The organism is Burkholderiales bacterium, assembly GCA_036262035.1.
Classification (GTDB): domain Bacteria; phylum Pseudomonadota; class Gammaproteobacteria; order Burkholderiales; family SG8-41; genus JAQGMV01.
Genome location: DATAJS010000013.1, coordinates 1 through 113,375, shown reverse-complemented (window position 1 = coordinate 113,375; position 113,375 = coordinate 1). Strand labels below are relative to the sequence as shown.

106 protein-coding genes and 2 pseudogenes (1 of these 108 running past the window's edge) are annotated in these 113,375 nt (G+C 67.0%); 64 read left to right on the top strand and 44 right to left on the bottom strand.

Features of this window, described 5'->3' with window-relative positions:
• From VHP37_15975 to VHP37_15965, 3 genes are all read left to right on the top strand, one after another.
• Positions 1-968 carry the 3' portion of a M24 family metallopeptidase gene (locus tag VHP37_15975; GenBank protein ID HEX2827851.1) on the top strand. Its footprint begins 211 nt before the window's first position, so 968 of the gene's 1,179 nt are visible here — the last part of the coding sequence; its start codon lies beyond the left edge, outside the window; its stop codon occupies positions 966-968.
• A 189-nt stretch (positions 969-1,157) separates the two neighbouring features.
• Positions 1,158-2,756 carry a BCCT family transporter gene (locus VHP37_15970; protein HEX2827850.1) on the top strand — a complete coding sequence of 533 codons (1,599 nt, stop codon included), beginning with the start codon at positions 1,158-1,160 and terminating at the stop codon, positions 2,754-2,756.
• 62 nt (positions 2,757-2,818) lie between these two features.
• Positions 2,819-3,412, top strand: coding sequence for a hypothetical protein (locus VHP37_15965; protein HEX2827849.1), 594 nt, complete (start codon positions 2,819-2,821; stop codon positions 3,410-3,412).
• A gap of 17 nt (positions 3,413-3,429) precedes the next feature.
• Here VHP37_15965 and VHP37_15960 read toward each other — a convergent pair whose 3' ends face one another.
• Entirely contained in the window at positions 3,430-3,879 is a 450-nt protein-coding gene (locus tag VHP37_15960; protein ID HEX2827848.1) for a RidA family protein, read from the bottom strand.
• A gap of 64 nt (positions 3,880-3,943) precedes the next feature.
• The gene (locus VHP37_15955; GenBank protein HEX2827847.1) at positions 3,944-4,906 is read right to left on the bottom strand and encodes a tripartite tricarboxylate transporter substrate-binding protein; all 963 of its coding nucleotides are present in this window, start codon (positions 4,904-4,906) and stop codon (positions 3,944-3,946) included.
• Between the two features lie 129 nt (positions 4,907-5,035).
• Here VHP37_15955 and VHP37_15950 point away from each other — a divergent pair, with 129 nt between their 5' ends.
• From VHP37_15950 to VHP37_15930, 5 genes are read left to right on the top strand one after another with little or no spacing between them, the layout of a single operon-like run.
• Positions 5,036-5,413: a metalloregulator ArsR/SmtB family transcription factor gene (locus VHP37_15950; protein ID HEX2827846.1), complete on the top strand. Its 378-nt coding sequence runs from the start codon at positions 5,036-5,038 to the stop codon at positions 5,411-5,413.
• Positions 5,410-5,817 (top strand): ArsI/CadI family heavy metal resistance metalloenzyme, encoded by a 408-nt coding sequence (locus tag VHP37_15945; GenBank protein ID HEX2827845.1) that lies wholly within the window; start codon positions 5,410-5,412, stop codon positions 5,815-5,817. The genes VHP37_15950 and VHP37_15945 overlap by 4 nt, the downstream gene beginning before the upstream one ends.
• Positions 5,818-5,819: 2 nt before the next feature.
• Positions 5,820-6,317: an arsenate reductase ArsC gene (locus tag VHP37_15940; GenBank protein HEX2827844.1), complete on the top strand. Its 498-nt coding sequence runs from the start codon at positions 5,820-5,822 to the stop codon at positions 6,315-6,317.
• A complete protein-coding gene (locus tag VHP37_15935) occupies positions 6,314-6,967 on the top strand; it encodes an aquaporin (GenBank protein ID HEX2827843.1) in 654 nt (217 codons plus the stop codon). The genes VHP37_15940 and VHP37_15935 overlap by 4 nt, the downstream gene beginning before the upstream one ends.
• Positions 6,968-8,191 carry an MFS transporter gene (locus VHP37_15930; GenBank protein HEX2827842.1) on the top strand — a complete coding sequence of 408 codons (1,224 nt, stop codon included), beginning with the start codon at positions 6,968-6,970 and terminating at the stop codon, positions 8,189-8,191.
• 147 nt (positions 8,192-8,338) lie between these two features.
• On the opposite strand, the gene VHP37_15925 is transcribed toward VHP37_15930, so the two are convergent.
• The gene (locus tag VHP37_15925) at positions 8,339-9,232 is read right to left on the bottom strand and encodes a TauD/TfdA family dioxygenase (protein HEX2827841.1); all 894 of its coding nucleotides are present in this window, start codon (positions 9,230-9,232) and stop codon (positions 8,339-8,341) included.
• 78 nt (positions 9,233-9,310) lie between these two features.
• Between VHP37_15925 and VHP37_15920 the strand changes: the two genes are divergently transcribed.
• Both VHP37_15920 and VHP37_15915 read left to right on the top strand, forming a co-directional pair.
• Positions 9,311-9,778, top strand: coding sequence for a (2Fe-2S)-binding protein (locus VHP37_15920; protein HEX2827840.1), 468 nt, complete (start codon positions 9,311-9,313; stop codon positions 9,776-9,778).
• A 2-nt stretch (positions 9,779-9,780) separates the two neighbouring features.
• Positions 9,781-12,003 (top strand): molybdopterin cofactor-binding domain-containing protein, encoded by a 2,223-nt coding sequence (locus tag VHP37_15915; protein HEX2827839.1) that lies wholly within the window; start codon positions 9,781-9,783, stop codon positions 12,001-12,003.
• A gap of 22 nt (positions 12,004-12,025) precedes the next feature.
• Here VHP37_15915 and VHP37_15910 read toward each other — a convergent pair whose 3' ends face one another.
• The gene (locus VHP37_15910; protein HEX2827838.1) at positions 12,026-13,000 is read right to left on the bottom strand and encodes a helix-turn-helix domain-containing protein; all 975 of its coding nucleotides are present in this window, start codon (positions 12,998-13,000) and stop codon (positions 12,026-12,028) included.
• 35 nt (positions 13,001-13,035) lie between these two features.
• Here VHP37_15910 and VHP37_15905 point away from each other — a divergent pair, with 35 nt between their 5' ends.
• From VHP37_15905 to VHP37_15895, 3 genes are all read left to right on the top strand, one after another.
• Positions 13,036-15,456: an EAL domain-containing protein gene (locus VHP37_15905; GenBank protein ID HEX2827837.1), complete on the top strand. Its 2,421-nt coding sequence runs from the start codon at positions 13,036-13,038 to the stop codon at positions 15,454-15,456.
• Between the two features lie 157 nt (positions 15,457-15,613).
• Positions 15,614-16,339, top strand: a complete 726-nt coding sequence (locus tag VHP37_15900) for a hypothetical protein (protein HEX2827836.1) — start codon at positions 15,614-15,616, stop codon at positions 16,337-16,339.
• Between the two features lie 22 nt (positions 16,340-16,361).
• Positions 16,362-17,360, top strand: coding sequence for a hypothetical protein (locus VHP37_15895; GenBank protein HEX2827835.1), 999 nt, complete (start codon positions 16,362-16,364; stop codon positions 17,358-17,360).
• Positions 17,361-17,451: 91 nt separating this feature from the next.
• On the opposite strand, the gene VHP37_15890 is transcribed toward VHP37_15895, so the two are convergent.
• From VHP37_15890 to VHP37_15855, 8 genes are all read right to left on the bottom strand, one after another.
• Complete coding sequence (locus VHP37_15890) at positions 17,452-17,949, bottom strand: GNAT family N-acetyltransferase (protein HEX2827834.1); 498 nt, start codon at positions 17,947-17,949, stop codon at positions 17,452-17,454.
• A 71-nt stretch (positions 17,950-18,020) separates the two neighbouring features.
• Complete coding sequence (locus tag VHP37_15885) at positions 18,021-18,983, bottom strand: tetratricopeptide repeat protein (GenBank protein HEX2827833.1); 963 nt, start codon at positions 18,981-18,983, stop codon at positions 18,021-18,023.
• Positions 18,947-19,486: a hypothetical protein gene (locus VHP37_15880; protein HEX2827832.1), complete on the bottom strand. Its 540-nt coding sequence runs from the start codon at positions 19,484-19,486 to the stop codon at positions 18,947-18,949. The genes VHP37_15885 and VHP37_15880 overlap by 37 nt, the downstream gene beginning before the upstream one ends.
• 194 nt (positions 19,487-19,680) lie before the next feature.
• Entirely contained in the window at positions 19,681-20,946 is a 1,266-nt protein-coding gene (locus VHP37_15875) for an aconitase family protein (protein ID HEX2827831.1), read from the bottom strand.
• Positions 20,947-21,082: 136 nt separating this feature from the next.
• A complete protein-coding gene (locus tag VHP37_15870) occupies positions 21,083-21,286 on the bottom strand; it encodes a hypothetical protein (GenBank protein ID HEX2827830.1) in 204 nt (67 codons plus the stop codon).
• A gap of 59 nt (positions 21,287-21,345) precedes the next feature.
• Positions 21,346-22,500: an aminotransferase class V-fold PLP-dependent enzyme gene (locus VHP37_15865; protein ID HEX2827829.1), complete on the bottom strand. Its 1,155-nt coding sequence runs from the start codon at positions 22,498-22,500 to the stop codon at positions 21,346-21,348.
• Between the two features lie 20 nt (positions 22,501-22,520).
• A complete protein-coding gene (locus VHP37_15860) occupies positions 22,521-22,811 on the bottom strand; it encodes a hypothetical protein (GenBank protein HEX2827828.1) in 291 nt (96 codons plus the stop codon).
• A 33-nt stretch (positions 22,812-22,844) separates the two neighbouring features.
• Positions 22,845-23,813 (bottom strand): D-2-hydroxyacid dehydrogenase family protein, encoded by a 969-nt coding sequence (locus VHP37_15855; GenBank protein HEX2827827.1) that lies wholly within the window; start codon positions 23,811-23,813, stop codon positions 22,845-22,847.
• A 129-nt stretch (positions 23,814-23,942) separates the two neighbouring features.
• On the opposite strand from VHP37_15855, the gene VHP37_15850 reads away from it, so the two are divergent.
• Positions 23,943-24,716, top strand: a complete 774-nt coding sequence (locus tag VHP37_15850; protein HEX2827826.1) for an SDR family oxidoreductase — start codon at positions 23,943-23,945, stop codon at positions 24,714-24,716.
• Between the two features lie 90 nt (positions 24,717-24,806).
• On the opposite strand, the gene VHP37_15845 is transcribed toward VHP37_15850, so the two are convergent.
• On the bottom strand, positions 24,807-25,301 hold the full coding sequence (locus VHP37_15845; protein HEX2827825.1) for a glycine zipper 2TM domain-containing protein: 495 nt from the start codon (positions 25,299-25,301) through the stop codon (positions 24,807-24,809).
• Between the two features lie 35 nt (positions 25,302-25,336).
• On the bottom strand, positions 25,337-25,543 hold the full coding sequence (locus VHP37_15840) for a hypothetical protein (protein ID HEX2827824.1): 207 nt from the start codon (positions 25,541-25,543) through the stop codon (positions 25,337-25,339).
• Between the two features lie 129 nt (positions 25,544-25,672).
• Here VHP37_15840 and VHP37_15835 point away from each other — a divergent pair, with 129 nt between their 5' ends.
• Entirely contained in the window at positions 25,673-26,134 is a 462-nt protein-coding gene (locus VHP37_15835) for a DUF4383 domain-containing protein (GenBank protein HEX2827823.1), read from the top strand.
• Between the two features lie 75 nt (positions 26,135-26,209).
• Here VHP37_15835 and VHP37_15830 read toward each other — a convergent pair whose 3' ends face one another.
• Positions 26,210-27,364 carry a methionine aminotransferase gene (locus tag VHP37_15830; protein HEX2827822.1) on the bottom strand — a complete coding sequence of 385 codons (1,155 nt, stop codon included), beginning with the start codon at positions 27,362-27,364 and terminating at the stop codon, positions 26,210-26,212.
• Between the two features lie 113 nt (positions 27,365-27,477).
• A complete protein-coding gene (locus tag VHP37_15825) occupies positions 27,478-28,371 on the bottom strand; it encodes a DUF6279 family lipoprotein (GenBank protein ID HEX2827821.1) in 894 nt (297 codons plus the stop codon).
• Between the two features lie 251 nt (positions 28,372-28,622).
• Here VHP37_15825 and VHP37_15820 point away from each other — a divergent pair, with 251 nt between their 5' ends.
• The 9 genes and pseudogenes from VHP37_15820 (at position 28,623) to VHP37_15780 (ending at position 40,156) form a co-directional block, all read left to right on the top strand.
• On the top strand, positions 28,623-28,922 hold the full coding sequence (locus tag VHP37_15820) for a hypothetical protein (protein HEX2827820.1): 300 nt from the start codon (positions 28,623-28,625) through the stop codon (positions 28,920-28,922).
• Between the two features lie 58 nt (positions 28,923-28,980).
• Positions 28,981-29,253: pseudogene (locus tag VHP37_15815) on the top strand (peptide ABC transporter ATP-binding protein).
• A gap of 194 nt (positions 29,254-29,447) precedes the next feature.
• Positions 29,448-29,729 (top strand): ABC transporter ATP-binding protein, encoded by a 282-nt coding sequence (locus tag VHP37_15810; GenBank protein HEX2827819.1) that lies wholly within the window; start codon positions 29,448-29,450, stop codon positions 29,727-29,729.
• 126 nt (positions 29,730-29,855) lie between these two features.
• Complete coding sequence (locus tag VHP37_15805; GenBank protein ID HEX2827818.1) at positions 29,856-31,802, top strand: hypothetical protein; 1,947 nt, start codon at positions 29,856-29,858, stop codon at positions 31,800-31,802.
• A complete protein-coding gene (locus VHP37_15800) occupies positions 31,799-32,545 on the top strand; it encodes a hypothetical protein (GenBank protein HEX2827817.1) in 747 nt (248 codons plus the stop codon). The genes VHP37_15805 and VHP37_15800 overlap by 4 nt, the downstream gene beginning before the upstream one ends.
• Entirely contained in the window at positions 32,532-33,920 is a 1,389-nt protein-coding gene (locus VHP37_15795) for a hypothetical protein (protein ID HEX2827816.1), read from the top strand. The genes VHP37_15800 and VHP37_15795 overlap by 14 nt, the downstream gene beginning before the upstream one ends.
• Positions 33,921-33,922: 2 nt before the next feature.
• Complete coding sequence (locus VHP37_15790) at positions 33,923-34,930, top strand: AAA family ATPase (protein ID HEX2827815.1); 1,008 nt, start codon at positions 33,923-33,925, stop codon at positions 34,928-34,930.
• Between the two features lie 7 nt (positions 34,931-34,937).
• Positions 34,938-35,816 carry a DUF58 domain-containing protein gene (locus VHP37_15785; protein ID HEX2827814.1) on the top strand — a complete coding sequence of 293 codons (879 nt, stop codon included), beginning with the start codon at positions 34,938-34,940 and terminating at the stop codon, positions 35,814-35,816.
• Positions 35,816-40,156: a VWA domain-containing protein gene (locus VHP37_15780; protein ID HEX2827813.1), complete on the top strand. Its 4,341-nt coding sequence runs from the start codon at positions 35,816-35,818 to the stop codon at positions 40,154-40,156. Before VHP37_15785 ends, VHP37_15780 begins: the two co-directional genes overlap by 1 nt.
• Here VHP37_15780 and VHP37_15775 read toward each other — a convergent pair.
• The 5 genes from VHP37_15775 to VHP37_15755 form a co-directional block, all read right to left on the bottom strand.
• A complete protein-coding gene (locus VHP37_15775) occupies positions 40,121-40,852 on the bottom strand; it encodes an MBL fold metallo-hydrolase (GenBank protein HEX2827812.1) in 732 nt (243 codons plus the stop codon). The genes VHP37_15780 and VHP37_15775 overlap by 36 nt on opposite strands.
• Before the next feature lie 66 nt (positions 40,853-40,918).
• Complete coding sequence (locus VHP37_15770; GenBank protein ID HEX2827811.1) at positions 40,919-41,125, bottom strand: type II toxin-antitoxin system HicB family antitoxin; 207 nt, start codon at positions 41,123-41,125, stop codon at positions 40,919-40,921.
• Positions 41,126-41,130: 5 nt separating this feature from the next.
• Positions 41,131-42,183 (bottom strand): VWA domain-containing protein, encoded by a 1,053-nt coding sequence (locus VHP37_15765; protein HEX2827810.1) that lies wholly within the window; start codon positions 42,181-42,183, stop codon positions 41,131-41,133.
• Positions 42,184-42,189: 6 nt separating this feature from the next.
• On the bottom strand, positions 42,190-43,014 hold the full coding sequence (locus VHP37_15760; GenBank protein ID HEX2827809.1) for an aldo/keto reductase: 825 nt from the start codon (positions 43,012-43,014) through the stop codon (positions 42,190-42,192).
• 115 nt (positions 43,015-43,129) lie between these two features.
• A complete protein-coding gene (locus VHP37_15755) occupies positions 43,130-43,438 on the bottom strand; it encodes a hypothetical protein (GenBank protein HEX2827808.1) in 309 nt (102 codons plus the stop codon).
• Between the two features lie 36 nt (positions 43,439-43,474).
• Here VHP37_15755 and VHP37_15750 point away from each other — a divergent pair, with 36 nt between their 5' ends.
• Positions 43,475-43,819, top strand: a complete 345-nt coding sequence (locus VHP37_15750; protein HEX2827807.1) for a thioredoxin family protein — start codon at positions 43,475-43,477, stop codon at positions 43,817-43,819.
• Between the two features lie 97 nt (positions 43,820-43,916).
• Here VHP37_15750 and VHP37_15745 read toward each other — a convergent pair whose 3' ends face one another.
• The gene (locus VHP37_15745) at positions 43,917-45,221 is read right to left on the bottom strand and encodes a GAF domain-containing sensor histidine kinase (GenBank protein HEX2827806.1); all 1,305 of its coding nucleotides are present in this window, start codon (positions 45,219-45,221) and stop codon (positions 43,917-43,919) included.
• A 123-nt stretch (positions 45,222-45,344) separates the two neighbouring features.
• Between VHP37_15745 and VHP37_15740 the strand changes: the two genes are divergently transcribed.
• The 8 genes from VHP37_15740 to VHP37_15705 all read left to right on the top strand — a co-directional run bounded on the left by VHP37_15740 (position 45,345) and on the right by VHP37_15705 (position 52,042).
• Positions 45,345-45,974 (top strand): cytochrome b/b6 domain-containing protein, encoded by a 630-nt coding sequence (locus VHP37_15740; GenBank protein HEX2827805.1) that lies wholly within the window; start codon positions 45,345-45,347, stop codon positions 45,972-45,974.
• Positions 45,975-45,985: 11 nt separating this feature from the next.
• A complete protein-coding gene (locus VHP37_15735; protein HEX2827804.1) occupies positions 45,986-46,729 on the top strand; it encodes a molybdopterin-dependent oxidoreductase in 744 nt (247 codons plus the stop codon).
• A 52-nt stretch (positions 46,730-46,781) separates the two neighbouring features.
• Positions 46,782-46,970 (top strand): hypothetical protein, encoded by a 189-nt coding sequence (locus VHP37_15730; GenBank protein HEX2827803.1) that lies wholly within the window; start codon positions 46,782-46,784, stop codon positions 46,968-46,970.
• Between the two features lie 225 nt (positions 46,971-47,195).
• Entirely contained in the window at positions 47,196-48,083 is an 888-nt protein-coding gene (locus VHP37_15725; GenBank protein ID HEX2827802.1) for a fumarylacetoacetate hydrolase family protein, read from the top strand.
• 12 nt (positions 48,084-48,095) lie between these two features.
• Entirely contained in the window at positions 48,096-49,040 is a 945-nt protein-coding gene (locus VHP37_15720) for a fumarylacetoacetate hydrolase family protein (GenBank protein ID HEX2827801.1), read from the top strand.
• Positions 49,041-49,089: 49 nt separating this feature from the next.
• The gene (locus VHP37_15715) at positions 49,090-50,064 is read left to right on the top strand and encodes a tripartite tricarboxylate transporter substrate binding protein (protein HEX2827800.1); all 975 of its coding nucleotides are present in this window, start codon (positions 49,090-49,092) and stop codon (positions 50,062-50,064) included.
• Position 50,065: 1 nt separating this feature from the next.
• Positions 50,066-50,518, top strand: a complete 453-nt coding sequence (locus VHP37_15710; GenBank protein ID HEX2827799.1) for a tripartite tricarboxylate transporter TctB family protein — start codon at positions 50,066-50,068, stop codon at positions 50,516-50,518.
• Positions 50,519-50,524: 6 nt separating this feature from the next.
• Positions 50,525-52,042 carry a tripartite tricarboxylate transporter permease gene (locus VHP37_15705; protein ID HEX2827798.1) on the top strand — a complete coding sequence of 506 codons (1,518 nt, stop codon included), beginning with the start codon at positions 50,525-50,527 and terminating at the stop codon, positions 52,040-52,042.
• A gap of 103 nt (positions 52,043-52,145) precedes the next feature.
• Here the strand turns inward: VHP37_15705 and VHP37_15700 are convergent, their stop codons facing one another.
• Positions 52,146-53,045, bottom strand: coding sequence for an amidohydrolase family protein (locus tag VHP37_15700; GenBank protein HEX2827797.1), 900 nt, complete (start codon positions 53,043-53,045; stop codon positions 52,146-52,148).
• A gap of 47 nt (positions 53,046-53,092) precedes the next feature.
• Between VHP37_15700 and VHP37_15695 the strand changes: the two genes are divergently transcribed.
• From VHP37_15695 to VHP37_15680, 4 genes are all read left to right on the top strand, one after another.
• Positions 53,093-53,929 (top strand): methyltransferase domain-containing protein, encoded by an 837-nt coding sequence (locus VHP37_15695; protein ID HEX2827796.1) that lies wholly within the window; start codon positions 53,093-53,095, stop codon positions 53,927-53,929.
• Between the two features lie 82 nt (positions 53,930-54,011).
• On the top strand, positions 54,012-54,518 hold the full coding sequence (locus VHP37_15690) for a hypothetical protein (protein HEX2827795.1): 507 nt from the start codon (positions 54,012-54,014) through the stop codon (positions 54,516-54,518).
• 236 nt (positions 54,519-54,754) lie between these two features.
• Positions 54,755-55,522 (top strand): hypothetical protein, encoded by a 768-nt coding sequence (locus VHP37_15685; protein HEX2827794.1) that lies wholly within the window; start codon positions 54,755-54,757, stop codon positions 55,520-55,522.
• Positions 55,519-56,364 carry a methyltransferase domain-containing protein gene (locus VHP37_15680; GenBank protein HEX2827793.1) on the top strand — a complete coding sequence of 282 codons (846 nt, stop codon included), beginning with the start codon at positions 55,519-55,521 and terminating at the stop codon, positions 56,362-56,364. The genes VHP37_15685 and VHP37_15680 overlap by 4 nt, the downstream gene beginning before the upstream one ends.
• 153 nt (positions 56,365-56,517) lie before the next feature.
• On the opposite strand, the gene VHP37_15675 is transcribed toward VHP37_15680, so the two are convergent.
• Positions 56,518-58,119, bottom strand: coding sequence for a fused MFS/spermidine synthase (locus VHP37_15675; GenBank protein ID HEX2827792.1), 1,602 nt, complete (start codon positions 58,117-58,119; stop codon positions 56,518-56,520).
• Between the two features lie 56 nt (positions 58,120-58,175).
• Here VHP37_15675 and VHP37_15670 point away from each other — a divergent pair, with 56 nt between their 5' ends.
• From VHP37_15670 to VHP37_15640, 7 genes are read left to right on the top strand one after another with little or no spacing between them, the layout of a single operon-like run.
• Positions 58,176-59,054 (top strand): methyltransferase domain-containing protein, encoded by an 879-nt coding sequence (locus VHP37_15670; protein ID HEX2827791.1) that lies wholly within the window; start codon positions 58,176-58,178, stop codon positions 59,052-59,054.
• The gene (locus VHP37_15665) at positions 59,051-59,965 is read left to right on the top strand and encodes a class I SAM-dependent methyltransferase (protein HEX2827790.1); all 915 of its coding nucleotides are present in this window, start codon (positions 59,051-59,053) and stop codon (positions 59,963-59,965) included. Before VHP37_15670 ends, VHP37_15665 begins: the two co-directional genes overlap by 4 nt.
• Positions 59,962-60,792, top strand: a complete 831-nt coding sequence (locus VHP37_15660) for a methyltransferase domain-containing protein (protein HEX2827789.1) — start codon at positions 59,962-59,964, stop codon at positions 60,790-60,792. Before VHP37_15665 ends, VHP37_15660 begins: the two co-directional genes overlap by 4 nt.
• Positions 60,789-61,664, top strand: coding sequence for a methyltransferase domain-containing protein (locus tag VHP37_15655; protein ID HEX2827788.1), 876 nt, complete (start codon positions 60,789-60,791; stop codon positions 61,662-61,664). Before VHP37_15660 ends, VHP37_15655 begins: the two co-directional genes overlap by 4 nt.
• Entirely contained in the window at positions 61,616-62,629 is a 1,014-nt protein-coding gene (locus VHP37_15650; protein ID HEX2827787.1) for an SAM-dependent methyltransferase, read from the top strand. Before VHP37_15655 ends, VHP37_15650 begins: the two co-directional genes overlap by 49 nt.
• Positions 62,630-62,640: 11 nt before the next feature.
• A complete protein-coding gene (locus VHP37_15645; GenBank protein HEX2827786.1) occupies positions 62,641-63,540 on the top strand; it encodes a class I SAM-dependent methyltransferase in 900 nt (299 codons plus the stop codon).
• Positions 63,541-63,542: 2 nt separating this feature from the next.
• Positions 63,543-64,904 (top strand): amino acid permease, encoded by a 1,362-nt coding sequence (locus VHP37_15640; GenBank protein ID HEX2827785.1) that lies wholly within the window; start codon positions 63,543-63,545, stop codon positions 64,902-64,904.
• Between the two features lie 75 nt (positions 64,905-64,979).
• Here the strand turns inward: VHP37_15640 and VHP37_15635 are convergent, their stop codons facing one another.
• The 6 genes from VHP37_15635 to VHP37_15610 all read right to left on the bottom strand — a co-directional run bounded on the left by VHP37_15635 (position 64,980) and on the right by VHP37_15610 (position 68,248).
• Entirely contained in the window at positions 64,980-65,261 is a 282-nt protein-coding gene (locus tag VHP37_15635; protein HEX2827784.1) for a DUF3303 family protein, read from the bottom strand.
• Between the two features lie 87 nt (positions 65,262-65,348).
• Positions 65,349-65,819 carry a DM13 domain-containing protein gene (locus VHP37_15630; GenBank protein HEX2827783.1) on the bottom strand — a complete coding sequence of 157 codons (471 nt, stop codon included), beginning with the start codon at positions 65,817-65,819 and terminating at the stop codon, positions 65,349-65,351.
• Between the two features lie 5 nt (positions 65,820-65,824).
• On the bottom strand, positions 65,825-66,316 hold the full coding sequence (locus VHP37_15625; protein ID HEX2827782.1) for a hypothetical protein: 492 nt from the start codon (positions 66,314-66,316) through the stop codon (positions 65,825-65,827).
• Positions 66,317-66,324: 8 nt separating this feature from the next.
• Positions 66,325-67,293, bottom strand: coding sequence for a tripartite tricarboxylate transporter substrate binding protein (locus VHP37_15620; protein HEX2827781.1), 969 nt, complete (start codon positions 67,291-67,293; stop codon positions 66,325-66,327).
• Positions 67,294-67,302: 9 nt separating this feature from the next.
• Positions 67,303-67,950, bottom strand: a complete 648-nt coding sequence (locus VHP37_15615; GenBank protein HEX2827780.1) for an NAD(P)H-binding protein — start codon at positions 67,948-67,950, stop codon at positions 67,303-67,305.
• 37 nt (positions 67,951-67,987) lie between these two features.
• Positions 67,988-68,248, bottom strand: a complete 261-nt coding sequence (locus VHP37_15610; GenBank protein HEX2827779.1) for a hypothetical protein — start codon at positions 68,246-68,248, stop codon at positions 67,988-67,990.
• A 160-nt stretch (positions 68,249-68,408) separates the two neighbouring features.
• Here VHP37_15610 and VHP37_15605 point away from each other — a divergent pair, with 160 nt between their 5' ends.
• Together VHP37_15605 and VHP37_15600 are read left to right on the top strand one after the other, a co-directional pair.
• A complete protein-coding gene (locus VHP37_15605; GenBank protein ID HEX2827778.1) occupies positions 68,409-69,008 on the top strand; it encodes a sigma-70 family RNA polymerase sigma factor in 600 nt (199 codons plus the stop codon).
• A complete protein-coding gene (locus tag VHP37_15600) occupies positions 69,005-69,694 on the top strand; it encodes an anti-sigma factor (protein HEX2827777.1) in 690 nt (229 codons plus the stop codon). The genes VHP37_15605 and VHP37_15600 overlap by 4 nt, the downstream gene beginning before the upstream one ends.
• Before the next feature lie 76 nt (positions 69,695-69,770).
• Here the strand turns inward: VHP37_15600 and VHP37_15595 are convergent, their stop codons facing one another.
• The 4 genes from VHP37_15595 to VHP37_15580 form a co-directional block, all read right to left on the bottom strand.
• Positions 69,771-70,121, bottom strand: a complete 351-nt coding sequence (locus VHP37_15595) for an antibiotic biosynthesis monooxygenase (protein ID HEX2827776.1) — start codon at positions 70,119-70,121, stop codon at positions 69,771-69,773.
• 245 nt (positions 70,122-70,366) lie between these two features.
• Positions 70,367-71,332 (bottom strand): tripartite tricarboxylate transporter substrate binding protein, encoded by a 966-nt coding sequence (locus tag VHP37_15590; GenBank protein ID HEX2827775.1) that lies wholly within the window; start codon positions 71,330-71,332, stop codon positions 70,367-70,369.
• 60 nt (positions 71,333-71,392) lie between these two features.
• Positions 71,393-71,839 carry a PH domain-containing protein gene (locus tag VHP37_15585; GenBank protein HEX2827774.1) on the bottom strand — a complete coding sequence of 149 codons (447 nt, stop codon included), beginning with the start codon at positions 71,837-71,839 and terminating at the stop codon, positions 71,393-71,395.
• A 1-nt stretch (position 71,840) separates the two neighbouring features.
• Positions 71,841-72,818 carry a tripartite tricarboxylate transporter substrate binding protein gene (locus tag VHP37_15580; protein HEX2827773.1) on the bottom strand — a complete coding sequence of 326 codons (978 nt, stop codon included), beginning with the start codon at positions 72,816-72,818 and terminating at the stop codon, positions 71,841-71,843.
• Between the two features lie 104 nt (positions 72,819-72,922).
• On the opposite strand from VHP37_15580, the gene htpG reads away from it, so the two are divergent.
• Together htpG and VHP37_15570 are read left to right on the top strand one after the other, a co-directional pair.
• The gene (gene htpG / locus VHP37_15575; GenBank protein HEX2827772.1) at positions 72,923-74,824 is read left to right on the top strand and encodes a molecular chaperone HtpG; all 1,902 of its coding nucleotides are present in this window, start codon (positions 72,923-72,925) and stop codon (positions 74,822-74,824) included.
• Between the two features lie 215 nt (positions 74,825-75,039).
• Positions 75,040-75,699 carry a hypothetical protein gene (locus tag VHP37_15570; GenBank protein ID HEX2827771.1) on the top strand — a complete coding sequence of 220 codons (660 nt, stop codon included), beginning with the start codon at positions 75,040-75,042 and terminating at the stop codon, positions 75,697-75,699.
• A gap of 4 nt (positions 75,700-75,703) precedes the next feature.
• Here the strand turns inward: VHP37_15570 and VHP37_15565 are convergent, their stop codons facing one another.
• From VHP37_15565 to VHP37_15540, 6 genes are all read right to left on the bottom strand, one after another.
• The gene (locus VHP37_15565; protein ID HEX2827770.1) at positions 75,704-76,174 is read right to left on the bottom strand and encodes a spore coat U domain-containing protein; all 471 of its coding nucleotides are present in this window, start codon (positions 76,172-76,174) and stop codon (positions 75,704-75,706) included.
• A complete protein-coding gene (locus VHP37_15560) occupies positions 76,171-78,579 on the bottom strand; it encodes a fimbria/pilus outer membrane usher protein (protein HEX2827769.1) in 2,409 nt (802 codons plus the stop codon). Before VHP37_15560 ends, VHP37_15565 begins: the two co-directional genes overlap by 4 nt.
• Before the next feature lie 14 nt (positions 78,580-78,593).
• The gene (locus VHP37_15555) at positions 78,594-79,307 is read right to left on the bottom strand and encodes a molecular chaperone (protein HEX2827768.1); all 714 of its coding nucleotides are present in this window, start codon (positions 79,305-79,307) and stop codon (positions 78,594-78,596) included.
• 16 nt (positions 79,308-79,323) lie between these two features.
• Complete coding sequence (locus tag VHP37_15550; GenBank protein ID HEX2827767.1) at positions 79,324-79,818, bottom strand: spore coat U domain-containing protein; 495 nt, start codon at positions 79,816-79,818, stop codon at positions 79,324-79,326.
• A 171-nt stretch (positions 79,819-79,989) separates the two neighbouring features.
• A complete protein-coding gene (locus tag VHP37_15545; protein ID HEX2827766.1) occupies positions 79,990-80,769 on the bottom strand; it encodes an enoyl-CoA hydratase in 780 nt (259 codons plus the stop codon).
• 7 nt (positions 80,770-80,776) lie between these two features.
• Positions 80,777-81,700, bottom strand: a complete 924-nt coding sequence (locus VHP37_15540; GenBank protein ID HEX2827765.1) for a LysR family transcriptional regulator — start codon at positions 81,698-81,700, stop codon at positions 80,777-80,779.
• Between the two features lie 745 nt (positions 81,701-82,445).
• Between VHP37_15540 and VHP37_15535 the strand changes: the two are divergent.
• From VHP37_15535 to VHP37_15485, 11 genes and pseudogenes are all read left to right on the top strand, one after another.
• Positions 82,446-83,099, top strand: a pseudogene (locus VHP37_15535) (TerC family protein).
• A 105-nt stretch (positions 83,100-83,204) separates the two neighbouring features.
• The gene (locus tag VHP37_15530) at positions 83,205-83,711 is read left to right on the top strand and encodes a universal stress protein (GenBank protein HEX2827764.1); all 507 of its coding nucleotides are present in this window, start codon (positions 83,205-83,207) and stop codon (positions 83,709-83,711) included.
• A gap of 127 nt (positions 83,712-83,838) precedes the next feature.
• Positions 83,839-84,426, top strand: a complete 588-nt coding sequence (locus tag VHP37_15525) for a glutathione S-transferase family protein (GenBank protein ID HEX2827763.1) — start codon at positions 83,839-83,841, stop codon at positions 84,424-84,426.
• 109 nt (positions 84,427-84,535) lie between these two features.
• A complete protein-coding gene (locus VHP37_15520) occupies positions 84,536-85,642 on the top strand; it encodes an FIST N-terminal domain-containing protein (protein HEX2827762.1) in 1,107 nt (368 codons plus the stop codon).
• Entirely contained in the window at positions 85,642-86,367 is a 726-nt protein-coding gene (locus VHP37_15515) for a DUF599 domain-containing protein (GenBank protein ID HEX2827761.1), read from the top strand. Before VHP37_15520 ends, VHP37_15515 begins: the two co-directional genes overlap by 1 nt.
• A gap of 580 nt (positions 86,368-86,947) precedes the next feature.
• A complete protein-coding gene (locus VHP37_15510) occupies positions 86,948-87,454 on the top strand; it encodes a hypothetical protein (protein ID HEX2827760.1) in 507 nt (168 codons plus the stop codon).
• A gap of 173 nt (positions 87,455-87,627) precedes the next feature.
• The gene (locus VHP37_15505; protein ID HEX2827759.1) at positions 87,628-92,775 is read left to right on the top strand and encodes an FG-GAP-like repeat-containing protein; all 5,148 of its coding nucleotides are present in this window, start codon (positions 87,628-87,630) and stop codon (positions 92,773-92,775) included.
• Positions 92,776-92,880: 105 nt separating this feature from the next.
• On the top strand, positions 92,881-95,145 hold the full coding sequence (locus VHP37_15500; GenBank protein HEX2827758.1) for an FG-GAP-like repeat-containing protein: 2,265 nt from the start codon (positions 92,881-92,883) through the stop codon (positions 95,143-95,145).
• Positions 95,146-95,259: 114 nt separating this feature from the next.
• Positions 95,260-96,384 carry an LLM class flavin-dependent oxidoreductase gene (locus tag VHP37_15495; protein ID HEX2827757.1) on the top strand — a complete coding sequence of 375 codons (1,125 nt, stop codon included), beginning with the start codon at positions 95,260-95,262 and terminating at the stop codon, positions 96,382-96,384.
• Between the two features lie 161 nt (positions 96,385-96,545).
• Positions 96,546-97,316, top strand: a complete 771-nt coding sequence (locus VHP37_15490; protein ID HEX2827756.1) for an alpha/beta hydrolase — start codon at positions 96,546-96,548, stop codon at positions 97,314-97,316.
• A gap of 5 nt (positions 97,317-97,321) precedes the next feature.
• A complete protein-coding gene (locus VHP37_15485) occupies positions 97,322-98,293 on the top strand; it encodes a tripartite tricarboxylate transporter substrate-binding protein (protein ID HEX2827755.1) in 972 nt (323 codons plus the stop codon).
• A gap of 60 nt (positions 98,294-98,353) precedes the next feature.
• Here the strand turns inward: VHP37_15485 and VHP37_15480 are convergent, their stop codons facing one another.
• Genes VHP37_15480 through VHP37_15470 form a run of 3 tightly spaced genes read right to left on the bottom strand, consistent with a single transcriptional unit; the run spans position 98,354 to position 100,696 of the window.
• Positions 98,354-99,187 (bottom strand): TylF/MycF/NovP-related O-methyltransferase, encoded by an 834-nt coding sequence (locus VHP37_15480; GenBank protein HEX2827754.1) that lies wholly within the window; start codon positions 99,185-99,187, stop codon positions 98,354-98,356.
• Positions 99,188-99,211: 24 nt separating this feature from the next.
• Positions 99,212-99,724, bottom strand: a complete 513-nt coding sequence (locus VHP37_15475; protein ID HEX2827753.1) for an HD domain-containing protein — start codon at positions 99,722-99,724, stop codon at positions 99,212-99,214.
• Between the two features lie 3 nt (positions 99,725-99,727).
• The gene (locus tag VHP37_15470) at positions 99,728-100,696 is read right to left on the bottom strand and encodes a diacylglycerol kinase family protein (GenBank protein ID HEX2827752.1); all 969 of its coding nucleotides are present in this window, start codon (positions 100,694-100,696) and stop codon (positions 99,728-99,730) included.
• Between the two features lie 43 nt (positions 100,697-100,739).
• Between VHP37_15470 and surE the strand changes: the two genes are divergently transcribed.
• Positions 100,740-101,471 (top strand): 5'/3'-nucleotidase SurE, encoded by a 732-nt coding sequence (gene surE / locus VHP37_15465; GenBank protein HEX2827751.1) that lies wholly within the window; start codon positions 100,740-100,742, stop codon positions 101,469-101,471.
• A 96-nt stretch (positions 101,472-101,567) separates the two neighbouring features.
• Here surE and VHP37_15460 read toward each other — a convergent pair whose 3' ends face one another.
• Positions 101,568-102,281 carry an RNA polymerase sigma factor FliA gene (locus VHP37_15460; protein ID HEX2827750.1) on the bottom strand — a complete coding sequence of 238 codons (714 nt, stop codon included), beginning with the start codon at positions 102,279-102,281 and terminating at the stop codon, positions 101,568-101,570.
• Positions 102,282-102,739: 458 nt separating this feature from the next.
• On the opposite strand from VHP37_15460, the gene VHP37_15455 reads away from it, so the two are divergent.
• From VHP37_15455 to VHP37_15440, 4 genes are all read left to right on the top strand, one after another.
• Positions 102,740-102,979, top strand: coding sequence for a hypothetical protein (locus VHP37_15455; protein HEX2827749.1), 240 nt, complete (start codon positions 102,740-102,742; stop codon positions 102,977-102,979).
• A gap of 59 nt (positions 102,980-103,038) precedes the next feature.
• On the top strand, positions 103,039-103,287 hold the full coding sequence (locus VHP37_15450; protein ID HEX2827748.1) for a hypothetical protein: 249 nt from the start codon (positions 103,039-103,041) through the stop codon (positions 103,285-103,287).
• 883 nt (positions 103,288-104,170) lie between these two features.
• Positions 104,171-104,878 carry a hypothetical protein gene (locus tag VHP37_15445; GenBank protein ID HEX2827747.1) on the top strand — a complete coding sequence of 236 codons (708 nt, stop codon included), beginning with the start codon at positions 104,171-104,173 and terminating at the stop codon, positions 104,876-104,878.
• On the top strand, positions 104,862-113,375 hold an 8,514-nt coding region (locus tag VHP37_15440; GenBank protein HEX2827746.1), incomplete at its 3' end, for a calcium-binding protein. The genes VHP37_15445 and VHP37_15440, both read left to right, overlap by 17 nt.

The following is a 113,375-nucleotide window of genomic DNA, read 5'->3' as shown; positions in this document are numbered from 1 at the left end:
TGATCGTCAGCCCGCATGAAAAGAACCTCATGTTCATGGAGTGGTACAACCACCGGCCGCTGGCGCAGCGCATGGCGGTCGGCACCGACGTGAAATGGGGCGAGCACGCCGGCATCGACAAGGTGATCGTCGAGCTCCAGCGCCGCGGCGCGAAGCGGATCGGTTTCATGGGACCGCTCGCCTACCGCAAGGCGAAGAAGCTCGAAGGCGCTTTCGAAGCGCTGGTCGAGATGAACCGCGATTACGTGGGCCTGCGCCTGATCAAATCGCCCGAAGAGATCGAGTGGCTGCGCGTGGGCGCCGCGTTCAGCGACGCCGCGATCGAAAGCTTGCGCCGCGAATTGCGTCCCGGCCTCACCGAGCGCGACCTGTGGGACATCACCGAGCGCGCTTATACGCGCCACGGCGGAACGACGCAGATCCACTTCTTCGGCGTCACGTCGATGGCGAATGCCGACTGCTGCGTGCCGCGGCAGTTTCCGGAGAATCGCACGGTGCAGGCGGGCGACTGCGTGTTCTGCGAGATCAGCGGGATGTTCTGGGATTACTCGGGACAGGTGCTGCGCACCTTCACCGTGGGCGCCGATCCGACGCCGCTCTATCGCGACCTTTACGCGACGGCGGAAGCAGCCTTCGATGCGATCGCCGCGGTGCTGCGCGCGGGCACGACGCCGCAGCAGATCGTCGATGTATCGGGCGTCATCGAGAAGGCGGGCTTCACCACCTGCGACGATCTCATGCACGGCTACGGCGGCGGCTATTTCCCGCCGGTATTGGGCAGCCGCAGCCGTCCGGCGGGGCCGCTGCCGGATATGAAGCTGGAGGCGGGCATGACCGTCGTCGTCCAGCCGAACGTCATCACGCAAGATCAGCGCGCGGGCGTGCAGGTCGGCGAGCTGGTGCACATCACCGGGCACGGCTTCGAGCGGCTGCACAAGGCGCCGCGCGCGCTGTTCCGGGTGGGATAACGGCGCAAACGCCGGAACGCTGGGACAATGTCGGCGGTCGCCGAGCGAGACGATGCGGTGAAACGTGGCGTGAGCTTCCTGTTTTGACGAGGCCGCGCGACCCGTTGTTGCGCGCCCCGGAGCGGCGCTCGGCTACGCGTCGGGCCCGCCCGGCCCGGGCTGCGATGTAAGTCCATCAGGAGCACACGGATGGTTTTCCGTATCTCGTTGTTCCTGGTGGTCGCGCTGGCGGTGATTGCCGGGTTCGCGCCGAAGCCGTTCGAGGCGATGACCGACGCGGCGCTGTCGGGGGTGATCCGGCACGCCGGCTGGCTGTATCTGCTGATCGTGTTCCTCACCCTGGTGTTCCTCGCCTGCCTCGCTTTCGGCCCGACGGCGCGGCTGCGGATCGGCGGGCGCGACGCCGAGCCCGAGTTCTCGAACCCCGCCTGGCTTTCGATGCTGTTCGCCGCCGGCATGGGCATCGGCCTGGTGTTCTGGGGCGCGGCCGAGCCGATCTCGCACCTGGTCACGCCGCCCGAGGGACTGACGCCGAACGCGCCGGAGGCGGCGCGGGCCGCGATGCGCTACACCTTTTTCCACTGGGGCCTGCACCCGTGGGCGATCTATGCGCTGATGGGGCTGGCCATCGGCTGGTTCCAGTACAACCGCAACGGGCGCGGCCTGATCAGCGACCTGCTCCAGCCGTTGATCGGCGACCTGCACCTCGGCTGGATCGGCAAGCTGGTCAACGTCGTCGCCGTGGTGGCCACGGCGATCGGCGTAGCCACCACGCTGGGCTTCGGCACCATGCAGATCAGCGCCGGCATGGACCGTGTGTTCGGCCTGCCCGGCGGCCTGGGCATGCAGTTGACCGTGATCGCGATCTGTTTCGTGCTGTACATGGCTTCGAGCGCGAGCGGCGTCGATCGCGGCATCAAGTGGCTGTCGAGCTTCAATCTCGCCCTGGCCGGGGCGCTGTTGCTGGCCGTGGCGCTGCTCGGGCCGACCAGCTTCATCTTCGATACTTTCACCACATCGCTGGGCGGCTACCTCGACCACCTGGTGGAGATGAGCCTGCGCATGTCGCCGTTCTCCGCGAGCACCTGGGTGGCCGACTGGACGATCTTCTACTGGGCGTGGTGGATCTCGTGGTCGCCGTTCGTGGGCGCGTTCATCGCGCGGGTGTCGTACGGGCGCACCCTGCGCGAGTTCGTGCTCGACGTCGTCGCAGTGCCCAGCCTGCTCGGCTTCGTGTGGTTCGCCACGTTCGGCGGGACCGCGCTGTGGGAGCAGATCTTCGGCGGCGTGGACATGGGCGGCGCGCTTGCCGTCGGGCACGAGACGGTCCTCTTCCGCATGTACGACGCCCTGCCGTTGTCGGCGCTGATGTCGGGCCTGACCATCCTGCTGCTGGTGATCTTTTTCGTGACCTCGGCCGATTCGGCGGTGCTGGTACTGGGTTCGATGTCGAGCGAGTCGGCCGGCGACCCCTCGCTCGCGCGCAAGTTCGCCTGGGGCACCGCCATCGCGCTGGTCGCCGCAGCGATGTTGGTCGCGGGGGGCCTGAAAGCGCTGCAGACGCTGATCACCGTGGCCGCGCTGCCGTTCGCGCTGCTGATGGTCGCGGTGATGATCGGGCTTTACCGCGTGCTGATCCCCGAAGCGCTGCGCGAGAAAGCCGACGAACGGCGCGCCCGCCGCGCGATCGAAGAATGGATGGCGCGCGAGCAGAATCAGCGGGCGCCTGGAACGCCGGCCGGCGGCGCGGCCGACGGCGGCCCGCACGTCTCCGACCCGCGGCGCTGACACTCAGGCCGCCTGTCTTTCGTCGGGCTCTCGGACACGGTCGCGAGTTGCGGAGGAATGTGATGCCCCTCATCGTGCTGACCGCGCTGTGTCTCGCGCTCACCGGCGCGGCGCGCGCGGAGGACTGGTCGGCGTGGCAGCGCGCCTACGACCCGGCGACGCGCACCCGCTTCATTCCCGTCGAGCTTTGGACCGGCGCGCCGTGGGACGGCACGCAGGAGATCCGGATGGCGCCCGCGGCGCTCGAGTTCGGACGGCGGGGCGACAAGACCATCACGGGGCCGACCGCGTGGAACGGCATCCCGGTCTACGAGCGCCTGAATCGCGACAAGCTTCAGCGCTTCGCCATCCGCGACGACCGGACCGGCCTGGGCCGCGTCTTCGATTCGCGCTATCCGCAGGCCGCCTGCCGCGGCGAAGTCAAATTTCCGCTCGGCCGCTGGAAGCAGGGCGAAGTGCGCGAGTATCGGCTCGACTGCGCCCGAGGCCAGCGGCCGCTCAAGGTGACGATCGAGGAGATCGACTTCGTCTACGACGGCGTACCGCACTCGCTGCGCTTCCACTGGCTCCTGATGGAAGGGCGCGGGCGCGGCACCGACATGCGCTACGTGTACAGCCCGCTGCGCGGGCTGGTCGACGTGCAGGGGAACGAATAGCGACGCCGTGTCCCGGCCTACGCCGGCTTCCCTGCGCTTCGTTTCAACCGCTCCGGCTCGACGATCGCTTCCACCTCGATCTCGACCAGCGCGTCGGGATGCCCGAGGCGCACGATCTCGATCAGCACGCTCGCCGGGCGGTTCTTCGTGAAGTACTCGAACCGCACCGCCGAGCAGCGGTAGTACTCCTGGATGTCGGTGACGTAGGTCGTCGCGCGCACCACGTCGTCGAACGTCGCGCCGGCGTAAGCGAGGCCTTTGCCGATGTTCTCGCACACTTTCCGGAGCTGGGCCCGCATGTCGCCCTTGCCGACGATCTCGCCGGACGGCTCGCGCGCCATCTGTCCTGCGATGTAGACGTGCGCGTGATCGGCGCCGTGCACGGTCACGACGGGCACGTACAGGAGCTCGCCGTTCTCGACGCGCTTCCACATGTCGTCCGGGCTCAGGAACTGCCGCTCGAGCATCGTTCGCGGTGCGCGGCGCGCGCGTTGCGCTCACCGCGATCGGGTGGTTCGGAGACTAGCGCGCTTACTTCGCGATCAGGCCCGCCACCTTCGCCACCTGCGTGAACACCTCGATCTGCTTGCGTACCGCCTTGTCGTATTCCTCGGGCGTGGTGGGTGCGACGTCGAACGCGATCGCGTGGAAGCGCTCCTTCACGTCGGGCATCTCGGCCACGCGCGCGATGTCCTTGCTGATCTTCTGAACGATCGCGGTCGGCGTCTTGGCAGGCGCCATCAGCGCGTGCGCCGCGTCGCGCTCGAAGTTCGGAAGGATCTCGAGCACGGCCGGCACCTCCGGCAACTGGGGCGCGCGTTTCGGCGTGTTGACCGCGAGCGGCAGCACGCGGCCGTCCTTGATGAAAGGCATCGAGGTGCCGAGGCTGGGAAAGCCGTAGTGCACGCGTGCGGTGACGATCTCCACGTTCATCTCGGGCTGTCCCTTGAACCCCACGTGCGTGGCCTTGATGCCCGCGGCCATGTTGAAGCGCTCGGTGCTCATGTGCAGGCCGCTGCCCGCGCCCGCAGAGCCGAAGAGCAGCTTGCGCTCCTTCGCCATCGCGATCAGCTCTTTCACCGATTTCACGCCCAGCGACGGCGGCACGATCAGCACGCCGGTGGTCGAGCCGAACTGGCTCACGGCGCGGAAGTCCCTGAGCGCGTTGTACGGGAGGCTCTTGCCCTGCAGCACCGCGGTGATCGCGAACGACGTGGACACCACCAGCAGCGTGTAACCATCGGGCGCGGCCTGCGCGACCATGGCGTTGGCGAGCGTACTGCCGGCGCCCGAGCGGTTCTCGATGACGATCGGCTGGCCCCAGAGCGCGCTCAGCTTGTCCGCGAAGACCCGCGCGGTGAAGTCGGTCGCGCTGCCCGGCGAGAACCCGACGACGAAGCGCACCGGTTTGGTCGGGAATTGCTGGGCGAACGCGGACGTCGCGGACGCGAATGCGATTACGGTTGCCAGTGCCAGTCTCCGAGCTGCACGCATGGGCTACTCCTCGCAGGTTTCTGATGACCGCGTCGATACATTCGTCAATCGGCCGGAGAAAAGCAAGGTGCCGCGCGGTCCGTCAGGTATCGGTTGACAGACCCGTGACGTTTCGACGATCATGGAAACGTGGAAACGAAGACCGCAGTCGCCGCGCTCGCGGCGCTCGCCCAGGAGACGCGCCTCTCCATCTTCCGCGCGCTCGTCGTCGCCGGACGCGAAGGCATGGCGGCGGGCCGCATCGGCGAAGCGCTCGAGGTGCCTGCGGCGACGTTGTCTTTCCACCTGAAGGAATTGAGCCGCGCGGGGCTCGTCACCGCCCGCCAGGAAGGCCGCTTCATCTATTACTCGGTCGACTTCGAGCAGATGGCGGCGCTGATGGGTTTCCTCACCGAGAACTGCTGCAGCGGCATGCCGCAGGCGTGCGTGGCGGTCGTCGAGACCGCCTTGGGTAGCTGCTGCAGCCCGGCCTCGTCCAAACGCAAGACGTCCAGGAGCCGATCATGAAACGCTTTCACGTGCATGTCGCGGTCGACGATCTCGAAGCCAACATCCGTTTCTATTCGACCGTCTTCGGCGTGCAGCCGACGGTGCAGAAGCCCGATTACGCCAAGTGGATGCTCGAAGACCCGCGCATCAACTTCGCAATCTCGCAGCGCGGCGCGAAAGCGGGCGTCGACCATCTCGGCTTCCAGGTCGATACCGACGAAGAGTTGACCGCGCTGCGCAGGCAGGTCGGCGACGCGCAGATCGCTGCCCGGGACCAGCCCGGCGCGACGTGCTGCTATGCGCGCTCGGACAAGTACTGGATCACCGATCCGCAAGGCGTTGCGTGGGAAACGTACCGGACGCTGGGTGAGGCGCAGATCTACGGCGAGCAGACCAAGCAGGCCGCCGCGAGGTGCTGCTGACGATGACCGAGCGCAGTTTCAATGTTCTCTTTCTCTGCACCGGCAACTCGGCGCGCAGCGTGCTCGCCGAGGCCTGTCTCAACAGCGTCGGCAGCGGTCGGTTCCGCGCGTACAGCGCGGGGAGCCATCCTACCGGGCGGGTCAATCCTTACGCGCTCGAGCTTCTGGAGAACAACGGGATCGCCACTTCAGGCCTGAGGAGCAAGGCGTGGGACGAGCTCGCCGCACCGGGCGCGCCGCGCATGGACTTCATCATCACGGTCTGCGATCAGGCCGCGGGCGAGATGTGCCCGGTCTGGCCCGGAAAGCCGGTGACCGCGCATTGGGGCGTCGAGGATCCGGCCGCAGTGACCGGTGACGACGAGACCAGGCGCGCGGCGTTCAAGAGCGCTTTCGCGACCTTGCAGAAGCGCATCGCTCTCATGACGAGCCTGCCGCTGGAGACGCTCGATCGCATCGCTGCCGAGCAACACCTCAAGCTGATCGGCAAGGAGAAATGAGCCGCCGCCTCGCGGCGGAAGCCCTGGGCGCGGCGCTGCTGCTCGCCGTCGTCGTCGGCTCCGGCATCATGGGCGAGAAGCTCTCCGCGGGTAATTCGGCGGTGGCGCTCCTCGCCAACACGCTCGCCACCGGCGCCGGTCTGTACACGCTGATCTGCATCTTCGCGCCGATCTCGGGCGCGCATTTCAATCCCGCGGTGACGCTCGTGGCCGCGCTGCAACGCGCGCTGGGCGCCGGCGAAGCGCTCGCCTACGTGCTCGCGCAATTCGTGGGTGGGGTCGGCGGCGTTGTCGCGGCGCACGCGATGTTCGGCCTGCCGCTGATCCAGGCGAGCGCGCATGCGCGCGGCACCGCGGGCGAAGCTTTCGGAGAGGTCATCGCGACCTTCGGGCTGGTGCTGACGATCGGTCTCATGCGCCGCGCTTCCACGTCGCAGGTCGCGGCCGCCGTCGCGCTGTGGATCACTGCGGCATACTGGTTCACTTCCTCGACAAGCTTCGCCAACCCCGCCGTGACATTCGCACGCTCGCTCACCGATACCTTCGCCGGCATTGCCGGCAACCATGTCGCGGGCTTCATCGCCGCGCAGCTTGCCGGCGCCGCCGCCGCGTTCGTCGCGGTTCGCTGGTTGGCGAAAGCGCCGGCGTAGATGCCGCTCTCCGGTGCGAAGCTCGTCGTCGCGGTCTGCGCGGCCCAGGTGCTGGTGCAGATCGGCGCATTCTTCTGGCCCGCGCTGCTGCCGCAGCTCATGCCGCTGTGGGGACTCTCCAACGGCGAAGCGGGCTGGATCACCGCGGCGTTCTACGCCGCGTACATGCTCGCGGTGCCGGTGCTGGTGACGCTCACCGATCGCGTCGACGTGAAGCGCGTGTATCTCTTCGGCGTCGCCTGCACGATCGTCGGCCATCTGGTCTTCGGTTTCTACGCCGACGGCTTCTGGTCGGCGCTGGCGACGCGCGCGCTCACCGGCATCGGCTGGGCAGGGACTTACATGACGGGCGTCAAGCTCCTCGCCGACAAAGTCGACAAGACGCTGATGTCGCGCGCGGTCGCCGGACACGCCGCGAGCATCGGCATCTCGGGCGCGATCTCGTTCGCGTGCGCCGAAGTGCTCGCGCGCGTCTTCGGCTGGCAGTCGGCGTTCGTCGTCGCCGGCGTCAGCGCCGCGCTGGCGTGGGCGGTCGTCGCGTCGAGCGCGCCGCGGCAGGTTCCGGTCGCCAAGCCCGCCGACGGCGGCACGCTGTTCGATTTCCGGCCGGTGTTCCGCAATCGCTCGGCGATGGCTTACGCGCAGGCGTACTGCATCCACACGCTGGAGATGAACGCGCTGCGCGGGTGGGGCGTGGCGTTCCTCGGATTCGTCGCGGGCAGCACGTCGGGCGCATCGTGGCATTTATCGCCGGCGTACGTGCTGACCGCGCTCGGGCTCATCGGCACCGCCGCGAGCGTGTTCGGCAACGAGATGGCGATCCGGCTCGGCCGCCGCAGGCTCATCACCGTCGCGATGGCAGGGTCGGTGCTCGTCGCGGCGTCGCTCGGCTATGTAGGGTCGCTGTCCTACGGCCTCGCGGTTGCGCTGCTGCTCGTGTACGGGTTCTTCGTGTGGCTCGATTCGTCGTCCCTCACCGCGGGTGCGGCGGGCACCGCCGATCCCGCGCGGCGCGGCGCGACGCTCGCGGTGCATTCATCGCTCGGCTACGCGGGCGGCTTCGTCGGGCCGCTGATGGTCGGCTACGCGCTCGACGCGCTCGGCGGGATGTCGCGGCTGTCGTGGAGCGTCGCGTTCGGGCTGATCGCTGCGCTGATGGTGCTCGCGCTCGCGGCGTTCACGGCGATGCGCCCGCGCGAGCTCGCCGGAGACAAAAAATCGTAAGGCGCGCGCAGGAGAATCGTCATTCCCGCGAAGGCGGGAATCTATTGTCGACGTCAGGTTGAAAACCACCCCCATCCTACCTTCCCCCTGAGGGGGAAGGGGATATCCGACAGTCCCGCTACCGCGGTTCGGGAATGACGAGCCACCCTACGCCGCGAGGCGGCCGAAACCGGGCTCGAAGACCTTGTCGGCCATCACCTGGCAGCGGAGCATGAGGCGAGGCTCGTCGGCGCGGTAATCGGGGATCGCGTTGTGCAGCGTGCCGATGTGATCCCACATGAGCACGTCGCGCTCGGTCCAGGTGTGGGTATAGACGTACTGGTCCTGGAGCTGATGCTTGAACAGGAAGTCGAGCACGCGGTCGCTTTCGGCCTGGTCGAGCTCGTTGATGCGGATCGCGTAACCCGGATTGCAGTAGAGCACCGTGCGCCCGGTGATCGGGTGGGTGAGGAACACCGGATGCACCGACGGCGGGCGCTTGGCGCGCTGCTCGGGCGTGAGCGGCGGGCGGATGCTGCCGGGGCGCGTGCGCATCGCTTCCCAGAACTTGTTGAAGTCGTGGGTCGCGGTGCAGCCCGCCAGGCGTTCTTTCAGCTCGGGGTCGAGATCCTCGTACGCCGCGTGCATGTTCGCGAACTGCGTCGCGCCGAGCGGCTTGCCGTCGCGCCGCGGCACCTTCACCGCGTACAGCACGTTGGTGTAGCCGATCAGGTTGTTGTACGACATGTCGGTGTGCCAGTCCTGGCCGGCGTCGGCGAGGCCGATCGGCTGGCCGTTCTCGATGATGTTCGAGAGGATGCCGACCTCGGGCATGCCGGGGACGCCGAGCTTGCCGGTCACCGACGCCTGAAGGCCGCCGAAACGACTGGAGAACGCACGCAGGCTCTGCGCTTCGAGGTTCTGGTCGGGAAAGCGCAGCACGCCGTGCTCGCCGAGCGCCGAGACGATCGTCGCGAAATCGCGATCGGTCAAAGGCCGCGAAAGGTCGATCCCCGTCACGTCCGCGCCGAGCGTCTCGCCGGAGGGTTTGATGGAAGCCATGGTCTTACGTCCGCTATAGAATGGCTCGATTATAAGAGGGTCCGAGGAGCCGGCTCAGCAGCGTTCCAAGGAGGGGCCATGACCCAGAAGATCACGACGTCGCTGACCGTCAACGGCCGGCGCGTGTCGGTCACCGCGCTCGCAGACACCCCGCTCCTGTGGGTGATCCGCGAGCACCTCAAGCTCACCGGCACCAAGTTCGGCTGCGGCGTCGGCCAGTGCGGCGCGTGCACCGTCCACCTCGACGGCAAACCCACCCAGTCCTGCCTGTATCCGCTCAAGGACGTCGCCGGGCGCTCGGTGACCACCATCGAAGGCCTGTCGGCCGACTCCAGCCATCCGCTGCAGAAGGCGTGGATCGCCGAGCAGGTGCCGCAGTGCGGCTACTGCCAGTCGGGACAGATCATGCGCGCGGCGGGGCTGCTCAGGGAAACGCCGCGGCCCACCCGCGAGCAGATCGTCGAGTACATGAGCCCCAACATCTGCCGCTGCGGCACCTATGTGCGGATCGTGCGCGCGATCGAGCGCGCTTTGAGGCAGGCGTAGCCATGGGCGCGAACGACATTCGAAGCACCAGCCGCCGCCGCTTCATGGTCGGCGCCGCGGGTCTCACGTTCGGCGCCGTCGCCGGCGCGCCTTCGCTCGTTCGCGCAGCCGCCAAGCTCGCATCGACGAGCCGCGGCACTGCGATCAACCACTATGTCACGCTCACGACGGACGGCACGGTCTACATCATGTCACCCGCCTCCGAGATGGGGCAGGGCTCGCTCACCTCGCTGCCGCGCATCGTCGCGGAGGAGATGGACGCCGACTGGAACAAGGTCGTCATCGTTCCGGCCCCGCCGAACAACAAGCTCTACGGCAACCCGGCGTTCGGCGGGCTGCAATACACCGCCGGCAGCGCGACGGTCACCGGCTACTTCACCACGCTGCGGCAGTTCGGCGCGCAGGTGCGCTATGTCCTCGTCGACAACGCGGCGCAGCGCTGGAACGTGCCGATGAGCGAGCTCACGACCGTGCCGGGGTTCGTCCTGCACGAGAAGAGCGGCCGCAGGCTGTCCTACGGCGAGATCGCCGGCTTCATGAAAGTGCCCGCGGCGGCGCCGCAGATCGAGCTCGAGCCGGTCACGACCCGCAGCTTCCGCCTGCTCGGCAACGACATCGGGCGCGTCGACGTGCCGCAGAAAGTGGACGGCACGCTCACCTACAGCATCGACGTGCAGGTGCCGGGGATGGTCTACGGCGCGATCCTGCGCCAGCCGGTCGAAGGCGCGGCGCCTTCGATGCTCGACGACGCCGCGGCGCGCGCCATCGAAGGCGTGATCGACGTCGTGAGGCTGCCCTACGGCGTCGGCGTCATCGCCGATTCGCCGTGGGCCGCTTTCAAGGCGAAGAACGCGCTGAAGGTGACGTGGAGCCGCAAGGCGGCAGGCTGGGATTACGCCAACGACAAGGCGATCGAGCAATTCTCCAGGATCTCGCTCGACGGCACGAAGAAAGGCATCGCGTGGGACCGCAAGGGCGACGTCGATGCCGCGATGAAGTCGGCGGCGAGCGTGGTCGAAGGCGAATACCGCGCCGACTACGCCTACCACGCGCAGATGGAGCCGCTCAACGCCACCGCCGCGGTGAGCCCCGCGGGCGACGCGTGCGAGATCTGGGTCGGCACGCAGAGCCAGACGATCGCGGTCGACGCGGTCGCCAAGGCGCTCTCCATCCCCGTCGAGAAAGTGAAATACAACGGCTACCTGCTCGGCGGCGGTTTCGGCCGGCGGGGCAATCGCGACGTCGAGTTCATCGTCGACGCCGTGCTGATGTCCAAGGCCGCGGGCAAGCCGGTAAAGGTGATCTGGACGCGCGAGGACGACGTGAAGAACGGGCGCTTCCGGCCGCTGTACGTGAACCGCATACGGGCCGGGCTCGACGCGAACGGCAAGCTCACCTCGTGGCATCACCGCGTGGTGTGCGACCGCGTGCTCGCGTTCATGGACCCGGTGCGCTGGACCACCATGAAAGGCCGCGACAACATCGCGATGCGCGGCACCGAGCTCCCCACGTACGACGTCGACGACTGGCTTGCGGAAGGGCTGCAGCAGGACACCGGGATGCGCACCGCGCCGTTGCGCGCGATCGGCGTGGGGCAGAACGCGTTCGCGAACGAAGTGTTCATGGACGAGGTCGCGATCAAGCGCGGCGTCGACCCGGTGCAGTTCCGGCTGCAGCACCTCTCCAGGCAGCCGCGGGCGCGCGCGGTCATCGAAGAGGCCGCGAAGATGGCCGACTGGGGCCGCAAGCGCGAGGGACGGGGGCTGGGCGTCGCGTACCTCGACTATTCGGGAACGCAGCTCGCGGGAATCGCGGAGGTGTCGGTCGACCGCTCGACCGGCGCGATCAAGGTGCACGACTTCTGGTGCACCATCGATTGCGGGATCCCGGTCCATCCCGACAACGTGATCGCCCAGAGCGAAAGCTCGCTGGTCTACGGCCTCGGCCTCGCGCTCACCGAGCGCATCACGATCGAGGACGGCGTGGTGCAGCAGTCGAACTTCTACGACTACCAGGTGCCGCGCATGAAGGACCTGCCGGAGATACACATCAAGCTCATGCCGACGCGGAACCATCCCACCGGCGCGGGCCAGATGACCACGCCGCTCGCGGCGCCGGCGATCTCGAACGCGGTGTATCAGCTCACCGGCGTGCGGCTGAGGATGCAGCCGATGCTGCCGGAGCGGGTCCTGGCCGCGCTGGGCGAGGCACCGCGACGAGCCTGAGCGCGAAAGGAAGATTCGAGGGTCAGTCGGCCGTCAGCGCGCGCTGACGTTCCGCCGTTTTCGACGGCAATTCGCCGAAGAGCTTCCTGTAAGTCGCCGAAAAACGGCCGACATCGTAGAAGCTGTACTGCATCGCCGCCTCGGTCACCGATTGGCAGCGCCCGGCCAGAAGCGCACGTCGCGCGTGGTTCAGGTGGCGCGCACGGATGAACGCGATCGGGCTCGAGTCGTAAACGGCGTTGAAGGCCCGTCTGAGCGCGCGTTCGCTGCAGCCGCCGGCGGCGCAGAGATCCGACACGTAAACCGCGCGGCCCTGGTGCTCCTCCAGATACGAGAGCGCGCGGCGGACGACACGCGCGTCGTTCTCGCGCGGCGCCGGGTCCCACCGCAGCATGGCGCCGCCCACGGTCTCCAGAATCTGTGCGTGAAGGGCGGCGGTGAGGCCATCCAGGCGGCTTGCCTGGGCTTCGGCGCGGCTCGCGCCGATCAACCGATACACCGCTGCGCGCAGGGCCCGGAGCGGCTCCGCCGCCGGCCGCAATACATGGAGCGCCCCGCGCAGTCGCGCATAGCCGCCTTCCGACATCTCGGTGAGGCGGCCTTCGAGCTCGAGAGCGTCGAGACGCACGAGCGCCCACTCGCCAGGTGCCGCCGTCCTCAGCGTGTACTCGGTGCCGGGGCGGATGACGGCGATCTCGTCCTCCGTCACCGGACAACCATGCAGATTCCACGGACTGGTTGCGTCGAGCTTCACCGCCACGAGGAGGGAGCGTTCATGTACGCCGGCAGCACCGCAGAACCCGCCGGCCATCTCCCCGTGCATCAACCGAAATCCGCCGACATCCACGTCGAGCAACTTCCAGGCGGCGCCTGACGGCCGGTCCGCCACCCACATCCTCGCCTGGAGGCCGGTGAGAGCGGCCGCGATCTCATCCACGTCGGCGCAGGCATGGGTACGGACGCGGACAGCGCCGGCTTCAGTCTCGTTCGCATTCATCTCGTGGCCGATTTTACGTAGCCGATAGGCGAGCGATGCAACATCCTTTCCTGCCAGTGCAAACCCACTCGTTCACCTCGCCGGGCCAAATACCCGCTCGCGGCCATTCGGCGCCCAGGCCGCGGATCTCGCGCCGTCTCCTGCTGCTGCTCGCCGCCTTGTCCGGCATGCTCGTGGTCAACGTGGCGGTCTCTTATTACCACATCGCCCGCCTTGTAGAAGCCGACTCGGGCGTTACGAAGTCGCTGCGCATGCGCCAGGCGCTTTCCAGCCTGGACGCCGGCGTTGCAAAGGCCGCGAGCGCCGAGCGAGGCTACGCGATCACAGGCGCTGTCGCCTTCCTCGAGTGGCACGGCCGCGCGGTCGAAGACGTCGGACAGGCGATGGCCGCGGCGCGCCTCCTCGCGGCCGGGGATTGGGCGCAGCAACAGCGCCTGGGCGAGATCGAGCTGGCGGTGGGGCGTGCCGTCGGCTGGCTCTCGGAAGTCATCGAAACGCGGCGGACGAGCGGCGAGCAGGCGGCGCTGGCGAAGATCGCGGCCGGGACCGGTGTCGTGCTTCTGGATTCGGTGAGAGCCGCGGTAGAGCGCACGCGTGAGGAGGAGGACGCCTTGCTTCGCGCCCGCACCGCGGACGCACGAACGAATCTGCACGTCACGATCGCCGGTCTGGGGGTGTTCACCGTGGCGTCCATTCTGCTCGTGGTGCTTCTCGCAAGAGCCATGCGGCGGGATGTGACAAACCGCGAGATCGCTCATGAGTCGCTGTTCGCTGCCCACGAGATGCTCCGTTCGGTGCTCGACACCATCCCTCAGCGTGTCTTCTGGAAGGACCGGGAATCGCGGTATCTGGGCTGCAACGACCTGTTCGCGCGTGACGCGGGCGCCGGCAGTCCCGCGGAGGTCGTCGGCAAGACCGACGCTGAGCTCGCGATGCGGGAGCACGCGGCGAAGTACCGCCGGGATGACGAAGCCGTCATGTCCAGCGGACAGGCGAAGCTCGGCTATGAAGAGCCGGTCAGCCGGGCAGATGGGAGCACGGGATGGCTCGAGACGTCGAAGGTCCCGTTGCGCGATATCGAGGGCGGCATCATCGGCGTGCTGGGCACGTACCAGGACATCACGGCGCGCAAGGCGGCCGAAGCCCAGCTCGAGCGGCACGCCTGTTTCGATGCGCTGACAGGGCTGGCGAACCGTTACCTGCTGGCGGATCGTATCCGGCAGGAAATCGCACATGCCCGGCGCAGGGCCGCGGTCTTCGCCGTAGCGATGGTCGGCCTGGACGGCTTCAAGCTCGTCAACGACGGTTATGGCCACGCGATCGGCGATGGCGTGCTCGCGGCTGCGGCGCAGCGCCTTCAGGGGCTCCTTCGGAGCGACGACACGGTTGCCCGATACGGCGGGGACGAGTTCGCGCTCGTCCTCTCGTGCCGTGGAGACGAGAGATTCGCTACCGCGATCGAGCGGATTCTCGAGGCGTTCGAGGCGCCGCTCACGGTGCAGGACCGCGATATCTTCATCACGTGCAGCGTGGGCGTGAGCACGTTCCCGCAGGACGGCTCCGACGCCGCGACGCTCCTGAGCCATGCGGGTGCGGCCATGTACCGCGCCAAGGAGCGGGGCCGCGACCGGTTCGAAGTGTTTCATGCCGAAATGGGCGCGCGCATACGCGAGAGGATATGCATGGAGCGCGGCCTGCGCCGTGCGCTGGAAGAGGGGCAGCTCTTTCTCGATTACCAGCCGCAGCTCGATCTCGGCACGAACGAGATCAACGGCGTGGAAGCCCTCGCCCGATGGAAACACCCCGAATCCGGTCTGATTTCGCCGGCCCGGTTCATTCCGGTGGCGGAGCAAAGCGGCCTCATCGTTCCGCTCGGCACCTGGATACTCCGCCACGCGTGCATGCAGGCCCGGGCGTGGAACGCGCGCGGTCTCAAACCCGTGGTCGTGGCGGTCAACCTGTCGGCGCTGCAGTTCCGCCAGGCGGGGTTCACCGAGCTCGTCGCGGACGTTCTCGACGAGTCGGGGCTGGAGCCGTCGCAGCTCGAGCTCGAGATCACCGAAAGCCTGCTGATGTCGGAGGCCGAAGAAGCGCTGCGCGTCCTCACGACCCTCAAAGACATGGGGATATGCCTTTCCATAGACGATTTCGGCACCGGCTACTCGAGTCTGAGCTACTTGCGGCGGCTGCCGGTGGACAAGCTCAAGATCGATCAGTCGTTCGTCCGCGATATCCCGGCGAACGCGAACGCCGTGGCCATCGCCAGGTCGATAACATCCCTGGCACAGAGCCTCGACCTGCGAGTCATCGCCGAAGGCGTGGAAACGGCGGAACAACTGGAGTTCCTCAGGACGTTGCGATGCGACGAGATACAGGGGTACTACTGCAGCCGCCCGGTGCCTCCCGCGGAGATCCCGCCGCTGCTGGCGCGCGGGACTGCTCTGCTGTTCGGTTGAAGCGGTATGCGCATCCTGATCACCGATGACGAGGCGGTCCTGCGCACCACGATGGCCGCGCTGATGGCGCACATGGGCCATGAGGCGCCGACGAAGGGAGTCGACGCCGGGCGCGGGTCGTCGCGCGTCCCGGCGGCGGGCTCGCCTCTTGATCTGCATGCGGCTTTTCGGCGGTACAATCGCGGACGTGCTCAATGCCGCTGTTCTAGCGACTACAGTCCTCCTGCTCGCCGGCTGCTCGGCGGGCCGGACCGTCCCTCCCACCGCCGCGAACCACGGCTTCACCCCGCGCCAGCTCGTCAAGACCGACATCGACCGCGTCGCCGAGGCGCAGCAGCGCGAGATCTTCGCCAACCTGAAGATCCTCACCGAGAAGCTCTATCGCCGCAATCCGCGCGAGCTGAGGAAGGGCGGGGCGTTCGCGCTCGACCAGGGCCTGTCGCGCATCTTCGACGCGGACCACCGCTGGCGCTTCGCGGAGCTCAACGGCGCGCGCGACGTGCAGGCGATCCACCTCGCCTTCCGCGAGGATTACCAGGGCGATCGCGTGCTCGCCTACATCGCGGGGGTCGCGAGCATGATCCAGGCCGCATTCAACGACAAGACCGAGTTCTATCTCATCGACGACCTCAATCCGCAGCGGCTCTACAACGCGGCGCGCAACGTAGAGATCGCGGTCTGGATGCTCTCCACCAAGCGCACGCCGCAGGGGCAGCTCTATCTGCTGTCGAACGAAGGCGCGAACCTCTCGTACGAGCGCGAGTTCGGCAAGATCATCGGCAGCCTCGACGTGCTGTCGAAGGTGATCGCGGACAAGGACAACCGCACCGTGGTCAAAGTCGTGCAGAGCGTCGCGACGGCTGTTTTCCTGCCGATCAAGTGACGCGCGATATAGAATCGCCCGCATGACAGGCAATCGCGTCAATGGCGTCGACATCGCAGTCCTCGTCGATGCCGAGACCGGCGCGCACGATGCGCGCGGCGAGTTCGAGCTCGAGCGCGGCACGATGGAATGGCAGGTCGTGCAGGAGCTTGCGCGCGAGCACGCGCGCATCCGCGTCCTGCCGTTCGATGCTTCGATCACGCCCACGGTCGAGGCGCTGCGCGACGCCAAACCGTCTCTCGTTTTCAATCTCACCGAATGGGTCGCAGGCGATCGCCGCCTCGATTCGGCCATCGCCGGCATGCTCGACATGATGCGGCTGCGCTATACCGGCTCGGGGCCCGACGCGATGCAGATCGCGCGCGACAAGGCGCTCGCGAAGCGCATCGTGTCGGAGCTCGGCGTCGCGGTGGCGCCGCACACGCTCGTCAACGGCCGCCGTCCCCGCGCCGGCACGCTCCGCTATCCGGTGTTCGTGAAGCCGCAGTACGGCGACGGCTCGGACGAGATCGGCACCGCTTCGCTCGTGAAAAGCGATGCGGAGCTCGCCCGAAGGCTGGCCTCGATCCGCAGGCGCAGGTCCGACGCGCTGATGTGCGAGCAGTTCGTCGGCGGGCGCGACCTCTTCGTGGCGCTCCTCGGCAACGAGCCGCGGGTGATGCCGCCTCTGGAGCTCGTGGTGGGCAGAAGCGGGCGGGGGGCGCCGAGCTTCGCGACCGACCGCATCAAGACCGATGCGCGATATCGCAGCAAATGGCGCGTGCGCTATCGCGTCCCGAAGCTCGCGCCCGAGGTGGCGCGTCACATCGAGGACGCGAGCCGGCGCATCTTCCACGCGCTCAAGCTGCGCGACTACGCCCGGGTCGATTACCGCCTGACGCCTGAGAACGAGCTCGTCTTCCTCGAAGCGAATCCCAACCCCGACCTCACGCGCCACACGTTCGGGCGCGACCGGTGCTTTGCCGGCGTGCCTTATCCCGAGCTCATTTCCACGATCGTGCGGTCGGCCCTCGAGCGCTGACGGGTCCACGCCGCTGGTCGGCGCAGCAAGCTGCGCCTCCCGCGCAAAGGCGCGCTTATGCGCCTGGCGGCGCTACATGAACGCGCGCCGGTCAGAACAACAACGCCATCGCGATGACGTCCTCGTACTCGCCGTCGATGCGCACCGAGTTCTTCTTCACCCCTTCGCGGACGAAGCCGAAGCGCTCGTAGAGCGCGATCGCGGGCAGGTTCGCTGCGCGCACTTCGAGCTCGATGCGGGTGAGACCGATCTTGCGGCCGCGCTCCAGCGTCGCCGCGAGCAGGCGGCTGCCGAGACCGCGCCCGCGGTAATCCGCGATCACCCCGATACCCAGCGTGCCGCAGTGCGCGTGAACCGGACGGTTGACCGGGGAGAGGTCGCACCAGCCGGCGACGCGCTCGTCGCAGAGCGCGACGTACTGGGGAAAGCCGCGGCGGCGCATGTCGAGCACGTACGCCCGGCAGTCCTCGAGCGGCGGCGCCTGGAGCATCGCGACGTAGCGCCGCTCGCGCGCGACGCTGTCCACCGCCGCGCGAAAGCCTTCGATGTGCGCGTCGGCGAGCGGGACGATGGTCGCGTCGAGGGTCACGGCGACAATGTAGCGCAGGCGCCTCGCCTGCGGGACGGACCGCGAATCGGATGCAGGCGAGGGCGCCTGCGCTACCGCAGGCGCGTGAGCTCCGCTGCCGCGCCTTCGCGCTCGATGAAGCTCCTCGGGCAGGTGCTCTCGGCTTCCTTCAGGAGCGGGATCGCGGCGTCGCGCGCGCCGCGCAGCACGTGCCACTGGCCGATGTAGAAGCTCGCCTCGCACTTGAGGTCGCGGGCGCGCGCCGGGTCCGGGTTCGACGCGGCGCGGGCGACGGCGTCCGGGGGGGTGTTGCCGAGATACAGCCCGACGACCGGCGCCGGCCACTGTCCGCTGCCGCTGGTGCCGGCTTCGCGCGCGAGGGTGCGCTCGCCGGGGATGTCGGCGTGCTTGCGGGCGAGGTAGAGCCAGATCGCGGAGTAAATGCCGGGCGCGAGATCGTGGGCGCGGTAGAGGTCGGACGCCGCCATCATGAAATCGCCTGCGTAAAAGCGGGCGCGGCCGCGCCCGAACCACGCCGGCGACGATTCGGCGTTGAGGCGCAGCGCGTCGTCGTATTGCGCCATCGCGCGGCGGTAATCGCCCTTGGCGATCCATTCGGCGCCGCGGCCGAGGAATACGTTGGCGTCGCGGGGGTTGAGCTTGCCCGCGGTATCGTAATCGGCTAGCGCCCGGTCGGACTCGCCTTTCGCCGACCACGCGAGCGCGCGGTTGTAGTACGCGCTGGCGAGATTGGGATCGAGCTCGATCGCCATGTTGAAGTCGGGCAGTGCGCGGTCGTGGTTGCCGAGGGCCGCGTACTCGGTCCCTCGCGAGTAATAGGCCTTGGCGAGATCGGGACGATCGAGGCTCAGGAACTCGATCGCGCGCGTGCACGCCTCGATCGCCGCCCTGGGATTGCCGGTGATCGTGCCGCAGTCCTTCGCGCTGTCCGCGGCGCCTTGCGCGATGCCGGCGAGGACGCTCAGGGCGAGCGCCGCGGCGATGCGGGCGCCGCGCGTCACGAGGCCGCGGCGTCCTGCTGCTGCGATGCCCACCACTGCTCGAGCCAACCGGTGTTGCCGCCGAGCTCGACGAGCTCGAGCAGCCCGTCGGGGATCGGCGGGTATTCGCGCTGTATGCCGCGGGTGCGGTTCACGAAGAAGCCGTTCCTGAAATCCACCTCGAGCTCGTCGCCGGTCTCGCAGAACTCGAGGACGTTCACGCAGTCGGTGAGCACGCGCAGCCCGCAGCCGACCGCGGCGCGGTAGGCGAGGAAAGGCATCGATTCGCAGACGAGGCCGAGCCCGAGCGCCTGCATGGCGATGTAGCCGTTCATCTTCGGGCCCATGCCGAAGTTGCGGCCGGCGACGATGATGTCGCCCGGCTTGCAGCGCTCGTGAAAGCCGGGGTCGGTCTCGGCGAAGAGCTGGGGAATGATGTCTTTCGCGTCGAAGTGCCGCCCGACGATGATGTGGTTCGGCACCACCCCGCCCGGATGCGGCACGTCGTGCCCCAGCTTGTAGCAGCGGCCTTCGAGCCGCCATTGGAAGTCGGTCATGTGAGCTTGAAAATCGTTTAACCGCAAAGGACGCAAAGGAAAGCGATACGAACGTAGGGTGCGTTAGCGGTAGCGTAACGCACCGAGAAGGGCTAATGCCTTTGCGGTGCGTTACGCCGCTGCGCGGCTAACGCACCCTACGAAAAGATTTGGTTTTCCTTTGTGTCCTTTGCGTCCTTGGCGGTTCATTGCTTTTAAACAGTTCGCGGGTCCGCGATGACCCCCGCGATGGCCGAAGCCGCGACGGTGGCCGGCGAGCCCAGATAGAGCTGCGCATCCTTCGCGCCGAACCGCCCGAAGTTGTTGTTCGCCGCGGTGGAAATCGACACCTCGCCCGAATGCACCGGCCCGATCACCGCGTCGTTGCAGGGGCCGCAGCCGGCGGGAAGCATCACCGCGCCGGCCTCGATGAACGTCTGGAGCAGTCCTTCCCGCGCCATGCGCTGCGTCGACTGCTCCGAGCCGGGTGCGACGAACATGCGCACGTGCGGTGCGAGGCGTTTGCCTTCGAGCATGCGCGCGGCGGTCTGCATGTCCTCGAAGAAGCTCGACCCGCACGATCCGAGGAAGACGTGATCGATGCGGGTGCCGGCGACTTCGGCCACGTCCACCGCACGCTCGACGCCGCCGGGCTTCGCGACCTGCGGCTCGAGCGCCGAGACATCGAGCGTGAGGTCGGCGTCGTACTCGGCATCCTTGTCCGCGTATACCGGCGTGAAAGGCCGCTTCGCATGGGCCCGTGCACGCTCGAGTATCGCTTCGGACGGCGGCACGAAGATGCCGTAGGCGCGCATCTCGGTCGGGCTCGAGCACAGCGCCGCCCGCGCCGCGAGATCGAACTGGTCGAGATCGCCCGCGTATTCGAGGACGCGATAGTCGAGATCGGCGTCGAGCTCGCCGGTCGCGAGCATCGTGGCGATGCGAAAGCCGACGTCGCGCGCGTGCACGCCGGGCCGCAGCGTGCCCTTGATCGTGATGCGCACGGTCTTGGGCACCATGATCCAGTTGGTGCCGGTGGCGAGCACGCGGCTGATCTCGGTGCCCATGCGGAAACCGAACGCGCCGATCGCGCCGGCGTTGGTCGCGTGGCGGTCGTTGTCGAAATAGAACATGCCCGGCAGCAGCATGCCGGTTTCCATCGGGAAGACGTGGCCGTGGCCGCCGCGGCCGACGTCGTAGAAATTCTTCACGCCCCACGCGCGGGCCGCGTTGCGGTTGTAGGCGCCGCGCTCGGCCGCGCGCGCGCTGCCGTAGATCACGTCGTGATCGGTGACCATCACGACCTTGTCGGGCGCGGCGAGCTTGTCGATGCCGAGGGCGTCGAGCTCGCGCTTGGCGCCCATCACGACACCGTCGTGGATCATGATGAAGTCGGGGTCGGGGAAGACGACGTCCCCGGGGCGTACGCTCGCTTTCCCGCTCTTGGCTGCGAGCGTCTTTTCTACTGCGGTGAGTCCCATTTCAGCGCTTCCAGGAGGAGGCGCTGAGGGTAGCTAGGGTCGCCCCGCAATGCAAGGGTATCGCCGTTGGAGGGAAGGGAGGATCAAGGAGGGAAACCGCAGGTTCCCTCCCTGGCGCTTAACGGGGGCCGAAGGCCTACGGGAAAGTGCCGCGGTTGCCTTGCTCCATGTCCTCGGTCTTGTGGTCCTCGCCGACGTGCAGCTCCTTCCGGTTCTCCTCGAGCTGCTTGTCGTCCTCGCGCGCGTCCCTGGGGTTTTTGCCGGTCTGCGCGGTCGGCGGGGGCGGCACGTCGTTCCTGGGCGTGCCTTCGAGTCGGGTTCCGTGGTTTGCTCGTTTCATGCGGCGCTCCTTATGGGTACTTCGAGCGCTGCACGAGACGTGCCGGCGACGCTACGCGGTCACGCCGCCTTTCGCGCCCGGCATTCTTCGAGCTTGTCGCGCAGGTGGCGTATGGCGTGATCGATCTCGTCGACGGTGTTGAAGCGTCCGATCGTCAGGCGGATCGTGCTCGAGCCTTCCGCGCCGAGCGCCTGCAGCACGTGAGAAGGCATCGCGCTGCCCGACGAGCACGCCGACGTGGACGACACCGCGATATCGGTGAGCGAGGTCACGAGCGCGTCGCAGTCCGGCAGCGATACCGACAGGTTGAGATTGTTCGCGATGCGGCGCTCCATGTCGCCGTTGATGCGCAGCTCGGGGAGATCGGAGATCCCGGCCCACAGCCGGTCGCGCAAGCTGCGCAGGCGCGGCACCTCGGTGGCCATGTCCTCCTGCGCCAGGCGGAAGCACGCGCCCATGCCGACGATCTGGTGCGTCGGAAGCGTCCCCGAGCGCATGCCGCGCTCGTGGCCGCCGCCGTGCATCTGCGCCGCGACGCGCGCGCCGCGGCGCACGTACAGCGCTCCGATGCCTTTGGGGCCGTAGGTCTTGTGCGCCGTGAGCGACATCAGGTCGACGGGAAGCTGCTTCAGATCGATCGCGACCTTGCCGGTCGCCTGCGCGGCGTCGACGTGGAAGACGATGCCGCGCTCGCGGCAGACCTCGCCGAGCGCAGCGATGTCCTGGATCACGCCGATCTCGTTGTTGACGAGCATCACCGATGCAAGCTGCGTGTCGGGCCTGAGCGCGGCGGCGAACTTCTGCGGGTCGACGAGGCCGTTGGGCTCCGGCGCGAGGTAGGTGACTTCGTATCCCGCGCGCTCGAGCTCCTTCATCGTGTCGAGCACCGCCTTGTGCTCGGTCTGCACCGTGACGAGGCGCTTGCCGCGCGTGCCCGCCGCCGCGGCGCCCTTGATCGCGAGGTTGTTCGACTCGGTCGCGCCGGACGTCCACACGATCTCGCGCTCGTCGGCGTTGACCAGCGCCGCGACTTCGGCGCGCGCGCGCTCGACCGCGTGCATGGCGATCCGGCCGAACTCGTGGGTCGTGCTCGCGGGATTGCCGAAATGCGTGGTGAGATACGGCAGCATGGCGTCGACCACCCGCGGATCGAGCGGAGTCGTCGCCGAATTGTCGAGGTAGATGGGCAGCGAGAGCCCGGTAGCGGTATTCACGCGTACACCTTGCAAGAGGTTCAGTGCTGCTGTTTCTGCTGCTGCTGCTGCTGTTGTTGCTGTTGCTGCTCGGCCTGCAGCGCGGCGATGACGCGCTGGCGCTTCTCTTCGACGTCCTTGGCGAAGCCGGGGTGGCGCTGCTCGACGAAGCCGGTCGCGAGACCGAGCTTCAGCAGCGCGACCGCGAACACCGCTGCGAGATCGTCCAGGTCGGGGCTCTGCTTGGCGAGCTGCATCGCTTCTATGGTTTCGTCGAAGAGCTGCTGCATTGCATCGTGCAGCTCGCCTTCGAACAGCTTGGATTCGGCCATCGGTCGGGGGACGTGCGGGTAGGAGCCCGCAGTTTAACGCAGCACCACCCGATTGACGAGCTTCACCGGCCTGCCCGCGGCCCAGGCGGCGGCGTTCTCGAACGCTTCGCCGAAATAGAGCTCGTAGGTGTCGCGCTCGAGCCACGCGGTGTGCGGCGTGCAGAGCGCGTTGGGCAGACGCAGCAGCGGATGGTCGCCTTCGAGCACCGGCTCGTCTTCGTAGACGTCGACCGCGGCGTAGCCCGGACGGCCGCGCGCCAGCGCCGCTGCGAGCGCGCCGTGCTCGATCAGCTCGGCGCGCGCGGCGTTCACGAGCATCGCGTCGGGTTTCATCAAAGCGAGATCGGCGGCTTGCACCAGACCGCGCGTCTCCTTCGTCAGCCTCACGTTGAGGCTCAGCACGTCGGCGCGCGCGAAGAGGTCGCGCTGGTCCTCGGCGAGCTCGTACCCCAGCTCGCGTGCGTCTCGCAGTGAGTTGTAGCGCCCCCACACGAGCACGCGCATGCCGAACGAGGCGCCGGTCGCGGCGACGAGCTTGCCGATCTTGCCCAGACCGAAGATGCCGAGCGTGCGGCCGTGCAGCCCGAGGCTGAACGAGCGGCGGAACTCGCCGCGCTTCATGAGCGCGGTCTCTTCGGGGATGTGACGCAGCGTCGACAGGATGAGCGCCCAGGTGTGCTCCGCGACCGTATACGGCGACGCATGCGTGCCCGCCGCGATCGCGATGCCGCGCTCGGTGCACGCGGCGGCGTCGATGTGGTGCGTGCTGCGGCCGGTCTGGCTGAACAGCTTGAGCTTCGGCAGCGCCGCGATCAGCTCGCGCGTGAAATTCGTGCGCTCGCGGATCGGCACGACGATGTCGGCGTCCTTCAGCATCTCGACGGTGCGCTCGAACGGCGGCGCCGCGTCGGTGTAGACGCGCACCTCGTGACCCGCGAGGTGCTTCATGCAGTCGAGCGTCGTGACGACGCCGTGGTAGTCGTCGGGGATGGCGATGATCATTTTCAAGGGCGTGAACGGGTGAATGAGTGAACGGGCGTTTCGAGCGGGTTTACCCGTTCACTCGTTCACCCGTTCACGGATTTTCATTGTGACACAATCCGCCGCACTCACTTTCGGGAGGAAATGCAGATGGAGCTGGGATTGCGTGGCAAGGTCGCCGCGGTGACGGGCGGCAGCGAAGGGATCGGGCGGGCGACGGTGAAGCGGCTCGCGGAGGAAGGCGCGAGCGTCGCGCTGTGCGCGCGGCGCGCCGACGTGCTGAACGCGTTCGCCGACGAGCTTCGCAAGTCGGGCGCGAAAGTGCTCGCGATCGTGGCCGATGCGACCAAGCCCGGGGACCTCGAGCGTTTCATCGACGAGACGGTGCAAGAGTTCGGCCGTCTCGACATCGTCGTCAACAACGCCGGCGGCACGGGACAGGACCCGTTCGAGAAAGTCGCCGACGAGGCGTGGCAGAAGGACCTCGACGTCAAGGTGTTCGCGCACATCCGCACCACGCGCGCGGCGGTGCCGCACATGAAGAAGCAGGGCGGCGGGCGCATCATCAACCTGAACATGGTCGGGGCCAAGCAGCCGTTCGCCGGCTCGTTCCCGACGACGATCAGCCGCGCCGCGGGCCTCGCGCTCACCAAGGCGCTGTCGAAGGAATATGCCGCCGACAACATCCTCGTGAACGCGGTCGCGGTCGGCAAGATCAAGTCGATGCAGCAGGAGCGGCGCGCCGCGCGCTCGGGCATCCCGGTCGCCGAGCACTACGAGAAGACCGGCAGGACCGTCCCGCTCGGGCGCATGGGTGAAGCCGAAGAGGTCGCGAACGTCATCGCGTTCCTCGCGTCGGATGCGGCGAGCTACGTCACGGGATGCTGCATCAACGTGGATGGGGGCGCGTCGGGAGTTCTCTGAGCAAACCGGGATCTGACCCCGAAAAGGCCGGGGTCAGATCCCGATAAAAAACGGCACCCGGGGGTGCCGTTTTTCGTTTCGCGCTTGGGGCTAGCCCGCGTAGACCTGCCCGTTCTCCACTCTCACGCGATCGCCGACGCGGATGTTGTTGTGCTGGTCCTGGACGAAGGTCTGGTAGCTGCCGTCGTCCATGCGCACGCGGAAGCGGTACTGGCTGTTGGCCTGGTTGCCGCGCACGCGCTGCTCGACCTGGTGGCCGATCACGCCGCCCGCGACCGCGCCGCCGACCGTCGCCGCCGCGCGGCCGGTGCCGTGGCCGATCTGGTTGCCCAGCACGCCGCCCGCAATCGCGCCGCCGATCGCGCCGATCCCCGGGCCGCTGCGCTGCTCGACAGGCACCACCTCGACCGCTTCGACGTAGCCGTACTGCGCGTACTGCGCCTGCGGATAGGCCGGGTACTGGCCGGCCGGATATTGAGATTGGGCCTGCGGATACGAGCCGTCCGAATAAGGCGGCGTCGTACACGCCGCGAGTCCGAGCGCGGCGGCCGCCGCCACGAAGGTGATGCGCTTGCCGGGTTTCATGATGTCGTCTCCTCGAAGTCTGATGGGGTGCCGGCTCAGATCCGTGTCTGGCGCTGGCGGCTGATGCCAGGACCGAACAGGCGCACGCTGCGTTCCGAGCCGGCGCTTGGCGAGCCGGTCGCCTCGGGCACAGTTGCGGGCGTATCGCCGACGCGCTGGGTCAGAACCGCGGTTTCGATCACCTCCGGCTTCTTCTGCGAGGGATCGCACGCGGTGAGCCCCATCGCGAGCGCGAGCGACATGCCGATTCGAGCCACTGCAATCATGTCTTTCACGATGCAACGCCCGTTCCCGTCGAGGTTATTTCCGGCACGCTAAATGCAAACAAATGCCGGACAAGGGCTTACGGCCCGACCTTCGAGGAGATCGACGTGACTGGACGCGCATTCGCGCTCGCTATCGGCATCGTGTTTCTGGCCATAGGGGTGCTCGGCTTCATCTCGCCGCTCGTCACCCCCGCGCCCGAGCAGGCGCCCGACGTGCGCTTCACCTACTACTACGGTTACCTGTTCGGCATTCTTCCGGTGAATTACTTCGTGAACCTCGTCCACATGGCGATGGGTGCATGGGGCATCACGGCATCGCGCAGCGCCGGCGGCTCGCGCGCCTACGCCAAGACCATCGCGGTGATCAGCGGCGCGCTTGCGATCGTGGGCCTCGTGCCGGCGCTCAACACACTCTTCGGGCTGGCGCCGGTCTACGGCAACGACGTATGGCTGCACGCGATCGCGGCGATCGCGGCGGCGTTCTTCGGCTGGCTGACTCCGCGACCAAGCATCTTCGCGGAGGACGACGTCGCGCTGAAGTCGCCGCTGCGCGGCGCTCGCCGATGAACGCCGCTACGCGCGGCGCTCGCCGATGAACGCCAAGGAGGGCACCTGCGGTTCCCTCCTTGAACCTCCCTCCCTCTAAATACCGCGCAGGATCTCGGCGCCCTTGGCGAGCGTCTCTTCTGACTTCGCGAAGCAGAAGCGAAGCACGCGGTGCGCGGGCGGCTCGCGATAGAACACCGAGACCGGAATCGAAGCGACGCCGAGCTCCCGCGTGAGGCGCACCGCGAGATCGGTGTCGCGCTCGTCGCTGATGGCGTCGTAGCAGAGGTTCTGGAAGAAGGTCCCGCGCGAGGGCAGCGGCTTCCAGCGCGAGCCTTGCAGACCCGCGAGAAAGAAATCGCGCTTCTTCTGATAGAACGCCGCGAGCGCGAGATAAGCGTCCTTCTCCTTCATGTATTCGGCGAAGGCGTATTGCACCGGACCGTTCGCGACGAAGCAGTTGAACTGGTGCACTTTGCGGAACTCGAGGGACAGCTCCCGCGGCGCGAGCACGTAGCCGGTCTTCCAGCCGGTGACGTGATAGGTCTTGCCGAACGAGGAGACGATGAAGCTGCGCTCCGCGAGCTTCGGATAGCGCGCCACGCTCTGGTGCGCGTGCCCGTCGAAGACGATGTGCTCGTAGACCTCGTCGCTCACCACGACGATGTCGGTGCCTTCGAGCAGGCCTTCGAGCATGCGCAGGTCCTCGGACGAGAATACGCTCGCGGTCGGATTGTTCGGGGAGTTGATCACGATCATCCGGGTCCTGGGCGTGATCGCTTCCTGCACCGCCTGCCAGGGGATCGCGTAGTCGGGATAGGTGAGCTGGACGTAGACCGGCTTGCCGCCGTTCACCTCGATCGCCGGCGCATAGCTGTCGTACGCGGGCTCGAACAGGATGACTTCGTCGCCCGGGCGCACCATCGCCGCCACCGCGGTGAAGATGCCGTAGGTCGCGCCGGGGACGACGGTGATCTCATCCTCGGGATCGTACTTCGCGCCGTACAGCGATTCGACCTTCTCCGCGATCGCATCGCGCAGCGCCGGGATGCCCGCCATCGGCGGGTACTGGTTCAGCCCCGAGTTGAGGTACTTGGTGAGCAGCGCGCGCAGCTCAGGCGCGCAGTCGAAATCGGGAAAGCCCTGCGACAGATTGATCGCACCGTGCTCGGCCGCCAGGCGCGACATGATGGTGAAGATCGTGGTGCCGACATTCGGCAGCTTGCTGCGGATGGTGCCGGAATAGTGCATTCGAGTGTTGAGTGTTTAGTGTTGAGTGAGGGAGTCTACGGCAAGTCTCCCGGTTTTCACTCAACACTCACAACTCAACACTCAACACTCGCGGCGGCCGGAAGGCCGACGTGTCAGCGCGCGGCGGTGCGGCTCGAGCTGCTTTTGCCGGCGAGCTGCGTGAAGTCCTCGATGTAGCCCTGCATTTTCGCGATCGAGGCGGTGCGCTGCTCGGCGCTCATCGACTTGTCGAGCGCGACGAAGATGTCGGCCCGCTTCTGCCACCACGCGTCGAGGCGCTTCTGCTCGTCCGCGGTGCGGCCCTTGTCCCAGTTCGCGAGGTAGTCGCCGACGAGCCTGGTGAAGCGCTCGCGGTCCTCGTTGCGATGCTGGAGCAGGGCGATGAACTCCTTCTGGCGGCGCAGGCGCTCGGCGTAGCGGAACTGGTCGATCGGCGGGAGCTCGCGCACCATCGCCGCGACCCGCGTCTCCTGCGCGTCGGTCAGCGGGGTCAGCCACTCCTTGAACGTCTTGACGACTTTCTTGGCCTCGACCTCGGCGCGCTCCTCGGCGCTGCCGTTGACCTTGTTCTCCTTCACGTACTTCCTGTTGTCCTTCTCCCACTTCTTCTGGAGGTTCTCGATCTGCGCGGGGGTGAGCGTCGCGAGGAAAGCGGCGGCCTCCGGCGCGCCCTGCCGTGCGGCGGTCCGGACCCGGGTACGCAGCCCGTCGACGAACCACAGCACGTCCTGACGGGCGATGCCCTGTTTCACCTTGCCCTGCGCGGTGTGCAGGAAAGCGGCGTACTCGGGAAGCTGCTCGTTGCGGTGCCACGCATAGAAGCGGCCGAAGCGGGTCGAGAATTCCTGCTTCTGCTGGCCGTCCAGATCGAAGTACTCGTCCGCCATCCAGGCGGCGAGGGTGTCGGCCTGGTTGTAGCCGAAACGCGTGAAGCTGCAGGCAGTTGCGACCAGGGCCGCGAGCACGATGGCGAGACCCAGGCGTACGGCGCTAAAACGGTTGCTCACTTATGTTGTCTCCTCGGTGGCGGAACGACTGTCTACAGGCAAGCGCGTCCGGGGAAAGTTCCGGATTTTTCGAATATTTTTGGGCGCAGCAGGAGCCCGGAGCCGTAGGCTCGGGGAAGCGGTGTCCGGCCGGCGCGGGCGACCGTTCGCCATGTCCCCTCCCTGGTTGGTTTTTCGTACCGCGCGCCTACGATATGCCTGCCGCGGCCGTTAGGCAACGCGGCCGTACCTACATCCACAAGGAGAACAACATGTCCCGCGCCCGTCGCAACCGTTTCATCGCCGTCTCGGCCTTCCTCGCCGCGCTCGCCCTGCCGGCCCCGGTCCTCGCGCAGTCGCCCGGCGTGCCGACCGGCGTGTCGCAGGCCTGGCAGGAGCTCTTCACCGTGAGCCAGAAAGACAAGCGCGGGCTGATGTTCTACGTGCGCGGCCAGCAGATCGGCGGCGGCGTGGTCCGCGTCATCGGCAACGACGCGGTCGAGGTGCGCAACCAGACCTACGGCCGCATCATCATCCGCCTCGATCACATCGACGCGGTGGCCGCTAACTGACCGGTCTCGACCACAGCGTCGAGAGGGCCGCCGCGGCCGGCGCGAGGACCGCGGCGGCGTGCCGAAGCCGACGGTGCAGACGCGCACGGCCCGGTCCGCCGCGGCGCGCGACGGTCACGATGTCCACGCGCTCGAAGGCGACGCGCTGAAGGGCTATCGCACGGCGGTGCAGGCGGTCTTCCAGGATCCGTGGGAGCCGCTGGTATGCAACCAGCGCGTCTCGGACGGCGAGATCACGGCGCGCGTCGGCGAGGCGCTCGCCTTGGTCGGACTGCGCGCGCAGCAGGCGAACCTGTATCCGCACGAGTTCAGCGGCGGTCAGCGCCAGCGCATCGCGGTGGCGAGCGCGCTCGTCTCCAAGCCGAAGCTGATCATCCTCGACGAGCCGGTGTCGGTGCTCGACGTGTCGATCCGCGCGCAGATCAATGAACCTGCTCGTCGACCTGCAGCGGCAGTACGACGTGAGCTATCTCCTGATCGCCCACCATCTCGCGACCACGCGCTACATGGCGAGCGAGGTCGCGGTTGTACCTGGGGAAGATCGTGGAGAAGGCGAAGACCAAAGAGCTCTTCCGCCATCCGCTGCATCCCTATACGAAAGCGCTGTTCTCGGCGGCGCTGCCCGCCCATCCCGACGAGACGCGCGAGGAGATCATCCTCAGCGGCGAGGTGCCTTCCCCCATCAACCCGCCGTCCGGGTGCCGCTTCCATCCGCGCTGCCCCTACGCGATGGCCCGATGCCGCGAAGCGGTCCCGGAAGAAAAAGAGATCGCGCCCGACCATCGGGTCGCGTGCCATCTGTACTGAGGTCCGGTTAGCGACGCAGTCCTCGCGCGGGCCCGTATCGATGCGGGCTCGCCGCCGTCGGCGGTCCTGCGAATAATATGCAGGTCCGGGCGCCAGCCTGTGGCGACCCGCGAAGAGGTGAATCCGATGACGGAGCACGAGGTACGCCGCGCTCGACGTCGACGCCGATCGGCCTGCGGCCTCCTCGCGCTGTGCCTGTTCCTGGCCATGCTGCCGCCGGTCGCGTCGGCCGCGACGATCCTGATCGAGCCCCGGGTCGGCTTCCACGGCGTGTTCCAGTTGGGCCGCCCGTTTCCGCTCGAGGTCGGCCTGGAGAACATCGGCGCTTCGACGGAAGGCATCCTGGAAATCGGGGTTTGGAAAGGCGGCCCGGAGCAGGGCGGTGCGGCGTACCAGGCCTTCCATCGCCGCGAGGTCTTTCTGCCCGCGCGCTCGCGCCGCAGCGTCGAGCTCACCGTCGACCCGGACGTCCTCAACCGCCCGCTCGAGATCCGCTTTACCGGCGCATCGGCGTCGGCGTCGCGCGCCGTCGACCTGCGGCGTCACTTCACGCCCGCGCCGGTGGTATTGAGCCTGAGCGAGGGCAGCGCGATTCCCCTGACCTCGCTCGGCGCGTCGCTCACGAACCGCGTGGTCGCGGTGGGCGTCGCCGAATTGCCGCGGGATGCGCGGGCGCTGCGCGGCGTCTCTCACCTTGTCGTGTACGATCTGTCGCTGCGCGATCTGTCTCGCACGCAGAGTCTCGCGCTCGAGCACTGGCTCGCGGCAGGCGGCAGGATGGTGATCATCGGCAGCCTGAACTACACGCTGTACCAGGCGCCGCAGCTCGCACGTTTTCTTCCGGTGCGGGTGCACGGCGTCAAACGCACCGCCTTCACCGCGCACGTCGGCGCGGACCCCTTCGATGCCATCGGCGGCGTGTGGACGCAGACGGCGACGCTCGTGAAGGGGCGGCTCGTGAGCGAGGCGGAAGGCCTGCCGCTCATCGTCGAGAGCGATTGGGGCAGGGGCAAGGTGGCGTATCTCGCCGTCGACGCGGGCCGTCCGCCGCTCTCAACGTGGAACGGCCTGCCGCGATTCCTGCAGGACCTGCTGGCTACGCGTCCGGTGGAGAGCGCGTCCCTGGAGACGCAATGGACCGATTCGATCTTCTCGCAGGCGCTGCTCAGTCCGTGGTTCGTGTCCACGTACCTGCCGGGCCGCTCGCTCTTCTTCGCCATCGCCGGATACCTCGCGGGCCTCATCGTGCTCGTGCGCCTGTGGCGGCGCTGGCGCATGACCCCGCGCAAGCTCATCCTCGCGTGCTGCGGCTGGATCGGCTGCACCGCCGTCGCCGGATATCTCTACTTCAGCCGTGGTGAGCGCTCGCCGGAAGGCGTGCTCCTGACGGCGAGCGTCATGGAAGACGCCGGGGGCGGTTACGTCGACGCGCAGAGCAACCTCGCCTTGTTCTCGACTCGGCCGCACGACTACAGTCTCGCTTTCGGGCAAGCGTGGGTGGATGCCGTTCCGCGTCTCCGGACGGCCGCCGCGCAGCCGGCTCCGTCGCTCGTCTACCGGCACGGCGCCGGGACCACGCGCGTCGAGGTCCCGCTGAAGGCGTGGGACTACAAGCTGCTCCGCGCGCGTCACGTGGAGCGCCTGCAGCTCGCGGCTGCGATCGTGCAGACCCAGGGTGAGCTCGTGCTCGACGTTCTCAACCAGAGCGGCAAGGATCTCACCGACTGCTGGCTGGTCGCGCCCGGCCTGCACGTCGCTCTGGGCAACCTGCCGGCCGGCGAGCGATGGAAGAAATCGTTCGCGCTGCCCGACGCCGCCGCGGATCCCGCGAGACGCACCGAGCAAAGCCTGCGCGAGATCAGGTTCAACGACAAGCCGCGCGACGTGCTCTTCCAGGCGTCGTTCTTCCCGGAAGGAGGCACGCAAAGCTTCTCGCGCAACGGCGCCGCGCTCTTCGTCGGGTGGTTGAGAGAGCCCGAGCCGCGCTTCGAGACCGGCGAGGCGCGCGTGCGCGTGCAAAGCTACGCGCTCTACCGCGCGATCGCGCCGCTCGCCGGACCGGAGGACGAATGAATCCGGTCCTGCGCGAGAACTTCGAGGTGTTGTTCGAGGAAGGCAACGTCCTGACGGTCTATTTCTACCTGCTCGTCTTTCTCGCGCCGGCCGCTTTCGGCGCGCTCTGGACGCAGTCGCTGGGCGAGCAGATGTGGAGAGGCTCGGCCATGCTGCTCGAGATCTGCGCGTCCGCGGCGCTCGCGCTGATCGTGTATTTCGCGCTGCGGCTCGCGAACCACGAATACGCGTCGCGGCGCTTCAAACCGCTCGAAGAGTGGCTGCGCGGCGGCCCTCGCGCGCTTCGAGTCGTGGCGAGAGGCCGCGTCGCGGCGCTGCTCGCGCACCTGTCATGTCTCCTGCTGCTGAGCACGCCGATCCTCGTGTGGGCGGCGGCGATTTCCCACACGCCGCTCTTCGTTCTCGCCGCCGCGCTGGCGCTCATCTTTTTCTACGGCTTCTGCTACGGCGTGTGGGGACTGGCGGCGTCGGTCCTCTGGGAGCGCGAGCGGGAGACCCGCCAGTTCGCCATTCGCTGTTTCACGCTCGTCGTGGTCGTGGCGGCGCTGGCGGTTTACCTGCCGCTCGATCCGGTGGTCTATCTGCTCGCCGTGCTGGGACGCGAAGAGCCCGCGCCGTTCAGGGTCGCCGGCGTCAGCGCCTCGGCGCACGTGCTCCATTTCGCTTTTCACCTTGCGCTCGCCGGCTCGGGGCTCGTCGCGCACCGCTGGGCGTTGAAAAGGGTGACGCTTGGACACCGCTAGCGAAACGCTCGAAGCGCGCCTCTCGCGCCTGCTGGGCTGGGAGCGGCGCAAACGGTACGAGGCCACGCTCGTCGTCGCGCTGTTCTATACGTTTCTGGCAGCGCTTGCCGTGCCGCTGTTCGTGACGCTCCCTTCCGGTTGGGCGTGGGCGCCGCCCGCGGCGATGTTCGCCGCGATCGCACCGTATCTGCTCTACGCGCGACGCTGGCGTGAGCCCGATACCACGCGAGCGCTGGCGGCGCTGGACAGGAAGCTGCACCTGGACGAGCGCGCCACCACCGCATGGGAGCTTTTGCGGCGCGACGAGACGAAAGCGGTGGCGCTGCTCGTGCTGCGCGAAGCGGCGGACAGAATGCGCAGCTTCGATCCGCGGGCGCTCTTTCCGCGCGCGTGGGGTTGGCACGCGTGGCTGCTCCTGCCGATCTTCGCGCTGTGGCTGGCGATGCTGCACTTCGACACGCGGTTCGGCATCCACGGCGTCTCGCCGCGACAGCAACCCGCGCTTGCACGCGAGCTGCGCGAGCTCGCGCGCGAGCTTGCGCAGAAGGCGCAAAGCGAAGCGCTGCCCAAAACGCTCGCCGCTGCGCGCGAGCTGGAGAAGATCGCGCGACGCGGCCTCGAGACCGGGACCACGCAGGACGGGCTCGAGCGCGAGCTCGGCGACTTTCGTAACAAGCTGGCGTCTCAAACAAGCGGCGGACGAGACCCCGGCACGCTGCCGACGAGCCGCCGCGAGCTTTCCGACCTGAGGGCGGAGCTCGAGGCCGCGCGCGAATCGTTCAACGCAGGGGACAGCGAAGCGCAGGACTGGCAGCAGCGCCTCGCCGGTCTGACCCGCTTGCAGAAGCAGCTCGACGCGCCGCGGGGCGGCTCGCGGGAGCTCTCGCGCGGCGAGCTGAAGGCGCTGGTGGACAAGCTCGAGCAGGACGCGACCGCCGAGCTCGACCGGCGAGCGCTCGCCGACGCGGAGCAGTCGCTCAAGGCGCTGACGCAGCGCGAGCGCGGTCGGCCCGGCGACCCCCGAGGCCGCGCCGGCGGCGACGACCCGAAGAAGGACGGACGCGCCGAGCGCTGGGATCCGAACATTCCCGGCAACTCGCCGGGGAACGCGCCCGGAGAGAAACGTGGCGCGCCGTCGCTGCCGGAAGCGCAAGGCGCACGCCGCGCCCAGCTCAAAGGCGAGATCGGCGAAGGCGAGCGCAGCTCCACGTTCTTCAAGGCGGTGCCGAAGCCCGGCACCAGCCGGCTCACGCGCGACGAAGTCATCACGAGCTATCGGCGCCAGGCGGAAGCGGAGCTCGCGACCGAACGCATCCCCGAGGACCTCAGGGACACCGTCAAGAACTATTTCCTGTCACTGGAACAGACGAAATGAACATGGAATCGATCGAAGACGTCGAGCGGCGCATCGAGCGCGCGGGCCGCAGCTTCGCGGAGCTCAAAGCCGAGATGGCGCGCACCATCGTCGGCCACGAAGCGCTGATCGAGCACGTGTTCATCGCGCTCGTGTGCGGCGGTCACTGTCTGCTCGAAGGCGTCCCGGGCCTGGGCAAGACGCTGATCGTGCGCAGCCTCGGCGAGACGCTCGGCCTGTCGTTCTCGCGCGTGCAGTTCACGCCGGACCTGATGCCGGCGGACATCACCGGCACCAATCTGCTCGCCGACGACGCGTCGGGGCGCAAGATCTTCGCGTTCCAGAGCGGCCCGATCTTCGCCAACATCGTGCTCGCCGACGAGATCAACCGCGCGACGCCCAAGACTCAGTCGGCGCTGCTGGAAGCCATGCAGGAAAACAGCGTGACCGTGGGCGGCAAGGCGCATCGCCTGGAGAGCCCGTTCATGGTGCTCGCGACCCAGAATCCGCTCGAGATGGAAGGCACCTATCCGCTCCCGGAAGCGCAGGTCGACCGCTTCTTCTTCAAGCTCCTGCCGGAGTATCCCAATCGCGAACAGCTCTCGCGCATCGCCGACCTCACGACGGCCGCCCCGCCGGAGCCGCTGAACGAGGTGATGGACGGCGCGGCGATCCTCGCCATCCGCCGGTGGGTGCGCGAAGTGCCGCTGGCCGAAGCGGTGAAAGACTATGCGGTGCGCCTCATCCTCGCCACCCACGCCGGCCGCGATACGAGCGGCGTTGGCGTCGAGCTCGCGCGCCGCTTCGTGCTGTACGGGGCGAGCCCGCGCGGGCTGCAGGCGCTCATCCTCGCGGCCAAGGCGCGCGCGCTGCTCGCGGGCCGGCCCAACGTGTCGTTCGAAGATATCCGCTCGATGGCGGTACCCGGGCTGCGTCACCGGCTGATCCTGAAGCTCGAGGCCGATGCCGAAGGCGTGAGCCCCGAACAGGTGCTCGCCGACGTCGTGCGGCAGGTGCCCGAAGTGCCGTGAGGAGCCGATGCTCTTCGACGCCGATTTCCTGAAACGGCTGGAGCGGCTGCACCTCGCCGCCAAGCGCCTCGATTGGGCGGGGCCCGGCGGCGGGCACGCGGCTTCGCGCAAAGGGCACAGCCTCGAGTTCTCGGATTACCGCCGATACCAGCGCGGTGACGACCTGCGCTACGTCGACTGGAACATCTACCGGCGCCTCGACCGGCTCGTGCTGAAGATCTTCACCGCCGAGGAAGAGCTCAACCTCTACCTGCTGGTCGACACGAGCGCGTCCATGGCGTCCCCGGCCGCCGCGGAAGGCAAGAGCGACTACGCCAGAAAGGTCGCGGCAGCTCTGGGTTACATCGGGCTGAAGAATCTCGACCGCGTCGGCGGCGCGGCGTTTTCCTCTGCGCTGCAGACGCCGCTGAAGCTCGGCCGAGGACGTACGCAGATCCTGCGATTGTTCGGTTTCCTCGACGGGCTGACGTGCGCCGGCGCCACCGATCTGCAGGCTGCGGTGCAACGCTTCACTGCGCTGTTTCCGCAGCCGGGCCTCGCGGTGATCGCGAGCGATCTCTTCGATCCGGCGGGCTGGCGCGCCGCCGTCGAGGCGCTCGTACGCAGGCGCCACCAGGTTCTCGTCGTTCACGTGCTCGACGAGCAGGACATCGAGCCGCGCGTGCTGGGCGATGTCGCGCTGGTCGATGCGGAGGGGCGCCGCGAGCGGCGCCTCTTCGTGGACGCGGAGCTCGCGCGGCGCTTCCAGGAAGAGCTGGCGGCGTATTTTCGCGAGATCGAATCGGCCTGCGCGAGCCTGGGCGCCGGTTACCTGCGCACGACGACGAGCGTAGCGTTCGATGATTTCATCCTGAAATCGCTGCGACAGCTCGGAGCGGTGAGCTGATGGAATGGGGCGTTCCCTACGCGCTCGCGATCGCCCTCGGGGCCGTGCCGCTGATCCTGTTCCTGCACAGCCTCAGGCCGCGCGGCGTGAAGGTGAGGACGACCGCGCTCTTCATCTGGGATCGCATCGCCAGGGAACGCCCGCTCGCGACGCGCCTCGGCTGGCTGCTGCGCAGGAATCTGCTCCTCATCCTGCAGCTGCTCGCCGCGATCGCGCTCGTCGCCGCGCTCGCCGATCCCTCGCTGCTCCACGTCGGCGCCGCACGCGGCGACACGATCGTCGTCATCGATCTCACCGCCAGCATGAAAGCGAAAGGGCAGGGCGGCACGCGCTTCGACGCGGCCCGCCGCGAGCTCGCGTCGCTCGTCGACGACCTGCACGCCGGACAGCGCATGATGCTGATCGGCGCGGGTCCGGACACGCGCGTCATCGTGCCGTTCACCGCGGACAGGCAGCGGCTCGCGGACGCCGCACGCGCGCTCCGCCCGACCGATGCGTCCGGCAACGTCAGGGACGCGATCCTCTTCGCCCACGCGTTCCTGAAGAAAGGCGGTCACGACCGCGTCGTCGTGGTGAGCGACGCCGCGTTTGCCGGCGCCGAGGAATTCAGCCGCGAGTCGCCGGGCTCGCGCTTCGTCCGCATCCCCGGCGGCACCGAGAACGTGGGCATCGTCGGGCTCGAGATCAGGCGCCGCGCCGACGGCTCGGAGCGCTTCGAGGTCATGGCGCAGGTGCGAAATTTCGGGACGAGGGCCGCACGCGCGCCGCTCACGCTCGCGCTCGGCGAGACCGTGCTCGCGCGCGAGGACATCACGATCGAGCCCGGCGGGCGGAGGGTCGTCGTTCGTCCGTACGACGGCAAACCCGCCGGCACGCTGACCGCGCAACTCGCGCTCGAAGACGACTTCCCGACCGACGATCGCGCCGCGGTCACGGTGAGCGCCGCGGCGCCGCTCAGGCTGCTCTACGTCGGCCCCGGTAACCCGGCGCTCGATAACCTGCTGCGCTTCTTTCCGCGCGTGGAGCTCACCGCGATTCCGGATTGGCAGCCGGAGGCGGCGCGCGGTTACGACGTCCTCCTCTTCGATCGCGTGGCCGCGCCGGAGCTCACCGAAGGCAACGTGATTTACATCGGCACCGTGCCGCCGAAGCTGCCGCTCGAGGCGCAGGGCGAGATGCAAGGCCCGCGCGTGAGCGCACCGCTCGCGCAGCACCCGGTGACCGCGGGGCTGAGCCTCGGCGATCTGCACGTGAAGCAAGCGCGGCGCGTGGCGGCCGGCGGCGACGCCGTAGTGCTGGCGCGGTCGGAGGAGGGACCGCTCGTCGTCGCGTTCGAGCGCGCGAAGCTCAAGGCGCTCTATATCGGGTTCGATGTGACGGCGTCGGACCTGCCGTACCGCGTCGCCTTTCCGGTGATGTTTCACAACGCGTTCGAATGGTTCCGGCCGGGGCGGCGCGAGTTTCCCGCCGAGAGCGCGCGCGCCGGGGCGGCGCTTCCGATCTTCGTCCCGCCCGGCGATCGCGAGGTCGAGATCGCCGCGCCGTCGGGACGCAGCGAAAAGCTCGCGGTCACCGGGAACCCGGTGATCTTCGGCGACACGCTCGAGACGGGCGTCTATACGTGGAGAAGCGCCGGCCGCGCCGGCCGCTTTACGGTCAATCTCTTCGACGAGGACGAATCGAACATCGCCGCGCGCACGACGGCCGGGGCGCAACCGCCGCCGGCGTCCACGCGCGACGGTACCGCCGCGGCAGGTTTCGCGCTGTGGCCCGTCCTGCTCGGCCTGGTGCTCGGGCTCCTCGCGCTGGAAGGCGTGCTCGCGTGGCGCATGAAGCTCGCGCTCGCGCCGCTCGCGCTGCGTGCCGCGGCGCTCGCCGCGCTGGCGCTCGCCTGCGTGAACCCGAAAATTCTCCAGGGCGTGCGCGCGCTCGACGTCATCGTCGGCGTGGATGTGTCGCGCAGCACCGGACAGGAAGGTCAGGAAAGAGCGCGCGAGCTCCTCGAAGCGGCCGCGCCCCTCTCGCACGACGATGCGCGCACGGGACTGCTCATGTTCGCGCGCACGCCGGAGTGGGAGTCGCCGCCGCGCCGCGAGCCTCCGCAGGATTTTTCCGCTCGGCTCGATCGCGAGTCCACCGACCTGGAAGCGGCGCTCCAGGCCGGGCTCGCGCAGATCGGCGGCGGCCGCCAGGGACGGCTTCTGCTCGTGACCGACGGCAACGAGAACCGCGGCAACAGCGCGCGTCTGGTCCCGCTGTTGCGCGCGCAGCGCACCCAGGTCTGGACGCTGCCCGTCACCCTTGCTCGCGCGCGCAACGAAGTGTTCGTGAGCGGCCTCGTCGTGCCGCGCCAGGTGGACAGCGGCGAAGCTTTCCGCATCGAAGCGAAGATCGAAAGCCGCGGCGCTGCGCGCGCGCGCGTGAAGCTCCTGCGCGACGGCGTCCTCACGGCCGAGCGCGAGCTCGAGCTGAAGCCGGGCGAGAACGAGATCGGCTTTCGCGACAGCCTCGCCGAGCGCGGCAGCCACGGTTACGAGCTGCTCGTCGAGTCGGCGGACGATACGCTCGCGGAGAACAACGTTCTTCAGGCCGTGGTGGAGGTCAAAGGCGCGCCGCGGGCGCTGCTGCTTTCCTCCGAGCGCGAGAGCCAGCAATTTCTCGGGCGCGTGCTGCGCGCGCAGGGCTACGCCGTGACGTCGTCGGCGCCGCAAGCGACCGCGCTCGCGCTGCCCGAGCTTGCTTCCTACGATCTGCTCGTGCTCGACAACGTGCCCGCGTTTCACCTCACGCACGCGAAAATGGAGAACATCGAGAGCTACGTGCGCGATCTCGGCGGAGGCCTGCTCGTCGTCGGCGGTCCGCAGAGCTACGGCGCCGGCGGGTACTTCCGCACGCCGCTCGAACGCGTCCTGCCGGTGGACATGCGTCCGCCGGCGCGCCTCGACCTGCCTCACGTCGCGCTGCTGTTCGTCATCGACAAGTCGGGCAGCATGGGCATCGGCGCGCAAGGCGGCACCAAGCTCGACCTCGCGAAGGCGGCGATCGTCGCGGCAGCGGACATCATGAACCCGAGCGATCAGGTCGGGATCCTCGCCTTCGACGCCGCCTGGGACTGGGCGCTCAGGTTCCGCCCCGTCGGCCACGGCGAGTGGGTGGGCAAGGAGCTCGCCGCACTGACCTCCGACGGCGGTACCGACATGTACAAGGCGATGGTCGAAGCGCGGCGGGTGATGATCGACAAGGCGGCCGCGATCAAGCACGTCATCGTGCTCTCCGACGGTCTCACCGAGAAAGCGGACTTCCAGCCGCTCATCCAGGAATTGGCGCAGGCGAACGTGACCGTCTCGACGGTTTCGGTGGGGGAAGATTCCGACGCCAAACTGCTCGCCGAGATCGCGCGCGCGGGCAAGGGCCGCGGCTACGTCACTCACGACCCGCGGACGATCCCGCAGATCTTCACCACCGAGACGCTGCTCGTCGCGCGCGACCTGCTGGTCGAGAAGACTTTCGCGCCGCGCGTGACGGCGCCGGTCGGGCCGCTGCGCGGCATCGCGCAGGCGGCGCTGCCACGCCTGCGCGGCTATGTCCTCACCTATCCGAAGCAGGGCGCCGAGCTGCTCATGCAGGCGGGCGAGGATCCTCTGCTCGTCTCATGGCGGCACGGGCTCGGCCGGGTCGCGGCGTTCACGTCGGATCTGAGCGGGCGCTGGGGCCGCGAATGGGTGAGCTGGCAGGGCTTGCCGCAACTCGCGGGACAGCTCGCGCGCGACACCATGCGGCGGGTCCTTCCGACGCGCATGCGCGCGGAGCTCCACGCCGAGGGCGACGCGGTGCGGCTGGTCGCCGATTTCGTCTCCGAAGACGGCCGCTTCGTGAACGACCTCAAGCTTCGCGGCAACGTCACCGCATCCGATCGAAGCACGCAGCAGGCCGCGCTCACGCTGAGCGCGCCGGGCCGCTACGAAGGCCGGTTCACGCCGTCGGGGCGCGGCATTCATCTCGTCACGCTCTTTGCCGAGGGTGGAGAAGGGCAGCCGCCGTCGTCGGTGATGACGGTTCCCTACGTGGCGCCCTATCCGAAGGAATACCGCGAGCTGAGCCCCAACCTCACCCTGCTGCGCCGTCTCGCGGAAGAAACCGGCGGCGAGATGCTCGATCCCGACGATCTTGCCGCCGGCCTGAAACGGCTCTATGCGCCGTCGCCGGGTGAAGTGTTTCCGGACCGCGAAACCTGGTGGCCGCTCGCGCTCGCTGCGCTGATCCTGTTCCTCGTCGACCTGACCGCGAGGAGCTGGCGGCGGCTCTCAGGAGGTGAGCGCGTCCGCGAGCGCGCGCAATAGGGTCGCCCCGTCGCCGCGCCACGCGCTGCCGTGCATGCAGGCGAGCGTCGCCGGCTTCGCGGAGGCCAGTCTTTCGAGCATCGCGCGCGTGTTCTTGGTGTGAGAAAAATAGTCCATGCTCCGGCGGAACGCCTCGCTCGGTCCGAGGATGTCCGACTCGGTGACGGGCGGGTGATCGGCGCCGCCTTGCGTGAAGAGGTCGCCGCAGAGGAGCGTCCCGGTGCGCTCTTCCATCAGGAAGCCGCACTCCCAGCCGTGCGGCAGGTGCGGTGCATCGAACCAGCGCACCGAATGCTGGCCGAGCGAGAGCGTCTCGCCGTCGCGTAACGCGCGCGCCGGGCGGTCCGCGAGGTCGTCGATCGACACCAGCGCGGCGACCGTGCCGCACAGCGGCGAAGCGTGCGGCGCTGCCGCCAGCCATTCGTTGAGCGAGCCGCATTCGTCCGCCTCGACGTGCGAGAACGAGACGTAGCGCAGCCGCTCCACCGGCAACACGCTCGCCGCCGCTTCCCGCACGAGCGGGAACATCTTGCGCGGCCCGGTGTGGAAGATCAGCGGTTCGTCGTCGACGATCAAGTACTGATTGAACGAGAACCCGCCCGGGCCGCCTTCCATCACCACCGGTGTATTGATCCGATAGATCCCGTCGGCGATCTCGGCGACGTTGGTGCCCGATTGTTTGTTGGTTATGGCCATTCAGATTCCCCGGAGACCGGCGCCTTCAACCTTATACGTGACGTGCCTTCGAAGAAGGCCAAGCGGTCATGCCGCTGCGATATCGATCGAGATGGGCTGAGGTTTGGTCTCGTTGTGTTCGAGCCGATCGGCGATTACGCGCAGCGCCAGAATCTGTGCTTGTGACATGGCATGGTCGCGAGTTGTTCCGTAAGCGAGAACGCCCGGAAGTTCGGGAATCTCGGCCAGCCACCGGCCGTCAGCTTCCTGTTCCGTTTCGATGGTGAATTTCATATCCGTTACGCAAAGACCCGGTTGGACCACGCGAGCGACAGGCTCGCGGCGATCACCGCGAGCAGCGCGGCGAGCGCGGCGAAGAGCGCGCCGATCTCGGTCTCTTTCTTCTCCATCATGAAGCGCGTGTTGAGCTCCTGGTAGACCTTCTTGAGCTCGGCGGCGGTGGACGCGGAGAAGTAAGTGCCCTTCGTCGCATCGGCGATCGCTTTCAGGGTCTCTTCGTCGAAGCGCATGTACATCGACCAGCCTTCGAAGCCCGCCATGCCGCCCTGCGCGCTGCCCAGCCCCACGGTGAAGACGCGCACGCCGCGGTCGGCGGCCATCTTCGCCGCGTCGAGCGGATCGGGTCCCGTGGTGCGGCGTCCGTCGGACAACAGGATGATCGCGGCGGACGCATACGAGCCCGGCGGCACCGGCGTGAAAGGCTTGGCTTCGGTCTTGTCCGCCTGGTCGATCGCGACGCCGCGTTTGTAATCGCGCCCGGCGCCGAAGATCATCGACTCCAGATCGATGCCTGCGTCGGGGAAAAGGGTCGCGAGCGCCATGATGAGGCCGCTGCCGATCGCGGTGTGGCGCTGGAGGTCGAGCCGGTCGATCGCGCCGATGAGGTCGTCCTTGTTCTGCGTCGGCGCCTGCACGAGGAGCGCGGTGCCCGCGAACGACACGATGCCGATGCGCACGTCGGGCGGCTGCTCGGCGATGAACGCTTTCGCGGCTTCCTGCGCGGCGGCGATGCGGCTCGGCTCGACGTCGGTCGCGCGCATGCTGAGCGAGACGTCGATCGCGAGCACGATCGTGCGCTGCTCCGACGGCAGCGTGATCACCGCGGTCGGACGCGCGACCGCGAGCAGCATCGCAGTCAGCGCGGCGAGCAGCAGCAGCGGCGGCAGGTGGCGCCGCAGGCGCTGGCCGGGACCGAGCGCTTCGCGCACCAGCGCGACGCTCGCGAAGCGCACCGCGACGGGCTTTTTACGCCGGAGAATGAACAGATACAGCGCGACGAGCAGCGGCACCGCCAGCAGCAGCCACAGCATCATCGGAGAGATGAATCTCATCGCGTCTCAGACCTGTTGCAGATAGTCGAGCATACGCCGGCGTATCGCGGCGTCGGGCAGCTTGCCGGCGCCCGCTCCCGCATTGTCCTCCATATGCTCGCGCCTGCGCGTCGCCGGGATGACGCAGTTGACCGCCGGGTGGCCGACGATCCATTTCAGGAAGAACTGCCCCCAGCTCGCGCAATCGAGCTCGGCCGCCCATGGCGGCAGGCTCTTGCCCTTGACGTGGCGAAACAACGAGCCTTCGGCGAACGGCCGATTGATCAGCACGGCGGTGCCGCTTTCCGCGCACGCCGGGAGGAGACGCTCCTCGGCGTCACGCTCCGCCATCGAGAAGTTGAACTGCACGAAATCGTACTGCCTGGTCGCGACGAGACGCTCCAGCTCGCGGAAAGCGCTCCGGGTGTAGTGGGTGATGCCGATGTAGCGCACGCGGCCGGCGCTCTTCCACTCGCGCAGCGTCCGGGTGTGCGTCTCGTAGTCGAGCAGGTTGTGGATCTGCATCAGGTCCATGCGCTTGGCGCGCATGAGCCTGATCGACTGCTCCATCTGGCGGATGCCGGCCTCGCGGCCGCTCGTCCAGACCTTGGTGGCCAGGAAAAGCTTGTCGCGCAGGTCGAGCTCGGCGGCGAGGTCGCCGCTGACGCGCTCCGATTCGCCGTACATCGGCGAGGAATCGACGACCTTGCCGCCGCGCGCGACCAGCGTCTGCAGCACTTCCCTGAGCGGCGCGCGCTGCGAGGCGTCGGGGCCGACGTCGAACGTCTGCCACGTACCGAGGCCGACGATCGGCAGCGCTTCACCGCTGCGTGGGATGGGTCGAGTGATCATCGAGGTGCTCGCGCTCGTTGCCGGCATCGCCGCCCCCGCAGCGATGAGCCCCGCGATCGTCTTCAACGCGGAGCGTCGGCGCGCGTCCATGCCGTCGATATTACAGTGCGATCGTTCAGCGCGCCGGCGCGAGCTGGTAGCCCTTCGCGACCATGCACTGCCGGACCGCTTCGTGCTCGGCGATGAAACGCTCGTTCGCGCTGCCGGCGGGACGCCCCGGCGAGACGACGGCCGGCTGCGTCCTCTCCTGCGATGCTTTCGCCTCGGGCGGTTCGGCGCGCCGCAGCCACGCGCCGCGACAGTCGTCCATGTCGCGGGATACGGCGGCCTTGTCGGCGCCCGGCTTGGTCCAATCCATGTCGGCGCATGCGGCGAGAGCCAGGGCGGCGGCGCATGCGAACGGCGAAAGCTTGAATGCGCTCATATCATTTAGACTGATCATCTTTCGGCGGAGAGGTCGATGGCGACCCCACCCTCATTCGACGACGGCCTCGTGGTCTTCGTCAAGCGCGCGTGTCCCACGTGCACCCTCATCGAACCGCAGTTGGCGGCGGTTGCACGGGCCGTGCCCGGCTTTCGCGCGGTGTCGCAGGACGACCCTGCATTTCCTCAGGGCGTCGAAGTCGTCGACGATCGCGACCTCGACCGCTCGTGGCTGAGCGGCATCGAAGCGACACCGACGCTCGTGCGCTTCGCAGGCGGCAAGGAAGTCGAGCGCGTCGTCGGCTGGGATCGCGACGGCTGGCGGCGCCTCACCGGCGTCGCGGATTTAGGGGGCAACCTTCCCGCGATGCGCCCGGGATGAGGGTCGAAATCACTCGAGCCCGGGGTGGCCGAGCGGATGAAAGCTAAATGGGGTCAGGTCCACATTTCACGCTGAAATGTGGACCTGACCCCGATTTTCAGCGGACGGGCAGGAGGAGGGTGAAGGTGGTGCCGGCGCCTTCGCGGCTCTGGACCGAAATCTGGCCGCGGTGGGCGTCGACCACGTCCTTGATGATCTTGGTGCCGAGCCCGGTGCCGCCGGGCTTGCGGCTGATCGCGCGCTCGGTGAAGAGGCTGTCGAGCACGTCCTGCGGCATTCCGCGGCCGGTGTCGGACACCGCGACCTGCACCATGCCCGCGAGCGGGCTCGTGCCGGCGGCGACGGTGATCGAGCCGCCTTTGGGCACTTCGGCGATCGCGTTGGTGACGAGGTTGTAGAAGCAGTTGAACAGGCGCCGCTCGTCGCCTTCGATCTGCGGCAGCTCCGCCAGGCCCTCGATCTTCAGCGCGATGCCGCGGTCGGCGGCGAGCGGCTCGAGCGTGCGCACCACGCTGTCGACCACGTCTTTCAGGCGCAGCGGCTCGAACCGCGGCGGCGCCGACAAGCCTTTGACGCAGTCGGCGAATCCCTTCATGCGGTCCTGGAGGAGGGCGCTCGCGCTGCGCGTCATGGTCAGGAGCTGGCCGGTGAGCGTGCGGGTCTGCGACGACAGGTTCTTCTTGCTCGCCGGCAGCGCCTCGACGAGCGTGTCGATGTGGTGCTGCAGCAGGTCCGCCCCGGTCGTGACCGGCAGCAGCAGGTTCTTGATGTCGTGCGAGATGTCGCCGAGCAGGCGCACGACGACCGCGAGCTTGGCTTCCTCGTACAGCCGCGCCTGCTCGATCGCCATCGCGGCGAAGGCCGACACGACCGACAGCAGGGCCGCGTCTTCCTCGTCGAGCGTGCCCTCGGCCTTGTTGAGCACTTCCAGGACGCCGATGGCCTCGCCTTCCCAGCGCTTGAGCGGCAGCACGACCATGTCGCGCGTGGTGAAACCGGTGATCTCGTCGACCGCGCCGAGGTGGCGGGAATCCTGTTTCGCGTCGGGGATGAGCTCGGCCTGGCCCGACTGGAAGACCGCCCCGGCGATGCCCTGGTCCCACGGGATCGCCTTGCCGATCAGCGCTTTCGAGCTTTCCTTGACGCCGTAGCGGAACGCGAGCTGCCGGGTCTCGGGATCGGCGAGCAAAATCGCGCCGGCGCGCGCGTTGACGACCTTGAGCGCGGTCGTGAGCACTTCCTCGAGCAGCGCATCGACGCTGACGTGCTCGAAGAAGGACTGGCTGATGAGGATCGCCGCCTCCATCTGGCGCGCGCGGCGCACGTGCCAGACGTCGAGCTGACGGCGGTTGTCGCGGCGCCGGTCGGGAGAGCTGGGCAGGCCGGACCTGAGTATGGCCATCGGGTAGTTCTTGTATTCGGGAAAGGCTGCGGCGCCGCGGGACGCGGCCGCCCGCTGATGATACTGTAAGGTCTGGTCCTGCGGCTGCGACGAAAGATCAAACATCGCAGCCGAGGAGGCACTATGCACCCGTCCGGCACTCCCTACCGCAAAATCCATCCGCTCGTCGTGCGCATCACCCACTGGGTGAACGCGTTCGCGATCCTCATCATGGTCGCGTCCGGCTGGCGCATCTACAACGCGTCGCCGCTCTTCGGCTTCCGGTTCCCGTCCGAATGGACGCTCGGCGGCTGGCTCGCGGGGGCGCTGCAGTGGCATTTCGCCGCGATGTGGCTGCTCGCGATCAACGGCGTGATCTACCTGTCGTACGGCATCGTCTCCGGCCATTTCAGGCGCAAGCTCCTGCCGCTGAGTCCGGCGGCCGTGTGGCGCGACGCGCGCGACGCGCTGCGCGGGCGCCTCGCCCACGCCGACCTCTCGGTCTACAACGCAGCGCAGCGCGCGGCCTACCTGGTCGCGATCGCGCTCCTGGTCCTGCTCGTGCTTTCGGGGCTGGTGATCTGGAAGCCGGTGCAGTTCCACGCGCTCGGGATGCTCATGGGCGACTACGAAGGCGCGCGCTACCTGCACTTCTTCGCGATGGCGGGGGTCGTGTTCTTCGTGCTGGTGCACGTGCTGATGGTGGTGCTCGTCCCGCGCACTTTCCCGTCGATGTTCACGGGGCGCGTCAAGATATCCGGAGGGCGATCATGAAAAAGCGGACGATGGCCACCAGCCTGGAGGCGTTCTCGCGGCCCGAGATCGCGAGCCTCGAGCGGCGGCTGTTCCTGAAGCGGGGCTTGAGCCTCGGCGCGCTGACGCTGCTCACCGGCTGCGACGTGACCAACGAGGAATCGGTGCAGAAGGTGCTGTGGACGATGTCGCGCTGGAACGACCGCGTGCAGGGCTGGATCTTCGACCCGAACCGGCTCGCGCCCGAGTTTCCGGAAAGCGCGATCACGAAGCCGTTTCCGTTCAATGCGTACTACGGGATCGAGGAAGTGCGGCGTGTGGATCCCGCGAGCTACAAGCTCGAGATCGGCGGCCTGGTGCGGGAGAAGCGCCCGTGGACGCTGCCGGAGCTCTACGCCCTGCCGCAGGTCTCGCAGATCACCCGCCACATCTGCGTGGAGGGCTGGAGCGCGATCGGCAAGTGGAGCGGGGTGCGGTTTTCCGATTTTTTGCAGCGCATCGGGGCGGACACCACGGCGCGCTTCGTCGGCTTCAAGTGCGCCGACGACTATTACACCAGCATCGACATGCCGACGGCATTGCACCCCCAGACCCAGCTCACCCTGCGCTTCGCCGACCAGATCCTCCCCCCCGAATACGGCTTCCCGATGAAGCTGCGCATCCCGACCAAGCTCGGATTCAAGAACCCGAAGCACATCACGGCGCTGTTCGTGACCAACGAGCATCCCGGGGGCTACTGGGAGGACCAGGGCTACAACTGGCACAGCGGATCGTGATAACCTTCCGGCGCGGCATGTTAGCCGTCTTACCATAAGAGGGAGGTTACCAATGAAGAAGCTGATGATTGCGCTCGTGGCGGGTCTTATGACGGTGGCGTTTGCGGGCGGCGCGTTCGCGGCCGACGAAATGAAGAAAGGCGAAGCCAAGAGCGAGAAGGCGGCCAAGAAGGACGACAAAGGCGCCAAGGGCGACAAAGGCGAAGCCAAGAAGAAAGACGACAAGGCCTCCGGCAAGTAAGGGGTACCAGGCATCAGGAAAGGCGCGGGAAACCGCGCCTTTTTTTATTGGGGCGATGAAGCCGCCCCAATAAAACGTCGGTTACGCCAAGGAGGGAAACCAAGGTTTCCCTCCTTGAACCTCCCTTTCCTTTGAGCAAGGCCCGCGCGGTTCGACCTCATTTGACGCTCACCGTGGGCCCGAAGCATACTGGCCCGCTTTTTAGATCGATAACGAGGAGCATCCATGCGTCTGGTGACTTTTTCCGACGCCGAAGGCACGCGCATCGGCGTCCACGACGCCGAGTCGAACACCATCGTCGACATCACCAAAGCGAGCCGCCTGCCCAAGGACATGACTGCGTTCGTCGCGCTCGGAAAGAACGGTCTTTCGCGTGCGCGAAAGACCGTAAAAACGAGCGGGCACCGCATTCCGTACGACAGCGTGAAGATCGAAGCGCCGTTCCCGCGTCCGGCCAGGAACATCCTGTGCGTCGGCAAGAACTATCACGACCACGCGAAGGAGTTCCACAACAGCGGCTTCGACGCGAGCGCGGGCAAGGACGCCATTCCCGAGCTGCCGATCATGTTCACCAAGTGGCCGAGCTCGGTGATCGCCGACAAGGCGTCCATCCCCAGCGCCAACGACTACACCCACTCGACCGACTACGAAGGCGAGCTGACGGTCGTCATCGGCGAAGGCGGGCGCAACATCCCGAAAGCCAAGGCGTACAACCACGTCTACGGCTACACCATCGTCAACGACGTCACCGCGCGCACCCTCCAGCAGAGCCACAAGCAGTGGTTCCTCGGCAAGAGCCTCGACGGCTACTGCCCGATGGGACCGGCGATCGTCACGGCCGACGAGATCGAGGACGTGGACCAGCTTCGCCTCGTCACCAAGGTGAACGGCGAAGTGCGCCAGGACGCGTACGTGAGCCAGCTCATCTTCGACATCCCGACGCTGATCGAGACGCTGTCGCGCGTGATGACGCTGGAGCCGGGCGACCTCATCGCGACCGGCACCTGCGCGGGCGTGGGCATCGGCTTCGACCCGCCGAAGTTCCTCCAGCCCGGCGACGTGGTGGCGGTGACGATCGACCCGATCGGGACGCTCGAAAACCCCGTGGCGTAAACTGACGAGCCCATGAAGCTCGTCCGATACGACCGCAACGGCGCGGTCAGGCTGGGTGCGGTCGACGGCGATGCGGTCGTCGACCTGCTCGATGCCGCGCCGCCCGGCACCGCTACCCGGCTCCTCGCCGCGTTGTCCGACATGACGAAGCTCATCGCCGCGGGCGATGCGGCGCTGGAGATCGTGCGCGCGGCGGTCGACAGCGGTAAAGCGCGCACGCCCCTCGCGAACGCGAAGCTCAAAGCGCCGATCGAGCCCTCGCTCATCCTGTGCAGCGGCGAGAACTACTGGGACCATCGCGAGGAGAAGCCCGAGGTCACGCGCAAGGATCCCGAGTTCTTCCTCAAGACGTCCCTCGGCGTGATCGGCCCGGACGACACGATCGTCCGCGACGAGCGCGTGACGAAGAAGCTCGACTACGAGACCGAGCTCCTCATCGTCATCGGCAAGGCGGGCCGCCACATCGCCGCCGCGGACGCGCTGGACCACGTCTACGGCTATACGATCATGAACGACGTCACCGCGCGCGACCGCCAGGTGACGCTGCGGCCCGACGGCTCTTCGGTGTACAACCTGGGTCCGGGCAAGAACTTCGACACCTGCGCGCCGATCGGTCCGTACATCGCGACGCGCGACGAGATTCCCGACCCGCAGAAGCTCGATCTGTCCACACGGGTGAACGGCGAGGTGCGCCAGAGCAACAGCACCGCGAAGATGATCTGGACGTGCGCCCAGCTCGTCGAGTTCTTCTCGACCTTCGTCACGCTGAAGCCCGGCGTGGTGATCTCGACCGGCACGCCCGGCGGCACCGCGTGGGGCACCGACGCCGAGCTCGGCGGCAAGAAGCCGATGAGGAAAGACGTGGTCGCGCCCAGAGGGTATCTGCAGGCCGGCGACGAGGTGGTTTGCAGGATCGAAGGACTGGGGGAACTGAGGAACAGGATAACCGGGGTCTGACCCCTATAAAACGGGGTCAGACCCCGATAACGGTCATAACGGAGGAGCCATGAAACGCAAGAGACTCAGCGCGGTATTGCTCGCACTGTGCACCGGCACCGCTTTCGGGCAGGAGGCGTATCCCTCGCGCGCGATCACCATGATCGTGCCTTTCCCGCCGGGCGGCGTCGCCGACACCACCGGGCGGCCGACGGCGGCGGCGATGGAGAAGATCCTGAAACAGCCGGTGGCGATCACCAACCGGCCCGGCGCCGGCGGCGCGGTCGGCAACGCCGCGGTCGCCAACGCCAAGCCCGACGGCTATACCATCCTGATGGCGCTCTCGAGCATCTCGGTGATCCCCGCCGCCGACGTGCTCTTCGACCGCAAGCCCGCGTACTCCCTCGACCAGTTCGCGCCGATCGCGCTGATCAGCGCCGATCCGACCATCCTCACCGTGCACACCTCGGTGCCGACCAAGACGCTCAAGGAGCTCGTCGCGCTCGCACGCTCCAAGCCGGGCCAGCTCTCGTACTCGTCGTCGGGCATCTACGGCGCGCTGCACATGCCGATGGAGATGTTCCTGCACGCGGCCAAGCTCAAGATGCGCCACGTGCCGACGACCGGCGGCGGTCCGGCGATCACCGCGCTCCTCGGCGGCCACGTCGACATGACCGCCGGCGGGCCGGCGGCGATCACGCCTCACGTCAAGGCGGGCAAGCTGCGTCCGCTCGCGAGCTGGGGGCCGAAGCGCCACGAGAACTTCCCGGACGTGCCGACGTTCAAGGAGAGCGGCTACGACATCGAGTACCTGATCTGGGCGGGGCTGTTCGCGCCGAAAGGCACGCCCGAGCCGGTGATGAAGGTGCTGCGCGACGCCGCGCGCAAGGCGGTCGAGGACCCCGAGTTCAAGAACATGATGGCCAAAGTGAACTCGCCCGTGCACTACCTCGACGCGCCGGACTTTCAGAAGTTCTGGATGACCGATGCGCAGCGGCTCGCGCAGGTGGTCAAGGTCGTCGGCAAGGTCGAAGACAAGAAGTGAGATGAGGTCGCGCCTGTCGAGCGACCAGGTCTCGGGCCTCGTCCTGACCGCGATCGCGGTCTTCGTCGGCTGGGAAAACCGCGCGTATCCGCTGGGCTCGCTGTCGGAGCCCGGTCCCGGATACACGCCGCTGATCATCGCGGTGTTCCTCGGGGTCACCGGTCTCCTGATCGCGCTCAAGGGTTTTTCGTCGCGGCCGCTCGCGGACATCCAGTGGCCCGAGGCGAAGCGCGCCGCGATGATCCTGCTCGCGTGCGGGGTCGCCACCTACGCGCTCGAGCACATCGGCTATCGCATCACGGTCGTGGCGCTGATGGTGTTCTTTCTCGGCGTGATGGAGCGGCGCAGGCCGCTCGCGGTCGCCGCGGTCGCGGTGGGCTTCTCGCTGCTCTCGTACTACTTCATCGGGACGCTGCTGCACGTGCCGCTGCCGCTCGGGCCGGGAGGCTGGTAGCCGATCATGGCCGAGACGTTCAACAACCTCCTGCTCGGCTTCAGCGTGGCGCTGCAGTGGCAGATCCTCGGCTATGCCTTCGCCGGCTGCATCATCGGCACGCTCGTCGGGATGATGCCCGGGCTCGGCCCGCTCGCCGGGATCAGCCTCTTGCTGCCCGCGACCTTCGGCCTGAACCCGATCATCGCGATGGTGCTGCTCGGCGGCGTGTATTACGGCGCGATGTACGGCGGCTCGACGACGTCGATCCTGATGCGCATCCCCGGCGAGGCGGCGTCGGTGATGACGTGCATCGACGGCTACGCCATGACCCAGAACGGCCGCGCGGGCGCGGCGCTCGCGATCTCGGCGATCGGCTCGTTCGTCGCCGGCACACTGGGGGTGATCGGCCTCATGCTGCTCGCGCCGACGCTCGCGTCGTTCGCGCTGCGCTTCGGGCCGCCCGAATACACCGCGCTCCTGCTGCTCGGCTTCTTCGTGCTCGCGTACATGAGCGGCGGGTCGATGCTCAAGACCCTCGCGATGGCCGCCGTCGGGCTGCTCTGCGGCATGATCGGCATCGACGCGATGAGCGGCTACACCCGCTTCGAGTTCGGCCTGGTCGAGCTGGGGGACGGCCTGGGGATCGTGCCGGTCGCGGTCGGCCTGTTCGGCATCTCGGAGATCCTGCTCTCCGCGGCGCAGGGCGAAGGCCCGAAAGTGAAGACCCCCAGGCTGCGCGAGCTCATGCCTTCGCGCGAGGAGCTGCGCGCTTCGGTGAAGCCCATCGCGCGCGGCAGCGTGCTCGGCTTTCTGATCGGGATCATCCCGGGCTCGGCGCACGTGATCTCGTCGTTCGTCTCGTACGGGCTGGAGCGGCGGCTCTCCAAGCACCCCGAGCGCTTCGGCAAAGGCGCGATCGAAGGCGTCGCGGGGCCGGAGTCGGCGAACAACTCCGCCGCGACCGGCGCGTTCGTGCCGATGATGGCGCTGGGCATCCCCACGGGGCCGGTCACCGCGGTGATGATCGCGGCGGTGATGGTGCACGGCATCGCGCCGGGACCGCAGCTCATCCAGGACCAGCCCGAGCTCTTCTGGGGATTCGTCGCGAGCATGTACGTCGGCAACACCGTGCTGCTCGTCCTCAACCTGCCGCTGGTCGGGGTGTTCGTAAACCTGCTGCGGATTCCCTACGCGTACCTCTACCCGAGCATCCTCTGCTTCTGCATCCTCGGCTGCTACTCGGTGTCGAACAGCGTGATCGACGTGTGGATCATGCTGATCATGGGCGGCATCGGTTACCTGCTGAGGAAGTTCGACTACGATCTCGCGCCCGTGGCGCTCGGGCTCGTGCTCGCGCCGATGCTGGAGCTTTCATTGCGCCAGTCGCTCGCGATGAGCGCGGGCGATTACGGCATCTTCATCCATCGCCCGATCGCGCTGACGATGCTGGGTCTCGGCGCGGTGCTCCTGCTGTTCGCGTTCAAGCCGTTCTTCAGCAGGAAGAAGGACTGGCGGGCGAGCGTGGGGCTCGAGGAGACGTGATGAATTACGGTGACGAAAGGCGGTGACAAGAAGCGGTGACGAAAGACGGTGACGCAACCGTACATCACCGATGCATGTCACCGTTTCACGTCACCGGTTCATGTCACTTGAAGCCGTAGAGCCTCGCCGGGTTCTCGACCAGCACTTTGCGCCGCAGCGCCTCGTCCGGCACCCACGACGTCAGCAGATCGGCCAGATCGCCGTCGTTCGGCATCGCGCCTTTCACCATCACGTGCGGCCAGTCGGTGCCCCAGATGACGCGATCGGGATTGGCTTCGAGCAGAGCGTGGGCGAACGGCATGGTGTCGGCGTGCGGCAGCGCGCCGGTCGAAATGCGGTACGGACCGGTGAGCTTGACCCAGGCCTTGCCCGCTTTCATGTGGCGCAGCAGCGCCTGGAAGCCGGGCGCGTTCAGTCCCTTGTCCGTCTTCATGTAGCCGAGGTGCCCGAGCACGATGTCGACCGGAAAGTCGGCGAAGCGCCGGTCGAGGTCCGGGAATTCGTCGGCATGCATCAGGAACTCGACGTGCCAGCCGCGGCGCTCGATGCGCTTCGCGAGCGCTTCGAGCGGGGCGAAATCGAACTCGCCTTTGCCGTCCGGCACGTCGACCACATTGACGCGCACGCCGCGAACGCCTGCCGCATGCAGCCGGTCGAGCTCCGCGTCGCTGACGTCGTTGTCGACGACCGCGACACCGCGCGCGTTGGCGCCGATCTCGCGCATCGCGTCGAGCATCACGGTGTTGTCGATGCCGTAGACGCTCGGTTGCACCAGCACCATGCGCGTCGCGCCGAGCGTATCGAGCATGTGCCGGTAAGCGGGCAACAGACAGTCGGGCGGCGTGTATACGCGGCGGTCGGAGTATGGGTACCGGTCGATCGGCCCGCAGATGTGCGCGTGCGTGTCGCAGGCGTTCGTCGGCATCGTGAAGCGCGGCTTGCGGGGATTCGGATCGGGCGCGGCGCAGAGCGGCGCGTCGGGAGAGGGGGCGTGAGGGTTCATCGCAGGGGCTGGTGAGTTAACATCGTGCGAAAGTATAAGGGGTGCGCATGTACCGGAACGCCGTCATCGCCGTGCTTCTCTTCGCGTGCTCCACGGCTTTCGCCGCCGACGTCGAGCGTACCGGGGGTCCCTACGTGCCGACGCCGCAGGCGGTGGTCGACGCCATGCTCGAGTTCGGCAAGGTCGGGCCGAAGGATTTCGTGATCGATCTCGGCTCCGGGGACGGGCGCATCGTCCTCACCGCGGCGCAAAAGTACCACGCGCGCGGCATGGGATTCGACATCGATCCCGACCTCGTCCAGCAGAGCAATGCCGAAGCGAAGAAGCGGGGCATCGCCGAGCGCGCGAGCTTCGTCACGCAGGACGTGCTCAAGGCGAAGATCGAGCAGGCGACGATCGTGACGCTCTACCTGCTGCCGGGAATGATGCAGACTCTCCAGGCGAAGTTCATGCGCGAGCTCAGGCCCGGCACGCGCATCGTGTCGCACGACTTCCCGTTCGGCGACTGGAAGCCCGACCGCCAGACCAGCGTCGACATCCCGGAAAAGTACGGCACTCCGGGGCAGTGGAAGTCCAACCTCTTCTACTGGGTCGTTCCGGCACAAGTGCAGGGTGCATGGCAAGTCAATGCGCCCGGCCTGTCCTCCGAGCCCATCGCGTTGACGCTGCAGCAGCAGTATCAGGTGCTGAAGGGCGCCGCGGACGCGGGCGGCAAGCGCGTCGCGCTGACGCACGGAAAGCTCGATGCCGAGCGCGTCGCGTTCAAGCTCGCGCTGCCCGACGGGACGTACGATTTCAGCGGCGTGGTCGACGGCGAGCACATGCGCGGCGAAGCGGTGCAGGGCGGCCGCAGCGTGGCGTGGACCGCGGTGAAGTCCCGATAGCGCTGTCGCCCCCGGGCGACGCGCCCAGAGGTACGTCGATTGCCCATGGAATAGTGATTTGCACACTTTCCAGGAGGCAGTCATGAACGCACGCAAGACATTGCTCCGTGCAGCGGTTGCCGCCGCCGTCATGGCCGCGGGCTCCGCGGTCGCGCAGGTCGGCGGCATCGAGCAGGAAGGCGGCATACAGACGCCGCGATCGATCGAGACGCCGGTCTTCAACCAGCACATCCCCAGCGGCGTGAACGCGATCCCGCGCGCGGACAACCCGCAGAACCCGAACGAGGCGAAGCCCTTCGTGCAGCAGCCCGAAGGCGTGCGTCCGCTCGTACGCGGCGCGCCGGTGTATCCGGCGCCCGCCCCCGTGCCGCCGCCGCAGGCATACGGCCCGGTGTACGGCCCGGCCGCGGCCCCCTATCCGCAGCCGTATCCGGCTCAAGGGCCGCGTCCGATGGCGCGCGGCGACAATCCGAATCTCCCGAACCCGGTGACGCCGAGCGCGGCGAACGAGTCGGCGCCGCAACCGGTGATACATGAGCCGACGAACAGCACGGGCATGGAAGGCGCGCCGGTGGGGGCGACGCGGTGAGCGTCGGCTTTCGCCGATAAAAAAAGCCGCCGTCGGGCGGCTTTTTTTATGGTGACGGATGAATCGGTGACGGATAGGACAGTGACCGATGGAACGGTGACGCCCCCCACCCCGACCCTCCCCCCGCGTGCGCGGGGGGAGGGAGAGTTTTTCGTCACCGCTTCACCCGTCACCGCTTCACCCGTCACTTCTTCGCCGCTACCATACGCCCACAACAAACACCCAAGGGGAAGGTCATGATTCCGTCCGCCGTACGGCGCGCCGCGGCGTTCGCGGCTGCGCTCGCCCTGTCTGCGTGCGCCACGCACGACCCCGCACCCGAAGCGAAAGCCCCGCCGCCCGATTACGCCGCGATCGTCGCCGCGCCGAACCGCATGGAAGCGGATCGCACGAACGACAAGCGCCGGCAGCCCGAGAAGCTGCTCGCGTTCTACGACGTGCGTCCCGGCATGCGCGTGCTCGACATGGGCGCGACCGGCGGCTACAACACCGAGCTTCTCGCGCGCGCGGTGGGCGAGGGCGGCCTCGTCTACGCGCACAACAGCCCGTTCTTCCTCGAGAACTTCGTCAAGGGCCGCCTCGCCGAGCGCATGAAGCGCGGCACGATGGGCAACGTCGTCCCGCTCGCGCGCGAGTTCGAGGATCCGGTGCCGCCGGACCTCAGGAACCTCGACCTCGTCACCTTCAACTTCATCTACCACGACACTGCGCACCTCGGCGTCGACCGCGCGAAGATGAACCGCGCGATCTTCAATGCGCTGAAGCCCGGCGGCGTGTACATCGTCGCCGACCATTCGGCGAAAGCCGGCGCAGGCGCGAACGAGACCAAGTCGCTGCACCGGATCGAGGAAGCGCTGGTGCGCAAGGAAATCGAAGCCGCGGGCTTCCGCTACGTCGGCTCGGCCGACTTCCTGCGCAACCCCGCCGATCCGCGCGAGCTCTCGGTGTTCAAGAACACCGTGCCGAACGACGAGTTCGTCCTCAAGTTCGTCAAGCCGCGATGAGCGCTGGCCGCAGGGCCTTCGTCGCATTCGCGGCGCTGCTCGCCGTCGCGACCGCCCCCGCGCAGGAGAAAGAGCCCGATCGCAGCGGTGGGCCTTACGTGCCGACCCCGCAGGTGGTGGTCGATGCGATGCTGCGCATGGCGAACGTCGGGCCGCAGGACTACGTGATCGATCTCGGCTCGGGCGACGGCGTCATCGTCCTCACGGCGGCTTCGCAGCTCAAGGCTTCGGGGCACGGGGTCGACATCGACCGGGAGCTCGTGAAGCACAGCAACGAAGCGGCGAAGAAGCTCGGCATCGCCGACCGCGCGTCGTTCCGCGTCGAGGACGTCTTCAAGGCCGACCTGTCGCGCGCGAGCGTGATCACGCTCTACCTGCTGCCGTCGATGATGATCAACATCCGCGGCAAGATCTATCTCGAGGCCAAGCCGGGTACGCGCATCGTGTCGCACGACTACACCTTCGACGACTGGCATCCCGACGACCAGCTCACGCTCGACGTGCCGGAGAAGGAGAAGATCAACGGCGTGCCGAGGGCGAACATCCTGTTGTGGATCGTGCCGGCGAAAGTGCAGGGCAAGTGGCAGGTGCAGGTCGACGGCGGCGAGCGCTACGACGTGAGCCTGCGCCAGCGCTACCAGAACGTCTCGGGCAGCGTGGAAGCGGCCGGCAAGCCGGTGAGACTCACCACCTCGACCCTGCGCGGCGACGAGATCCGCTTCACGCTCTTCGACGGCGCACAGCGTCGCAGCTTCAAAGGCACCGCGACCGGCGAATCGATGCAGGGCACGGTAGACCTCGGCGGCGGACGCACCGCCAAGTGGACTGCCCGGCGACTATAAAAAGCAATTTAACCGCAGAGGACGCAGAGGACGCAGAGGAAAGGCTAGGCGGTCGCGAACGCCTTGCACTATCGTTTCTTGAGCATGAGGGGCGGACGATAAATACCCGACGAATCCCTCTGCGTCCTCTGCGTCCTCTGCGGTAAATCTTTTTCAGTTCATGAGCATGCCACTGGGCATGCCTTCGACCACGGTGCGGCGATAGGCGAGCTGCATGTCCGCGAAGTCGTGCGCTGCGGCGCTCACCGCGTCGGTGATCACGCGGCCGCCTTCGAGGAGCTCGGAACCCAGCGGGATCGGTCCGCCCAGCATGTTCCACAGCGCGGTCTGGTGCCGCGCCGGCACGTCGTCGAACGTGACGCGCCTCGGCTCCCGCAGCGGCTTCGCGGAGGCGACGATGAAGCTGTTCACGTGGACCGAGCCTCCGGCATCGGGGCGGTAGAGCGCGAGATGCGGCAGCTCGCTGCGCAGCGTCGCCAGCAGGTGCGCGTACGCGCGCGGCCGTTCGAGATCGGCGAAGGTGTTGAACACCGCGACGCCGCCGTCGGTGAGGCAGCGCGCGAGATCGCGGAAGAACTCGCGCGTGACCAGGTATTCGGGCGTGCCGTCGCCGTGGAAGAGGTCGACGACCGCGACGTCGTACGCGCCGCGGCACTGTCCCACGAACGTCCTCGCGTCCGCGACGTGCGTCGCGACCCTCGCGGTGTCGAAGCCGAAGTACGCGGCTGCGATCCGCCGTGCGACCGGATCGATGTCGACCACGTCCACCTTCAGCCCGCGCTCGGCGAGGCGCATCGGCACCATGCCCGCGCCCAGTCCGAGGACCAGCGTGCGCTTCGCATCGGCGCCGTACATGCGCGCGAGGCCTTCGAGCGCATAGGTATAGAACGACACCGAGCGGTTGTTCGAATCGACGGTGTTCTGCGTGAGCCCGTCGTGGAAGTACATGCGGACGAACCGTCCCGCCTCGATCTCCTCGCTCTTCAGCACTTTCACCGTGCCGAACAGCGAACTCTCGCTCGCTTCCAGCCGCCACGAGACGCCGCCGTAGCTGAACGGTCCTTGCCGGCCGGTATAGCTGTCGGCCTGCCAAAGCATGCCCGCGCACAAGAGCAGGGCGGCGATACCTGCCGCGCCGGCGCCGGCGACTTTGGCGGCGCCGGGGGGCGCCGCGACGACCACCACCACCGTCAGCGCCGCGAGCACGCCGGCCACGATCAGCGTCGCCGTGTAGTTGCTCACGTACGGGATCAGCACGAAAGCGGTCGCGAACACGCCGGCGACCGAGCCCAGGGTGCTCACGAAGAACACTTTGCCCGCGCCCGCGTCGCCGCCCGCGTGCTTTTCGAGGAGCAGCGCGACGAGGAGCGGGTTCATCGCCGAGGTCGCGACGAGCGGCACGAGCAGGAAGATCAGCGCCGCGGCGAAAGCGCCGGCGACGAGGCTCCAGTTGGCGAGCGCGCCGAAGGTGTGCGGATAGACGAGACACGCCCCGACGATGCCCGCCGCCGCGATCGCCGGCATCCACGCATAGAGCCGCAGCAGCCGTGCGGCGTGCGACTTGGCGCCCGCCGGCCTGGCCGCGAGCCTGCCGCCCGCCCAGTAGCCCAGCGCCAGCGCGAGCAGCGTGATCGAGAGTATCCCGGTCCAGATGTAGAGGCTGACGCCGAAATAGGGCGTCATGATGCGCGAGGCGAGGAGCTCGAGCGCGAGTATGGACGCCCCGGAAACGAAGAGGATCGCGTAGAGCAGCAAGAGGGTTCCCGCGGCTATAATGAGGGGCTGCAATCATAGCCACCCCGCCTTCCCACATGCAAACGATCTCCGGTCGGCTGCGGCGGTTTTCGCGCGCCGCCGCTTCGATCCTCGCGCTCGCCTGCGCAGCAATACCGTCCGCGCACGCGGCGAACGCGAGCGTTCCGTACGTGCCCACGCCGCAGGTGGTCGTCGACCGCATGCTCGAAGTGGGCAAGGTCGGCTCGCGCGACTACCTCATCGACCTCGGCTCGGGCGACGGCCGCATCGTCGTCACCGCCGCGAAGAAATACGGCACGCGCGGCTTCGGCGTCGACCTGAACCCGACGCGCATCGCCGAGGCCAACGAGAACGCGCGCAAGGAAGGCGTCACCGACAAGGTGTACTTCAATCGCCAGGATCTCTTCGAAGCCGATCTCGGCAATGCGACCGTGATCACGATGTACCTGCTGCCTCAGGTCAACCTTCAGCTGCGGCCGAAGCTCCTCGATCTGAAGCCGGGCACGCGCATCGTCTCGCACGACTTCTCGATGGGCGACTGGCAGCCGGAGCATCACGAGCAGGTCGAGTCGAAGGACAAGTACGGCGGCTCGGGCGGCGTCTCCGACATCTTTCTGTGGATCGTGCCCGCCAAGGTGAACGGGACGTGGAAGTCGGAGCTGCAGGTGCGCGGCAAGCCGGTGCCGTACGAGTTCACGCTGCAGCAGGAATTCCAGAAAGTATCCGGCACCGCGAAGGTGGGCGGGCGCACCGCGAAGCTCACGAACGTGAAGCTCGTCGGCGACGAGCTTTCCTTCGACTTCGCGGCCGACGTGCAGGGCAGTCCGACCCGACATCACTTCACCGGCAAGGTCGACGGCGCCGCTATCGACGGTACTGCCGATCTTTCCGCACCCAAACTGTCGGCCAGGACCGACTGGAGCGCCAACCGATGAGATCAGTGTTCGCGGCGCTCGCCGCATTGCTTCTGGCAGCTTTTTTCGTAACTGCCGCCGGCGCCCAGGATTACGGCGATACGCCCTACGTGCAGACGCCGCAGAACGTCGTCGACCGCATGCTCGAAGTCGCGAAAGTGACGGCCAAGGATTACGTGATCGACCTGGGCTCGGGCGACGGCCGCATGGTCATCACCGCCGCGAAGAAGTACGGCGCGCGCGGCTTCGGCGTCGATCTCGACCGTCGTCTGGTGACGCTTGCGAACCACAACGCGGCGAAAGCCGGCGTCGCCGACAAGGCGAAATTCTACGAGCGCGACATCTACGAGACCGACCTCTCGCCGGCGAGCGTGGTGACGATCTACCTGCTGCCCGAAGTGAACCTCATGATGCGGCCGCGGCTCTTCAACATGCTCAAGCCCGGCACGCGCGTCGTCTCGCACGACTACGACATGGGCGAGTGGCCGCCCGATCTCACCTTCACCATGGACGCGCCGAACAAGCCGGTCGGTCGCGACAAGACCAGCAAGGTGTTCTACTGGGTCGTGCCGGCGAAGGCGGCGGGCAAGTGGCGCTGGCGCCTGAACGAGGGCGGCGCGCAGCGCGACTTCGAGCTCTCGCTCAACCAGAACTTCCAGAAGGTCGAAGGCACGCTCACCGCCGACGGCAAGAGCGTCGCGATCGAGGATGCCAAGCTCACCGGCGACACGCTGACCTTCGTCGCCAAGCTCGACGGCTCGACGCGGCAGGAATATTCGGGCCGCATCGTCAACAACGGCATCGACGGCACCGCGCGCACCTCGCGCGGCGGTGCGCAGGCGCAGCAGGCCGCGTGGAGCGCGGCGCGCACCGAAACGTGGGAACCGCGGCACTACACGCTGCCGCCGCCCACGCTGATCCCGCCACAGTGAGGTTGCCGCCCGGCACGACGTTCCGGACGCTCGCGCTGTGCGCGGGCCTCGCTGCCATCCCTGTCGGCGCCGCGACGCTCGACGTGCCGACGCCGTACATTCCTTCGACGCACCTCAACGTCGACGAGATGCTGAGGCTGGCCGAAGTCCGGCCGGACGACGTGGTGTACGACCTCGGTTCCGGCGACGGGCGCGTCGTCATCACCGCGGCGAAAGAGTGGGGCGCGCGCGGCGTCGGCATCGAGATCGACGGCAAGCTCGTGGCGGAGAGCCGCGAGACCGCGAAGCGCGAAGGGGTCGCGGACCGAGCGAGCTTCCGCGAGGGCGACGTGTTCAAGGCCGACCTCTCGGACGCGACGGTCGTGACGATGTATCTCCTCACCTCGCTCGTGGAGCGGCTCCAGCCCAAGCTCGTCAAAGAGCTCAAACCCGGCACGCGCATCGTCGCGCACGATTACGGTTTCGCGGGATGGCAGCCCGACCGCGTGGTCAACGTGTCGAAGAATTTCTACCTGTATGTCGTCCCTGCGCGCGTCGCGGGCGCCTGGCGCATGAGCGCGGCGCTGCACAAGGCGCGCGAGTACGAGATCGACTTCGAGCAGCGCTACCAGGAGGTGAAGGGCGGCGCGCGCGTGGCGGGCGGGTTTCTCCCGGCGTTCGAGGCGCGTCTGTCGGGCGAGAGGATCTCGTTCGTGCTGGCGGAGGACGACGTCGCGTATCGCTATGAAGGGCGCGTCGCCGGCGACACGATCGAAGGCCGTGTGCGCTGGGGTTACGGGCCGAAGCAGCAGGAGAGCGCGTGGCGCGCAGTGCGGGTGAAAGGATGAAGGAAATCGACCTGACGCGGCGGCGCGTCATCGGCGGCATCGCCGCGATCGGCGCGGCGGCGGGCGTACCGATACTCGCCTGGTCGCAGTTCTTCGACGTGCCGTTCGTGCCGACGCCGCAGGTGGTCGTCGACGAGATGCTCAAGCTCGCGGACGTCGGGCCGAAAGACGTCGTCTACGACCTCGGTTCCGGCGACGGGCGCATCGTCATCTCGGCCGCGCGCAAGTTCGGCGCGACCGCGGTCGGCGTCGAGCTCGACAACCACCTCATCTACCAGAGCGAGGAGAGCGCGCGCCAGGCGAACGTCGTCGATCGCGTGAAGTTCCTGCAGCAGGATTTCTTCAAGACCGATTTCTCGCAGGCGACCGTCGTCACGCTGTACCTGATCCCGCCGGTGATGAAGCGGCTGCGCGAGCGCATGCTGCAGCTGAAGCCCGGCACGCGCCTGGTCGCCCACGATTTCGATTTCGACGACTGGAAACCCGACCGCAAGGTGACGATCCGCAAGAACGTCTTCCTGTGGATCGTTCCCGCGCCCGTCGCGGGGCGCTGGCAGGTGCGTGCCGGCGTGCCGGGAGGCGAGTACGCGTTCGACATGGAGCTGCGGCAGAAATACCAGGAGATCGACGGCTATGCGCGGCAGGCAGGCCAGCCGGGCGGATTGTGGGAGCCGACTCTCGAAGGCGACCGCATACGATTCGTCGTCGTCGACAATCGCGACCGCGACCACGAGGCGAGCCTCTACTTCGACGGGCGCGTCGTGGGCGACACCATGGAAGGCGAGCTCACGCGCGACGTGGGCCGCCAGCAGGCGAAGTTCAGGTGGCGGGCGCAGCGCGTCGCCGCTGCCGCGGCGCCGGCGAAGAAGTGACGAATGGAGCGGTGACGGGTGAAGCGGTGAGGGATAAGGCGGTGACGGGCGGCGCAGGCGCCCTCGCCTGCACCAGGCGAGCGTTGCTCGCGCTCGCGCTCTGCGCGCCGCTGTTCGCGTTCGCGCAGGCCGCCGACGTGCCGTACGTGCCCACGCCGCAGAACGTCGTCGAGGCGATGCTCGACATCGCAAAAGTCGGCCCGGACGATTTCGTCATCGACCTGGGCTCGGGGGACGGTCGCATCGTCATCACCGCCGCGAAGAAATACGGCGCGCGCGGCTTCGGCGTCGAGCTCGACGGCGCGCTGGTGTCGGACGCGCGGCGGGAGGCGGAGCGGCAGGGCGTCAAGGACCGCGCGCAGTTCGTCGCGCAGAACCTCTTCATCACCGACATCGACCGCGCGACGGTGCTGACGAGCTATCTCTTTCCGAGCGTCAACATGCAGCTGCGCCCGCGCATCTTCGCCGAGCTCAGGCCCGGCACGCGCGTGGTGTCGCACGAGTTCGATTTCGGCAACTGGAAGCCCGATGCGCACCTCACCGTGCCGGTGCCGGGCAAGCGCTACGGCCCGCCGCAGTCGGAGGTGTATCTGTGGATCGTGCCGGCGAACGCCGCAGGCCGCTGGCGCTGGCAGTTCGCCGCGGGCGTGCCGGGCGTCTTCGAGGCGACCGTCGAGCAGACTTTCCAGGTGCTGCAAAGCGCGGCGCGTCTCGACGGGCAGCCGCTGCGCGTCTCGAGCGCGAAAATGAACGGGCCGGACATCGCGCTCGTGCTCGTCGCGCAGTCGAAAGGCGCCCCGACGCGCTACGAGCTTCACGGCCGCGTGGACGGCGACGCCATACGCGGCAAGGCCCGCGTGACCGGCGTCGACCGCGAGATCGAATGGCAGGCCACGCGCATCGCGCGCGGAACGATCAATATAGAGGCGGCCGCCGCAAGCGCGGCGCTCGCTCGAAGTTACTAGGAGAGACCGACATGAACTGGATGCGAAAACTCACGCTGGCGCTCGCCGCTTCCGCGGCGTTCACCGGCACTGCCCCGGCGCAGGAAGGCCGCGGCGACGTGGTGTATGTGCCGACCCCGCAGATCGTCGTCGACGAGATGCTGAAGATGGCGAAGATCGGGCCGAACGATTACCTCATCGACCTCGGCTCGGGCGACGGCCGCTTCGTGATCAGCGCCGCGCAGAAAGGCGCTCGCGCCTTCGGCGTCGACCTCGATACCTACCTCCTGCGGATCGCGCGCGAGAACGCGCAGAAAGCGGGGATGACCGAGCGCGCCACCTTCATCGAGCAGAACCTGTTCGAGACCGACCTTTCGAAGGCCACCGTCGTGTCGAGCTATCTGCTGCCGCAGATGAATCTCAAGCTGCGGCCGAAGATCCTCGCGCTCAAGCCCGGCACGCGCGTCGTCGCCCACGACTACCACATGGGCGCGTGGTATCCGGACGAGCAGAAGGATCTCGTCGTGCCCGAGAAGAAAGTCGGCACGCCGGGCGTGAGCTATGTCTATCTGTGGTACGTGCCGGCGCTCGTCGCGGGCAAATGGCACGCCGACGTCAACGTCGCCGGCAAGACCGTGCCGTACGAGCTCGCGTTCGACCAGCAGTTCCAGGTCATCGAAGGCAACATGCGCTCGGGCAACGACAGCACGCTGGTGCGCGGGCGCATGAGCGGCGACAAGGTCACGTTCATCGCGCAGCCCAAGGGCAGCCCCGGTAACCAGCGCCACGAGTTCAGCGGCAAGGTCGTCGGCGACACGATCGACGGCGTCGTGAAGATCGGCGAAGGCGCCGCCGCCCGCGAAGCGAAGTGGACCGCCAAGCTCACGCAGCGCGGCGAGATGCGCCGCGCCTCGGACGACGAGGGACGCTGACCATGGCCGACGAGCGCGGCGTACCTAAGCGCACCCTGTCGCTCTTCGACGCGGTCACCATGATCGTCGGCCTCATCGTCGGGGCCGGCATCTTCGGCACGCCGTCGATCGTCGCCGGGGCGTCGGGCAGCCCGACCGAAGCGGTCGCGCTGTGGATCGCGGGGGGCATCTTCTCGATCATCGGCGCGCTCTGTTATGCCGAGCTCGCAACGGCTTTCCCTTCGGCGGGAGGCGAATATCACTTCCTGCGGCGCGCGTTCGGGCCTTCGCTCGCTTTTCTGTACGGCTGGGCGCGCATGACGGTGATCGTCGCGGGCTCGATCGCGGTGTTCGCCTATCTCTTCGGCGATTACCTGAGCCGTGTGATCAATCTCGGCGCGCATTCGTCGGCGATCTGGGCGGCGCTGGTCGTCGGCGTGCTGACGCTCGTCAACTACATCGGCATCAAGGAAGGCAAGGCCACGCAGAACGTCTTCACCGTGCTCGAAGTGGGCGGCCTGGTGCTGATCGTGGTCGCGGGTCTGATCCTCGCGCCCGAAGCCAGCGCGCCCGCTGCGCCGGCCGCCGCGGCCGCCGCCGGCTCGAGCGGCCCGTGGTACATGGGCGCGGGGCTGGGCACCGCGATGCTCTTCGTGCTCTTCACCTACGGCGGCTGGAACGACGCGGCGTACATCTCGGCGGAAGTGCGCGACCCCGACCGCAACATGGCGCGCGCGCTGCTGTTCTCGATCTGCCTGGTCGCGCTGCTCTACGTGCTGGTGAACGTGTCGTACATGCGCGGGCTGGGCTTCGAGGCGATGGCGCGCTCGGACGCGGTCGCGGCCGACCTGCTCAAGGTGGTGTGGGGACCGACCGGCGAGAAAGTGATCTCGATCATGATCGCCATCGCCGCGCTCACCTCGGTGAACGGCTCGATGATCGTCGGCGCACGCTCCAATTACGCGCTCGGGCGCGACTGGCCGGTGCTCGGCTTCCTCGGGCGCTGGGACGAAGCGAGCGGCTCGCCGCGCACCGCGATCGTGTTCCAGGGCGCGATCGCGCTCGCGCTCGTCGGCCTCGGCGCGTTCACGCAGGCCGGCTTCAAACAGCTCGTCGAGTACTCGCTGCCGGTGTTCTGGGGCTTCTTCCTGTTGACCGGTATCGCGCTCTTCGCGCTGCGTAAGAAAGAGCCGAACGCGCCGCGGCCGTTCCGCGTGCCGTTCTACCCGATCGTGCCGGCGGTCTTCGTCCTGATGTGCGCGTTCCTGCTGTGGAAGAGCCTCGAATACCACCGCGTGCACGCGTTCGTGGGACTCGGCGTTCTGGCGATCGGGGCCGCGCTCATGCTGGTCACGCGACCGCGCGCGGCCGAAGCGCGCAGTTAGCGGTGCGTTACCACGCACCCTACGGATCAGCATCGGCTACTGCGTAGGGTGCGCGCAAGCGCACCGCGGAGGACTCTATTTCGACGTGCGTTCGAGGACCTCGGACAGCGCGCCGTCCTCGAGCACCGGCAGGATTCGAAGCTGCATGAGATCGCTCCACTGCAGCGCGAACTCCGCGAGCGCCTGCGGATCCTCGGTGTCGATGAGACCGTAGCCGCCGCTGAAGTCGGCGCGGGTCCAGCGGCCGAGGAGCTTCGCGCCTTTGGGCGGCAGCCCCCCGGTCGCGCGGAAGCGCGCGATGGCCTCGCCCCGCGTCCTGGTGTCGGGCGCCCACTCGAACGTCATCATGAATTTCATTCCGGCTCTCCTTTGAGGTCGTCACCGCGTCATGCGCGGCGCCGCCGGATATACGGATGTGGGGCGGGCGTGGATGTAACGCGCGCTTCAGCGATAGCGCGCGGCGGTGATGAACTGGCTGAAGGCCTCGCACCAGATCACCACGCTGGTGTAGCGCGCGACGTCGAGCGGCTCGGGGACCGCGATCACGAAGTTTTCGAACGTCTTCACGTCGCCGACCTGCGCCATCGCCGACTTGAGTCGAAGGAAGTCGGCCTTGGTCTCGACGAACTCCGGCGAGAGGTACAGCTTGTATGCGGGACCGGGGGACACGCGGCCTTGCAGTGCGATCGCGCGCGCGCCGATCGACACCTTCCCTTCGCCCCAGTGCAGCGGATCGCTGTCCTTCAGATCGCGCCGGAACTGTCCGATGAACTGCGCGGCCGCGGCCGCCTTCTGCAGCTCGGAGGCCGGCGGCGCCTCGGGCGCGCTGAGGATCGGCAGCACGTAAATCCCCGCTGCAAAACCGATCGCAAGCGCCGTCGCGTGCGTCGCGAGCAGCAGAACGGTTCGTCGCATGGGATTCAGAGCCGGCGCGTGTCGTAAGCCCAGTGCAGCAGCGCCTGGCGCTGACGCGGCCGGCACAGTAGATCGCCGCGCCGGCAATTTTTCCGAAGCTGTGCGAGGTGCCGCGTCACCGCTTTCCAGCGGCCGATCTGGCGCGCGTCGTCCTCGTGGCGGCGGCCGAGGTAATAGCGGCAGTACCACTGGAACCAGCCGCGCGGGTCGTCGGGATGGATCCAGCCCCTGCGCTGCCACTCGGAGAGCGGCTGCGAAGCGTTGACGCCGAAGCAGTTGAGCGACGGGTCGTGACGCTCGGCGCACAGCTTCGCGCGCTCGAACCACGACGCCGGGAATTCCTCGCGGCAGTCGGTCATGTATTTGCCGCCGAACACACCGAGCCGCAGCATCTCCGCCGGCGTGACCTGCGGCTCGAACCCGGGATCGAAGTTGCGGCCGGAGGGTTCGGTGATCTCGTAGCGGTAACCGCGCTGCATGCGGTCGTGGACGATCATCCTGCGTCTCATTCGACCTTGACGTGCGCGTCGCGGATCACCTTCGTCCACTTCACGTTCTCGGCCTTCATGAGCCTGTCGAGCTCTTCGGGGGTGCTCTCGATGACGTCCGCTCCGACTCTTGCGAACGCTTCGCGTGTGGCGGGCGTCCGCAGGACCTTCACGACCGCGGCGTAGACGCGCTTGACGATGTCCGGCGGGGTCTTCGCGGGCAGCAGCACGCACGTGAGCGTACGCGCCTCGAACCCCTTGTAGCCCGATTCGTCCATGGTCGGCACGTCGGACAGCACGTTCGTGCGCTTGAGCGTGGCCACCGCGAGCGCGCGGATCTTGCCGCTCTTGATGTAGCCCACGGACGAGGACACCTGGTCGAACATCATGTCCACCTGCCCGCCCATGAGGTCGACCAGGGCCGGACCGCTGCCCTTGAACGGCACGTGCGTAAGCTTCGTGCCGGTCACCGTCTGGAAGTACTCGCCGGTGAGATGGTTCGAGGTGCCGATGCCGGACGAGGCGAACGTGACGCGGCCGGGGCGCGATTTGAGCAACGCGACCAGCTCCTTGACGTTGCGCGCGGGCAGCGTCGGTATGACTTCGACGACGAGCGCGACCGACGACACGAGCGACGTGTACGCGAAATCCTTGAGCGGCTCGAACTGCAGCCTGGGATACAGGGCCTGCGCGGTGGCGAGCGTTCCGGTCGATCCCAGCAGCAGGGTGTAGCCGTCCGGCGGCGCTTTCGCCGCCATCTCGGAGCCTATCGTGCCCCCGGCGCCGCCGCGGTTGTCGACGACGATCTGCGCGCCGAGTGCTTCGCCCAGTCCCGGCCCGATCGTGCGCGCGGTGATGTCGATGTTGCCGCCGGGCGGGTAGGGCACGATGAGGCGGATCGGGCGATCGGGATAGACGCCTTGCGCCGCGTATACGTTGGACGCAGCCAAAGCCGCGGACATGAACAGCCAGACTCCAGAGCGCATCGCCCCTCCTCAAAGACGTTCGCGTATGTCCGGTACATTTAACACACGAACGTCCGAAGGGGGATGCTCGACGGCGTGCACCAGCGCCGAGACGAGCTGCTCCAGCGTGACGAGCCCGAGCCGCGTCGCGGTCTCGCGCGTGGCAGGGATCAGCTCCAGGAGGCGATACACCGGGATCAGCGCGATCGGCCAGCGGTGACCGGGGCCGAGGACGTACCACGGCCGAACAAACGTCGCGGCCATCCCGCTCGCCCTCACGAGCGCTTCGCCTTCTTTGCGCACCTCGATGTACGCGGCCATCACCGGGGCGGGATGTGCGACCGAGAGGTACACGAAGTGTCGCACCTGCCCGTGCAGCGCCGCCGCGACCGCTTCGCGGATCGACACGAGGTCGACCTCGCGGAACTGCCGCGCCTTGGCAGGGCTCGGATGCGGCGTGCCGACGAGGTGCACGAAGGTGTCCGCAGGGGCGACCGCGTCCCGATACGACGCCGCGTCGAGCGCGTTGCCGTAAACCGGCAACGGCCCGGGCGGCAGTCTGCCTTCCGAGCCTCTTCTCACCAGCGCGCGCACCGCGTGCCCGCGCTCGTGCAGCCTGGCGGCGAGCGAGCGGCCGATGTAGCCGCTCGCGCCGGTGATGAACGCTTCGCGTCGCATCTGCCGAATCATGGACGCGAAGCGCGCCGCGCGGAAGCTACGGCTTATAAAACACGTAGTCTGCCGAATACTTCACCGTGGTCTCCGTGTTCACCGCGCCGCCGTCGCGCGGCAGCTCGGGCGCGACGGCGAGCTGCTTGCCGCTGACCTTGCTGCCGTCGGCGTGCTTGTGTCCGACGGGCGGCGTCAGCGCATCGGGCACCTGGGGACCCGACATCTGAGCGGCCGCGACCGCGGCCCATCCGCCGAAAGCGAGGGCGGCCGCGACGGTCATCGATCCTTCCTTGCGCTTGCCCATGGTGTGTTCTCCTCACGGTTGATCGGGCGAGGGGCGCTCTCTCGATCCGCCCCTCTCTCGCCCGATACGGGCGAGCCCCCGATCCGGATGCGGCGCGCTAACATCCATGCCGACAGCTCGGACGTTTCCCTGCGAAGGTGACGCCATCGGGATTTGAGCGATGCTCGACGACGACGAGATCAAAAGGCTGTTGCTGCGCGCGGGCGCGCGCGACGAGGGATCGGCCGAGGCCTTCGAGCGCCTCTACCGGCTGTGCGCGCCGCTGCTGCTCGGCGTGGCGCAGCGCGTCGTCGCGCGGCGCGAGATCGCCGAAGAGGTGCTGCACGACGCGTTCGCCTCCATATGGAAAAAAGCCGAGAGCTTCGACCCGTTGGCCAACCAGCCCGTCGCATGGATGGTCGCGATCGTCCGCAATCGCGCGATAGATGTGAAATCCAGCCACGACGTGTCGCGCGTCGCCTCTTACCATGACACCCTCGACGACGACCCCGACGGCGCGCTCGACAGGCTGTTCGACTGGAGCGAGTCGCCGGACGACGAGGAAGACCGGCGGCGCGCCGCGACGTGGCTGCGCCACTGTCTTTCGAAGCTGCAGGCGGTCGAGCGTCAGGCGCTGGTGCTCGCGTACGAGCACGGCCTTTCTCACGGCGACCTTGCGGCGCATCTCGCGAAGCCGCTCGGCACCGTGAAAACGTGGGTGAGGCGCGGCATGGAAAACCTTCGCAACTGCGTCGAGTCGTGCATGGGGACCCGGCGATGAAGCTCGAAGAGAGCCGCGCCCTCGACGCGCTGTGCGGCGAGTACCTGCTGGGAACGCTGCAAGGCGCGGCGCGGCGCCGTTTCGAGCGCGCGCTGCGCGAAGAGCCGCGCGTCGCGCTGCGGCTGGAGCACTGGCGCGCCATGACGCCGAGGTATACCCCGATGATCGAAGTCCAGCCGTCGGCCGATACGTGGAAGCGCCTCGAGCGCGAGCTCGGGCTGGGGCGTTACCGCACGCCGTGGTATCGCAAGGTCAGGGTGTGGCAGGGCATCGCAGGCGCCGCCACCGCCCTGCTGGTGCTCGCCATCGCGCCGCAGTTCGTGCGGCCGGTCGGCACCGGGACGCCCTCGGCGGTGACGATCGCGCAGCTCGAAGGCAAGGCGGATGCCGCGCGCGTGACCGCGGCAGTGACGTCACGACGCGACGTGCTCGAGCTGAAAGCGGCAAGGCCGGTGCTCGCAGGGCCGTCGCAGAGTTACGAGCTGTGGCTCATACCCGCCGAAGGCGGCGCGCCGCTGTCGCTCGCGGTGCTCGGCACGCTCGACGCGCGCATCCCGGTCGCGCCGCAGAACGCCAATCGGCTGGTGAAGGGCGCGAAGCTCGCGATCAGCGTGGAACCCGCCGGCGGCTCACCGACCGGCGGCCCGACCGGACCGGTCATCGCGATCGGCGAGATCGCGGGCTGAAAAATCTACGCCGCTGGTCGGCGCGGCCTGCGGCCACACCTCCCCGCGCAAAGGCGGGCTTATGCGCCTGGCGGCGCTACGACTTATCGTGACGTTCGCGGCTGTCTGACGGCGCCTGGTCTCGCTCGTTCATGCCGTAATCGCGAATGACCGAGGCGACCCGCAGCCGATAGTCCGCGAACACCCCGCCGCGTCCCGCAGCCTGCGCCCGTCGATGCGCTTCGAGGTTGCGCCACTGCTTCACCGCTTCCTCGTCTCGCCAGAATGAGAGCGACACGAACTTGCCCGGCGTGGTGACGCTCTCGAAGCGCTCGATCGAGATGAAGCCGTCGATTTTCTCGAGCTCAGGGCGCAGTGTCGCCGCCGTGTCGAAATATGCGGCGGTGCGGCCTTCGGCGGGCCAGACTTCGAAGATGACGGCGATCATGTGTTTAAACCCTGTCGAACCTCAAAGGAAACCAAGGAACGTCAAAAGCGCTTTTTAACGCAGAGGCGCACAGAGGCGCGCAGAGAAAGTCCGGTAGGAATCGTCATTCCCCACCCGCGACAGCGGGAGTGATCGGGAATCCATTTTTGACTCGGTGTTACGTCAACATGGATCCCCTGCGCGGGGATGACGATCAAAAACCTCTGCGCGCCTCTGCGTCCTCTGCGGTAAAAACGCCTTTGGCCTTACTTACCGAGTCCCAGACGCTTCGCGACATCGGTATAAGCCTTCGTCCGCTCGCGCATGAACGGCTCCATCTTGTCGACGCCGACGTTGACGAGCTCGAAGCCGCTCTTGAACGCGAGCTCCTTCATCTCCGGATCGGTGTTGAGCGCGGCCCACAGATCCGACATGCGCTTCTTCGCCGCGGCGGGCGTCGACTTCGGCATGCCGATGCCGCGATACGCGCCGTCGATCCAGTCGAAGCCGAGCTCCTTGAACGTGGGCGTGTCGGGCATCAGCGGGTGGCGCTTGTCGAGCGCGACCGCGATCGCGCGCAGCTTGCCCTTGTTGTTGATCGCGAACGCCGAGTACGACATCGCGCCGCTCACGTGGTTGCCGAGCACCGCGGTCGTGAGGTCGCCGGTGCCCTTGAACGGCACGTAGGTCGTCTTGATGTTCGCCACCTGGTTGAGCTTCTCGTGCGCGGCGTGGTTCGCCGAGTTCGTGCCCGAGCCCGCGAACGTGAGGTCGCCCGGCTTCGCCTTGGCCATCTTCACGAGGTCGGCGAAGGTCTTGATCGGGCTGTTCTCCAGCACCACGATCGCATCCGGCGTGTAGTGGAACCAGTACACCGGCGTGACGTCCTCGGTCTTGTACTGCACCTGGCCTTCGAGCGGCTGGAGCACGATGTGCGGCAGGTTGACGCCGACGACGTTCAGGCCGTCGGCGGGCAGGTTGTTCATCTGCGCCCACATGAGGCCGCCGCCCGCGCCGGGCTTGTACTGGATGATCGCGTCGATGCCGGGGCACTTCTTGCGCAGCACGATCTGCTGGTGGCGCGCCGAAAGGTCGGACTCGCCGCCGGCCGGGAAAGCCTGCCAGTAGTTGATCGACTTCTCCGGGCAGGCCAGGCCCTGCGCGAGCGCCTGCGGCGCGACGCAGGCTGCGGTGACGGCGAGCGCGCCAGCAATCGCTTTGAATCGCATCATCATCTCCCTCCTCCGGATTTAGAGTTATTCAATGAAAGATAATACACAGCGGCGCAGGTTTTATTCCAAATCTATAGCACGCACGTTCTTGCGCGCACGGCAGTCCTCGACATTGCGCCGGACGAGATCGAGCACGCGCTCGACGTCGCGCACTGCGCGGATCGTCACCGTCGGATGCGACGCGTCGGTCGTTCCCATGATGACATGTCCCAGCGAGAACGGCCGCAGGTACCACGGCTGCTCCGCACGATAGTCGCGCACGCGGTAGAGCTCGACCTCGTTGAACACCTTGTTGAGCACCCCTTCGCGCAGCTTCAGCCGCTCGGTCGTGAGCTCGTAGCGGATGTTGCGCACCACGAGCCACTTCCACAGCGCGACGAAGATCGGCACGACGAGCCAGCACAGCAGCGTGCAGATCACGAACGCCGGCAGGTTGACGATCTGCGAAGGCGAGCCCGACCAGACGCTCTCGTCGCTGGTCGCCGCTGTGGGCGCCGCGTCGTTCATATCAGTCGATCGACTTGATGCCGTACTCCTTCACCGCCTTGGCCCAGCGCCGCACTTCGGACTGGAGATACTTCGTGAACGCCTCGGGCGTGGTCGGGGTCGGCTCGTAGCCCCGCGCCATCAGGATCTTCGGCGTCTCGCCGGTCGAGAGCACCGCGACGATGTCGTTGTTCAGCCGCTTGACGACGGGGGCGGGCGTCTTTGCGGGCGCCATGATCCCGTACCAGCCGCTGATCTCGAAGCCCTTGTAACCCGACTCGTCGATCGTCGGCACGTCGGGCAGCTCGCGCGAGCGCTTGAGCGTCGTCACCGCCAGCGCGCGCATGCGGTTCGCCTTGATCTGGGGGATTGCGGCGCCCGGCCCCGAGAAGATCGTCTGCACCTCGTTCTGCACCAGCGCCTGCACCGACGGACCCGATCCCTTGTAGGGTATGTGGTGAAGCTGGATCTTCGCGGTGCGGAAGAACACTTCCTGCATGACGTGCGCGGTGACGTTGCCCGAGCCGTAGTTGAGGGCGCCGGGCTTGGACTGCGCCAGCTTGACGAACTCCGCGACGCTCTTTGCCGGCACGCTCGGGTGCACCGACAGGATGTACGGCTGCACGATGAGCTGGCTGATCGGCGCGAAATCGCGCACCACGTCGAACGGCACGTTGGGCGTGATCGCCGGGCCGACCGCGGTGGCGCCGATCTCCGCGATGACCAGCGTATAGCCGTCGGGCGCGGCGTTTGCGGCGATCTGGGTGCCGACGATGCCCTGCGCCCCGCCGCGGTTGTCGATGACGATCTGCTGGCCCAGCCGCTGCGAGAGACCGGGCTGTATCGTCCGCGTCACGAGGTCGGTGCCCCCGCCGGGGGGGAACGGCACGACGACACGGATCGGACGCTCGGGGAAATTCGCGGATTCGGCGGCGTAGGCGCCGGAACAGGCCGCGAACGCGAGCAGGACGGCGGCGCCGGTTTGGGGCAGGCGGGACATTGTGGGATCTCTCCTCGAAGAACCGGGCCGTATCGTAGCAGGGCTTGAATTCCGCGGCGCGCGCCCCGATATTCGACAGCGCCTTTGCACCGGAGACTTACCAGATGGCTGAAACCACCACCAAACAGACCCTAGGCTTCCAGGCAGAAGTCAAGCAGCTCCTGCAGCTCATGATCCACTCCTTGTACAGCAACAAGGAGATCTTCCTGCGCGAGCTCATCTCCAACGCGTCCGACGCGGCCGACAAGCTGCGCTTCGAGGCGTTGACCGACAAGGCGCTCTACGAGAGCGACCCCGAGCTCAGGATACGCGTCACCTTCGACAGCGCCGCGCGGACGATCAGCGTCGCCGACAACGGCATCGGCATGTCGCGGCAGGAGGTGATCGACAACATCGGCACCATCGCCAAATCGGGCACGCGCGAATTCTTCGCGAGCCTCACCGGCGACCAGGCCAAAGACGCCAACCTCATCGGCCAGTTCGGCGTCGGCTTCTATTCGAGCTTCATCGTCGCCGACAAGGTGACGGTCGAGACGCGCCGCGCCGGTCTTACGACGGAGCACGGCGTGCGCTGGGAATCGGACGGCACGGGCGAATACACGATCGAGACCGTCGATCGTCCGCAGCGCGGCACCGCGGTGACCCTGCACCTGCGCGAAGGCGAGGACGAGCTCGTCAACGGCTATCGCCTGCGCACCATCATCCGCAAATACTCGGATCACATCACGCTGCCCATCCTCATGAAGAAAGAGGAGTGGAACGAAGAGAAAAAAGACCAGGTGCTCACCGACGAGGACGAGACCGTCAACCAGGCCGGTGCGCTGTGGGCGCGTCCCAAGAGCGAGATCACCGAGGAGCAGTACCACGAGTTCTACAAGCACGTCGCGCACGACTTCGAGCCGCCGCTCGCCTACACGCACAACCGCGTGGAGGGCAACAAGGAATACACCCAGCTCCTCTACATCCCGGCGCGCGCGCCGTTCGATCTCTACGACCGCGAGCATCGCCGCGGCATCAAGCTCTACGTGCGCCGCGTGTTCATCATGGACGACGCCGAGCACCTGATGCCGGTGTACCTGCGCTTCGTGCGCGGGGTGATCGACTCGGCGGACCTGCCGCTCAACGTCTCGCGCGAGATCCTCCAGGAATCGCGCGATGTCGAGATGATCCGCGCCGGCAGCGTGAAGCGCGTGCTGTCGATGCTGGAAGACCTCGCGGAGAACGACAAGGAGAAGTACGCGACGTTCTGGAAGGAGTTCGGCAAGGTCTTCAAGGAAGGCCTGGGCGAAGATCACGCCAACCGCGAGCGCATCGCCAGGCTCGCGCGCTTCGCGTCGACGCAGAACGACAGCGACGAGCAGAACGTCTCGTTCGCCGACTACGTGTCGCGCATGAAGGAAGGACAGGACAAGATCTACTACGTCACTGCGGAATCGTACATCGGCGCCAGGAACAGCCCGCACCTCGAGATCTTCCGCAAGAAAGGCATCGAAGTGCTGCTGCTCACCGATCGTGTGGACGAGTGGGCGCTGTCGTTCCTCACCGAGTTCGACGGCAAGCAGCTCCAGAGCGTCGCCAAGGGCGGTCTCGACCTCGGCAAGCTCGCCGACGACGACGAGAAGAAGGAGCAGGAGAAAGACGCCGGCGAGTACAGGGACTTCGTCGAGCGCATCAGGAAATCGCTGGGCGAGAAGGTGAAGGACGTGCGCGTGACGCAGCGCCTCACCGAGTCACCGGTGTGCCTCGTCGCCGACGAGCACGACATGGGCATGCACCTCGAGCGCTTGCTCAAGGCCGCGGGGCAGAACGTGCCGAGCGTGAAGCCCATCCTCGAAGTGAACCCGCACCATCCGCTGGTCGAGCGCCTCAAGGGCGAAGCCGACGAGGCGCGCTTCGGCGACTGGAGCCAGGTGCTGTTCGACCAGGCGCTGCTCGCCGAAGGCGGTCAGCTCGAGGATCCGGCAGGGTTCGTGAAGCGCCTGAACCAGCTCGTTCTGGCGATGTAGCGCTCGCAAAGCGAGCGCTACATCGCCAGGTAAACGCCAAGGAGGGAAACCAAGGTTTCCCTCCTTGAACCTCCCTTCCTTTGACGATGTCCGCGGAGTACTTCGTGATCGAAGTCGCGGCCGGCTGTCCATAAGCCTTGAGTCTTGTCGCGCCCGTGCCGTAAAAGGGACGATGGGCGCTCCAACCCGATCCGGGGCGCCGCCAAGGGGGAGTCGTGACGGCCACGGTTTCGCGGTTTCGGCAGTACGCGCCCGGCGCAGTCCGCCTGCGCCTGGGCGAGATCCTCGTCGAAGCCGGCGACGTCTCCGCGTCGCAGCTCGCCGCCGCCCTCGACGCCAAGCGCACCAGCGGGCGTCGCATCGGCGAGGAGCTGCTCGCCGCCGGCTGTCTCCGGCGCGACCGTCTCGCGGCCGCGCTCAAGCTGCAGCGCCGCCTGGCAGTGCTCGCGTTCGCCGCCGCCCTGATCCCCATGAATCGCGAAGTGCACGCCGAGCAGGCGCGCGCGCAGATGAGGGTGTCCGCGACCGTCGTCGACGCCGTCGGCGTGGGTTCGGTCCACCAGGCGCAGCGCCTCGTCATCACCGCCGAAGACGTGCGCCGCGGCTACGTCGACGTTCCGGCGGCGACGCGGGTCGACCTGCGCTGTTCGCGCTTTTGCCTGTTCGAGATGAAGCCGACGCAGGATTTCGTGCGCTCGGTGCGCGTGACGGGTCTCGACACCGCGGCCGAGTTCGGTCCGGGCGGGGGCACGCTGCTGCACAAGGCGACCGCGCAGGCGCCGCAGGTCGCGATGGACTACCGTTTCACGCTCGCGCCGCACGTCGCTCCCGGCGCCTATCCGTGGCCGGTCGCGCTCAGCGTCATGCCGATGTGACGCGTCAGAAGCTCAGCGTCACCACGATGTAATCGGAATAGGTCCCTACGCGCGCTTTCTGCCGCGCGAAGATGCGTCCATACACCGGGTAGTTGCGCGTCACCTGTTTGCCGGTGAGCGTGTACGCATCGTTCACCGTGACGCTGCCGCCGCTGCCGTCTCCCCATACCAGAGTGCGCGCGGCCGTGGTGTAGAGGTTGTAGTTGAGGCCGCCGTAATGGCCGCTCGCCGGACGCATCCGGCGGGACGCGCACGAGCCGCTGACCCCGGCGCTCAGCTGGATGCTGTAGGCCACCGTCTCCCCTGCGCTGCCGTGACAGGTGACCGAGACGTTGCCCACGCTGTCGGTCGGCATCGGCGCGAACTCGCTATAGCTTCCGAACGCGACCGAGGTCGCCGAGACGAAGCACCCGCCTGCGTGCAGCAGCGAGGAGGCGAGCAGGGCGAGGGCGAAGGCGGCGGCGCGCGCGATCATCGCTGCACGTTCCGGCACACGAAAGGCCCGAGCCGCGGCTGCGGCGTCGCGGCATCGAGCTCGACGGCGAGCTCGCAGCGCTGTCCTTTCCACGCCGCATACAGCACGTTCTTCGGACCGAGACCGGTGACGTAGACCTCGCCGCGCTCCGCGACGGGAAATTGCTCCGGGCGCCCGGCGATCGTGACCGTGCTGCCGACAGGCAGCACGCCGCCGTCGTCGAGCACGATGCGGATGACCGCGCCGTGCGCGCGCGTCACCGGGAACTGGAGCAGCACACCGCTGCGATAGTACGGCACCGCCTCGAGCGCGCCGGCGCCGACGGTGGTGTCGAGCGGCAGCCCGCTCATGTCGATCTGCACCGCGTTGCTCTGGTACGGCAGGAGCCGCGGCAGCATCGCGTAACCCTGCGCATCGGTGGTGGCCACGAGCTGATTGTTGAGCAGAACGCCGACGTTGGCGAATCCCGGCACGTGCGCGACCCCGAAGCTGTCGGTGATCGAGCGCGAGAAGAACACGCGGCCGCCGAGGAGGGCGACGCCGCCCGCCGCGCCGGCGCGAAGCGCGGTCTGGTCGTCGGCCCGGCCGAGCTCGGCGGTGTAGCTCGCGGTGTCGGTCTGCCACGCGAAGCCGGCTTCCTCGCGATCGCCGCGGGAGCCGTAGCCGGCGAGCGCACGGTAACCGAAACCGGGGCCTGCCGGCAGGTTCTTCTGGATTTGCGCCACGGCTTCATTCGCATCGCGCTGCGCCGTCACGTTGAGCGCCGCCGACGTGCGCTCGCCCAGGCCGATCGACAGCGTGACGCCGACCGCGGCGTGGCCGCCGCCCTTGATCGGCTTCAGCGCGAACATCACCAGCGTGGCCGAGCGCCCGACGTTGAGCGTGTAGCTCGCCGACGCGATCTCGTTGTCCGCGGCGTCGCGGTGGCGCTCGCGCACGTAGGCGACACCGAACGAGCCGCTGCTCGCGGTCGCGATGCCTGCGCTCGCGCTGGCGAGCTGTACCGGCGCCCGCTGGTCCGGCTGCACCCCGATCTGCGAGAAGCCCTCGGTCGTCCACTGCGAGCGCGCCGCGAGCGAGATGCCCGTGCGCACCTGGCGCTCGAAGGCGATCAGCCCGAGGGCGCCTTCGCCGCGCTCGCTGTGACGGCTGCCCGCGGCCGCGGCTGCGAGCACGCCGAAGGTCGGGATGCTGTAGCTGGCGCCGCCGCCGAGCGTCTGCTGCTCGCGCAGGACTTCGGCACGGCCTTCGAGCGTCAGTCGGTCGGTCATGCCCATGCGGCGCTGAGCCGCGCTCACGAAGCGTCCGTATTGCGTGCTGCGGATGCCGTAGTCCTCGCGCACGAAGCCGAGCTCGTACGAGTCGTCGACGAGCCCCTGTTTCAGCAGGGCGGTGCTCGCGTAATAGGGCAGCGACACGATCTGTTCGCGGCCCAGCAGGTCGCGCACGACCAGGCGCACTTCGCCCTGGCCGGTGACCACCGGCAGGTTGGTGATGCGAAAAGGTCCGGGAGGCACGTTGCCGCTCTGCCGCAGCACGCCGTCGACGTACAGCTCGGTCGTCGTCGGCAGTACCGCTTCGCCGCGCAGGTCCGGGATCGGAAACGTCACGAACGCCGGGTTCGTGGCGAAGTTGGTCCCGTAGCGCACGCCGCCGAAGCGCACCGGACGGCCCCAGGCGCCGCTCGAGCCGATCGCGTCGCCCAGCAGCAGGGTCTTCATGTGGCCGGGGTAGTCGCGCCGCCACGTGGTGTCGAGACGCGCGAAGCGCGAGCCGCCGCCGATGTCCTGCGCCAGAAAGCTCGCGATGCCCACCCCGAGCTGGTTGAACGTCGCCGCTTCGAACAGGCCGCCGAGACGCGTCGCGCCCGATCTCGCGTCGAGCGACACGTCGTAATTGAAGAACGCGCCCGGAGCGGGCGTCGCGGCGCGCGCGGCCGGCGACGGGACGCTCTCGACCACCGTATCGGCGAAGTGCTGCGCGGGGCTTTCGATGTCGAGCGCCTGCGCCGCGGAGTCGACCCGGATGGTGATTCCGCTGTAAGCGTCGAGGGGGTAGTGCGGCTCGCCGCCGAAGAGGACCGGTGGTACCGGCGGCAGACGCAGCCGCCATTCCGCGAGGTCGGTGCCACGCGCGAGCCAGCGCCCGTCCGGCGTGACGAGCACTCGCGCGACGCCGTAATCCTCGCGGTTGACGCGTATCGCGTAGAAGGCGGGACGCAGCGCATCAAAGTCGAGCGGGCCCTTGAGCGTCGGCGGCGCGACCGCGAGGCGCAAGCGCAACGGCTCGGACGGCGCTCGCGGCGGCAGGTCTTCCAGCGCGCTTAAGCTGAGGGACAACGTGAGCTGCACCGGCTCGCCGACGCCGGCAGGTGGGTCGGGCGCTCGCGCGAGCTCGAGGCTCATCGCCGCCGCGACGATCAAGGCCCGGTGATGTCTGCCGAGACGAGACCGCCGGCGGTCTGCACCGAGAGGCGCAGCTTCTCCGCGCTCGACACGCCGCCGGTCTTGACGACCCACGAGCGCGTGCTGCCGGGAAGCACGTACGCTGCGAGCGGCAGCTCCGCGACGACCGTGCCGTTCTCGCGCACGACGCGGCACTCGATGAGCTGCGCGTGCGCGTTGCCGGAATTCGTGACCGTGATCCTGACGCCGCCCGGGTCGCGCACCGCGCGCCACGCGAGCTGCGGCGCGGTGTTGGCGCGCGGCATGACGAACACCGGCAGTCCGAGGCGCAACGCGACGTTGACGCCCTGTGCCCCGGGCGCCGGCGGCTCCGGCACTTCCTGAAGGAATACGCGGTAAGTCAGCTCGCGGTCGCCGGCGTTACGGCGGACGACGCCGACGCGCACGATCTGCGATGCGCCTGCAGCGACTTTGAAGATGGGCGGGGACACGACCAGGTCCTCGCTCGGCGTGAGCACGTCCTTGCCGTCGGCCTGCGACCACGCCAGCACCTCGGCCTGCACGAGCACGGGCTCGCCGCCGGTGTTCTCCAGCGTGAGCGAAGTCGCATTGGCGCCCGCCGGCACCACGAGCCGGATCGGGTTCGCCATGAACGAGCCCGCGTGCACGAGCGCGCACGCGAGGCTTGCGACGAGACCGGCGCACGCGAATAGTCGGACGAGCCGCACGCGTGGCGCCTGCGAATCAGAAGTTGATCGTGACCGTGATGGTGTCGGTGTAAGTGCCGGTGGGCACCGTCTGGCCGGCCGTGATGCGGCCGTAGACGTTGATCGCCTGCGCCGCGCCGGTGCCGCTGCCGTTCGACAGGTTGCTGCCGCCGGTGCCGTCGCCCCAGACCTGGCTGCGGCTGGGATCGGTGTAGAGGTTGTAGACGAGCGTGTTGCCGCCGCTCGTCATGCGCCGCGCGGCGTACGTCGCGCCGCTGCCGGTGCCGACGTTGAGGGCGACGGTGTACGGCGCACCGCTCGAGCACGTGGCGGTCACGGTGCTCTGCCCGTCGACGTTCGAGTTGATCGGATTGGGAATGGCCGCGCCGAAATTCAGCGCTGCCGCGCTGATCGAGCACGTCGGCACGACCGTGCCGCTGACCGTGAAGGTGGTGGTGGCAGTGCCGGCGACAGCCGTTGCAGCGGCAGCCGTCAGCCCGCACAGAACGAGCAAGCGCGCGCAGACGTTCATGGTGCTCTCCTTGGGGAAGGGGGGGAGGGCTTTCCGGGCGCCCCGTCTAAAAGCGGAAATAGTGCGCCCGTAGGGCAATTTATTACATGCGGACCAAGCGTGGGAATAGGGACAAAGCCGAATGGTCGAAATCCGGCATTATTGCCGTTGGTCTTTGGACCTATACGGCCTTCATGCTCCGCGCCAGACCGGCTTGCGCTTCGCGGCAAAGGCGTCGATCCCCTCCGCCGCGTCGTGCGTTCGCATGTTGCAGACCATCGCCTGAGAGGCGATCTCGTAGGCGGCGGCGAGCGGGGCGTCGAGCTGCTCGTAGAACGCACGTTTTCCTGCGGCGACGGCGACCGGCGTCTTCTCGATGATGGCGCCGGCCAGATCGGCAATCGTCGAATCCAGCGCATCGGCGGCGACGACCCGATTGACGAGGCCGCGCTCGAGCGCGGTCTTCGCGTCGATCGGCTCGCCGGTGAGCAGCATCTCCATCGCCTGCTTGCGCGAGACGTTGCGCGCGAGCGCGACGCCGGGCGTGCTGCAGAAAAGCCCGAATTTCACGCCGGACGTCGCGAATTGCGCGCTCTCCGCCGCGACCGCGAGATCGCACTGCGCGACGAGCTGGCAGCCCGCGGCGAACGCGATGCCGTGCACGCGCGCGATCACCGGTTGCGGCAGGCGCGTGAGGCCCAGCATCGCTCTCGAATAGTCGGAGAAGACCTCGTCGACGAGCTCGGGCCGCGCGCGCATCTCCTTCAGGTCGTGGCCCGCGCAAAACGCCTTGCCGGCGCCGGCGATCACCACCACGCGCACCGAGCTGTCGCGCGCGATGTCATGCAGCGCGTGCTGCAGCGCTGCGATCAGCGCTGAGGAGAACGCGTTGTACTGCTGCGGGCGGTTGAGGGTGAGAGTCGCTACGCCGGCGACATCGCTGCGCAGCAGCGCTTCGTGGGTGCCGTCCATGCGGCCATTATAGGCCGCTCACCTCGCGCGCACTCTGACGCACAACGGAGTTCTGGCGCTCGGCGAAGATGCGCGGCGCCTCGCTGATCGCGAACTCGACGAACGACTTGGCGACCGGCGAGACGCGCGGCGAGGCCGGGCGGATGACGTGCCAGTGGCCTTCGTAGGGCAGGCCTTCGACGTCGAGGATGCACAACCGGCGGCCTTCGATGTCGGGGCCGAGCGCATAGCGGTGCAGCAGCGCCACGCCGAGGCCGGCGAGCACCGCTTCCTTGATGCTCTCGCTGCTGCCGAGCTCCATCGCGATGCGCGGCTTGATGCCCTGGAGCGCGAACACCTCGTCGGTCGCGAGCCGCGTGCCCGAGCCGGGCTCGCGCACGAGCAGCGGTTCGCGCGCGAAGCGCTCGAAGACTACGCGCTTTTCCCGCGCGAGCGGGTGATCGCTCGACGCGAGCGCGACGAGCGGATTGGGCAATATCGGCTCGCCGTCGCCTTCGCCGGGCGGGTCGGTGAGGAGATAGAGGTCGTCTTCGTGGCGTGCGTAGCGCTCCAGCACACTGTGGCGCGCGCTCACGTGCAGCGAGACGTCGACCCCGGGATGGCGCTTCACGAACTGCGCGAGCAGCGCCGGCATGAGGTGCTCGCCCGCGGTCGTCGTCGCGATGCGCAGCTTCACCGGCGTGACCTTCGAGATCGCCGCCAGCGATTCGTCGAGGTCCTTGAACGTCTGCATCACGCGGCGGACCGCGACGTACAGCGCTTCGCCCGCCGGCGTGAGCTCGATCTTCTTGCCCGAGATGTGCACCAGCGGCGCGCCGACGGTCTCGGCGAGCTTCTTCATGTGCACCGAGACGGTGGGTTGCGCCATGTGGGTCTCTTCACCGGCGCGGGTGAAGCTTCCGAGGCGGGCGACGGCCTCGAAGACGCGCATCTGGGGGAGCGTGCCGTGTCTGAAAAAACGTTCGGTGCGTGTGGCTGGCATTGTGTTCCTCGCGTGAGCTGCAAACGATTCTCTTCACCGCTTGCAGTAACGCGTCGGTCGCTCATCGCGCACCGAGAAGTCCCGCGCTACATATACAAACGGCCTTTACCCCCGCCGGGAAAAGGCCGCGTGTTCTTCAGCTTTTACGCATCCTTCGCCCGTACCGGGCAAAGGTCTCGCTCACAACCTTGACGGTTGCCAGAGCGACCGGAGATACGTGATGCGTGTACCTCGGAATGACGATCGCTCCGTGGCGGCGGAACTTCGCGCCGCCCAAGCTACTCCCCTTTGCAGGGAGCGCTTCGACGTATCCGTCGAAGCGCGTACGTATTACAGCATTGCGTTTTGATGGTGGTCAACTCGAATGCGATTGAATTGTTCTATGTGGTCGATTGCGATTTACTATGCTTCAGCAATTTCCATGGACGTGATGCTCAAACTTCATTTCCCTCGCGGAGCATCCGTTTCGATAATCCGCTCGTCCGCGCACGTCGCGCGGACGTCCCTCTAGAGGGGAGTAGCTTCGGCAGGATGTCCTGCCCGTGGCGCAGCCGTCAGTCCGGGCCCGCAAAGCCCCGGTTGCCCAGCGCAGTGCCTTAAGCCCCGCTTAAGGCTCGCGCAAGCGAGACCTCGCCGACCGGCGGGTCTCTTTCCGTTGCGGTCGGAGAGGATCTTGCAACCGACTGGAGCGGATATGGAGCTATTCTCGACCGATTTTCTCTCGGCGCTACTCGCCATCATCGTCATAGACCTCGTGCTCGCGGGCGATAACGCGATCGTGATCGCGCTCGCGGCCCGAAGTCTTCCGCCGCAGCTGCGTAAACCCGCGATCGTCTGGGGCACGCTGGGCGCCATCGTCGTGCGCACCGCGATGACGCTCGTCGTGGTGTGGCTGCTCAAGATCCCCGGCCTGCTTGCGATCGGCGGCGCGCTGCTGATATGGATCGCGTGGAAGCTCGTCATCGACAACGAGAGCGAGGACGGACACCACGTCGGCGGCTCGACCACGTTCTTCGGCGCGATGAAGACGATCGTCATCGCCGACGCGCTGATGGGTCTCGACAACGTGCTCGCGGTCGCCGGCGCGGCGCAGGGCAGCTTCCTGCTCGTCGTGCTGGGCCTGCTCATCAGCATCCCGATCGTGATCTGGGGCAGTCAGCTCATCCTCAAGTACGTCGAGCGCTTCCCGGTCATCGTCTACGTCGGCGCGGGCGTGCTCGCGTGGACCGCGGTGAAGATGGTCACCAGCGAGCCGCTGCTCGAGGAATTCCTCGCGCAGTACGCCTTCGTCAAACCGCTCGCCTACGCGCTGGTGATCGGCGGCATCGTGATCGGCGGCTTCCTCGTCAATCACGCGCAGGTCCGCAGCCGCGTCGCGGAGCTCGTCATCGATGTCAATGTTTCCACTGAGCCGACCGTCATCACGCCGGAAGGCGCCACACAAGGAGGTTCCATGAACAAGATCCTGCTGCCGGTCGATGGCTCGCCGAATGCGTTGCGCGCGGTGCGCCACGTGATCAACCAGTACATGAGCAATCACGAGATGGAGCTGCACCTGCTGCACGTGCGCACGCCGCTCACGCAGCATGCCGCGAGGTTCCTGTCCCGCAAGACGCGCAAGGATTTCCACCGCGACGAAGCCGACAAGGCGCTCGCGTCGGCGCGCGAGATGCTCAAGCGCTTCGGCGTGCCGTTCGCTGAGCACGTCGAGCTCGGGGAGCGGGCGGAGACGATCACCCGCGCCGCCGAGCGCCTCGGCGTCGGCCAGATCGTCATGGGCACCGCGCGCAAGAATTCGCTCACGCGGCTCATCGAGGACTCGGTCACCAACCGGGTGCTCGAGCTCACGAGCGTGCCGGTGCAGGTCGTGGCGGGCGAGAGCGTGTCCAGGCTGGAGCGCTTCGGCGTCCCGGCGGGTGTCGCGGCAGCGCTGGCGCTGGTGGTCATTGCCGTGGATTAGGCAGGAGCCGGAGGCGGAAGGAAAGGAGGTTCAAGGAGGGAAACCTTGGTTTCCCTCCTTGGCGTAATCGGTGCGCGAGCGTAGCGAGCTGTCGTGCTAGGATTTCCGCTCACTCGCGGAGGTCCTCATGAAGCTCTACATGTCCGATTCGTCCGGCAACGCCTACAAGCCGCGCCTCCTGCTCGAGATGCTCAAGGTGCCGTACGAGAAGGCGATCGTCGACACCAAGGCGAAGGAGCACAAGCAGCCGCCTTATCTCGCGATCAATCCGCGCGGACAGCTGCCGGCGCTGGAAGACGAGGGGCGCAACTTCTGGGATTCGACCGCGTGCCTGGTCTACATCGCGCGCAAGCACGGCGGCGAGCGCTGGCTGCCCACCGACCCGGCCGGCCTGGCCGAAGTGATGCAGTGGCTCGCGCTGTCCAACAACGAGCTTCACTACGGCCTGCAGTGGGCGCGCGGCGTGAAGAATGGCATCAAGCAGGGCAACGTCGACGAATACCAGGGCTACGGCAACAACGGCCTGAAGGTGCTCGAAGGCCGGCTGAAGAAGAACGACTGGCTCGCCATGGGCCGGCCGACGATCGCCGACCTCGCGTGCTATCCCTATGTTGCGGTCTCGCCCGAAGGCGGTTTCAGGCTCGAGGACTATCCTTCGGTGCAGGCGTGGGTGAAGCGCGTGGAAGCGCTGCCCGGCTGGGTCAAGCGGCAGTGAGGACCGTCATTCCCGCGAAGGCGGGAATCGAGAGCGTCGTCATTCCCGCGAAGGCGGGAATCCATTCCCGGATTCAAAATGGATCCTGGCCTGCGCCAGGACGACGCTTATGACTCAATTCCGCTTCGCGCACGCGAACGGCCGCGACTGGCGCGAAGTCGCGCAGGCCCTCGCGAAAGCGCTCGAAGGCGCGACGGGCACGCTCGGGTTCCTGTACGCGACCGATCGCGTCGCCGAAAACCTTTCGGACATCCTCGCGCTGGTGCGCAAGACGACCGGCGTCCCCCACTGGGTCGGCACGATCGGCCTCGGCGTGTGCGCGAGCGGCCGCGAGTACCTCGACGAGCCCGCGGCCGCGGTGATGATCGGCGAGTTCGAGCCGGGCTCGTTCAAGGTGTTCTCCGGCATCGGCAGCCAGGACGACGTGAAGAAGCTCGAGCTCAAAGTGGAAGGCTCGCAGGCCGCATTCGCGCTCGTCCACGCCGACCCGTACAACGAGCACGTCGGTGACATCGTCACCAGGCTCGCCGACAAGGTCGAGAGCAACTTCCTCGTCGGCGGTCTCACCAGCTCGCGTCAGCACAATCTCCAGATCGCAGACCGCGTCCTCGACGGCGGCATCTCGGGCGTCGCGTTCGCCGACACCGTGACGATCGCGACGCGGCTCACGCAGGGCTGCTCGCCGATCGGACCGAGGCACGCGGTGACCGGCGCACAGCGCAACATCCTCGTCACGCTCGACGGCCGGCCCGCGCTCGACGTCTTCCTCGAGGACATCGGCGAAGAGCTCGCGAACGAGATCGATCGCATCGGCGGCATCGTCTTCGCCGGTCTGCCGATCAAGGGCAGCGACACCGGCGACTACCTCGTGCGCAACCTCGTCGGGCTCGATCCGTCGAACAAGCTCGTCGCGATCGGCGAGATGCTGCGTCCCGATTCGACCGTGATGTTCTGCCGCCGCGACGCCGACACCGCGCACGAAGACATGACGCGCATGCTCGACAGCATCAAGCAGGGGTTGTACGCGCCGCCGCGCGGTGCGGTGTACTACTCGTGCATCGGCCGCGGCGCGAGCCTCTTCGGCCCGAACTCGGAAGAGCTGAAGATGATCCAGTCCGCGCTCGGCGACGTGCCGCTCGTCGGCTTCTTCTGCAACGGCGAGATCTCGCACAACCGTCTCTACGGCTATACCGGCGTGCTCACGCTGTTCCTCTGATGGGAGTGCTGCGCGAGCTTGCGGCGACGTGGCTCGACGTCACCGGTCTCGTCTTCTTTATCGTCGCGTGGACCGGCTACGCCGCTTTCGCGGTGCGCCACGAGCTCAAGGTGCCCAGCCTGCACAACACCATGGACGCCTTCCGCCGCGAGTGGATGGTGCGCATGATCGAGCGCGACAACCGCATGGTCGACATCAACATCATGCGCAACCTGACGAGGAGCTCGCAGTTCTTCGCGTCGACGACCATGCTCGTGCTCGGCGCGCTGATCGCGCTGACCGGCTACGTGCAGCAGACGATGGAAGTGGTCTCCGGCCTGCCGTTCACGTATCGCGCGTCCGCGCGGCTCATCGAGATCAAGATCATGCTGCTGGTCGTGATCTTCACCTACGCGTTCTTCAAGTTCACGTGGGCGATCCGCCAGCTCGGCAACTGCGCGACGCTGATCGGCGCCGCGCCGCCGCAGGTGAAAGACAACAACCCCGAGCAGCACGCGCCGGTGATCAACCGCATCGCGCGCATCACCTCGTACGCCCAGACCAACTTCACCAACGGCCTGCGCGCGTACTACTTCGGCCTCGCCGCCCTGGCGTGGTTTCTCCACCCGCTGCTGATGATCGTCGCGACCGGCTGGGTGATCTACGTCCTCTACGCGCGCGAGTTCAAGTCGAAGACGCTGAAGGCGATGGTGGAGGACGACCGGTCGGAGACGTTGAGGCCGTAATGCGTGTAGGAGTTCTTGCATCCGCTGGCCTCCCTAAGGGAGCGTCGCCGAGTGGTCTCGCTCACGATGCGCCGTAACTGTCTACGAAACGTCATTCGCTAGGGGGGCCGCGTGGACGACGGTGATAGCCGCGCTGTATAGTGCGAACGGCGTGATACGAATATAAAAATAAGCGCGCCGCGACTACCATCAATCTCGCTGACGTGGTCTCTATCTGTGCGTGGCCTCGCGCTGTGCGCCGAGTCTTCACGCCCTAATCACGTTCTCCAGCGTTTCCTTTGATCCGGCGTTTTATCATGCGAAAAAAACTCGCAGCTGTTGCCTTGATGGTGTCATCGGCGTCGCCGCCGGTGAGAGTGTCGCTGAGAGGCGGCGCCGGCAACGACGAAGTGTACGGCAACGAAGGCGACGACGTGCTCGACGGCGGTGCGGGCAATGATCGCCTCTCGCCTGGTCCCGGCAACGACACCATAAGGTTCGGACGCGGCTCATCACCGTATTACGGCAGTTCTTCGGCGACTCCACGTCCAACAACGAGCGCGTCGAACAGGTACGGTTCGTCGACGGAACGGTGTGGGACGTGGCGACGATCTATGCGAAGGCGTATGCAGGGACCGCCGCGCCGCAGGACATCCGGGGCTTCGACTCGACGAACGATGTCCTCGACGGTGCCGGCGGGAATGACCGGATTTTCGGGAAGACCGGGAACGACACGCTGACCGGCGGAACAGGCGACGACACGCTGAGCGGCGGAGGCGGCGACGATGGGTTGACCGGCGGCGTAGGCGACGACCAACTGAACGGCGATATCGGCGCCGACACTTATGTGTTCGATGCCGGATGGGGCCGCGATTACGTCGTCAACAACTACGAGGCGGGTCTCCGACCGCAACGGAGACGGGGTCTCCGACATTCTCTGGCGCAACAGCGACGGCGCGCTGCACGCATGGATCATGAATGCGGCCGGCGGTTACGTCGATACGGCGATCGGCAGCGGACCGGTCGGCAACGAGTGGCACGTCATCGTCTGAACCGCGCAGGTCGGAATTGTCGGTGGGCGAGCGTCGACCACGACGCTTCGCGTTGAAACCGTAAACCTCCCGTTTCGGTAGATTCCGTTCCACAGTATGGTCGTATGTACGGAATTTTTACGTCAAATCAGTTGTTTACAGGGGAGGTAGGGACGCCGCGCTGATATCATGCGAGAGCGCCGCTCCCCAAGAAGCGGCCATCGTTCATAACCAGACCCGCGTACTTTCAATGGCGACTCCAGTCAGCAACGCCGTCGGCTTGACCGGCGATTCCCGCATCGACGGTTTGGTGCAGGGCTCGAAGTGGCAGTTCAGCACGGCCAATCCGATCATCACCTATTCGCTCAGCAACAACGACACCGCGAACGGCTCGTGGAATTTCTCGCTGAGCGATGCGGTGCGGCGTGCGTTCGCCGAGTGGTCGAATGTCGCCAACGTCGCGTTCATCGAAACCGGCAGCGGTACGGTCTTCACCGCGAGCACGGCCGACATCGCGGTGACGCCGGTCGGCGCCGAGCTGGGTGACGACGTCGGCGGCATCGGCATTTTCCCGAGCGCCGCCGCCTCGGACATCCTGCTGAGCGAGACCGGTTACACCCGCGCCACGTACCCGCGCCCCGAAGGCGACATCTTCCTGAACGACGCGCTGCTCGCGGGTTTCATGTCGCCCGGAAACGCGGGCTTCCAGGTGATCCTGCACGAGATCGGCCACGCGCTCGGGCTGAAGCACACGTACGACGACGGTCTGAACAGCCGTCCGACGTATGACTCGCTCGGGCTGTCCGCCGTCGACGACGAGCGTTACAGCATCATGGCCGACGCGCCGTTCGACGGCGCGACCGAATACGCGCGCACGCCGATGCTGTACGACATCCTCGCGATCCAGGCGATCTACGGCGCGAACATGACGTACCACACCGGCGACGATACCTACTCGATCGACGGCACGATGAAGGCGCTGTGGGATGCCGGCGGCACCGATACGCTGAGCGCCCAGTTCATGAGCGCGGGCGTGCTCATCGATCTGCGGCCCGGCGCAGTGATGACGTTCTCGAACGGCGGCCTTCTCGGCATCGCCTACGGCACGACTATCGAGAACGCCATCGGGACGTCGGCGGCCGACCACCTGATCGGCAACGCTGCCGGCAACCGCCTCGACGGCAACGGCGGCGCCGACATCCTCGAAGGACTCGGGGGTGACGACACGTACATCGTGCAGAGCGGCACCCCCGAAATCATCGAGCGCGCAGGCGAGGGTACCGACACCGTCCTCTCCAAGATCGATTACACGCTCGGCGCGAATGTCGAGAACCTCACGCTCGAGGCCCCGGCGAGCTTTGGCGGCGTCTACGCGATCAACGGCACCGGCAACGATTCCGCGAACGTGATCATCGGCAACGCCGCCGCCAACACGCTGCGCGGGCTGGGCGGCGACGACGTGATCGACGGCGGCGCCGGCATCGATACGATGATCGGCGGCGCGGGCAACGATACCTATATCGTCACCGACGCCGACGGCTCGAACGGGCCGACCGTGCTCACGATGACCGGTGCGCCGGGCGCCTACATCACGCAGGGCACGCAGGTCTACAGCCCCGCGACGGGCAACTTCCAGATCACGCTCGGCGACCGCACCAACGACGGCGTCGTCGACGCGCTGAGCCTCTGGTACACCGAGCCGAACTTCACTCACTGGTGGAGCTTCGAGGTCAGCACGTTCCAGCTCGGGGTCAACCTGCTGCCCGGCGTCTACAAGGATGCGCAGCGCGCCGCGTTCGTCCAACCCGGTCACCCGGGCCTCGACCTGTCCGGCGACGGCCGCGGATCCAACCAGGTCTTCGGGACCTTTGTCGTCAACTTCATACAGGTCGATTACAGCGGCAGCTCGCCCAGGCTGCTGAGCTTCTCCGCCGATTACGAGCACCACTCCGAAAGCCCCGGCGCACCGCCGGTGACGGGCACGTTCCGCTACAACTTCGGTAACGGCAGCATCGTTCCCGAACCGGTAATCGAGCTTGCGGACGAGGGCATCGATACCGTCCGCGCCTCGATCGATTACGCGCTGCCGGACAACGTCGAGAACCTCGTGCTCACCGGCAGCGCGAACCTGAACGGCACCGGCAATGCGGCGGGGAACGACATCACCGGGAACAGCGGCGACAACGTCCTCGAAGGACGCAGCGGCAACGACACGCTTCGCGGCGGCGCGGGCAACGATCGATACATCGTCGAAGACGCGGGCGATGTCGTCATCGAGCTTTCGGATCAGGGCATCGACACCGTCTCGACCTGGGTCACGTATACGCTCACGCCGTTCGTCGAGAACCTCGTCATGTTCTCCGGACCGGCGATCGACGGCACCGGCAACGACCGGCCCAATCTGATGATTGGCAACGAGCAGGCGAACCGCCTCGACGGAGCGACGGGCGACGACACGCTCAGCGGCAAAGACGGCGACGACACGCTCATCGGCGGCGCGGGCAACGACACGCTCGACGGCGGGGTCGGCGAGGACGTCGCCGTGTACACGCAGGCACGGAGCGCCTACGCGATCACGCACAACGGCACGTCGACCGTCGTGCGCGGCCCGGACGGTACGGACACGCTGGCGAACGTCGAGTTTCTGCAGTTTGCCGATCGCCGCATCGCCGCGGATCAGACCGAGGTGCGGTTGGTCAGGGACTTCGATTTCGACGGCCGCTCCGACATGCTGTGGCGCGACGCGGCGACCGGGGCGGTCTCGGTGTGGCAGATGAACGGCACGCAGGTCGGCGCGACCGCGGCGATCGACAGCGTGAGCTCGGCCTGGACGGCGGTGGACACCTACGGCGACTACAACGGCGACGGCAGGACCGACGTCCTGTGGCGCAACGTGAACGACGGCAGCGTCGCGCTTTGGCAGATGAACGGTACGCGCAAGGAGAGCGGCGTCGTGTTCGCCAACGCGCTGCCGCCGAGCACGAGGCTCGTCGACTCGCACGGCGATTACAACGGCGACGGCAAGAGCGACATCCTGTGGCGCAGCGCCGACGGCGCGGTGTCGATGTGGCTGATGAACGGTACCCAGACCCCGTCGAGCGTCGCGGTGGACACGATCGGCGCGAACTGGAGCCTCGTCGACGCGCACGCCGACTACAACGGCGACGGCAGGAGCGACATTCTGTGGCGGCTGACGGAAGCTCCCCTCCTCCAGGTCTGGCTGATGAACGGAACGGTCCTGGCGTCGTTCGATGCGGTTGCGGGGCTGGACGAGAACTGGAGCATTGTCGACGCGCAAGGCGACTACAACGGCGACGGCAGGAGCGACATTCTCTGGCGCAACAAGCTCACCGGCGCCGTGCAGGTATTCCAGATGAACGGTGCGTCGCGTGAAGCGGCGGCGACGGTCGACACGGTCGGTCTCGACTGGCGCATCATCGATGGTCACAGCGACTACAACGGCGACGGCAGGAGCGACATCGCGTGGCGCAACAACGCCGACGGTCTGGTCGCGGTGTGGCTCATGAACGGCACGCAGAAGCTCGGCGGCGCCGCTTTCACCGACCTGATAAAGCCGCAGCGTCAGTTTCTCGGCGGCCCGGACGGCGGCGCGGATATCGCGGGCGGCGGCGCCGCTGACGTCCTGCGCGGCACGGTGCGCAGCGATCGCATCTCGGGCGAGGCCGGCAACGATGTGCTCAATGGCGCGGCCGGCAACGACATCCTGATCGGCGGCGCCGGCGTGGACGTCGCCCGGTTCGCAGGGAGCACGAGCTCGTACGTGACGAGCGGCACGGGCTCGGGCGTCATCGTGCGGGGGATCGATGGCGATGACAGCGTGTCCACGGTCGAATGGCTGCAGTTCGACGACGCCGTGCGCCGTGTCGACGGACCGGCGCAGACCGACTTCGGCTGGGACTTCAAGTCCGACATCCTATGGCGCAACAGCGCGAGCGGCACGGTGTCGACGTGGCAGATGAACGGCACGCAGATCGGCGCCACGAGCACCATCGATACGGTGGCGGCGGACTGGCGGATCGTCGACACCTACGGGGATTACAACCGCGACGGCAGAAGCGACGTGCTGTGGCGCAACGTCTCCGACGGCACCGTCGCGCTGTGGCAGATGAACGGCGCGCAGAAGGAAACCGGCGCGGTCTTCGTCAATAACGTGCTGCCGCTGGGCTCGCGCATCGTCGAGGCGCATGCCGATTACGACGGCGACGGCCGCAGCGAAGTCCTCTGGCGCGGCAGCGACGGCACGGTATCGATCTGGCAGATGAACGGCACGCAGGCGCCGACGACGGCCGTCGTCGACAGCGTGAGCGCGGACTGGAGCATCGTCGCGGCCAACGCGGATTTCAACGGAGACGGCAAGGGCGACATCCTGTGGCGCAATGTGAACGACGGCATGCTCGCGATGTGGCAGATGGACGGCACCCGCAAGGCCGGCGGCGCCTCGTTCGACGTCGTGTCGTGGGAATGGAGCATCGTCGACGCGCAGGCGGACTTCAACGGCGACGGCAGGAGCGACATCCTCTGGCGCAACAGCGCCGACGGCATGGTCGTGCTGTGGCAGATGAACGGTGCGCTCAAGGACGCCGGCGTCGCGTTCGAGCCGATGGCGGCGAGCTGGCGCATCCTCGATGTCCACGGCGACTACAACGGCGACGGCAGGAGCGACATCCTCTGGCGCAACAGCGCCGACGGCGCGGTGCAGATCTGGCAGATGAAGGGCACTGTCCGCGAAGCGATCGTTACGATCGATACCGTTGCGCCGTCGTGGCGCGTGATCGACGGACACGGCGACTACGACGGTGACGGCCGCAGCGATATCGCCTGGCGCAACGACGACGACGGCATGGTTGCGCTGTGGCTCATGGACGGCACCCAGAAGGCCGGCGGCGCGGCGTTTGCCGACGACGTGCTCTCGCCGCAATGGCAGATGCTGGGCGCCAGCGAGAGCGGCGCCGCGCTGTTCGGCGATGCCGCCTCGAACGTCCTGCGCGGCACCGTCAACGACGATTACCTCGCAGGGCGCCAGGCCGAGGACACTCTCTTCGGAGGTGCGGGCAACGACCGCTTTCTGTTCGATACGGCGCCGGCCGCGGGCAACGACGACACCATCGTCGATTTCGAGCGGGGCGCCGACAAGCTGCTGCTGAGCGACGTCATCTTCACCCGCCTGCAAGCCGGTGCGCTCGCGCCGGCGAGCTTTGTCTCCGGTCCGGGCGCGGTCGCGCAGGACACCGACGACTTCGTCCTGTACGACACGACCACGGGCAGGCTCTCGTACGACGCGGACGGCAACGGTGCGGGCGCGGCGGTACTGGTCGCCACGCTGCTGGGCTCGCCGCTCCTGACCGCTGCGGACATCCACGTCGGCCTCATCGCGTAAGTCGCGCGGGGGCTCGGACCCTCGCGCGTTTTCCACGGCACGCCGCCGCCGTCGCGCATGCTGCTTGCAGCGGGGTTTGCCTCAATAACAACCCCGGGTCTCGGCATGGCCACGCTCACGGTCGGCAGCGGTAAGCAGTTCGCGCGCATTTCGGACGCGGTAACCGCGTCGCGCGATGGCGACACCATCCTGGTGGATGCCGGCACGTACCAGAACGATTTCGCCACGATCGGCAAGGCGATCACGTTGGTCGGCGTCGGCGGGCTCGCGAAGGTTCAGGCGACGACGTCGATTCCGAACGGCAAAGCCATCTTCGTCACGAGCAGCGATGTGACATTCGAGAATTTCGAGCTGAGCGGTGCCACGGTGCCCGACGGAAACGGCGCGGGCATACGCTTCGAGGGCGGCACGCTGACGATCCGGCAGAGCTACATCCACGACAACCAGAACGGCATCCTCAGCGGAGCCTTCCCGACCGGCAGGGTGATCATCCAGGGCAGCGAGTTCGCGAGGAACGGCGCGGGCGACGGCTTCACCCACGGCATCTACATCGGCCAGATCGCGTCGCTGCAGGTGACCGACAGCTACTTCCACGACACTCCGGCCGGCCACCTCATCAAGAGCCGCGCGCTGTCGTCGTTCATTGCGGGCAACGTGCTCGACGACGGAGCGAGGGACGCAAGCCGCGAGATCGATCTGAGCAACGGAGGCGATGCGCTCGTTCGCGGCAACGCGATCGTGCAGCGCGCCAACTCGCAGAACGCGGACCTCATCGGCTATTCACCCGAGTCCGCTCCGTATTCGGGATCGGCGCTGCACGTCGAACACAACATATTTGCGAACTACCGCAGCGCCGGGGCGATCGCGGTCCACAACTTCAGCTCGCTGCCCGCCCAGCTCGTGTCGAACGCGTTCTACGCGGTCCCGACCATCCTGTCCGGACCGGGCACGCAGAGCGATTCCACGACGTTGTCGACCGCACCGACCGTCCAGGCGGCAAGCCCCTGGTCGACGACACCCGTATCGTTCACCGGCACCGCCGGCGCCGACGCATTGCTGGGCGGCGCGGGCAACGACACGCTGGACGGCGGCGCGGCCGGGGACATCCTGATCGGTGGCGCAGGGGCGGATCTGCTGCGCGGCGGCACGGGGGGGGATTATCTCCAGGGCGGCGCCGGAACCGATACCGCGATCTTCGCCGGCGCGCGCGCGAGCTACAACGTCGTGCAGGCGGGCCTCGGCGTCACGGTCACCGGTGCCGACGGCGTCGACAACCTGAGGGACGTCGAATTCCTGCAGTTCGACGATGTGCTGGTGCGGGCCGCACGTGTGCCCGGCGATTACAACAGCGACGGCCGCGCCGACATCGCCTGGCGCCACACCGACGGGACCACATACGTGTGGCAGATCGATGCCGCCGGCGTGACCGGACGCAACTACACCTCCGTCGACAATACGTGGCAAATCATGTCGACCAAGGGCGACTACAACGCCGACGGGATCTCCGACATCCTGTGGCGTCATGCCGACGGCACGCTGTATACCTGGAACATGCAGGCCAACGGCTCCGTCGTCGGTCGCGACTTCCTCGCGAGCCCGACCAATCTGCAACTCGTCGATGCCGCCTCCGACCGCACGGCGGACGGCCGCTCCGATCTCCTGTGGCGCAGCGCCGACGGCGTGAACGTGTCCCTGTGGAGCCCGCGCACGGGCGGCGGTTACGACCAACAGTCCCTCGGTGGTCCGCTGAGCACGAGCTGGCAGATCGCCGACAGCCGCGGCGACTACAACGCGGACGGCCGGGCCGACATCCTGTTCAGGAACACCAACGGCGACGCCTACATCTGGCAGATGACGAGCACGGGCGGGATCACCGGGCGCGACTACACGCCGATGTCGACCGGCTGGACGATCGTCGACGGCACCGGCGACCACAACGGCGACGGCACGTCGGACGTGCTCTGGCGCACCTCGGGTGGCGCCGTCCGCATCTGGGAGATGCAGGCCGGCGGCGCTTTCGTCCAGCACGACTACAACCCCGTGGGCAGCCAATGGCAGGTCGTCAGCGCCAAAGGCGACTACAACGGCGACGGCAAAGCCGACATCCTGTGGCGCCATATCGACGGCACTGTGTTCGTCTGGCAGATGCAGGGCTCGGGAGTCGTCGGACGCAACTTCGCTGCGATGGATCCGGCGACGCAGATCGTGGAGGGCGCGAGCGACCGCAACGCGGACGGCATTTCGGACATCACGTTCCGAAACGCCGACGGGTCGATGCACGCCTGGCTCATGAACGCGAACGGCAGCTTCGTCGACGCGATGCTCGGTTCGGGGCCGGTGAGCACCGACTGGCACGTCGTCACCGCCTAGCTTTCCGCACGGCTATTTGAGCCAATCCGGAAAAAGTGTTTTACCGCGAGGCGCATTTGTAGCGCGGGCTGCACCGGGGATAATCGGCCGCATCGAATCCAGGGAGGTTGGTCCATGCGACTCGGCTATTTCACGATGCCCATGCACCCGCAGCACCGCAGCCCGACGGAGACGCTGCAGGAGGACCGCGACGCGATCATCCTCGCGGACAAGCTCGGCTTCTACGACGCGTTCGTCGGCGAGCACCTGACCGAGAACACCGAGAACATCACGAGCAGCATGCTGTTCCTTGCGACGCTGATCTCGGACACCAGGAACATCAAGCTCGCCACCGGCACCAGCAATCTCTCGCAGTGGCACCCGGTGATGATCGCCTCGCACGCCGCGATGTTCGACCATCTTGCCAAGGGGCGCTTCATCTTCGGCATCAGCGCGGGGGCGCTGCGCTGCGACGCCGAGGCGCTGGGCACGATCAACGAGAACCGGCAGAAGATGTTCGAGGACTGCATCGAAGTCATCCTCGAGATCTGGAAGCGCGACACGCCGTACGACATCGACATCCCCGGCAACCGTTACAAGGTCACCACCGCGACCCAGCGCGAGCTCTCGATCGGCCGCGGCCATCTCTACAAGCCTTACCAGCAGCCGCGCCCCGAGATCGTCGGCACCGTCGTCGCGCCGTTCTCGAAAGGCGTGATCGAGATGGGCAAGAAAGACTTCCATCCCCTGTCCGCCAACTTCCTGCTGGCCAAGTGGCTGCCGAGCCACTGGCAGAACTACACCAAGGGGAAACAGGAGGTCGGCCAGACGCCGGACCTCAACGACTGGCGCGTCGCGCGCACGATCTTCGTCGCCGACGACGACGCGACCGCGCGCCGCTACGCGATCGAGGACTCGGCGAGCCCGTACCGCTTCTACTGGCAGCAGATGTACACCAAGATGAAGCTCGGCGGCCGCGACGCGGTGTTCAAGAACGCGCGCGAGCAGCCGGACTCCGAGATCACCGAGGATTACATCCTCGATAACCTCGTGATCCACGGCACGCCGAGCAAGGTCGCCGACGAGATCCTGAAGCTGCGCGAGGAAGCCGGCGACTTCGGCGAGATCGTGTACGCGGGCATGGATTACGTCGATCCGCGGCTCGCACGCCGGTCGATGGAGCTGATGGCGACCGAGGTGATGCCGCGCGTCAACGCCGCGATCGGAAAGCCCGGCCAGAAGGCCGCTGTCGCGGCCTGAAATGGATTCCCGATCCCGCTTGCGCGGGTCGGGAATGACGACCTGAGCCGTCATTCCCGCGAAGGTGGGAAGCTCTCGCCGTCATTCCCGCGAAGGCGGGAAATTCGCGGCGTCATTCCCGCGAAGGCGGGAATCCATTTTGACGTTCTAGGGAGTAGTCGATGAAACACGGTTTCGCGAACACGTCCCAGGGCCGCATCCACTACCTCGAAGCCGGCAATCGCCAGCCGCTCATCCTGCTCCACAGCAACGGCGCCTCGGCCTACCAGTACGAAGAGGTCATCGCGAGCTTCGCGCAACGCTGGCACGTGTTCGCGATCGACATGCCGGGACACGGCGACTCCGACCGCATCACCGCCCACACCTCCATCGAGAAATACGCGCAGGCCGTCGTCGCCTTCATGGACGCCCTGAAGATCGAGAAAGCCGCGGTCGCCGGCGACTCGGTCGGCGGCTCGATCTGCCTCGCGCTCGCGCGCGATCGCGGCGCGCGCATGTACGGCGTCGTCGTCTCCGAAACGCCGCTGCGAACTCGTGACGACTGGGACAAGACCTGGCCGCGCATCGAGGCGACCTACAGCCAGCCCACGCAGGACCTCGACGAGATCGAGCCGCGCTTTCGCAACGCCACGCCGGAGCTGCTGAAACGCTGGAACACCGACCGCAACAAGGCCGGTGCGTGGACGATGGTCGACGTGATGTGGGCGATGCAGGAGTTCGACCATTTCGGCGCGCTGAAGGCGCTGAAGTGCCCGACTGCGGTGATGATGGGCGCCAAAGGCAACGTCGTCGCCAACCGCGGCCCGTATGACGAGGCGGTGGGGCAGGCCAACGTCGCGGTGCTGCCCGAGTGCGGTCACTTCCCGATGATCGACGATCCGCCGCTCTTCGTCCGGGAAGTGAACCGGCTGATCGACGCCGTCGCGCGGTAGCCGCCATGAAAACCGGACTGTTCTTGTGCGCGCTTCTGATCGGCTCGATCGACGCGATGGCGGCGCAGCGCGCTTCGGGTCCGCAGTTCCCGACGCGCCCCGTGCGCATGATCGTCGCCAACGGCCCGGGCTCGGCGCCCGACGTCATCGCGCGCCTCCTCGGCGCGAAGCTCACCGACCTCTGGGGCCAGCCGGTGGTGATCGACAACCGCACCGGCGCGACCGGCCTCATCGCGATCGAGACCCTGGTGAAGTCCGCGCCCGACGGGCACACGATGTTCCTGTCCACGATGACGCAGCTCATCAGCACGCTCATGTACCAGCGTCTCCAGCTCGCGACCGAGACCGAGGCGGTGACGCTCGTCGGGACGACGCCGTTCGCGCTCGTGGTGAACGCTTCGCTGCCGGTGAAGTCGGTGGCCGAATGGATCGCCTACGCCAGGGCGCGTCAGGGACAGTTGCTGTTCGGATCCGGCGGCCAATGGGGGTCGTCGCACCTCTGCCTCGAATCGTTCAATGCGCTGACGGGGCTGAAGATGACGCACGTGCCTTACAAGGCCACGTCCGCGACGCTCGCCGACCTGATCGGCGGCCAGATCCACATCTACTGCCCGGCGGCGCCGTCGCTGCCGGCGTTCACGGCGGGCGGACGCATCCGCGTGCTGGGCGTGACCTACAAGCAGCCGACCAAGCTCGTGCCCGGCGTGCCGCCGGTCGCCGACACCGTGCCCGGCTTCGAGCTCCTCGGCTGGTACGGCATGAACCTGCCGCCGAAGACGCCCAAGGACATCGTCGCGCGCATCAACGCCGACGTCGTCAAGGCGCTGAAGGATCCGGAGCTCCAGGAGAAGATGATCGCGGTCGGCGCCGAAGCCGCCGGCACCTCGCCCGCGGACTTCCTCAGGTTTCTCCAGAGCCAGACCGAGCACTGGCGCAAGCTGCTCAAGGAGAGCGGGGCGATACAGCCGAAAGGTTGACGCAGGGGCGAGGGGGCGCGCAACGCAAACGCGCCCTTCGAACGGCCGCTCGCACGACGGTCAGGCTTTTCTCCAGTAAGCCCCGGCGCCCGAAATGAGCTCCAGCTTCCCCGTGACGCCTTCCCGCGAGCGAAAGTCGTGGACGGCGGCATTACAGCAGTCCAGCGCGTTGTAGTCGTCGACGATGACGAAGCCGCCGCTGGAAAGCTTCGAATACAGGTGCACCAACCCGTCCATCGTCGATTCGTAGAGATCTCCGTCGAGCCGCATCACCGCCAGGCGCTCGAGCGGCGCCGTCGGCAGCGTGTCGCGGAACCAGCCTTCGAGGAAGCGCACCTGATCGTCGAGCAGATCGTAGCGCTCGAAATTCCCGCGCACCTGCTCGAGCGACACCGCAAGATCGCCGGCCATGTGCAGGTTCGCCGTGCTTTCGCCCGGATAGCGCTCGTGGTCCGCTGCGGGCAGCCCGCGAAAGGAGTCGGCCACCCACACGACGCGGTCGCGCACGCCGTGAGCCTTGAGGATGCCCCGCATGAAGATGCTCGCGCCGCCGCGCCAGACGCCGGTCTCGATGAAATCGCCCGGCACGCCGTCGGCCAGCACGCGCTCCGTGCATTCCTGGAGGTTGTCGAGGCGCGGCATGCCGATCATCGTGTGCGCGCGCGAAGGCCAGATGAAGCCGTGATACTTCGCGTTGGCGCTCGCGGGCGCCGCCTCCACCGACCGCAACGCACCCGACCGCTCGTCCGGCGCAAGCTTGCCGCGCATGAGGTCGAGGTCGTCGTCGTAGATCGCGTTGCTCACGCACTTCTTCAGCAGGTCGATATAGAGCGCGGCGGCGTCGGTCCTGCCGGACGTCGGCGTGAGGTTCTTGAGCAGGCTCTTGAGCAGCATCGCCACAGTTTAATAGGCGGCGCGCTACAAATCCCCCCGCACGATCGTCCCGGAAAGCTCATCCCCGAGCTCCCGCAACGCCTCCACGACTCGCTCCAGGTCCCGTTGAAACCGCTGCTGCATCCCTCGATGCTCCGGCGGCAGCTCGCGCGAGCGGGCGGGGTTCATGTTGTCGATGACGTCGGCGAGCTTCACGCGTAGGGCTTTGACATTACGGCTCGCGACGATGCGCTCCAGGTACTCGCGGTGGCTTTCCTTCTGCGGCATGCGCCGCGTGAGCAGGTCCACAAGCTCTAAAACCGCCTCGCCATAGCCGAGCGCTCGCAGGTCTTCCAGAGTAAGAGGCGTGTCTTCGACCACGTCGTGCAGTAGCGCCGCATGCCGCTCTTCAGGCGTGCAGTGAACCAGCCGCATCGCGACGCGCAGCGGATGCAGGTAATAAGGCCGGCCGCATTTGTCGAGCTGGCCTTCGTGGGCCTTGCGCATGATCTCGATCGACTGGCCGAGATCGGGATGCGGCGGCCGCGAATCGTTCATGCTTCAGGCCGCGGAAGGCGCGACGAACTTCACCGCGTCGTGCTCGACGTTGAGCTCGATCTCGGTCTTCGGCGCCGCTTCCACTTTCTCGCCTTCGGGCGGCCACGCCTCGTCGTCGATGTGGACGGGATAGCCGGTCCATTCGAGCTCGACGTTGCTCGCGCGGATGCGCGGGAGGTCGGGAACATGGTCCTCGCCTTCCTTCCAGTTGTCGAGCGGCTCCTCGAGCGCGTCGCGCTCCGCGGCGGTGACGAGCACGACGTCGAGCATGCCGTCGTCGGGATCCATGTCGGGCGCGAGATAGAGATTCGGCCCGACGAACTCCATGTTCATCGCTTCGAACAGCACGTAGTCGCCGGAGAGATGCTGCCCGTCGAGCTTCAGGTCGAGGCGATGATGCGGACAGTCGTGCAGACGGTCGCGCAGCATCTTCACCGCGGTGCGCACCTTCTCGTCGGCGTCGTTCAGTTGCCTGAGCGTTTTGCTGCGATCGGCGACGGGCAGCGTGCGCGCGAAGAGCCCCACGCCGAACGCTTCCATGAAATAGCGCGAGCCCCACGGCCCCGTCGCCACGCCGGCGTCGAAGGAGAGCACCTTCGCGTGCGCCCAGCCGTCGACGATCTCGTCGAGCGTGAGCTCGGTCACGCCGAGCGTCTTCGAGATGTTGTTCGCGGTGCCGAGCGGCAGCGGCGCGAGCCGAAGGTCGCGCCCGATCACCTTCTTCGCGACGCGCCCCACGGTGCCGTCGCCGCCCGCGACCACGAAGAGATCCGCCGGCTCGTCGAGTACCGCGGTCCACGTCTTGTCCTTGCCCGACTGGTAACGCACCGAATGGCCGTGACGGCGCATGAGAGCGGAAAGCTCCTCACCGCCGGGCTGGTCGTCGTCCCCCGCGCCGGGGTTATGGATGAGCGTGATGCGCACGAAGATTGCGTCCGGATGGGGATAGTCACCGCCTTGTGCAACAAACATACCAGGGCGTGAACGGGTGAACGGGTTAAGGCGGAGAAGAGACATGCGAATACTCATAGCGAACGATGACGGTGTGTACAGCCCTGGCATCTGCGCGCTCGCGCAAGTCGCGCAGCAGTTCGGCGACGTGCGCGTCGTCGCGCCCGACGTGGAGATGTCCTCGGCGAGCCACGCGATCACCGCCTCGCGGCCGCTGACGATCAAGAAGACGCCGCTGAGGGGCATCGAAGCGTGGCGCGTCAACGGCACGCCCGGCGACTGCGTCGCGCTCGGCAGCCACGGCTGGGACAAGGTCGACGTGGTGCTCTCGGGCATCAATCTCGGGCCGAATCTCGGCAACGGGCTGTGGCATTCGGGCACGCTCGCCGCGGCGAAGCAGGCGGTGCTGTTCGGGATGCGAGGCTTCGCGTTCTCGACGCCGGTGGGCGAAGAGGAGCCGGACTGGGAGATGCTGAAGAAGTGGTCGGCGAAAGCGCTCGAGATGCTGCTGCCGGACGAGAAGCTCACGCTGGTCAACGTGAACTTCCCGATGACCGAGCCCAAAGGCATGCGCTGGACGCGGCAGAGCGTGAAGCAGTACGACGGCAAGGTCGTGCCCGGCAAGGACCCCATGGGCCGCGAGCACTACTGGTTCACGGTGATACCGATCGAGGAGACGGAAGAGGGCACCGACCGCTATGCGGTCGATCACGGCTACATGTCGATCACGCCGCTAAGGCTGGACCTCACCAACCACGACGAGCTCGCGGCGGCGAAGACGCGTCACCGGCTGTAAGCGCCGGCCGGTGCGTCGTCCCCGCGGAGGCGGGGATCCATTCGACGCGGCTCGCGTCGTCCCCGCGGAGGCGGGGATCCATTTTGACTTTGACTTTTAGTTCGCGCCGCCCTTGATCGCCACCCGCAGCCGCGCAATCGCCTGCGTATGGATCTGCGACACGCGCGACTCGGTCACGCCGAGCACGTCGCCGATCTGCTTGAGCGTCAGGTCCTTGTCGTAATACAGGCCCATCACGGTCTTCTCGCGCTCGGGCAGGGCGTCGATCGCGTCGACCAGCGTCTCGCGCAGGCTCTGGTCCTCGAGGATGTGCAGCGGGTCGGCCTGCTCGTCGATCGCGTAGCGGTCGAGGAACGAATCGTCGTCCTCGGCGGTGAAGTCCTCGTAGGACAGCATCTGGTAGCCGCGGGCTTCCTGCAGCAGCCGCTGGTAGTCGGCGAGCTTCATGCCCATGGTTTTGGCGATCTCGGTCTCGGTCGGCGCGCGGCCGTAGTGCTGCTCGAGCCTGGAGATCGTGGATTCGACCTGGCGCAGGTTGCGGCGCACGCTGCGGGGCAGCGAATCGCCGTCGCGCAGCATGTCGAGCATGGCGTAGCGGATGCGGTGGGTGGCGTAGGTCTCGAACTCGGCGCCCTGCGCTTCGTAGCGCTTGGCGGCGTCCCACAGGCCCATCATGCCGCACTGGACGAGGTCGCCCACCTCGACCGAGCTGGGCACGCCTGCGGCGATGTGCCGGGCCATCCGGTTGACGAGGGGAGCGAGGGTCTTCACGCGCAGCTCGACGTCTTTGGTATTCGAGAGATTAGCCATCGTTTCGGTCCTGGTCGGTGGTTGGCGGCGTTGGGAGAGGCGCCGCGTCATCGTGGAAAGGATTGTCATCCGACCGGCCTACCGGGGGTCCGGGGAACAGAGGGGGTTTTCCGCCGCAATTCCGGGTTGGGAGGGGCCACAAGGGCCGGCGGGGGGGCGGGAGCCCGGCGGGCATCCCCAGTCCGTCATTCCAGACGCACCTTCCCCCGCCATTCCGGACGCCCCTCCCCCCGCCATTTCGGACGCCCCTCCCCCCGTCATTCCGGACGCCCCTCCCCCCGTCATTCCGGACGCGCCCGCAGGGCGCGATCCGGAATCCATGGTCCGTCCGCTCATGCCCCCGACCCATCGCCCCGACCATGGGCCTGCCCCAAACCCGGAAAAATCCCCCCAACCGGCGTCCGGTTTTGCCTTACCCTTGACCGTTCGACCGTCCAAAACGATATGGGGAGGCCCCGATGGGAACGCCAGAATCGATTCCGACGCAGGAAAGAAGGACCCGCTGGAGCTTCGCTTACCACGCGGACAACACCTGGTATTGGCAGGCCAAGCGCGCCAGCGGCGAACTGAACCGCTCGGAGGTGAAGCTGGAGACCCTGGCCGACGCCCTCACCGACGCCATGGCGCACGGCTACATCGCCTGGAGCCGCACCGAGGAGCGCCGCCGCGAGCGGCCGGAGGAACTGGTCGACGAGTGAGCAAAAAGGTCATAAAGGAAACCCGGCCACGGCCGTAACTGAGACCGGGAGAACGAAACATGACCTCAGCAACACTGAACAAGGAAGACTGGCGCATCCTGCGCCGCGCGCTCGCGACCTCGCTCGTGATGCGCGACCTCACCGACGACGAGTTCCGCGCGAAGATCCTCGACTTCGAGAAGCGCGGGCACGTGTCTTTGACAGTCAGCGACGAGTCGCTCGTCGTCACCGGCAATTTCTTTCTGGGCCTTCCCCGCTGGGAGGTGCTCCGGCCGATCGCGCTCGCGAAGCCGGGGACGGTGCACTAGCAACGCGTTCGGCAACCCACGCGGCGGGGAGCCTTATTGCGACCTCTTGTCCAGCCGCACTCCGTCGCGGTCGTTTGGCGAGTTCATACTTCAGCGCATCTTTATCACCGCGCTGCCCTTTCACCCGCAGCTCTCGTAAGGCTCGACCTTACGCCTAATGACATAGTGTCCCTCGCGCTGTGAACCGGTCCCGCTAATCGGCCAGTTAACCGTCGGTTTTTTCTTCAGAAAACTACAACGATATTTACCGCTTTACACGCGTTGTTTTGCACGTCTATAGTGACGTTTCACAACTGCGATAAAAAAGCGTCTTAGTCTCGCAGTTCCACTCCGTAGGCAATATCTGCGCAGGCATGAAAAACATGCCGGAGTTGAACGGAGGTGGCGGTTGGTCGCTCATCCATCGAAGTTGGTACAAGCGGTCGGTCGGTTGCGACTGTGCGAGCGTCGGAAGCGTAGAGCTGAGCGAGCTTGCACTCTGCTGACGGTGGAATCCCTAGCCCCGATCGCGATATCTGGCTCGGCCGCTTCCTCTTCAATAGCTGTTCAAGTTGGTGATTGCTCGCGGGCCGGCAAACTGCCGAGGAGCAGCATGGCCCGAGGACGCCAACTGGCTGTGCAACTGGTTACGGCGTTCGCGCTGAGTGTCGTCAGTGTTCCGATACAAGTTAAAAGCGCTGATGGAGCAACTACTGGCGAGCGCTTCCGGCGTGCTTTGACGGATCGAGCCAAGACATGCCTGGGGCGTGACCAGACTGGACCTGACACTAGCTGTGCGATTCTGAATCTAAAGCCCGAAGAGCCTCTTTCGTCACCAGCAGGGCAATTCGCGCACTCACTCAAGCTGCCGAACGCACTAACAGGCGAGGTGTATCGGAAGGGCATGACCGCAGATGATTATTTCAGCGCGTTGTGCAACGCAGAAGCTGGGGACTTCATCTACAGGCGCGTAGTCGATGTCGCTGGAATCGTCGAGTTACGTCCACGGCTTGTACCGACCGATTACGAGTTACAGCATCTGTATGCACTTGAAGATCCATTCGGAGTTGCGTTCGGCGTGCCGAGTATCGCAACCCAAAACGTATGGGTGCAGCCGTTCGTTGGAAGGTACACCTTTGTAGATGTTGTCAGAACGACAAGCACCGGCCCGAGGATAACGACGTACTATCGTGATCTTAAAGATACGCAACCATCGTATCAAACATTCGTCGCTGGACGATATGTAGTTATCCCGTATGTGGTCTCTGAAAGAGAATCTCCAAAACTGTCCGCGCGATACGGTTTTACATGGCGAGGAATCAAGCGTCCTGTTGATCGTGAATTTGGGATAGCTGGTGGTGAGCTGATCGTTGTTGACGTAACGACCGCAGAAGTGCTCGCGCTGCGCCGAGGCTTTGTCAAAACTGGAACAGCTGTGAACTCTTTTGCTGGCGTCTGGTGGCTTGGCGCTGCTGGGTGCCCGCAGAATGCGCGAGACCGGAATGGTCGACGGGAGAAACTGCTACATCATGACTTCATCTATAGCGTGCTAGTACCATCTCCGGACGCTAATAAGCTGTTCTCAGGAGCGCTAAATGGCGTCGCAAAGTAGCCTTTGGCTCGACTTCGCGCTGCAGCAAGCCGCTGCCGAATCATACCTTGATCAGGCACTGCCGCTTGACCAACTCTTGATCGATGGCAATAACGATCGACGAGTGCTTAGTGGATCTGCTATTCGGGGTGCGATTCGCTTCACGGCCGGGCAGGCGCAAGCATTCGTGAATCGGTATCAAGTGATAGATCACATGCCGAACGACTCAAGCGGGTTTTCGGCGACCTTACTGTTTGATAGATCAACACGCCAATACACTTTGGCGTTCCGCAGCACAGAGTACAAACTCGCGCGGGACGGCGGCGATTTTGAGCGCGATGCCGCAGGGGCAGACACGGAAATCAAGAAGTATGGTTTCGCTTTTGCCCAGATCGATAGCATGGAGCGCTATTTCTCAAGAATCGCGGGCACGGATCAAAGTATCGCCACTCCCGCCCTTTCTGCCTTTCGAGAATATCTTGCTAGTCAAGGTCGAATCAATTTGACTGGCTATAGTTTGGGTGGTCACTTGGCGATTGTTTTTGCCGCGCTTCATCCAAGCGTGGTGCGTTCAGCGGTGGTGTTCAATTCTCCGGGAATCAACGACAGTATCAATCTGTCGGCAGCAACTGCGTATTATCGGGCCGTCTTGAGCGATCCGCGAGTGGCTGAAAACATAGTCGTAGCCCAACCTGAGTTCTCCGAGACGCGTGCTCTTTTCAATCAGGCGTTGGCGCGTAGCTCGAACGCAATTTTTCAGAACATCTATCTAGACCCGCGGCACCAATGGGCGATAGAGGCAACGCTGCGTCGCTTCAAGGTCTCCACTAGTTTCAGATCACGCCCCGGCTTGGGGGGCGGATTGGACGACACCATAACGAGCGTTTATGGCCGGGGAACCTCCGGCGATGTGGAGCTAGTTGCAAACTACGGCGTCCACTCCGCGCAAAGGGCCCAGATTTTCATAGAGGACCAACCAGACGTAGAAGGCTTGGTGGGACAGACACCGCTGTTCGCTGCATGGATGAATCGATTGCTGGCGGGGAAGGGAGATTACGGCAATACCCACAGCCTAGTGCTCTTGATCGATTCGCTCAGTTTGATGAGCGTCATACAAGAGACGAATCCAAGCCTCGACCACAACCGCATCGGTCAGATATTTGCCGCGGCATCTGACGAGAGGGCGCGCGGCCTACTTGGCACTGGACAAGGCATTGCAGAGGCCGCTTCACTCGAAAGAATTCTTGACGCACTGCGTAAGATTTTCTTAGGCAATGCGCGGCCTCCGACGCCGTTTGATCCAAGTGAAGGCGGGTTTGGTAATTTCGAAAATCGCACTGCGTTCCATACGCACATTGCAAGCGTGCGCGTGCAAGTCGCGAATCAACCGTTCGCGAAGATAGAAAGCATAGTGGGTTTGCGTCCAGAAGTATTGAGCAATCGCGCACTGTCGGATATCGCGTACCGCTATGCGTTGCGCGAATTGAATCCCTTTGTAGTCAGTGGACTTGTTGCCGCATATGCAGCACATAATGGATCTGGTGAGCTCGACGTCTCAGGCGTTCCCTACTCTGGAATATGGACTCATGAATACACGGCTACCCGCGCGGCATTTCTTGCTTGGAAGAATAAAAAATACGTCGGTGACGTATCTGGTCCGGTACGTGAAAGAGGAGCTGCCGCGACAGACTATTTAGATCGACGGCTATCGGTTCAAGTTAGCGTCCGGAATGCGGCAGTCAGTCCAACATCGCTCTTGCCGGCGCGGCAGGTAGTTTTTGGTTCAGACGCGGCAGAACTGGGATCGGTCGCGCTACTTGGGGGGCCACGGAAGGACGCACTGTTTGGTGGAGCTGGAGACGATGAGCTCCACGGAGGCGAGGATGATGACTACCTCCAGGGGGATGGAGACAAAGACATCCTTGATGGAGGAATCGGCGACGATTTACTCGTTGGTGGGCTAGGTGACGATTTCCTGAGCGGAGGCGACGATTTCGATAGATATGTGATCGGCGAAGGAACAGACACCGTAAATGACAAAGATGGCAAAGGGCTTTTGCTAGACACCCGCGGCCGTAGGATCGCCGGTCTGTTCGTGAAGAAAGGAAACACATATGTCTTCGAAGAGAATCCGACGCTCCTAGCAACAAAGAACTCTGCCCTCACCATCTTCCTCCAGGACGGCGCCACCGTCGTTATCGAAGGCTTCGACCAAGGCGACCTTAACATCACCTTGGCGGATCCTAAGCAGCCTCAGGCCGCGCGCGCCGCGCCCGCCACCACCATCCCCGGCACCGACCGCGCCGATCGCCTCATCGCTCCCGCCGCGGGCGCGACGCTGGACGGCGGGAGCTTCAGCGACTACCTCGTGGGCGGCGCGGGCGACGACCGGCTGCTCGGCGGCGCGGGTATCGATTGGCTTTCGGGAAACCTCGGCACGAACCGCATGGAAGGCGGCGCGGGTGACGATGCGATCGTGCTCGGGCAGGGCGAGGATTACGCCGACGGCGGCGACGGCGCGGATTTCATTACCTATCTCGGCGGCGACAAATATCCGTCCAGCCTCGACCTCGTCGGCGATGTTTTCGGCGTGTCGTGGAAACACGAGCTGCAGTTCGACCCGCTGACCGGCGCGCGCAGCGTTCGACTCGAAGGGCACCTCACGGGCATCCCGGTTTCGCAGCAACGGCCCACGTGGCAAGAGGGCTTCGTCACGCGCGCGTCGTTCACGCAGGTCAACGGGCAGGAGATACGAGGCGGCGGCGGCGAGGACGTCATCAACGCCGGACCCGGCGGCGATCTCATCTACGGCGACCGCGGCGTCGGTGCACCGGTGCTCACTGCGCCGAGCGCGGATCAGGTTGACGCCAAAGATTTCATCCTCGCCGGGGCCGGCGACGACACCGTGTTCGCCGAGGGCGGCGACGACATCGCGCTCGGCGCGGAAGGAAACGATTACATCGACGCTGGTACCGGCAACGACTGGGCGCTCGGCGATGCCGGCGACGACGTGGTCATCGGCGCGGCCGGCACGGATACGTTGTTCGGCGACGCGCCTTCTCTCCCGCTGGCGCAGCACGGTACTGATTACCTCGACGGCGGCGACGGCGACGATGCGTTGTGGGGCGGCGGCGGGGCCGATTCGCTCTTCGGCGGCGAAGGCAACGACCAGCTCTCGGGCGACGACACCTCGATACCGGAGCAATACCAGGGCGCTGACTATCTCGACGGCGAAGGCGGCGACGACCTGCTCATCGGGTTCGGCGGCGACGACACAATCTTCGGCGGCAGCGGCGCCGACGAGCTGCAGGGCAACGACGGTGACGATCATCTGGACGGTGACGACGGCGTCGACACTCTGTTCGGCGACGCGGGTGCCGATGAGCTGTTCGGCGGCGCCGGCAACGACAGCCTCGAGGGCGGCGAGGGCAACGACTACCTCGACGGCGAGCAAGACAACGATGTGCTGCTGGGTGACGGAGGCGACGACGAGATCTTCGGCGGCGCCGGCAACGACCGCGTCGATGGCGGTCTCGGCGCGGACATGATCAACGGCGAGGACGGCGTCGACGATCTCAGCGGCGGCGACGGAAACGACGTCCTGAGCGGCGGCGCGGGTGTCGACAATCTGTCTGGCGACGCCGGTGACGACGCGCTCGAAGGGGGGCTGGACAACGATACGCTCCGAGGCGGTGCGGGCAACGACGTCCTCAGGGGCGGTGCGGGAACCGACGCCGTGCTCGGCGGCGGCGGTGATGACACCTACGTGTTCGCTATCGGCGATGGCGCGGATGACATATCCGACAGCGACGGCGTCAACCGCATCCGCTTCGACGACATTACGAGCGCGAGCTTCCTGACGATCACGGCGAGCGCCGACGAGTCGGTGCTGCTGATCGACTACGGCGATGTAGGCGACACCATCACGCTCGACCGCGCCGGCGGCGCCGCGATCAGAGAGTTCGAATTCGCCGACGGCACCGTCATCACCGCGGCGCAGCTCTTCGACCAGCTCGAGGAGCGCGTGATCGCCGGCACCGCCGGCAGCGACATCCTGCGCAGCGCCTATCCGAACACGACGTTCGACGCCGGCGCGGGCGACGACCAGGTGGAAGCGGGAAGCGGCAACGATACGCTGCTCGGCGGGGCCGGCGCCGACACGCTCGTCGGCAACGCCGGCGACGATGTCGTCGACGGCGGTCCCGGCGCCGATCAACTCGTCGGCGGCCGCGGTTCCGACACTTACCTGTTCGGCCCCGGATCGGGTATCGACACGATCGTCGAGAACGAAGCGGCGCCGGGCGAGCCGAATCGCGTCGTGCTGGCGGCGGGTATCACGGCGGCGAATCTGACCTTTTCGAGCACTCCCGTACCCACGATCCGGCTCAGCGCGAGCGGTGACGAGATCAGGTTCAGCACGTGGTACTCCGACGTGATCGAAGAAGGACAGGTCACGAGCCCGTACGGCGTCACCGCGATCGACGAGCTGGTCTTCGCCGACGGCACCGTCTGGACCGCCGCGCAGATCAACGCGCGATTCTTTCCGAGCGTCTCCGGCACCGGCGCCCGCATCGGCATCGGCGCGGCCGACGTGCTCCGTGGCGGCATCAACGGCGATACGATGAATGGCAACGCCGGCGACGACACACTCTTCGGCGAAGCGGGCAGAGACTTTCTGTTCGGAAGCTGGGGCGCGGATACGCTGATCGGAGGCGCTGACGACGACTCTCTCGACGGCGGGGCCGGTCCGGACCTGCTGGACGGGGGCGCGGGCAACGATTCGCTCGCCGGCGGCGAAGGCAGCGACACCTACCTATTCCGCCGCGGCGACGGCGTGGACACGATCACTGAGGCCGCAGCGCGGCCGGCGAACGATACGCTCGTGCTGACCGGCGGCATACGTCCGGAGGACGTGGTGCTCGTCGCCGGCGGGCGCCTCGCCGGATGGATCGACGTCACGCTGCGCGGCAGCAGCGATGCGATCTCGTTCGCCGCCGGCAACGATCTGGCATCCCCGGTGATCGAGCAGATCGCCTTCGACAGCGGCGTCGTATGGTCCGCGGTCGACCTGCGTGCGCATTTCCTGTCGACTCCCGCGACCGCGGACTCCGAGTCCATTTCCGGCACGCCCTTCGGCGACGTCATCAACGCGCTCGGCGGCAATGACAGTATCAGCGCGGGCGCCGGTGACGACCTGGTCGACGGCGGGCCCGGCAACGACACGATATGGGACGAGCCGGGCAAGGACACCTACCTCTTCAACGTCGGATCGGGGCAGGACACGATCAGGACCAACGTGGCCGACGCGGATGTAGAAACGGTCAAGTTCGGTGCGGCTATCACGCCTTCCGCATTGCGCCTGTCGCAGGTCAGTTGGGATTCGAGAGCATTGCTCGTCGCGATCGCCGGCGCGGCCGACACGCTCACGATCGAACGATTTTTCCCGAATGCCGAGTTCACCTTCGCCTTCGCCGACGGCACGACGTGGAATGCCGCCGCGATCTCTTCCCGGACGACGTTCGCGCTGCGCAGCCCCACCGGCACGCCGCTCGACGACACGCTGAACGGCTCCGGCGACATCGACAATATTTTCGGCGGCCCCGGAAACGATCGCCTGTTCGGCGGCGCTGAGATGGACTCGCTGTTCGGCGACTCCGGCAACGACGTGCTCGACGGCGGCGCCGGAAGAGACTTCCACAACGGCGGGAGCGGCAACGACGTCTATCTCTTCGGCATCGGCTCCGGTTCCGACTCGGTGAGGGACGACGATCCGTCCGACGTCGACACGATCCAGATGGATGCCGCCGTTCGCCCGCAGGACGTCACGGTGACCAGCGGCGATTTCTTTCGCTTCGCGCTCCCGACCGGCGACGCGATCGAGCTCGAGGCGCGCGACGCGTTTCGGGTGAAATTCGCCGACGGCACCCTGTGGAGCTTCAATACCAATGCGCCCGGCGTCATCGTCAACGGGACCGCGGGCAACGACACGGTGAGCGGCCGCGTGCAGGAAACGATCGACGGCGGGGCGGGCGACGACACCCTCGGCGTCGGCCGCGCCGGCACGGTGGTGTTCGGCCACGGCTCGGGACGCGACACTGCGTTTTTCGCCGGATCCGGCACGCTCGCGTTCAAGCCCGACGTGCGACCGGCGCAGGTGGTGCTGCAGGAAGTCAGCGGCAGCACCGCGCTTCGGATCGCCCTCACCGATTCCGCGGACACCTTGCTCGCTCAGTCGTGGTTCGCCAGCGCGGGCGCTCGGCTCGACCGGCTCGTCTTCGCCGACGGGACCGTATGGGATCTCGCGCAGATCCTCGCGCGGCTGCCGTCGACGCCGACGGCAACAGCGGGGGACGATCGGCTCACGGGCTCCGACGGCGCCGACAGCCTGTCCGGCCTCGCCGGCAATGACGTCATCGACGGCGGCCCCGGCGACGATAGCCTGGAAGACGGACCGGGAGACGACCGCTATCTCTTCTCGCGCGGCTTCGGCGTCGACCGCCTCACGAATGCGGTCAACACGGGCTCGGGCTTCGACCGCGTGGAGTTCGACGCGACGATACGGCCGCAGGACGTCGTGGTGTCGGCAATCAGGGCGGCCGATGCGGTCCCCGACGACCTCGTGCTGTCGGTATCCGGCAGCCGTGATGCGCTCACGTTGGACAACTGGCTCAGCGGCTCGCGCTTCGTCGAGGAAGTTCGCTTCGCCGACGGCACGGTGTGGAACGCCGCGACGCTCCTCGCGAAGGCGATCGTCCCGGGCGATTCGCCCGACCTGATCGAAGGCAGCGCGTTCGCCGACACCTTCGATGGGCTCGGCGGCGCGGACGCGATCAACGGCAACGCCGGCAACGACAGGCTGGCCGGCGGCGCCGGTGATGACGAGATCAGCGGCGATGCGGGCGACGACGTCCTCGACGGCGGGCCCGGCCGCGACAGGCTCTACGGCGGCCTCGGCAACGATACCTACGTGCTCGACGACCTTGCCGACATCGTCAGCGAAGACAACGGCGGCGGAACCGACACCGTCAGCACGCCGCTCTCGTACACGCTGCCCGCCGGTTTCGAGAACCTCACGCTGACCGGCACCGCGGCCGTCAACGGCGCCGGCAACGCGCTCGCCAACGTGATCACCGGCAACGCGGCAGCCAACGTGCTCGACGGCGGCGACGGCAACGACTTCCTGTCGGGCGGCGGCGGTGCGGACACGCTGCGAGGCGGCGGCGGCGACGATACGTACGTCGTGGATGCCGCCGGCGCGGCCATCGTCGAGAACGCCGCACAAGGGACCGATCAGGTGCGCGCTTCGGTGACGTTCACGCTCAGCGCCAACCTCGAGAACCTCACGCTCACCGGCGGTGCCGCGATCAACGGCACGGGCAACTCCGCGGCCAACACGATCGTCGGGAACACCGCCGCGAACGTGCTCGACGGCGGTGCAGGCGCGGACGCCCTGGCCGGCGGCGCCGGCAACGACGTGTATATCGTCGACAACGCCGGCGACGTGGTGACCGAAAGCCCCACCCAGGGCACAGACACGGTCCAGAGCGCGGTCGGCTACGTGCTCGGCGCGCACGTCGAGAACCTCACCCTCACCGGCGGCGCGGCGATCAACGGCACCGGCAACGAGCTCGATAACGTCCTCTCCGGCAACAGCGCGGCGAACGTGCTCACCGGGCTCGCGGGCAACGACACGTATGTCGTCGACGTGGGCGACAGCGTCACCGAAAGAGCGGCCGACGGCATCGACACGGTTCGCAGCGCGATCGCGTACACGCTCGGCGACAACGTCGAGAACCTGGTGCTGACGGGCACTGCCCCGATCGCCGGCACCGGCAACGCGCTCGACAACGCGCTCACCGGGAACGCCGCCGCCAACGTTCTCACCGGCGCCGCCGGCAACGACACGCTCGACGGCGCGGCCGGCGCGGATACGCTCGCGGGCGGCGCCGGCGACGATCTGTATATCGTCGACGCCGCCGACGCGGTCGTCGAGGGCGCGGGCGCGGGCGTGGACAGCGTGCGGGCCGCGGTTTCGTACACGCTGCCCGCCAACCTCGAGAATCTCACGCTGATCGGCAACGCGCCGATCGCCGGCACCGGCAACGCGCTGGACAACGTCATCACCGGCAATGCGGCCGCCAATGCGCTGGCCGGCCTCGGCGGCAACGACGTGTATGTCGTGGACAACCCCGGCGACGTCGTCACCGAGGCGGCGAACGAAGGCACCGACCTCGTGCAGAGCAGCGTCGCTTACACCCTCGGCGCGAACGTCGAAAACCTGACCCTGACCGGCTCGGCGGCTATCGCGGGAACGGGCAACGCGCTTCCGAACGTGATCATCGGCAATGCCGGGCACAACCCCGTCGACGGCGGCCCCGGTGCGGACACGATGTCGGGCGGGCTCGGCAACGATACCTACGTCGTCGATCAGACTGGGGACGTGGTGATCGAGCAGCCCGACGGCGGCAGCGACACAGTCATGAGCGCCATCGGATACACGCTCGGCTCGAACCTCGAA

What these genes read in the sequence shown, in the direction of transcription:
- VHP37_15970 (HEX2827850.1), top strand. Translation starts at nt 1,158, where the DNA reads ATGGTTTTCCGTATCTCGTTGTTCCTGGTGGTCGCGCTGGCGGTGATT.
- VHP37_15965 (HEX2827849.1), top strand. Translation starts at nt 2,819, where the DNA reads ATGCCCCTCATCGTGCTGACCGCGCTGTGTCTCGCGCTCACCGGCGCG.
- VHP37_15960 (HEX2827848.1), bottom strand. Translation starts at nt 3,879, where the DNA reads ATGCTCGAGCGGCAGTTCCTGAGCCCGGACGACATGTGGAAGCGCGTC.
- VHP37_15955 (HEX2827847.1), bottom strand. Translation starts at nt 4,906, where the DNA reads ATGCGTGCAGCTCGGAGACTGGCACTGGCAACCGTAATCGCATTCGCG.
- VHP37_15945 (HEX2827845.1), top strand. Translation starts at nt 5,410, where the DNA reads ATGAAACGCTTTCACGTGCATGTCGCGGTCGACGATCTCGAAGCCAAC.
- VHP37_15940 (HEX2827844.1), top strand. Translation starts at nt 5,820, where the DNA reads ATGACCGAGCGCAGTTTCAATGTTCTCTTTCTCTGCACCGGCAACTCG.
- VHP37_15935 (HEX2827843.1), top strand. Translation starts at nt 6,314, where the DNA reads ATGAGCCGCCGCCTCGCGGCGGAAGCCCTGGGCGCGGCGCTGCTGCTC.
- VHP37_15930 (HEX2827842.1), top strand. Translation starts at nt 6,968, where the DNA reads ATGCCGCTCTCCGGTGCGAAGCTCGTCGTCGCGGTCTGCGCGGCCCAG.
- VHP37_15925 (HEX2827841.1), bottom strand. Translation starts at nt 9,232, where the DNA reads ATGGCTTCCATCAAACCCTCCGGCGAGACGCTCGGCGCGGACGTGACG.
- VHP37_15920 (HEX2827840.1), top strand. Translation starts at nt 9,311, where the DNA reads ATGACCCAGAAGATCACGACGTCGCTGACCGTCAACGGCCGGCGCGTG.
- VHP37_15915 (HEX2827839.1), top strand. Translation starts at nt 9,781, where the DNA reads ATGGGCGCGAACGACATTCGAAGCACCAGCCGCCGCCGCTTCATGGTC.
- VHP37_15910 (HEX2827838.1), bottom strand. Translation starts at nt 13,000, where the DNA reads ATGAATGCGAACGAGACTGAAGCCGGCGCTGTCCGCGTCCGTACCCAT.
- VHP37_15905 (HEX2827837.1), top strand. Translation starts at nt 13,036, where the DNA reads ATGCAACATCCTTTCCTGCCAGTGCAAACCCACTCGTTCACCTCGCCG.
- VHP37_15900 (HEX2827836.1), top strand. Translation starts at nt 15,614, where the DNA reads ATGCGGCTTTTCGGCGGTACAATCGCGGACGTGCTCAATGCCGCTGTT.
- VHP37_15895 (HEX2827835.1), top strand. Translation starts at nt 16,362, where the DNA reads ATGACAGGCAATCGCGTCAATGGCGTCGACATCGCAGTCCTCGTCGAT.
- VHP37_15880 (HEX2827832.1), bottom strand. Translation starts at nt 19,486, where the DNA reads ATGACCGACTTCCAATGGCGGCTCGAAGGCCGCTGCTACAAGCTGGGG.
- VHP37_15875 (HEX2827831.1), bottom strand. Translation starts at nt 20,946, where the DNA reads ATGGGACTCACCGCAGTAGAAAAGACGCTCGCAGCCAAGAGCGGGAAA.
- VHP37_15870 (HEX2827830.1), bottom strand. Translation starts at nt 21,286, where the DNA reads ATGAAACGAGCAAACCACGGAACCCGACTCGAAGGCACGCCCAGGAAC.
- VHP37_15860 (HEX2827828.1), bottom strand. Translation starts at nt 22,811, where the DNA reads ATGGCCGAATCCAAGCTGTTCGAAGGCGAGCTGCACGATGCAATGCAG.
- VHP37_15855 (HEX2827827.1), bottom strand. Translation starts at nt 23,813, where the DNA reads ATGATCATCGCCATCCCCGACGACTACCACGGCGTCGTCACGACGCTC.
- VHP37_15850 (HEX2827826.1), top strand. Translation starts at nt 23,943, where the DNA reads ATGGAGCTGGGATTGCGTGGCAAGGTCGCCGCGGTGACGGGCGGCAGC.
- VHP37_15845 (HEX2827825.1), bottom strand. Translation starts at nt 25,301, where the DNA reads ATGAAACCCGGCAAGCGCATCACCTTCGTGGCGGCGGCCGCCGCGCTC.
- VHP37_15840 (HEX2827824.1), bottom strand. Translation starts at nt 25,543, where the DNA reads ATGTCGCTCGCGCTCGCGATGGGGCTCACCGCGTGCGATCCCTCGCAG.
- VHP37_15830 (HEX2827822.1), bottom strand. Translation starts at nt 27,364, where the DNA reads ATGCACTATTCCGGCACCATCCGCAGCAAGCTGCCGAATGTCGGCACC.
- VHP37_15820 (HEX2827820.1), top strand. Translation starts at nt 28,623, where the DNA reads ATGTCCCGCGCCCGTCGCAACCGTTTCATCGCCGTCTCGGCCTTCCTC.
- VHP37_15805 (HEX2827818.1), top strand. Translation starts at nt 29,856, where the DNA reads ATGACGGAGCACGAGGTACGCCGCGCTCGACGTCGACGCCGATCGGCC.
- VHP37_15800 (HEX2827817.1), top strand. Translation starts at nt 31,799, where the DNA reads ATGAATCCGGTCCTGCGCGAGAACTTCGAGGTGTTGTTCGAGGAAGGC.
- VHP37_15790 (HEX2827815.1), top strand. Translation starts at nt 33,923, where the DNA reads ATGGAATCGATCGAAGACGTCGAGCGGCGCATCGAGCGCGCGGGCCGC.
- VHP37_15785 (HEX2827814.1), top strand. Translation starts at nt 34,938, where the DNA reads ATGCTCTTCGACGCCGATTTCCTGAAACGGCTGGAGCGGCTGCACCTC.
- VHP37_15780 (HEX2827813.1), top strand. Translation starts at nt 35,816, where the DNA reads ATGGAATGGGGCGTTCCCTACGCGCTCGCGATCGCCCTCGGGGCCGTG.
- VHP37_15775 (HEX2827812.1), bottom strand. Translation starts at nt 40,852, where the DNA reads ATGGCCATAACCAACAAACAATCGGGCACCAACGTCGCCGAGATCGCC.
- VHP37_15770 (HEX2827811.1), bottom strand. Translation starts at nt 41,125, where the DNA reads ATGAAATTCACCATCGAAACGGAACAGGAAGCTGACGGCCGGTGGCTG.
- VHP37_15765 (HEX2827810.1), bottom strand. Translation starts at nt 42,183, where the DNA reads ATGAGATTCATCTCTCCGATGATGCTGTGGCTGCTGCTGGCGGTGCCG.
- VHP37_15760 (HEX2827809.1), bottom strand. Translation starts at nt 43,014, where the DNA reads ATGATCACTCGACCCATCCCACGCAGCGGTGAAGCGCTGCCGATCGTC.
- VHP37_15755 (HEX2827808.1), bottom strand. Translation starts at nt 43,438, where the DNA reads ATGAGCGCATTCAAGCTTTCGCCGTTCGCATGCGCCGCCGCCCTGGCT.
- VHP37_15750 (HEX2827807.1), top strand. Translation starts at nt 43,475, where the DNA reads ATGGCGACCCCACCCTCATTCGACGACGGCCTCGTGGTCTTCGTCAAG.
- VHP37_15745 (HEX2827806.1), bottom strand. Translation starts at nt 45,221, where the DNA reads ATGGCCATACTCAGGTCCGGCCTGCCCAGCTCTCCCGACCGGCGCCGC.
- VHP37_15740 (HEX2827805.1), top strand. Translation starts at nt 45,345, where the DNA reads ATGCACCCGTCCGGCACTCCCTACCGCAAAATCCATCCGCTCGTCGTG.
- VHP37_15735 (HEX2827804.1), top strand. Translation starts at nt 45,986, where the DNA reads ATGGCCACCAGCCTGGAGGCGTTCTCGCGGCCCGAGATCGCGAGCCTC.
- VHP37_15730 (HEX2827803.1), top strand. Translation starts at nt 46,782, where the DNA reads ATGAAGAAGCTGATGATTGCGCTCGTGGCGGGTCTTATGACGGTGGCG.
- VHP37_15725 (HEX2827802.1), top strand. Translation starts at nt 47,196, where the DNA reads ATGCGTCTGGTGACTTTTTCCGACGCCGAAGGCACGCGCATCGGCGTC.
- VHP37_15720 (HEX2827801.1), top strand. Translation starts at nt 48,096, where the DNA reads ATGAAGCTCGTCCGATACGACCGCAACGGCGCGGTCAGGCTGGGTGCG.
- VHP37_15715 (HEX2827800.1), top strand. Translation starts at nt 49,090, where the DNA reads ATGAAACGCAAGAGACTCAGCGCGGTATTGCTCGCACTGTGCACCGGC.
- VHP37_15710 (HEX2827799.1), top strand. Translation starts at nt 50,066, where the DNA reads ATGAGGTCGCGCCTGTCGAGCGACCAGGTCTCGGGCCTCGTCCTGACC.
- VHP37_15705 (HEX2827798.1), top strand. Translation starts at nt 50,525, where the DNA reads ATGGCCGAGACGTTCAACAACCTCCTGCTCGGCTTCAGCGTGGCGCTG.
- VHP37_15700 (HEX2827797.1), bottom strand. Translation starts at nt 53,045, where the DNA reads ATGAACCCTCACGCCCCCTCTCCCGACGCGCCGCTCTGCGCCGCGCCC.
- VHP37_15695 (HEX2827796.1), top strand. Translation starts at nt 53,093, where the DNA reads ATGTACCGGAACGCCGTCATCGCCGTGCTTCTCTTCGCGTGCTCCACG.
- VHP37_15690 (HEX2827795.1), top strand. Translation starts at nt 54,012, where the DNA reads ATGAACGCACGCAAGACATTGCTCCGTGCAGCGGTTGCCGCCGCCGTC.
- VHP37_15685 (HEX2827794.1), top strand. Translation starts at nt 54,755, where the DNA reads ATGATTCCGTCCGCCGTACGGCGCGCCGCGGCGTTCGCGGCTGCGCTC.
- VHP37_15680 (HEX2827793.1), top strand. Translation starts at nt 55,519, where the DNA reads ATGAGCGCTGGCCGCAGGGCCTTCGTCGCATTCGCGGCGCTGCTCGCC.
- VHP37_15670 (HEX2827791.1), top strand. Translation starts at nt 58,176, where the DNA reads ATGCAAACGATCTCCGGTCGGCTGCGGCGGTTTTCGCGCGCCGCCGCT.
- VHP37_15665 (HEX2827790.1), top strand. Translation starts at nt 59,051, where the DNA reads ATGAGATCAGTGTTCGCGGCGCTCGCCGCATTGCTTCTGGCAGCTTTT.
- VHP37_15655 (HEX2827788.1), top strand. Translation starts at nt 60,789, where the DNA reads ATGAAGGAAATCGACCTGACGCGGCGGCGCGTCATCGGCGGCATCGCC.
- VHP37_15645 (HEX2827786.1), top strand. Translation starts at nt 62,641, where the DNA reads ATGAACTGGATGCGAAAACTCACGCTGGCGCTCGCCGCTTCCGCGGCG.
- VHP37_15640 (HEX2827785.1), top strand. Translation starts at nt 63,543, where the DNA reads ATGGCCGACGAGCGCGGCGTACCTAAGCGCACCCTGTCGCTCTTCGAC.
- VHP37_15635 (HEX2827784.1), bottom strand. Translation starts at nt 65,261, where the DNA reads ATGAAATTCATGATGACGTTCGAGTGGGCGCCCGACACCAGGACGCGG.
- VHP37_15630 (HEX2827783.1), bottom strand. Translation starts at nt 65,819, where the DNA reads ATGCGACGAACCGTTCTGCTGCTCGCGACGCACGCGACGGCGCTTGCG.
- VHP37_15625 (HEX2827782.1), bottom strand. Translation starts at nt 66,316, where the DNA reads ATGATCGTCCACGACCGCATGCAGCGCGGTTACCGCTACGAGATCACC.
- VHP37_15620 (HEX2827781.1), bottom strand. Translation starts at nt 67,293, where the DNA reads ATGCGCTCTGGAGTCTGGCTGTTCATGTCCGCGGCTTTGGCTGCGTCC.
- VHP37_15615 (HEX2827780.1), bottom strand. Translation starts at nt 67,950, where the DNA reads ATGCGACGCGAAGCGTTCATCACCGGCGCGAGCGGCTACATCGGCCGC.
- VHP37_15610 (HEX2827779.1), bottom strand. Translation starts at nt 68,248, where the DNA reads ATGGGCAAGCGCAAGGAAGGATCGATGACCGTCGCGGCCGCCCTCGCT.
- VHP37_15605 (HEX2827778.1), top strand. Translation starts at nt 68,409, where the DNA reads ATGCTCGACGACGACGAGATCAAAAGGCTGTTGCTGCGCGCGGGCGCG.
- VHP37_15600 (HEX2827777.1), top strand. Translation starts at nt 69,005, where the DNA reads ATGAAGCTCGAAGAGAGCCGCGCCCTCGACGCGCTGTGCGGCGAGTAC.
- VHP37_15595 (HEX2827776.1), bottom strand. Translation starts at nt 70,121, where the DNA reads ATGATCGCCGTCATCTTCGAAGTCTGGCCCGCCGAAGGCCGCACCGCC.
- VHP37_15590 (HEX2827775.1), bottom strand. Translation starts at nt 71,332, where the DNA reads ATGATGCGATTCAAAGCGATTGCTGGCGCGCTCGCCGTCACCGCAGCC.
- VHP37_15585 (HEX2827774.1), bottom strand. Translation starts at nt 71,839, where the DNA reads ATGAACGACGCGGCGCCCACAGCGGCGACCAGCGACGAGAGCGTCTGG.
- VHP37_15580 (HEX2827773.1), bottom strand. Translation starts at nt 72,818, where the DNA reads ATGTCCCGCCTGCCCCAAACCGGCGCCGCCGTCCTGCTCGCGTTCGCG.
- htpG (HEX2827772.1), top strand. Translation starts at nt 72,923, where the DNA reads ATGGCTGAAACCACCACCAAACAGACCCTAGGCTTCCAGGCAGAAGTC.
- VHP37_15565 (HEX2827770.1), bottom strand. Translation starts at nt 76,174, where the DNA reads ATGATCGCGCGCGCCGCCGCCTTCGCCCTCGCCCTGCTCGCCTCCTCG.
- VHP37_15560 (HEX2827769.1), bottom strand. Translation starts at nt 78,579, where the DNA reads ATGAGCCTCGAGCTCGCGCGAGCGCCCGACCCACCTGCCGGCGTCGGC.
- VHP37_15550 (HEX2827767.1), bottom strand. Translation starts at nt 79,818, where the DNA reads ATGAACGTCTGCGCGCGCTTGCTCGTTCTGTGCGGGCTGACGGCTGCC.
- VHP37_15545 (HEX2827766.1), bottom strand. Translation starts at nt 80,769, where the DNA reads ATGGACGGCACCCACGAAGCGCTGCTGCGCAGCGATGTCGCCGGCGTA.
- VHP37_15540 (HEX2827765.1), bottom strand. Translation starts at nt 81,700, where the DNA reads ATGCGCGTCTTCGAGGCCGTCGCCCGCCTCGGAAGCTTCACCCGCGCC.
- VHP37_15530 (HEX2827764.1), top strand. Translation starts at nt 83,205, where the DNA reads ATGAACAAGATCCTGCTGCCGGTCGATGGCTCGCCGAATGCGTTGCGC.
- VHP37_15525 (HEX2827763.1), top strand. Translation starts at nt 83,839, where the DNA reads ATGAAGCTCTACATGTCCGATTCGTCCGGCAACGCCTACAAGCCGCGC.
- VHP37_15520 (HEX2827762.1), top strand. Translation starts at nt 84,536, where the DNA reads ATGACTCAATTCCGCTTCGCGCACGCGAACGGCCGCGACTGGCGCGAA.
- VHP37_15515 (HEX2827761.1), top strand. Translation starts at nt 85,642, where the DNA reads ATGGGAGTGCTGCGCGAGCTTGCGGCGACGTGGCTCGACGTCACCGGT.
- VHP37_15505 (HEX2827759.1), top strand. Translation starts at nt 87,628, where the DNA reads ATGGCGACTCCAGTCAGCAACGCCGTCGGCTTGACCGGCGATTCCCGC.
- VHP37_15500 (HEX2827758.1), top strand. Translation starts at nt 92,881, where the DNA reads ATGGCCACGCTCACGGTCGGCAGCGGTAAGCAGTTCGCGCGCATTTCG.
- VHP37_15495 (HEX2827757.1), top strand. Translation starts at nt 95,260, where the DNA reads ATGCGACTCGGCTATTTCACGATGCCCATGCACCCGCAGCACCGCAGC.
- VHP37_15490 (HEX2827756.1), top strand. Translation starts at nt 96,546, where the DNA reads ATGAAACACGGTTTCGCGAACACGTCCCAGGGCCGCATCCACTACCTC.
- VHP37_15485 (HEX2827755.1), top strand. Translation starts at nt 97,322, where the DNA reads ATGAAAACCGGACTGTTCTTGTGCGCGCTTCTGATCGGCTCGATCGAC.
- VHP37_15480 (HEX2827754.1), bottom strand. Translation starts at nt 99,187, where the DNA reads ATGCTGCTCAAGAGCCTGCTCAAGAACCTCACGCCGACGTCCGGCAGG.
- VHP37_15475 (HEX2827753.1), bottom strand. Translation starts at nt 99,724, where the DNA reads ATGAACGATTCGCGGCCGCCGCATCCCGATCTCGGCCAGTCGATCGAG.
- VHP37_15470 (HEX2827752.1), bottom strand. Translation starts at nt 100,696, where the DNA reads ATGTTTGTTGCACAAGGCGGTGACTATCCCCATCCGGACGCAATCTTC.
- surE (HEX2827751.1), top strand. Translation starts at nt 100,740, where the DNA reads ATGCGAATACTCATAGCGAACGATGACGGTGTGTACAGCCCTGGCATC.
- VHP37_15460 (HEX2827750.1), bottom strand. Translation starts at nt 102,281, where the DNA reads ATGGCTAATCTCTCGAATACCAAAGACGTCGAGCTGCGCGTGAAGACC.
- VHP37_15455 (HEX2827749.1), top strand. Translation starts at nt 102,740, where the DNA reads ATGGGAACGCCAGAATCGATTCCGACGCAGGAAAGAAGGACCCGCTGG.
- VHP37_15450 (HEX2827748.1), top strand. Translation starts at nt 103,039, where the DNA reads ATGACCTCAGCAACACTGAACAAGGAAGACTGGCGCATCCTGCGCCGC.
- VHP37_15445 (HEX2827747.1), top strand. Translation starts at nt 104,171, where the DNA reads ATGACCGCAGATGATTATTTCAGCGCGTTGTGCAACGCAGAAGCTGGG.